This window comes from Trueperella bonasi (assembly GCF_030811535.1).
In the GTDB taxonomy this organism is placed as follows: domain Bacteria; phylum Actinomycetota; class Actinomycetes; order Actinomycetales; family Actinomycetaceae; genus Trueperella; species Trueperella bonasi.
Window position 1 is genome coordinate 1,612,269 of sequence record NZ_JAUSQX010000001.1, and the last position, 115,343, is coordinate 1,727,611.

The 115,343-nt window shown below is 57.9% G+C and carries 101 protein-coding genes and 3 tRNA genes (2 of these 104 cut by a window edge); 83 read left to right on the forward strand and 21 right to left on the reverse strand.

Annotated elements, in window-relative coordinates; all coding sequences use genetic code 11:
• Nucleotides 1-1,044, forward strand: partial view of an AAA family ATPase gene (locus J2S70_RS07395; RefSeq protein ID WP_307683082.1) — the 3' end only. 1,218 nt of this gene lie to the left of the window's left edge; 1,044 of the gene's 2,262 nt are visible here — the last part of the coding sequence; its start codon lies off the left edge, out of view; its stop codon occupies nucleotides 1,042-1,044.
• 188 nt (nucleotides 1,045-1,232) lie between these two features.
• Here the strand turns inward: J2S70_RS07395 and J2S70_RS07400 are convergent.
• Nucleotides 1,233-1,306, reverse strand: a tRNA-Gly gene (locus J2S70_RS07400).
• Nucleotides 1,307-1,437: 131 nt separating this feature from the next.
• Here J2S70_RS07400 and J2S70_RS07405 point away from each other — a divergent pair.
• Nucleotides 1,438-1,514 (forward strand) — tRNA-Pro (locus J2S70_RS07405).
• A 334-nt stretch (nucleotides 1,515-1,848) separates the two neighbouring features.
• Here the strand turns inward: J2S70_RS07405 and J2S70_RS07410 are convergent.
• A tRNA-Glu gene (locus J2S70_RS07410) sits at nucleotides 1,849-1,921 on the reverse strand.
• A 486-nt stretch (nucleotides 1,922-2,407) separates the two neighbouring features.
• On the opposite strand from J2S70_RS07410, the gene J2S70_RS07415 reads away from it, so the two are divergent.
• From J2S70_RS07415 to J2S70_RS07445, 7 genes are all read left to right on the forward strand, one after another.
• Nucleotides 2,408-3,400 (forward strand): LacI family DNA-binding transcriptional regulator, encoded by a 993-nt coding sequence (locus J2S70_RS07415; RefSeq protein WP_307683083.1) that lies wholly within the window; start codon nucleotides 2,408-2,410, stop codon nucleotides 3,398-3,400.
• Between the two features lie 29 nt (nucleotides 3,401-3,429).
• On the forward strand, nucleotides 3,430-4,383 hold the full coding sequence (locus J2S70_RS07420) for an aldo/keto reductase (RefSeq protein ID WP_307683084.1): 954 nt from the start codon (nucleotides 3,430-3,432) through the stop codon (nucleotides 4,381-4,383).
• A 132-nt stretch (nucleotides 4,384-4,515) separates the two neighbouring features.
• Nucleotides 4,516-6,090: a trigger factor gene (gene tig, locus J2S70_RS07425; RefSeq protein WP_307683085.1), complete on the forward strand. Its 1,575-nt coding sequence runs from the start codon at nucleotides 4,516-4,518 to the stop codon at nucleotides 6,088-6,090.
• A gap of 718 nt (nucleotides 6,091-6,808) precedes the next feature.
• A complete protein-coding gene (locus tag J2S70_RS07430) occupies nucleotides 6,809-7,441 on the forward strand; it encodes an ATP-dependent Clp protease proteolytic subunit (protein WP_307683393.1) in 633 nt (210 codons plus the stop codon).
• Nucleotides 7,442-7,456: 15 nt separating this feature from the next.
• Nucleotides 7,457-8,125, forward strand: a complete 669-nt coding sequence (locus tag J2S70_RS07435) for an ATP-dependent Clp protease proteolytic subunit (protein WP_307683086.1) — start codon at nucleotides 7,457-7,459, stop codon at nucleotides 8,123-8,125.
• Nucleotides 8,126-8,270: 145 nt separating this feature from the next.
• Entirely contained in the window at nucleotides 8,271-9,542 is a 1,272-nt protein-coding gene (clpX, locus tag J2S70_RS07440) for an ATP-dependent Clp protease ATP-binding subunit ClpX (RefSeq protein WP_307683087.1), read from the forward strand.
• A gap of 11 nt (nucleotides 9,543-9,553) precedes the next feature.
• Nucleotides 9,554-9,892, forward strand: coding sequence for a chorismate mutase (locus J2S70_RS07445; protein ID WP_307683088.1), 339 nt, complete (start codon nucleotides 9,554-9,556; stop codon nucleotides 9,890-9,892).
• Here the strand turns inward: J2S70_RS07445 and J2S70_RS07450 are convergent.
• Nucleotides 9,889-11,718: an AMP-dependent synthetase/ligase gene (locus J2S70_RS07450; RefSeq protein WP_307683089.1), complete on the reverse strand. Its 1,830-nt coding sequence runs from the start codon at nucleotides 11,716-11,718 to the stop codon at nucleotides 9,889-9,891. The genes J2S70_RS07445 and J2S70_RS07450 overlap by 4 nt on opposite strands.
• A 701-nt stretch (nucleotides 11,719-12,419) precedes the next feature.
• Entirely contained in the window at nucleotides 12,420-15,065 is a 2,646-nt protein-coding gene (valS, locus tag J2S70_RS07455) for a valine--tRNA ligase (RefSeq protein ID WP_307683090.1), read from the reverse strand.
• Nucleotides 15,066-15,147: 82 nt separating this feature from the next.
• Here valS and J2S70_RS07460 point away from each other — a divergent pair, with 82 nt between their 5' ends.
• Nucleotides 15,148-15,699, forward strand: a complete 552-nt coding sequence (locus J2S70_RS07460; protein ID WP_307683091.1) for a coenzyme F420-0:L-glutamate ligase — start codon at nucleotides 15,148-15,150, stop codon at nucleotides 15,697-15,699.
• A 113-nt stretch (nucleotides 15,700-15,812) separates the two neighbouring features.
• A complete protein-coding gene (locus J2S70_RS07465; protein WP_307683092.1) occupies nucleotides 15,813-16,442 on the forward strand; it encodes a hypothetical protein in 630 nt (209 codons plus the stop codon).
• Between the two features lie 88 nt (nucleotides 16,443-16,530).
• Here J2S70_RS07465 and proC read toward each other — a convergent pair whose 3' ends face one another.
• Nucleotides 16,531-17,352 carry a pyrroline-5-carboxylate reductase gene (gene proC, locus J2S70_RS07470; RefSeq protein ID WP_307683093.1) on the reverse strand — a complete coding sequence of 274 codons (822 nt, stop codon included), beginning with the start codon at nucleotides 17,350-17,352 and terminating at the stop codon, nucleotides 16,531-16,533.
• 102 nt (nucleotides 17,353-17,454) lie between these two features.
• Between proC and J2S70_RS07475 the strand changes: the two genes are divergently transcribed.
• From J2S70_RS07475 to J2S70_RS08910, 3 genes are all read left to right on the forward strand, one after another.
• Nucleotides 17,455-18,096, forward strand: a complete 642-nt coding sequence (locus tag J2S70_RS07475) for a hypothetical protein (protein WP_307683094.1) — start codon at nucleotides 17,455-17,457, stop codon at nucleotides 18,094-18,096.
• Nucleotides 18,097-18,106: 10 nt separating this feature from the next.
• Nucleotides 18,107-18,841, forward strand: coding sequence for an SDR family NAD(P)-dependent oxidoreductase (locus tag J2S70_RS07480; protein ID WP_307683095.1), 735 nt, complete (start codon nucleotides 18,107-18,109; stop codon nucleotides 18,839-18,841).
• A 123-nt stretch (nucleotides 18,842-18,964) separates the two neighbouring features.
• Entirely contained in the window at nucleotides 18,965-19,294 is a 330-nt protein-coding gene (locus J2S70_RS08910) for a type II toxin-antitoxin system RelE/ParE family toxin (protein ID WP_407702639.1), read from the forward strand.
• Nucleotides 19,295-19,470: 176 nt separating this feature from the next.
• On the opposite strand, the gene J2S70_RS07485 is transcribed toward J2S70_RS08910, so the two are convergent.
• The 5 genes from J2S70_RS07485 to lysX all read right to left on the reverse strand — a co-directional run bounded on the left by J2S70_RS07485 (nucleotide 19,471) and on the right by lysX (nucleotide 26,566).
• The gene (locus J2S70_RS07485) at nucleotides 19,471-20,169 is read right to left on the reverse strand and encodes a membrane lipoprotein lipid attachment site-containing protein (protein ID WP_307683096.1); all 699 of its coding nucleotides are present in this window, start codon (nucleotides 20,167-20,169) and stop codon (nucleotides 19,471-19,473) included.
• Between the two features lie 624 nt (nucleotides 20,170-20,793).
• Nucleotides 20,794-21,753: an ATP-binding protein gene (locus J2S70_RS07490; protein WP_307683097.1), complete on the reverse strand. Its 960-nt coding sequence runs from the start codon at nucleotides 21,751-21,753 to the stop codon at nucleotides 20,794-20,796.
• 141 nt (nucleotides 21,754-21,894) lie between these two features.
• Nucleotides 21,895-22,671, reverse strand: coding sequence for an alpha/beta fold hydrolase (locus tag J2S70_RS07495; RefSeq protein WP_307683098.1), 777 nt, complete (start codon nucleotides 22,669-22,671; stop codon nucleotides 21,895-21,897).
• Nucleotides 22,668-23,351, reverse strand: a complete 684-nt coding sequence (locus J2S70_RS07500; protein ID WP_307683099.1) for a DUF998 domain-containing protein — start codon at nucleotides 23,349-23,351, stop codon at nucleotides 22,668-22,670. Before J2S70_RS07500 ends, J2S70_RS07495 begins: the two co-directional genes overlap by 4 nt.
• Entirely contained in the window at nucleotides 23,348-26,566 is a 3,219-nt protein-coding gene (gene lysX / locus J2S70_RS07505) for a bifunctional lysylphosphatidylglycerol synthetase/lysine--tRNA ligase LysX (protein ID WP_307683100.1), read from the reverse strand. Before lysX ends, J2S70_RS07500 begins: the two co-directional genes overlap by 4 nt.
• A gap of 253 nt (nucleotides 26,567-26,819) precedes the next feature.
• Between lysX and J2S70_RS07510 the strand changes: the two genes are divergently transcribed.
• From J2S70_RS07510 to ffh, 9 genes are all read left to right on the forward strand, one after another.
• On the forward strand, nucleotides 26,820-27,908 hold the full coding sequence (locus J2S70_RS07510; protein ID WP_307683101.1) for an alpha/beta hydrolase: 1,089 nt from the start codon (nucleotides 26,820-26,822) through the stop codon (nucleotides 27,906-27,908).
• 555 nt (nucleotides 27,909-28,463) lie between these two features.
• Entirely contained in the window at nucleotides 28,464-31,670 is a 3,207-nt protein-coding gene (gene ileS / locus J2S70_RS07515; protein WP_307683102.1) for an isoleucine--tRNA ligase, read from the forward strand.
• Nucleotides 31,667-33,172, forward strand: a complete 1,506-nt coding sequence (locus tag J2S70_RS07520) for a bifunctional folylpolyglutamate synthase/dihydrofolate synthase (protein ID WP_307683103.1) — start codon at nucleotides 31,667-31,669, stop codon at nucleotides 33,170-33,172. The genes ileS and J2S70_RS07520 overlap by 4 nt, the downstream gene beginning before the upstream one ends.
• Before the next feature lie 62 nt (nucleotides 33,173-33,234).
• A complete protein-coding gene (gene ndk / locus J2S70_RS07525; RefSeq protein WP_307683104.1) occupies nucleotides 33,235-33,648 on the forward strand; it encodes a nucleoside-diphosphate kinase in 414 nt (137 codons plus the stop codon).
• A 12-nt stretch (nucleotides 33,649-33,660) separates the two neighbouring features.
• Complete coding sequence (locus tag J2S70_RS07530) at nucleotides 33,661-34,320, forward strand: DAK2 domain-containing protein (RefSeq protein WP_307683105.1); 660 nt, start codon at nucleotides 33,661-33,663, stop codon at nucleotides 34,318-34,320.
• A 165-nt stretch (nucleotides 34,321-34,485) separates the two neighbouring features.
• Nucleotides 34,486-38,061, forward strand: coding sequence for a chromosome segregation protein SMC (smc, locus tag J2S70_RS07535; protein WP_307683106.1), 3,576 nt, complete (start codon nucleotides 34,486-34,488; stop codon nucleotides 38,059-38,061).
• Between the two features lie 62 nt (nucleotides 38,062-38,123).
• On the forward strand, nucleotides 38,124-38,504 hold the full coding sequence (locus J2S70_RS07540) for a hypothetical protein (RefSeq protein ID WP_307683107.1): 381 nt from the start codon (nucleotides 38,124-38,126) through the stop codon (nucleotides 38,502-38,504).
• 61 nt (nucleotides 38,505-38,565) lie between these two features.
• Complete coding sequence (gene ftsY, locus J2S70_RS07545) at nucleotides 38,566-39,750, forward strand: signal recognition particle-docking protein FtsY (protein ID WP_307683108.1); 1,185 nt, start codon at nucleotides 38,566-38,568, stop codon at nucleotides 39,748-39,750.
• 100 nt (nucleotides 39,751-39,850) lie between these two features.
• Entirely contained in the window at nucleotides 39,851-41,407 is a 1,557-nt protein-coding gene (gene ffh / locus J2S70_RS07550; RefSeq protein ID WP_307683109.1) for a signal recognition particle protein, read from the forward strand.
• Between the two features lie 13 nt (nucleotides 41,408-41,420).
• Here the strand turns inward: ffh and J2S70_RS07555 are convergent, their stop codons facing one another.
• Entirely contained in the window at nucleotides 41,421-42,365 is a 945-nt protein-coding gene (locus J2S70_RS07555; RefSeq protein WP_307683110.1) for a cation diffusion facilitator family transporter, read from the reverse strand.
• Between the two features lie 355 nt (nucleotides 42,366-42,720).
• Here J2S70_RS07555 and rpsP point away from each other — a divergent pair, with 355 nt between their 5' ends.
• The 13 genes from rpsP (at nucleotide 42,721) to J2S70_RS07620 (ending at nucleotide 53,262) form a co-directional block, all read left to right on the forward strand.
• Nucleotides 42,721-43,224: a 30S ribosomal protein S16 gene (gene rpsP, locus J2S70_RS07560; RefSeq protein WP_307683111.1), complete on the forward strand. Its 504-nt coding sequence runs from the start codon at nucleotides 42,721-42,723 to the stop codon at nucleotides 43,222-43,224.
• Entirely contained in the window at nucleotides 43,224-43,460 is a 237-nt protein-coding gene (locus J2S70_RS07565; protein ID WP_307683112.1) for an RNA-binding protein, read from the forward strand. Before rpsP ends, J2S70_RS07565 begins: the two co-directional genes overlap by 1 nt.
• Nucleotides 43,461-43,569: 109 nt before the next feature.
• Nucleotides 43,570-44,121 (forward strand): ribosome maturation factor RimM, encoded by a 552-nt coding sequence (gene rimM / locus J2S70_RS07570; protein WP_307683113.1) that lies wholly within the window; start codon nucleotides 43,570-43,572, stop codon nucleotides 44,119-44,121.
• Nucleotides 44,121-45,509, forward strand: a complete 1,389-nt coding sequence (gene trmD / locus J2S70_RS07575; protein WP_307683114.1) for a tRNA (guanosine(37)-N1)-methyltransferase TrmD — start codon at nucleotides 44,121-44,123, stop codon at nucleotides 45,507-45,509. Before rimM ends, trmD begins: the two co-directional genes overlap by 1 nt.
• 126 nt (nucleotides 45,510-45,635) lie before the next feature.
• Nucleotides 45,636-45,983 (forward strand): 50S ribosomal protein L19, encoded by a 348-nt coding sequence (gene rplS, locus J2S70_RS07580; RefSeq protein ID WP_307683115.1) that lies wholly within the window; start codon nucleotides 45,636-45,638, stop codon nucleotides 45,981-45,983.
• Between the two features lie 555 nt (nucleotides 45,984-46,538).
• On the forward strand, nucleotides 46,539-47,366 hold the full coding sequence (locus J2S70_RS07585; RefSeq protein ID WP_307683394.1) for an iron chelate uptake ABC transporter family permease subunit: 828 nt from the start codon (nucleotides 46,539-46,541) through the stop codon (nucleotides 47,364-47,366).
• Between the two features lie 83 nt (nucleotides 47,367-47,449).
• Nucleotides 47,450-48,235 (forward strand): signal peptidase I, encoded by a 786-nt coding sequence (lepB, locus tag J2S70_RS07590; RefSeq protein WP_307683116.1) that lies wholly within the window; start codon nucleotides 47,450-47,452, stop codon nucleotides 48,233-48,235.
• The gene (locus J2S70_RS07595; protein ID WP_307683117.1) at nucleotides 48,232-48,897 is read left to right on the forward strand and encodes a ribonuclease HII; all 666 of its coding nucleotides are present in this window, start codon (nucleotides 48,232-48,234) and stop codon (nucleotides 48,895-48,897) included. Before lepB ends, J2S70_RS07595 begins: the two co-directional genes overlap by 4 nt.
• A 1-nt stretch (nucleotide 48,898) precedes the next feature.
• Nucleotides 48,899-49,210 (forward strand): DUF2469 domain-containing protein, encoded by a 312-nt coding sequence (locus tag J2S70_RS07600; RefSeq protein WP_307683118.1) that lies wholly within the window; start codon nucleotides 48,899-48,901, stop codon nucleotides 49,208-49,210.
• Between the two features lie 109 nt (nucleotides 49,211-49,319).
• Nucleotides 49,320-49,694: a YraN family protein gene (locus J2S70_RS07605; RefSeq protein ID WP_307683119.1), complete on the forward strand. Its 375-nt coding sequence runs from the start codon at nucleotides 49,320-49,322 to the stop codon at nucleotides 49,692-49,694.
• Entirely contained in the window at nucleotides 49,691-51,229 is a 1,539-nt protein-coding gene (locus J2S70_RS07610) for a YifB family Mg chelatase-like AAA ATPase (protein WP_307683120.1), read from the forward strand. The genes J2S70_RS07605 and J2S70_RS07610 overlap by 4 nt, the downstream gene beginning before the upstream one ends.
• Nucleotides 51,226-52,323: a DNA-processing protein DprA gene (gene dprA, locus J2S70_RS07615; RefSeq protein WP_307683121.1), complete on the forward strand. Its 1,098-nt coding sequence runs from the start codon at nucleotides 51,226-51,228 to the stop codon at nucleotides 52,321-52,323. The genes J2S70_RS07610 and dprA overlap by 4 nt, the downstream gene beginning before the upstream one ends.
• A 42-nt stretch (nucleotides 52,324-52,365) precedes the next feature.
• Nucleotides 52,366-53,262, forward strand: coding sequence for a tyrosine recombinase XerC (locus J2S70_RS07620; protein ID WP_307683122.1), 897 nt, complete (start codon nucleotides 52,366-52,368; stop codon nucleotides 53,260-53,262).
• A 52-nt stretch (nucleotides 53,263-53,314) separates the two neighbouring features.
• Here the strand turns inward: J2S70_RS07620 and J2S70_RS07625 are convergent, their stop codons facing one another.
• Together J2S70_RS07625 and J2S70_RS07630 are read right to left on the reverse strand one after the other, a co-directional pair.
• Complete coding sequence (locus tag J2S70_RS07625; protein WP_307683123.1) at nucleotides 53,315-53,860, reverse strand: M23 family metallopeptidase; 546 nt, start codon at nucleotides 53,858-53,860, stop codon at nucleotides 53,315-53,317.
• 100 nt (nucleotides 53,861-53,960) lie between these two features.
• Nucleotides 53,961-54,701: a trimeric intracellular cation channel family protein gene (locus J2S70_RS07630; protein ID WP_307683124.1), complete on the reverse strand. Its 741-nt coding sequence runs from the start codon at nucleotides 54,699-54,701 to the stop codon at nucleotides 53,961-53,963.
• 319 nt (nucleotides 54,702-55,020) lie between these two features.
• Here J2S70_RS07630 and rpsB point away from each other — a divergent pair, with 319 nt between their 5' ends.
• The 6 genes from rpsB (at nucleotide 55,021) to J2S70_RS07660 (ending at nucleotide 60,422) form a co-directional block, all read left to right on the forward strand.
• A complete protein-coding gene (rpsB, locus tag J2S70_RS07635) occupies nucleotides 55,021-55,980 on the forward strand; it encodes a 30S ribosomal protein S2 (RefSeq protein WP_307683125.1) in 960 nt (319 codons plus the stop codon).
• A gap of 21 nt (nucleotides 55,981-56,001) precedes the next feature.
• Nucleotides 56,002-56,847 carry a translation elongation factor Ts gene (gene tsf, locus J2S70_RS07640; RefSeq protein WP_307683126.1) on the forward strand — a complete coding sequence of 282 codons (846 nt, stop codon included), beginning with the start codon at nucleotides 56,002-56,004 and terminating at the stop codon, nucleotides 56,845-56,847.
• Between the two features lie 174 nt (nucleotides 56,848-57,021).
• Nucleotides 57,022-57,771 (forward strand): electron transfer flavoprotein subunit beta/FixA family protein, encoded by a 750-nt coding sequence (locus J2S70_RS07645; RefSeq protein WP_307683127.1) that lies wholly within the window; start codon nucleotides 57,022-57,024, stop codon nucleotides 57,769-57,771.
• Nucleotides 57,772-57,774: 3 nt separating this feature from the next.
• Nucleotides 57,775-58,629 carry an electron transfer flavoprotein subunit alpha/FixB family protein gene (locus tag J2S70_RS07650; protein ID WP_307683128.1) on the forward strand — a complete coding sequence of 285 codons (855 nt, stop codon included), beginning with the start codon at nucleotides 57,775-57,777 and terminating at the stop codon, nucleotides 58,627-58,629.
• A gap of 202 nt (nucleotides 58,630-58,831) precedes the next feature.
• Nucleotides 58,832-60,124, forward strand: coding sequence for an FAD-dependent oxidoreductase (locus J2S70_RS07655; RefSeq protein WP_307683129.1), 1,293 nt, complete (start codon nucleotides 58,832-58,834; stop codon nucleotides 60,122-60,124).
• Between the two features lie 7 nt (nucleotides 60,125-60,131).
• Entirely contained in the window at nucleotides 60,132-60,422 is a 291-nt protein-coding gene (locus tag J2S70_RS07660) for a ferredoxin family protein (RefSeq protein ID WP_307683130.1), read from the forward strand.
• On the opposite strand, the gene J2S70_RS07665 is transcribed toward J2S70_RS07660, so the two are convergent.
• Entirely contained in the window at nucleotides 60,419-62,011 is a 1,593-nt protein-coding gene (locus J2S70_RS07665) for an MFS transporter (protein WP_307683131.1), read from the reverse strand. The genes J2S70_RS07660 and J2S70_RS07665 overlap by 4 nt on opposite strands.
• Before the next feature lie 175 nt (nucleotides 62,012-62,186).
• On the opposite strand from J2S70_RS07665, the gene J2S70_RS07670 reads away from it, so the two are divergent.
• From J2S70_RS07670 to J2S70_RS07720, 11 genes are all read left to right on the forward strand, one after another.
• Nucleotides 62,187-62,567, forward strand: a complete 381-nt coding sequence (locus J2S70_RS07670) for an RNA-binding S4 domain-containing protein (protein ID WP_307683132.1) — start codon at nucleotides 62,187-62,189, stop codon at nucleotides 62,565-62,567.
• 83 nt (nucleotides 62,568-62,650) lie between these two features.
• Complete coding sequence (gene pyrH / locus J2S70_RS07675) at nucleotides 62,651-63,373, forward strand: UMP kinase (protein WP_307683133.1); 723 nt, start codon at nucleotides 62,651-62,653, stop codon at nucleotides 63,371-63,373.
• A gap of 6 nt (nucleotides 63,374-63,379) precedes the next feature.
• Nucleotides 63,380-63,937 carry a ribosome recycling factor gene (gene frr / locus J2S70_RS07680; protein ID WP_307683134.1) on the forward strand — a complete coding sequence of 186 codons (558 nt, stop codon included), beginning with the start codon at nucleotides 63,380-63,382 and terminating at the stop codon, nucleotides 63,935-63,937.
• Between the two features lie 2 nt (nucleotides 63,938-63,939).
• Nucleotides 63,940-64,824, forward strand: a complete 885-nt coding sequence (locus J2S70_RS07685; RefSeq protein WP_307683135.1) for a phosphatidate cytidylyltransferase — start codon at nucleotides 63,940-63,942, stop codon at nucleotides 64,822-64,824.
• A gap of 23 nt (nucleotides 64,825-64,847) precedes the next feature.
• Nucleotides 64,848-66,104: a 23S rRNA (adenine(2503)-C(2))-methyltransferase RlmN gene (gene rlmN / locus J2S70_RS07690; RefSeq protein WP_307683136.1), complete on the forward strand. Its 1,257-nt coding sequence runs from the start codon at nucleotides 64,848-64,850 to the stop codon at nucleotides 66,102-66,104.
• Between the two features lie 8 nt (nucleotides 66,105-66,112).
• The gene (locus J2S70_RS07695; RefSeq protein WP_307683137.1) at nucleotides 66,113-66,658 is read left to right on the forward strand and encodes a cell division protein DivIVA; all 546 of its coding nucleotides are present in this window, start codon (nucleotides 66,113-66,115) and stop codon (nucleotides 66,656-66,658) included.
• Complete coding sequence (gene dxr, locus J2S70_RS07700; protein ID WP_307683395.1) at nucleotides 66,658-67,872, forward strand: 1-deoxy-D-xylulose-5-phosphate reductoisomerase; 1,215 nt, start codon at nucleotides 66,658-66,660, stop codon at nucleotides 67,870-67,872. Before J2S70_RS07695 ends, dxr begins: the two co-directional genes overlap by 1 nt.
• Nucleotides 67,873-69,165, forward strand: a complete 1,293-nt coding sequence (locus tag J2S70_RS07705) for a M50 family metallopeptidase (protein WP_307683138.1) — start codon at nucleotides 67,873-67,875, stop codon at nucleotides 69,163-69,165.
• A gap of 54 nt (nucleotides 69,166-69,219) precedes the next feature.
• Nucleotides 69,220-70,380, forward strand: a complete 1,161-nt coding sequence (gene ispG, locus J2S70_RS07710; protein WP_307683139.1) for a flavodoxin-dependent (E)-4-hydroxy-3-methylbut-2-enyl-diphosphate synthase — start codon at nucleotides 69,220-69,222, stop codon at nucleotides 70,378-70,380.
• Nucleotides 70,380-71,228 (forward strand): GNAT family N-acetyltransferase, encoded by an 849-nt coding sequence (locus tag J2S70_RS07715; protein ID WP_307683140.1) that lies wholly within the window; start codon nucleotides 70,380-70,382, stop codon nucleotides 71,226-71,228. Before ispG ends, J2S70_RS07715 begins: the two co-directional genes overlap by 1 nt.
• Before the next feature lie 73 nt (nucleotides 71,229-71,301).
• Nucleotides 71,302-73,083: a proline--tRNA ligase gene (locus J2S70_RS07720; protein WP_407702664.1), complete on the forward strand. Its 1,782-nt coding sequence runs from the start codon at nucleotides 71,302-71,304 to the stop codon at nucleotides 73,081-73,083.
• Here J2S70_RS07720 and J2S70_RS07725 read toward each other — a convergent pair.
• Nucleotides 73,080-73,928, reverse strand: coding sequence for a hypothetical protein (locus J2S70_RS07725; protein ID WP_307683142.1), 849 nt, complete (start codon nucleotides 73,926-73,928; stop codon nucleotides 73,080-73,082). The genes J2S70_RS07720 and J2S70_RS07725 overlap by 4 nt on opposite strands.
• A gap of 39 nt (nucleotides 73,929-73,967) precedes the next feature.
• Here J2S70_RS07725 and J2S70_RS07730 point away from each other — a divergent pair, with 39 nt between their 5' ends.
• The 12 genes from J2S70_RS07730 (at nucleotide 73,968) to J2S70_RS07785 (ending at nucleotide 87,011) form a co-directional block, all read left to right on the forward strand.
• On the forward strand, nucleotides 73,968-74,417 hold the full coding sequence (locus tag J2S70_RS07730) for a ribosome maturation factor RimP (RefSeq protein WP_307683143.1): 450 nt from the start codon (nucleotides 73,968-73,970) through the stop codon (nucleotides 74,415-74,417).
• 8 nt (nucleotides 74,418-74,425) lie between these two features.
• The gene (gene nusA, locus J2S70_RS07735; protein ID WP_307683144.1) at nucleotides 74,426-75,442 is read left to right on the forward strand and encodes a transcription termination factor NusA; all 1,017 of its coding nucleotides are present in this window, start codon (nucleotides 74,426-74,428) and stop codon (nucleotides 75,440-75,442) included.
• A 103-nt stretch (nucleotides 75,443-75,545) separates the two neighbouring features.
• Complete coding sequence (locus tag J2S70_RS07740) at nucleotides 75,546-75,863, forward strand: YlxR family protein (RefSeq protein ID WP_307683145.1); 318 nt, start codon at nucleotides 75,546-75,548, stop codon at nucleotides 75,861-75,863.
• 68 nt (nucleotides 75,864-75,931) lie between these two features.
• Nucleotides 75,932-78,736, forward strand: a complete 2,805-nt coding sequence (gene infB / locus J2S70_RS07745) for a translation initiation factor IF-2 (protein WP_307683146.1) — start codon at nucleotides 75,932-75,934, stop codon at nucleotides 78,734-78,736.
• A 57-nt stretch (nucleotides 78,737-78,793) separates the two neighbouring features.
• A complete protein-coding gene (gene rbfA, locus J2S70_RS07750) occupies nucleotides 78,794-79,267 on the forward strand; it encodes a 30S ribosome-binding factor RbfA (RefSeq protein WP_307683147.1) in 474 nt (157 codons plus the stop codon).
• Nucleotides 79,267-80,301, forward strand: a complete 1,035-nt coding sequence (truB, locus tag J2S70_RS07755) for a tRNA pseudouridine(55) synthase TruB (protein WP_307683148.1) — start codon at nucleotides 79,267-79,269, stop codon at nucleotides 80,299-80,301. The genes rbfA and truB overlap by 1 nt, the downstream gene beginning before the upstream one ends.
• 35 nt (nucleotides 80,302-80,336) lie before the next feature.
• Complete coding sequence (locus J2S70_RS07760) at nucleotides 80,337-80,894, forward strand: LemA family protein (protein WP_307683149.1); 558 nt, start codon at nucleotides 80,337-80,339, stop codon at nucleotides 80,892-80,894.
• Nucleotides 80,891-82,684, forward strand: coding sequence for a DUF2207 family protein (locus tag J2S70_RS07765; RefSeq protein WP_307683396.1), 1,794 nt, complete (start codon nucleotides 80,891-80,893; stop codon nucleotides 82,682-82,684). The genes J2S70_RS07760 and J2S70_RS07765 overlap by 4 nt, the downstream gene beginning before the upstream one ends.
• 237 nt (nucleotides 82,685-82,921) lie before the next feature.
• Nucleotides 82,922-83,050 (forward strand): hypothetical protein, encoded by a 129-nt coding sequence (locus tag J2S70_RS07770; protein ID WP_307683150.1) that lies wholly within the window; start codon nucleotides 82,922-82,924, stop codon nucleotides 83,048-83,050.
• A gap of 55 nt (nucleotides 83,051-83,105) precedes the next feature.
• On the forward strand, nucleotides 83,106-84,089 hold the full coding sequence (locus J2S70_RS07775) for a bifunctional riboflavin kinase/FAD synthetase (protein WP_307683151.1): 984 nt from the start codon (nucleotides 83,106-83,108) through the stop codon (nucleotides 84,087-84,089).
• 142 nt (nucleotides 84,090-84,231) lie between these two features.
• Nucleotides 84,232-84,501 carry a 30S ribosomal protein S15 gene (gene rpsO, locus J2S70_RS07780; protein WP_307683152.1) on the forward strand — a complete coding sequence of 90 codons (270 nt, stop codon included), beginning with the start codon at nucleotides 84,232-84,234 and terminating at the stop codon, nucleotides 84,499-84,501.
• Nucleotides 84,502-84,674: 173 nt separating this feature from the next.
• The gene (locus tag J2S70_RS07785) at nucleotides 84,675-87,011 is read left to right on the forward strand and encodes a polyribonucleotide nucleotidyltransferase (protein ID WP_307683153.1); all 2,337 of its coding nucleotides are present in this window, start codon (nucleotides 84,675-84,677) and stop codon (nucleotides 87,009-87,011) included.
• Between the two features lie 803 nt (nucleotides 87,012-87,814).
• Here J2S70_RS07785 and J2S70_RS07790 read toward each other — a convergent pair.
• Nucleotides 87,815-88,222 carry an RNA-dependent RNA polymerase family protein gene (locus J2S70_RS07790; RefSeq protein ID WP_307683154.1) on the reverse strand — a complete coding sequence of 136 codons (408 nt, stop codon included), beginning with the start codon at nucleotides 88,220-88,222 and terminating at the stop codon, nucleotides 87,815-87,817.
• Nucleotides 88,223-88,972: 750 nt separating this feature from the next.
• Between J2S70_RS07790 and J2S70_RS07795 the strand changes: the two genes are divergently transcribed.
• From J2S70_RS07795 to J2S70_RS07805, 3 genes are read left to right on the forward strand one after another with little or no spacing between them, the layout of a single operon-like run.
• Nucleotides 88,973-90,274 (forward strand): M16 family metallopeptidase, encoded by a 1,302-nt coding sequence (locus J2S70_RS07795; RefSeq protein WP_307683155.1) that lies wholly within the window; start codon nucleotides 88,973-88,975, stop codon nucleotides 90,272-90,274.
• 13 nt (nucleotides 90,275-90,287) lie between these two features.
• The gene (gene dapB / locus J2S70_RS07800) at nucleotides 90,288-91,022 is read left to right on the forward strand and encodes a 4-hydroxy-tetrahydrodipicolinate reductase (RefSeq protein ID WP_307683156.1); all 735 of its coding nucleotides are present in this window, start codon (nucleotides 90,288-90,290) and stop codon (nucleotides 91,020-91,022) included.
• Nucleotides 91,023-91,027: 5 nt separating this feature from the next.
• Nucleotides 91,028-94,225, forward strand: coding sequence for a DEAD/DEAH box helicase (locus tag J2S70_RS07805; protein ID WP_307683157.1), 3,198 nt, complete (start codon nucleotides 91,028-91,030; stop codon nucleotides 94,223-94,225).
• A 212-nt stretch (nucleotides 94,226-94,437) separates the two neighbouring features.
• On the opposite strand, the gene J2S70_RS07810 is transcribed toward J2S70_RS07805, so the two are convergent.
• Nucleotides 94,438-95,019 carry a hypothetical protein gene (locus J2S70_RS07810; protein ID WP_307683158.1) on the reverse strand — a complete coding sequence of 194 codons (582 nt, stop codon included), beginning with the start codon at nucleotides 95,017-95,019 and terminating at the stop codon, nucleotides 94,438-94,440.
• A gap of 76 nt (nucleotides 95,020-95,095) precedes the next feature.
• Here J2S70_RS07810 and dapA point away from each other — a divergent pair, with 76 nt between their 5' ends.
• On the forward strand, nucleotides 95,096-95,992 hold the full coding sequence (gene dapA / locus J2S70_RS07815; protein ID WP_307683159.1) for a 4-hydroxy-tetrahydrodipicolinate synthase: 897 nt from the start codon (nucleotides 95,096-95,098) through the stop codon (nucleotides 95,990-95,992).
• A gap of 55 nt (nucleotides 95,993-96,047) precedes the next feature.
• Nucleotides 96,048-97,727 (forward strand): ribonuclease J, encoded by a 1,680-nt coding sequence (locus J2S70_RS07820; RefSeq protein ID WP_307683160.1) that lies wholly within the window; start codon nucleotides 96,048-96,050, stop codon nucleotides 97,725-97,727.
• On the opposite strand, the gene J2S70_RS07825 is transcribed toward J2S70_RS07820, so the two are convergent.
• The gene (locus tag J2S70_RS07825; RefSeq protein WP_307683161.1) at nucleotides 97,724-98,626 is read right to left on the reverse strand and encodes a 2-hydroxyacid dehydrogenase; all 903 of its coding nucleotides are present in this window, start codon (nucleotides 98,624-98,626) and stop codon (nucleotides 97,724-97,726) included. The two genes, J2S70_RS07820 and J2S70_RS07825, sit on opposite strands and share 4 nt — an antisense overlap.
• 127 nt (nucleotides 98,627-98,753) lie before the next feature.
• Between J2S70_RS07825 and J2S70_RS07830 the strand changes: the two genes are divergently transcribed.
• Nucleotides 98,754-101,339 carry an FtsK/SpoIIIE family DNA translocase gene (locus J2S70_RS07830; protein WP_307683162.1) on the forward strand — a complete coding sequence of 862 codons (2,586 nt, stop codon included), beginning with the start codon at nucleotides 98,754-98,756 and terminating at the stop codon, nucleotides 101,337-101,339.
• A gap of 7 nt (nucleotides 101,340-101,346) precedes the next feature.
• On the opposite strand, the gene J2S70_RS07835 is transcribed toward J2S70_RS07830, so the two are convergent.
• Nucleotides 101,347-102,618 carry a CapA family protein gene (locus J2S70_RS07835; protein WP_307683163.1) on the reverse strand — a complete coding sequence of 424 codons (1,272 nt, stop codon included), beginning with the start codon at nucleotides 102,616-102,618 and terminating at the stop codon, nucleotides 101,347-101,349.
• A 68-nt stretch (nucleotides 102,619-102,686) separates the two neighbouring features.
• On the opposite strand from J2S70_RS07835, the gene pgsA reads away from it, so the two are divergent.
• From pgsA to miaA, 8 genes are all read left to right on the forward strand, one after another.
• Nucleotides 102,687-103,256 carry a CDP-diacylglycerol--glycerol-3-phosphate 3-phosphatidyltransferase gene (gene pgsA, locus J2S70_RS07840; protein ID WP_307683164.1) on the forward strand — a complete coding sequence of 190 codons (570 nt, stop codon included), beginning with the start codon at nucleotides 102,687-102,689 and terminating at the stop codon, nucleotides 103,254-103,256.
• Nucleotides 103,257-103,269: 13 nt separating this feature from the next.
• Nucleotides 103,270-103,767, forward strand: coding sequence for a CinA family protein (locus J2S70_RS07845; RefSeq protein WP_307683165.1), 498 nt, complete (start codon nucleotides 103,270-103,272; stop codon nucleotides 103,765-103,767).
• A gap of 130 nt (nucleotides 103,768-103,897) precedes the next feature.
• Nucleotides 103,898-104,275 (forward strand): helix-turn-helix domain-containing protein, encoded by a 378-nt coding sequence (locus tag J2S70_RS07850; protein ID WP_307683166.1) that lies wholly within the window; start codon nucleotides 103,898-103,900, stop codon nucleotides 104,273-104,275.
• Nucleotides 104,272-104,502: a DUF3046 domain-containing protein gene (locus J2S70_RS07855; RefSeq protein ID WP_307683167.1), complete on the forward strand. Its 231-nt coding sequence runs from the start codon at nucleotides 104,272-104,274 to the stop codon at nucleotides 104,500-104,502. Before J2S70_RS07850 ends, J2S70_RS07855 begins: the two co-directional genes overlap by 4 nt.
• A 551-nt stretch (nucleotides 104,503-105,053) precedes the next feature.
• Entirely contained in the window at nucleotides 105,054-106,130 is a 1,077-nt protein-coding gene (gene recA, locus J2S70_RS07860) for a recombinase RecA (protein ID WP_307683168.1), read from the forward strand.
• Entirely contained in the window at nucleotides 106,130-106,708 is a 579-nt protein-coding gene (locus tag J2S70_RS07865; RefSeq protein ID WP_307683169.1) for a regulatory protein RecX, read from the forward strand. The genes recA and J2S70_RS07865 overlap by 1 nt, the downstream gene beginning before the upstream one ends.
• A gap of 133 nt (nucleotides 106,709-106,841) precedes the next feature.
• Nucleotides 106,842-108,377, forward strand: a complete 1,536-nt coding sequence (miaB, locus tag J2S70_RS07870) for a tRNA (N6-isopentenyl adenosine(37)-C2)-methylthiotransferase MiaB (protein ID WP_407702640.1) — start codon at nucleotides 106,842-106,844, stop codon at nucleotides 108,375-108,377.
• Complete coding sequence (miaA, locus tag J2S70_RS07875) at nucleotides 108,374-109,306, forward strand: tRNA (adenosine(37)-N6)-dimethylallyltransferase MiaA (protein WP_307683171.1); 933 nt, start codon at nucleotides 108,374-108,376, stop codon at nucleotides 109,304-109,306. The genes miaB and miaA overlap by 4 nt, the downstream gene beginning before the upstream one ends.
• A 44-nt stretch (nucleotides 109,307-109,350) precedes the next feature.
• On the opposite strand, the gene J2S70_RS07880 is transcribed toward miaA, so the two are convergent.
• The gene (locus J2S70_RS07880) at nucleotides 109,351-109,953 is read right to left on the reverse strand and encodes a class I SAM-dependent methyltransferase (protein WP_307683172.1); all 603 of its coding nucleotides are present in this window, start codon (nucleotides 109,951-109,953) and stop codon (nucleotides 109,351-109,353) included.
• Between the two features lie 85 nt (nucleotides 109,954-110,038).
• Here J2S70_RS07880 and hflX point away from each other — a divergent pair, with 85 nt between their 5' ends.
• Nucleotides 110,039-111,505 (forward strand): GTPase HflX, encoded by a 1,467-nt coding sequence (gene hflX, locus J2S70_RS07885; protein WP_407702665.1) that lies wholly within the window; start codon nucleotides 110,039-110,041, stop codon nucleotides 111,503-111,505.
• Nucleotides 111,498-113,435: an ATP-dependent DNA helicase gene (locus J2S70_RS07890; RefSeq protein ID WP_307683174.1), complete on the forward strand. Its 1,938-nt coding sequence runs from the start codon at nucleotides 111,498-111,500 to the stop codon at nucleotides 113,433-113,435. Before hflX ends, J2S70_RS07890 begins: the two co-directional genes overlap by 8 nt.
• Nucleotides 113,436-113,459: 24 nt before the next feature.
• On the opposite strand, the gene lexA is transcribed toward J2S70_RS07890, so the two are convergent.
• Nucleotides 113,460-114,179, reverse strand: a complete 720-nt coding sequence (lexA, locus tag J2S70_RS07895) for a transcriptional repressor LexA (RefSeq protein WP_307683175.1) — start codon at nucleotides 114,177-114,179, stop codon at nucleotides 113,460-113,462.
• A 185-nt stretch (nucleotides 114,180-114,364) separates the two neighbouring features.
• Between lexA and J2S70_RS07900 the strand changes: the two genes are divergently transcribed.
• Together J2S70_RS07900 and nrdR are read left to right on the forward strand one after the other, a co-directional pair.
• Nucleotides 114,365-114,952: a LysM peptidoglycan-binding domain-containing protein gene (locus J2S70_RS07900; RefSeq protein WP_307683176.1), complete on the forward strand. Its 588-nt coding sequence runs from the start codon at nucleotides 114,365-114,367 to the stop codon at nucleotides 114,950-114,952.
• A gap of 68 nt (nucleotides 114,953-115,020) precedes the next feature.
• Nucleotides 115,021-115,343, forward strand: partial view of a transcriptional regulator NrdR gene (gene nrdR, locus J2S70_RS07905; protein WP_307683177.1) — the 5' portion only. It continues 187 nt past the right edge of the window; the window shows 323 of its 510 coding nt (coding positions 1-323); the start codon lies at nucleotides 115,021-115,023; its stop codon lies off the right edge, out of view.

Here is a 115,343-nt window from a genome sequence, read left to right on the forward strand (position 1 = left end):
AAGAAGGCGCGTGACGATGCTGCCAAAGCCAAACAAACGGCGCAGGAAGCGGAAAGAGCTGCCAAGAAAAGCCTTGACAAACTTAAGAAACAAGTTTCAACTACTGCTGCGACTGCTGAATTCCTTGATAAAGCCTTGTGCATGATCTTGGGTGACGGAAATTTGCGTGTCTCTGAAGGAGACACTGGTGAGGGGTATCGAATTACCCGCCAGGGTGAGAAAGCCATAGCTATGTCCGAAGGCGAGAAAAAGTTGGTTTCATTGCTCTACTTCTGTGCTGAGTTTTTGGCGGAGGATCGCAAACAGTCACTGAAAAATAGCGTGGTGATCTTTGATGATTTGGGGTCCGAGCTAGACGAGGCAAGACTTCTTGCAGTGGATAGATTCATCTCCGGCCACTTCCAGAACCCGAAGCCTGCCTCGCTGGTGTATTTCACACACAGTCACACTTATCTAAAAATCCTACAATCTCGCCTTTCCGACAAGGCTGTTCCCAAGAAAAATGGCGAGGCTCCGAAAGCAGTATTCTACGAGGTTTATAAGGACACTTTTGGATGCGTGGAGCAATCCACACGTTGCCGGCGATGGGATAACGACGCTGTGCGACTGACCAACGACTACTGGCTTTCATTTTATATGGTGCTGCGAGCTTTTGAGGATTTGCAAGACGGCAATCCACCAGAGTTGGGAACCGGGAACTTCTGTCGCAAGGTGCTCGAGGGGTTCACCGAGTTCCGGGCGCCTAACAGCGATCAATTTGGTTCTCGCATCGATACTATTGTCGCCCAGGAGAAAATTTCGATGTCGCCCGCTTTGTCGAAAATCGTTAACAACTTGTCTCATACCGATTTAAATAGATCTGGCGGTGTTTTGTCGAGGAATGAAGTTGAGCTTGCCGTGATTCAAACACTTAACTTTCTTCAAATCGTTGACCCCAAGCATTTTCGCGCGCTACTGGTCAAATTCAGGGGCAAGGAGGGGGCAAAGAAGCTTGAATCGGATATATCGTTGCGCATCGATCGCGCAATCGCCATCGACCTGTAGAACTGTTCCGCATAGCTGAGCCCGCCTCACCCGAGGGCGGGCATTTTCATGCCCATAACTAGCCGTTGCTCAACCCGCCAACGCTCTGACTAGGGAAAACGTGAACTCGCCAACGCTCGCCGAAATTTAGATCCCCAAGGGCATACTCGCCAAACGGAACCCCGGCCTTATCAAATCCGAGGTCATAGTGGAGCGGGTGACGAGAATCGAACTCGCACTATCTGCTTGGAAGGCAGAGGCTCTACCATTGAGCTACACCCGCTTATCAGAACTTCTGACCAGATGAGTTTAGCAAGAAAGTTTTCATAACAAAAAACGCACTTGGTGATTTGGCGCTCATTGGCGTATTCCGGATTCGTGTAAGGCGCGTTCGTCAACTATGATGATCAGGCACGGGGTATGGCGCAGTTTGGTAGCGCGTCCGCTTTGGGAGCGGAAGGCCGTAGGTTCAAATCCTGCTACCCCGACCACCAGAAAAGCCCGGCAGGTCAACGAAAAGACCCGCCGGGCATTTTCGTGCCGAAGGGGTGGCCCCGCCATTTCCCCCGCCATTCAAAATACGTCTCGGCGGTACCGCTACGTAGAGCTTGTTCGCGGAGGTTGGTTTCGCTTCCGGGGGTTGGTGTTGCTTGGGGAGGTCGGTAAGCCACGGAAGCTCGGAAAAACGGTGGTTTACCGATCCCCATGAGACTTATCGATCTCCTTGGGCGTTATAGATCCCCGCGGATGTAAGGATTCTCGGGTAGAGCTGTGTAATCCTGCATACGAAAAGGGACCTCCGGAAAACCGGAAGCCCCCTGCTTGTACCCCGTACCGGATTTGAACCGGTGTTACCGCCGTGAGAGGGCGGCGTCCTAGGCCGCTAGACGAACGGGGCCTATTCGTGATCGCTCACGAAACATAGATCCTACCGAATTGCTCCGGCTCAGGAAAGCTGGATCGACTATGACCTCGATAACGTTGGCTACTGTGGCAAGTGCGCGCTGCCGGACCGCATGGGTGGCGCGCACCCTGCAATCTACCTCCCGCGACACCTACATCATCGCGGCGAGAGTGGACTAAGTGTCGCGGGAACGAGCCACACGCCGCGGAGTGAAGAGGGACGAAAAGAATTGTGGCCCCGGATCTTCCCAGGGCCACGCCTCTTGCTGTGACGTCCATTCGAACTTTCCTTCTTCGCTCTAACGAACGTGGTCTTACAAGCCTTCGCTCACTACCTCAAACAAATGCTTCTTCCATTAATTCTGGGCGTCTCGATGCCTTTTGGGCGCCGGTTGCCGTGAGTTGCCAAAGCGGTGCCGGTCTGGGCGTCTGTATACTCGAATCCATCAGTTTTATCTCGAGCTGCACGAACGAGGCGAGCATGGGCGCGAACGAACGGGTGACGATCTACGACGTTGCCCGCGCGGCTGGCGTTTCACCCTCCACGGTTTCCCGCACCCTCTCGCGTCCTGGCCGAGTAAGTGCAAGCACCGCCAAGAAAGTCCATCAGGCGATCCAAGAACTGGGATACATCACCGCCCACAGCTCAGCACACGCTGAACGAGATACTCACACGATCGCGTTCTCAGTCCAGCGCCTTTCCAACCCGATCTATGAAGAGATGCTCACGGGATTCCGGGAACGATTCGACGATAGCTACGTGCCCGTCGTCGTTGAATCCGAAGAGGATGCTGCCCGTGAGGCCGCGAATCTTCGCCGGATTTTACCGCAAATCGACGGTCTGATTCTCGCCTCTTCGCTACTCACCGACGCGCAGATCGCTAATCTACACAAGCAAATTCCGATGATCCTCGTTCAGCGCCAGGTGAGCGGGATATCGTCCATCATGTTCGACGTGAACGTCGGGATCGCCCACCTCATCGAATTATTCGACCAACACCAGCACGAGGAATTGCTCTACGTTTCAGGGCCAGAAAGGTCGTGGACGAGCGGTATGCGATGGCGCTCCATACAGGCCGCGGCCGGCGATCGAGGAATCAAAGTATCGCGTACGAAACCGCTTGAGCCCAGCCCCAGCAGTGGATTTGACGCCGTGGAGCTTTGGCAAGAATCGAATGCCACGGGCGTGATCACCTTCAACGACTTGCAGGCAACCGGATTCTTGCAAGGCGTTGATCGCGCCGGCTTGGAAGTGCCTCGAGATGTTTCGTTAGCCTCGTTCGACAACTCAATCGCCGCGTTAATCGCCCAAGTGCCCTTGACTTCCGTGGGCGGCTCGAACGTGCGTGTGGGCTACCACGCGGCCGAGTTATTGAAGGAGCAAATGAAACGTAGGAATAACCAGCCGCGAGAGATTGTGCTTCCGATGAAACCGTACTTTAGAAAGTCGCTTGGGCTTGCGCCAAACAAGTAGCCTTGAGTGAGGATCACAGGGAGGATTCCATGGAATACAGGCGCTTAGGTAAATCGGGCTTAGTCGTTTCGGTGCTCGGATACGGGGCCAATAATCTAGGCCGTGCGGGCACGAAGACGGCAGACCACGCCGGCGCGAATGCGATCGTCGGTACTGCCCTCGATGCCGGCATCAATTATTTTGATTCTGCTGACGTATATGGTGCCGAATACGGCATGTCTGAGACTTTATTGGGTAAGGCGCTCGGAAGTCGGCGCGATGAAGCGGTGATTGCCACCAAGTTTGGTATGCCGAAGTCGAAGCCGGGGGAGCGAATCGCGCGAGGTAGCCGGGCTTACATGCTGAAAACACTCGAAGCTTCGTTGACCCGGCTTGGCACTGATTACGTCGATCTGTATTACTATCACAGCCCCGATCCGTCGACCCCGCTCGAAGAGACGGTCGACGCGCTGGAAACCGCGGTAGAAGCTGGCAAAATCCGCTACTACGCGATCTCTAACATGGCCGGCTGGCAAACGGCAGCCACGGCAGAATTGGCGAGCGCGGGCCGCCTGGTTGGCACCCAGAACCACTACAACCTCATCGACCGCCGGGCCGAGCTGGAGATTTTGCCTGCCGCCCGCCACTACGGTCTTGGCGTTATTCCATACTTCCCGCTGGCCGCTGGCCTATTGACGGGCAAGTACACGGACGCCAATCCGGGCGATGGCCGGCTCAAGGAAGGCGATCCGAAGATCGAGGCAGCGGATATGAACCAGCTGCGCGCCTACCGCGATTTTTGTGCCGAACGCGGCCTAGATCAGGCGCAAACTGCCATCGCTTGGCTGGCGCACCAAGAACCGGTGGCCTCGATTATCGCGGGTGCCACGAAGCCGGAGCAGATTGAGTCAAACGCGAAAGCGGCCGAGATCAAGCTCGATGCTGCGGACCTTACAGCGCTCGATGAGATTTTCCCTCCGGCCGAGCAAGTAGCACTCTTTTAGATCTTTGTGGTTGCTCTCATGCTGGGCAATGGCAGGATAATCGCCACTTTGTTCTATTATTGAACGGTGTTGCGTACATGAGACGCGTATGGAAGTGACGGACGGCTTGCCGTCCCTAAACTCAGGAGAATTGTGAAGCAGAACGTAGAGCATTTGAGCGAAACTCGCGCCAAGTTGAGCGTCGAAGTATCCGCGAAAGACTTCGAGCCGGAGTATGACAAGGCCGCTAAGGAAATAGCCAAGCAGGTGGACATCCCGGGATTCCGCCGTGGTAAGGCTCCGCGCCGAGTACTCGAGTCCAAAGTTGGCCGCGGGTTCATAATCGAACAAGCCGTGAATGACAACCTTGACCGGTACTATCAGGAGGCCGTGGCTGAGGCTGGCATCGTCCCGATGTCGCGCCCCGAGGTCGCAATCGACGAAGTGCCGAAGATGGCGGGCAAAGACGACGAAAGCGCGCTGAAGTTCACCGTTGAGGTTGACGTTCGCCCGGAGATTTGGATGCCGAATCCGGCTGACTTTGAGGTTGAGGTTCCGGCAGTTGAGGTTACCGACGACGACGTCCAGGCTGAGCTCGATGCCTTGCGTGAGCGGTTTTCCACGCTGACAAATGTTGACCGTGCCGCGAAGGAAGGCGATTACGTCAACATTGACATGGTTGCCAAGATCGGTGACGAGAACGTCGACGACGTGGCGGGCGTTTCTTACCGGATCGGCGATAACACCATGCTTGAGGGCCAAGATGAGGCGCTGACGGGTGCGAAGGCGGACGACGTCGTCGAATTTAAAGCCAAGCTTGCAGGTGGCGAACACGAAGGCGAAGAAGCGGACGTGACGATCACCGTCCACTCGGTGAAGGAATCGGTGCTGCCGGATGCGGACGATGATTTCGCGATGATGGCCTCGGAATTCGACACGATCGACGAGCTTAAGGAAGACCTGCGTGAGCAGGCGACGAAGGCGAAGGCGAACAGCCAGCTCTCTGGCGCTTACGACGCGCTTGTTTCCCAGCTGGTAGAGGCCTCGGACTTCCCGTTGCCGCAGGGTGTGATCGACGATGAGATCGCGAACCACTTGCGCAACGAGGGTCGGGAAGCCGACGACGAGCACGGCGAGGAAATCCGCCCAGACGTGGAGGAAGCACTGCGCAACCAGTTGCTGTTGGACACCTACGCCGAGGCTTTCAAAGTCGAAGTTTCCCAGCAGGAACTTCTCGACTTCTTGATCACCCAGGCCCAGATGTATGGCATGGATCCGAACCAGTTCGTGCAGGCGGCAGCTCAAGCTGGTCAGATCAACGCGTTTGCGGGCGAGATGGCTCGCAATAAGGCAGTGATGGCTGCGCTGCGATTGGCGAAGGTCAAGGATGAAAACGGAAACGTTGTGGACGTCGATGAGATCCTTGGTGAAAAGCCCGAGGGCGAGGTCGTCCCAGAGTTCACTGAGAAGCCGAAGAAGACGGCTAAGCCAAAGGCGGAGACGAAGCCGAAGGCGGCCAAGAAGGCTGAAGCGAAGCCAAAGAAGGCTGAAGAAAAGGCCGATGAGTTGGAAGAGAGCGCAAACGGCGAGTTCGATCCGTCTGCCCATACAGTCGGTGAGGTTCTCGAGTACGCTGAAAATGCCGACGACGCCGAGAAGGCTCGCGTCCTCGAGGCTGAGAAAGCTGGTAAGGCACGCAAGGGCATCGTTTCTAAGCTCGAGAGCTAGAAGCTCGAATTAGAACAGCGGTGCACCTACTCGTAGCAAGCGAGTAGGTGCACCGGTTTAATTGAGCGTGTTGTTGGGTCTTTCTTCATAGGGCTCCTTCACCAGTGCGTTACAACAGTTCATAGACTTCAAGAAGCGTTGCGGGCCTGCTGCGAGGTGCAGGTCTACTTGAGAGGGTGCGTATTTCTACTCGAAAAAATGCGTTTTTCGGCTCGAGCATCGATGTGAACGCTCAGATTCATTACTTTTGTGCGTACCTCAATCTATTGGCAGGCCACGCCTACGACTTTGGGAGCGGACAACGGCGCTATTCCGCCCCAATTTCTCGGACTCCAAAGAATATTCACTTGGCTAGCCAAGGATCCGTGAAAATAACATGACAGGAGCCGGGATTTGAGCGTGAGCGTCGATGGGAAGACATACAGGGCCCGACTTTAAGCATGCCGAGCGTAACGATACCGACTTTACGGTGTTAGACCGAAGACCCGATCTTCAGCCCCCAACCCTTTGACCATTAGTCCACTGATGTAACGGAGGCTCAGTGAGCATTACCAGCCTTCACTGCCTCATGTGCCAACAGCGAAAATGGCACAAATACGGGAAGTAAATGGCCGGCTAATCGTTAGGATCGATTGAGTGAAAGGGCACGTGCCGAGCACAACGCACGCAAGCCCAAGGAGTTAGTCCAGCCCACAGGGGCGAAGGAGGGGGCATGGAAATGCCACAAGCAGCGGTCGGCGGCCACAATCTTGGCCTGAGCGACTCGATTTATAACAGGCTCCTGAAGGAGCGCATTATCTGGCTTGGACATCAGGTCACCGATGAGCTCGCGAACATGATTTCTGCGCAGCTTTTGCTCTTGGCAGCTGAGGATCCTGACAAGGACATCTACCTGTACATCAATTCGCCCGGCGGATCTGTTACGGCCGGCATGGCAATTTTCGACACGATGCAGTACATCAAGCCCGATGTCGCAACGGTAGGCATGGGGCTTGCGGCATCGATGGGCCAGTTCTTGCTCACCGCTGGCGCGAAGGGCAAGCGCTACATCACCCCGCATACGCGCGTCCTCATGCATCAGCCGCTTGGCGGCGTGGGAGGCACAGCTACGGAAATCCGTATTAATGCTGACCTGATTATGCAAATGAAGCAGGAACTTTCGGAACTCAATGCCAAGCACACGGGCAAGTCGGTCGAGCAGATTCTCGAGGATTCTGATCGCGATAAGTGGTTCACTGCCACCGAGGCGCTCGAATACGGTTTTGTTGACCACATCATCGAGCATTCCTCGTCCGTTGTGGGCGGTGGCGGAGTTGACCGCGGAGCCGCGACTCAAGGCGAAGAGAACTAGGAGGATAGAACAGTGATGATGAACGAAAAAATGATCCTCCCTGGCGGACGAGCTCCGCAGATGCCGTCGAATCGTTACGTGCTCCCGAACTTTGAGGAGCGCACGCCATACGGTTACAAGCGCCAAGATCCCTACGCCAAGCTTTTCGAGGACCGCATCGTGTTTCTCGGCGTGCAGGTGGATGACGCGTCCGCCGACGACGTCATGGCTCAGCTTCTCGTGTTGGAGTCCCTCGATCCGGAATCGCCGATCACGATGTACATCAATTCGCCTGGCGGTTCATTTACCGCTATGACGGCGATTTACGACACGATGCAGTACGTGAAGCCTGAAATCCAGACGGTGTGTTTGGGCCAGGCGGCCTCGGCTGCCGCGATCTTGCTTGCTGGCGGTTCGCCGGGAAGGCGCCTGGCGCTTCCAAATGCTCGCGTGCTGATTCACCAGCCGGCCATGCAAGGAGCACACGGCCAGGCCTCGGATATCGCGATTATTGCCGACGAAATCGACCGGATGAACCAGTGGCTCATCGATACTCTCGCCGAGCACACCGGCCAGGATCCGAAGCAGATCGAACTCGATATTTCGCGTGACAAGATCCTTTCAGCCGAGCAGGCCAAGGAATATGGAATCGTCGATCAGGTGCTCACTTCGCGGAAGAAGAGCCGCGAGGAAATCGAAGGCTAGAACACCGCAGATTAACAACGACCGTGGCGGTGCGCTGGAAGTATCCGGTGCACCGCCCATCGTTTGTCACATCGAGGCGTGCCACACTGGAAGCGAACGGCTTTATGGTGTGGAATGGATATCAGGCTATGAAAGAGGTTGCGCGATGACTCGTACCGCTGACGCGGCAGACATGCTCAAGTGCTCGTTTTGTCAGAAATCCCAACGCCAGGTCCGTAAGCTGATCACGGGCTCGGGCGTCTACATCTGCAACGAGTGCATCGAGCTGTGCAACGAAATCATCGAAGAAGAATTCGGTGCGGAGGTGGAATCCGCCCCGATAACCGAGTTGCCCAAGCCGAAGGAAATATACGAGTTCCTCAACGAATACGTCATCGGGCAGGATAGTGCGAAACGCACGCTCGCCGTCGCCGTCTATAACCACTACAAGCGAATCCGCGCTCAGGATTCCGTGCCGGACAAGAAGAAAAAAGACGGCGACGACGTCGAAATCGGCAAGTCTAATATCTTGCTCATCGGCCCAACAGGCACCGGTAAAACCTACCTTGCGCAAACACTTGCCAAGATCTTGGACGTTCCCTTCGCGATCGCCGATGCCACCGCTCTTACCGAAGCAGGCTATGTGGGCGAGGATGTTGAAAACATTTTGCTCAAGCTGATCCAGGCAGCCGATGACGACATCGCACGTGCCGAGCGGGGCATCATCTACATTGACGAGATAGACAAGATCTCCCGCAAATCTGAAAATCCCTCGATCACTCGCGACGTGTCCGGTGAGGGCGTCCAACAGGCGCTGCTGAAAATAATCGAAGGAACCGTCGCGGCTGTTCCGCCACAGGGCGGACGCAAGCATCCGCAGCAAGAATTCCTCGAAATTAATACTGCGAACATCCTCTTTATCGTTGCGGGTGCATTCGCTGGGATGGAAGAGATCGTCTCCTCACGTACTGGCAAGCGCGGAATTGGGTTCGGCTCAGCGCTACATGAAGTCGAAAAGACGGGAGAACTTCTCAAACAGACCACGCCCGAGGATTTACACAAATTCGGCCTGATCCCCGAACTGGTGGGCCGCCTCCCAGTGATCGCCACCGTCGACGAACTGACGGAGGAGGACCTCGTCGAAATCCTGAAAACCCCGCGCAACGCGCTTGCCAAGCAGTACCAGAAAATGTTTGAGCTCGACGGCGTCAAGCTCGAGTTCACCGACGATGCGCTGGCAAAGATCGCAGCCAAAGCCATTTCGCGCGGCACGGGAGCTCGCGGGCTGCGTTCGATCCTCGAGAAATTACTGTCCGACCTCATGTTCGAACTTCCCTCGCGCGACGACGTGGATAAGGTTCTCATTGACGGTAACGTCGTGGATGGCACGGGCGAAGCCAAGCTCGTACTCACGAAACGGAAGAACAAGTCTGCTTAAGGGGGCGGTCCATGCCAACTGACGAACAGCTCACCGAGCCCGGCGAAAATAGACGGACTGACGTGCCAGCAGAGTTAGAGAACTTCCGTACAACTATCGACAATCTGGACGCCGCACTCGTTCACATTTTGGCTGAACGTTTCCGTTGCACCCAGCAGGTAGGCCAGCTTAAGGCCCAGCACAATCTTCCGGCCTCGGACAAGGAACGCGAGGCACGGCAAATCGAACGGCTTCGCGAACTGGCAGCTGAAGCTGACCTCGACCCGGTGTTTGCAGAGAAGTTCCTGAAGTTCATCGTGGCCGAGGTCATTCAGCACCACAAGCAGATTGCGGCTGACAAGAAGCGCTAGCTTTCGTAGATCTTCTCGATCACATCCGCGTAGTCCTTGAGAACCTCGCCACGCTTGACTTTCAGCGACGGCGTCATATATCCGTTCTCAACGGTAAAGTCACCGGAAAGAATCTCGAACTTGCGGATCGACTCCGCACGCGAGACGTGCTTGTTTGTACGCTTGATTGCCCGGTCAATCGCCGCAATGATCTGCGGATCCGAAATTGCTTCGGTTGCAGACATCGCGGGTAGGCCGCGATTGCTGAGGTATTGGGGGAGTGCTTCGGTGTCGAGCGTCACCAGCGCGGAAATGAACGGCTTCTTATCACCCACAACCACAACTTGGGAAATGATCGGGTGTGAACGTAGCCTGTCTTCAAGCTCGGCAGGTGCAACGTTCTTACCGCCGGCGGTAACGATGATCTCCTTCTTGCGCCCGGTGACCCACACAAAATCGTCTTCGTCTACGCGGCCAATATCTCCGGTGCGGAACCAGCCATCCTCGGTGAACGCTTCGGCGGTGGCTTCGGGATTATTGTGGTATCCCTTGAATACGTGGTCGCCCTTGACGAGCAGTTCGCCGTCGTCGGCGGCCTTTACGTAACAACCGGGATAGGCCGGGCCGACGGAGCCGAGCCGCCACTTGTGCGTACGATTCACGGTTGTCGGTGCGGAGGTCTCGGAAAGACCATAGCCTTCGAGCACCTGAATGCCGGCGCCGGTAAAGAATGCGGCCAGCCGGTTACCCAACGGCGCGCCACCGGAAATCACATACTTAACGCGCCCACCCATAATCTCCTTAATGTTGGAGTAGACGATCTTGTCAAAGAGCTGGCGTTGCAAGACTAGGCGCTGGCTTGGCCCCTCGTCGGTTTCAAGTGCGCGTGCGTATTCGATCGCCACCTTTGCAGCCGTGCGGAACATCTTGAGCTTGACGCCCTTGCCGGCCTTCGCGTCTGCCGCATTGTAGATCTTTTCGAACACGCGCGGAACGGCAAGTACAAAGGTGGGGCGGAAAGATTGCATATCAGCCACAAGGTTCTTCGTATCGGGGGAGTATCCCACGGTGCATCCGGCGTATAGAACCACCACATTGATGAAGCGTGCGAACACGTGCGCCATGGGGAGGAATAGCAACGTACTCGCATTCTTCCGTGCAATCACGTCCATAAGCCCTTCGTCGGCAGGGCCGTTTAGCACCACGTGGAGCAGATTGCGGTGTGTGAGAACCACGCCCTTGGGACGCCCAGTGGTTCCGGAGGTGTAGATGATCGTCCACGTATCGTCTGCTTTTTGGGCGTCGATACGTCGGTCGATCTCGCTGTCGTCATCAAGCGAACCCGCAGCGGTGATGCGGCCCTGGGCGTCGTCGGCAATGACGAAGATTTTTTCGAGCACGCTTTCACGGTCAAGAATCGGCTTGAGCAGTGATTCAAGCGACTGATCAGCGACGACGGCGAAGCGACAGCCCGCGTCCTCAATGATCCACTCGGCCTGCTCGAGCACCGAGGTTTCGTAGATCGGCACGGCGTAACCGCCAGCGAACTGGATGGCGAAATCGAAGAGCGACCATTCGTAGGAGGTGGGCGCCATGATTGCTACGCGGTCTCCCGGCTGCAAACCGTGTGCGATAAATCCGCGTGCCAGTGCGCGCACTTCGTCAATAAACTGCGCCCAGGTGACCGAAATCCACTGGGTGCCCATCGAGGACTTACGTTTGCACGCAATTTTCTTGGGCATCTCCTGGCTGCGCCTGCGGATGAGTGCCGGTACGGACATCGAGTCAGTAACCTCCATTTTTCCAGGAATGAAGGATACGCCCTCTTCGTTAATGTATTCGCTCACGATACTCCTTAAATTTTTGCTAAAACTACGCTAGCGTAGCTTAGAAGTAAAGTGGCGGATCCTAGGCGTACTACGCCATGAAATCCGCCACTTGGGGATAATGGTTCAAGGCTGGCCCTGTTGATCCGAATCTGCCGAAGGCAGATTGTGCCGTTACTTCCGCTTTGCTCTGTCGCCTCACATGCAGCGACTTCTTTTACGTGCAGTTTTTTACGTGTGCCAATTTCTCTTGCACTCTCAAATTTGGCACTCGTATTCCGATTTTCCTTGCATATTCAAATTTCCCTTGCGTATTTCAGTGTGCAACCGTGTGTAGTGGTTGAGGTGGTGAAAAATGTATGACGCTGAGCGTTTCTACCGACGCTTAGGCGCGTATCCCGGCTTTTGTCATTAGATTTTCACGGGTCTTTGGCTAGCTGGATGAATATTCTGTGGAATCCGGCAGATTGGGGTGGTGGAAAGCGCTGTTGGCTCCACAAAAACTTTGTATAGGTCAAGGTGTGCGTAAAAGTGCTGAATTTGAGCGTTCACATCGATGCTCAAGTCGAAAAACACGTTTTTTCGAGAACAAAAACGCACCCCCTTAAGTAGACCGAGTGAACTGAGGGTTCACTACACCACCAAAAGGCACGAACCTAACAACACGCCGTCAGCGGAACAACCTTTGACGATTAACCCCACCTTGAGCGATGCGCGATACGTTAGCTTTCTACGAACGCAAATTCTGAGACCGTTGGTGCTTCTACATCGGACTCAACGAAGGTCAATTCGCCGACTACGTGGGCTGCCGATTCCAGCTCGCTACGAACGATTTCGTTCGATTTGAGCGTGCCGGAGGGGATCTCCAAGGTCACGTTCTGATAGGCAGTTCGTTGAGAGACCTTTTCTTCGGACTTCACTTTACGAAGCGCGGCAAGTGCCTCACCCGCAACCGAGACGAGCTTTGCGTCGCCCTTTGCGGCCGGACCCAATTCATCGGCAGTTGGCCACTGCGCGTTATGCACCGAACCAGTGCGGTACCACGACCACACCTCTTCCGTGGCATACGGTAACACCGGCGCGAACAGGCGCAAGAAGGCATCAACTGCCAAATTGAGCGTGACGCGCGCGGAACGCACTTTGCCCCCGCCCCCGTCGGCCGAGAATTCGCCGTCGCGATCGTAGGCCCGATCCTTGACCAGCTCGAGGTAGTCGTCGCAGAACGTCCAGAAGCAGGTTTCGGCCAGCTCGAGCGCCCGCGTGTGATCGTAGGCTTCGAAAGCTTTCGTGGCTCGCTCGATCACGTCAGAAAGCATGGCAAGCATCGCGTGGTCAAGCGGTTCAGTCACGGCACTTGGATCAAGATCGACGGCGGCATCTCCGCCGGCCATGCCGAGTGCGAACTTCGACGCGTTCAAGATCTTCATCGCAAGGCGGCGGCCGATCTTCATCTGCTGCTCGTCAAAGGCGGCATCCGTGCCAAGGCGTGCGGAGGCAGCCCAGTAGCGCACCGCATCCGAACCGTGCTGCTCGAGCAGCCCCATCGGCGTGACTACATTGCCCTTGGACTTCGACATCTTCTTCCGATCCGGATCCAAGATCCAGCCCGAGATCGCGGCGTGCTTCCACGGCAAGCCGCCAAATTCGAGGTGGGCACGCACGATCGTGGAGAACAGCCAAGTGCGGATGATGTCCTGACCCTGCGGGCGCAGATCCATCGGGTAAACGTTGGCAAACAGTTCCTCATCACGTAGCCAGCCACCGGCCACCTGCGGAGTGAGCGAGGAAGTCGCCCACGTGTCCATAATGTCAACCTCGCCGACGAAGCCGCCCGGCTTGCCGCGCTGAGATTCCTCGTAGCCCGGGGGCGTATCTGAGGACGGATCAACAGGAAGCATGTCCTCGGAAGGCGTGATGACGGCGTCGTATTTAACATCGCCGGATTCGGAGACCTCGTACCACAGCGGAATCGGCACACCGAAGAAACGCTGGCGGGAAATTAGCCAATCAGAATTGAGCCCCTCCACCCAGTTGTTGTAGCGCACGCGCATAAAATCCGGGTGGAATTCCAGTTCCTTGCCGCGATCGATCAGGTTTTCGCGCAGGTCCTTGCCGTTGTCCTCCTCGTAAGCGCGCCCGCCGTTGCGGATGTACCACTGGCGGGAGGTGACGATTTCGAGTGGCTTATCGCCCTTTTCGAAAAAGTTCGTCATGCGTTGAGTCGGCTTTTCTTCGCCGATCATCTCGCCGGTTTCCTTCAGCTTCTCAACGAGTACTTTGCGGCCGGTGAAGGTGGTCTTGCCGGCCATTGCCTCGTACATGGCCATTCCCTGCGCGGTGGTGATCCACTGTGGGGTTTCGTTCAGCAGGCGGCCATCCTTGCCGAGTACGGCACGCATCGGCAGATCGAGTTCGCGCCACCACTGCACGTCCGTGAGGTCACCGAAGGTACAGCACATTGCGATACCCGCGCCCTTGTCAATTTCGGCGGCCGGGTGGGCGAGGATCGGAATCTCAACCCCGAAAACCGGGGTTGTCGCCGTCGTGCCAAACAGGTGCTGGTAACGTTCGTCGTCCGGATGGGCAACCAGCGCAACACAAGCCGGTAATAGCTCGGGGCGGGTGGTTTCGATCAGCACGTCCTCGCCGTCGGTGTGGAAGGCGAGCGTGTGATAGGCGCCCGGGTATTCGCGGGCTTCGAGCTCGGCTTGGGCGACGGCCGTCTGGAACGTCACGTCCCACAGACCCGGGGCCTGCGCCTGATAGGCCTCACCGCGCTCAAGATTGCGGATGAACGCCGTTTGTGCCACGCGCTGAGCATTGGAATCGATCGTCTGGTACTGGTGCTTCCAGTCAATCGACAGGCCCAAGTGGCGCCACAGCGCCTCGAACTGCTTCTCATCCTCGGCCGTGAGCTTCCAGCACAGCTCAATGAAGTTACGCCGCGAGATCGGCTTCTGATCGGCGTACTTGATCGATTTGCCGTCCCCGCCGTCGTGCGGTGGAACGAAATCTTCCACGTACGGCTGTGCCGGATCCACGCGCACGCCATAGTAGTTTTGTACGCGGCGCTCGGTGGGCAGGCCGTTATCGTCCCAGCCCATCGGGTAGAAGACGTTGTAGCCGCGCATGCGCTTGTACCGCGCCACCACATCCGTGTGCGTGTAGGAGAACACGTGGCCAACGTGGAGCGAGCCCGACACGGTTGGTGGCGGGGTGTCGATGGAATACACCTGCTCGCGTGCCGTGTTCGGATCGAACGCGTAGGTTCCCGACTCTTCCCAAGCCGCGCCCCAGCGCTCTTCCAAGCCGTCCAAGTTTGCCTTCTTCGGCACCTGCGTGGATGTACGTAGCGTTTCGTCAGTCATAGCTCCATTGTTTCATGTTCGGGGCGGTGAGCGAACTTGGCACCATGTGGTTTACCTAGCACGCGTTAGGTACGATTTTCGGATGACTCAAATCCAAGCCGTGGCCGTTCCCGGAATTCCGATGCTGGCAACCGGCGATGATGTGGCCGCTGTGATCTCCTCACACCTGAATACCGTGCGTTGGCCCGATGGGTACGTAGGCATGCGCGGGGACGACATCGTGGTGATTTCCGGCAAAATCGTGGCGAAAGCGCAGGGGCGCTGGCACCGGTTAGGCGAGGTGCCCGATGGTTTTCGTACGCGGGTAGGGATACCGGACGGGCTTGGGCTGAAAGAGCCCGACGACGCGGATTCTGCGGCCGGGCAGATCCGCCGGGGGCTTGCGGCCCGGTTTGGCGGGCGCCCAGGCGTGATCATTTCGGGCTCTGGCCACGGGCGTGAGCCTGGGCGTGGCGTGGTGGATATTGCGCTTGGTTCTGCTGGTTTGGAAGTGCGCGGGCCGAACGGGGATTCCGTGATTGATGCGATCGCGGCGCTCGCGGGCGTGGCGAGCATGGGTCTGGACGATTCGCCCGTTGTAGTGGTTCGCGGCGTGCCCGACGTGATGACGTGGGAGGACCTGCCGGGCCACTAGCCCTGATAGAGGGGCTTCCCGACTGATGGAGGGCCTTGATGCGACATTAAGGCCCTCCGCCAAGCACGAAGGCCCATCGTCAGTGGAACGGCCTCACTACACAAAGGACACCAGTGATCAAGAATCTCGGCGAAAAGTATTCGCCACTTTATTTCCTCGCCACACTTGGATTTGGCGGAATGGCATTCTTCTTGATGGTGTTTATGCATCTGACGCCCCACCCGGGCACTATGATGCCGACGTTCGAAACAATCCAAGACGCATTTGGTTCAGGAGATGCCTTTATTAACGCCGTGATCGTCATTCACTTCCGTCTCCTCTTATGGAACTTTCGCGAGTTCAATATTTTCTGTGGCACTGAAGCTTATGCGAAGCACCGCGAGTCGAACACCGAAGTCCCCCTCATGGCAATTCCGCTCACGCTGGGGGCATCACCTTCCTGCGTAATCGACACGCGATTCTGGGCCTGCAGGACCTGGGCCCGGCTGGCCGCAGCTTTCACTCAGGTCTGCCCGGGTGTTGGCCTGTCAGTTGTCTCCATGTTCTTCTTGCGCAATGGTCTGATCGGTAACGGACTGCTTGCTGAAGACTCGTTCCTGTTCTTGGCCTACCTCGCAGGTGTGGCTGTGATTGCGGCAATCACGTTGTGGGCAGTGATCGCACTCTACCGCAACCAGCTGTCGAAGAACGGCGCTCTCGCTCGTGAGAAGGTTGAGGACGCCGAGCGTGTAGCTGTGGCGTAAACCTCTTCGAATTAGCCGACTTGGTGGCCACTATGCTAGGGCTGTCAAGCCGGATTTCGCATGCCCGATGGAAAAGTGTGCGGCAGGTTTAGGAGCTCGCGATCTCGTGATCGCGGGCGATAGCGGCGTTGACGGCATCGATCACCGCGGGAGTGAATCCCGAATCTTCCATGGCGATGAGCCCTGCGATCGTAGTACCGCCCGGGGAAGTAACCTGGTCGCGCAGTTCGGCGGGAGTGTGGGTGTTGAGCGAGTCGAGCACGAGCTGGGCGCTGCCGAGCACGGCCTGTGCTGCAATGCGGCGGGCTTCGTCAAGCTTGATGCCATGGGCGAGCGCGCCACGTGCAAGAGCGTCGATATAGGTGTACGTCCAAGCGGGGGAGGCTCCGGCAATCGCCGAGAACGCCGGGAAATCCTTTTCGGGAAGCACGGTGGTCAAGCCGATCGCCTCAAAGATATCGCGTACGGCCGCGAGCTGCTCGGGAGTCGTGCACGCATTGCCACACAGTGCGCTCATTCCCGCGCCGATCTGCGAATTCACGTTCGGCACCACGCGCACAATCGCCACACCCACAGGCAGTGCGGCCTCGAGTTTGCTGATCGGGGTGCCGGCCGCAACCGAAACGATCACCCGGCCAACGGCGTCGTTACCTAATTCGTGCAGAACGCCGGCCATCTGATTGGGTTTGACGCCAACGATCACGATGCCGCCCTCGCCCACGGAACGAGCGAGTTCAGCGTTGCTCTCGACGTATCGTACGCCGAGCTCGCCTGCTTGCGCCCGCCCAGCCTGCGCGTTAAGCCGTGTGATAACGATACTTTCGGGCGCTGTGCCCGCCGCTAAAACCCCGCGCAGGATCGCGCCGTTCATGTTTCCCGTGCCAATAAATCCGAGCATGGTTACTATCATTGCACACTGTCTAGCGCGCCGAACGGGTGTGGTGGCGTGCCGAACGTTTCTTAGGGAGCGCTAGGAGCGTAGGCTACTCGCAGTCAACCAACGGGGAGAATCGTGAGGAAAAAAGACGTGGGGACGAACGTGCGGGCGCTCGCAATGTGGGTGTATCGCGCGGTTATTGTGGGTTTTTCGGGCTGGTATACGTGGACGGCACTGGAAGTTTTTCACCAGTGGAACTTCGTGTCGAACTTTGCTTTCCTCACTCAGGTGACCAACGCGATCGTTTTCGTGTTTTACGGCGCGTGGGTGGTGCGGGCTCTGCTTAATGGAGCGCGCCGAACCGCCGACTTTTCGCCGGAGATCCGCGGCTTCGTGGTGTTGCTGGCGGGGATGGTCGGGCTGTTGTTTAACACTTTGCTCGGACCGGTGGAAACGTGGGAGTCGGCGGTTTCGCATGTGATTGTGCCGGCGCTTGTGGTGACGGACTGGCTGGTTTTCGGCGGGAATCAGGGTAAAATTCGCCGTTGGATCCCTCTGGTGTGGCTCGCTCCGGTGCTCGTTTACTTGGCCTATTACGTGTGGTTTTCCACGGCGGGTGGGTACGAGCGGCCCTATCCGTTTTTAAACCCCGAAGCCCCTGATTTCGCGAAGTGGGTTGTGATCCTTGCGCTGGCTTTTCTTGTGGGCGCGTATGTCGTGTATTTTATCGGCAAACTCCGTGGGCGTATTAGGCTGGGTGGTAGGTCGAGACGCTAAGGAGTTTGGCATGGCACGGATTGCGCTTGTTACAGGAGCAACCACGGGGATTGGCGCGGCGACGGTTCGCGCACTGTGTGCCGAAAGTTTTGACGTGGTGGCAACTGGGCGGCGGTCTGACAGGCTCGAGCGCCTCTCTGAAGAGACCGGCTGTCGCTTTGTGGCCGGGGATTTGACCAACGACGACGACGTGGCGGCGATCGCCGAATTCGCCGGCAACGTGGACGTGCTGGTCAATAATGCTGGTGGGGCAGTGGGGCTGGATTCCGTGGCCGAGGGCAAGGTTAGCGACTGGCAGAAGATGTATGACATCAACGTGCTCGGCGCGCTGCGAATCACGCAAAAGGTGTTGCCCGTGATGCGCGAGCACGGGGGCGACGTGGTGTTTATTTCGTCTACCGCCGGGCACGAATCCTATGTTGGCGGCGGTGGCTATACGGCTGCCAAGCATGCTGAACGGGAGATTGCTAAGACGTTGCGTCTTGAGCTGGTGGGCGAGCCGGTGCGGATTATCGATATCGCGCCGGGTTTGGTGAAAACCGAGGAGTTTTCGTTGAACCGATTTTCCGGTGACATGCAGCGGGCCGAGCAGGTGTACGCGGGTGTTGCCGAGCCGCTTCTAGCTGAAGATATCGCGGAGGCCGTGCGCTGGGCTGTTACCTTGCCTAGTCATGTGAACATCGATTCGATGATTATTCGCCCGGTGGCGCAGGCAAACTCGTGGACGATAGCCCGCGAAAACTAAGCCTCTAGGCCGCATCTCTTGTCTCGATCCGTGAAGCCGATGACATCATTGAACGTGGCGAATCGCGTTTTTCAACAGCAGACGAATTTTTCAAAGATCTAGGCATGTAGGCGGGGCGGGCCCATGCTGATCCCGGAATACACTTCGAGTTTTCGCAAGGACGTTAAAGCGTTTCAGCGGAAGCATGTAGGTATGGCTCCACTACGTGAGGTGATGGAGTTTATTCTGGAGAACACCGATGAAGCTAAGGAGACTCTCCGTCGTCGATTTAATGCCCATCTACTAAAAGGCTCTCGGGGAGGTAGCAATGAGTGTCACGTTGCAAATTCTCGAAATTGGTTATTGATTTGGAAACGGGGAACGGCATCGCTGTTTTTCAGCGCACTAGTACTCACGATCAGCTCTTTCGATGAAATCAGGCAACCAACCAATGTGTACCTAGCACACTGGTGATGGGCTTGCCGTCCCGCCTCAAATCCGCCACACACTCGATTTTGTAGGCCGTGAGCTCAGAGAGAACCAGACAGCGCCAGACCCTCATCATGACGGCACTGCCAACAAGATTAGAAACACTGAAACCGAAGGTAAACTCGACGGTGGATCCGCGTCGTGACGGGCGCGCTTTACTGTTATTGCGCCAAATTCATCTTCATATCGATTTCCATCCATGGGTCAGTGTTAGGGCAGGAATAAAAACTTTCGTCGACCGGATAATCCAGCACTTTTCCGTCGTCAAACTCCAAACGAATGTGGCTTACATATTCAGCTGTCTGCGGGCACATTGAGGGAAAAGACGGGCTGGGGGACTCGTAATAAAACCGCGCCATAAACCAATGGGGAACGACCCATGGCAAGGGATCCTGAGGAACAGTGTGGCGGAAACTAGGCGACATCAACTGTTCGGAGCTATCAAGAAGCATAACTTGAGGCGCCTCCCGAATTACGCACGATTTTCCGCTTAAATTCTCAAGCACGAAACCAGTTCGAATGATATCCGCATATTCGTGGGCTATCTCCCCTGCAAATTGTTGACCTTGAAATGTAAAATCCAACTCTTCCCAGTTGCAGTCTGGGACGCCCTCTAGAGTTCGCCCCATATAGTCAACAGAGGACTCTTCCGATGGTTCAACGGTGCTTGGGGCTGGGGTTGGCGTAATCGGTGGGGTCGTAGAGCTAGCCGTAACACTGGGCGTGCTCGTTGCCGCCGTTTCCGAGTTAGTGGCAGTCGAGCTCTTAGTTGAGGGCGAGGAAGGTTCAGCTTGCTCGGACGAATTCGAGCATCCGGCTAAGGCCAAAACAGCAGATAAAATAACGAACGTTCTACGCATGACCAGTCCTTCCTCACGTCAGCTTTGTGTTTCACCTTACTCCGCTACCTTTGCTTTCGTGTCTCATACACGACTCCTCTTTCGGTGGCGTGAAGAAAGTGGGAGAAATTCGGGGTTTTGAGCGCGGGCGTTGACGTGAGAGCCGGGACTCCCGGATTTTGCACGTGGTTGGGGAAAAGTGTTCTGATCGTGCGGTTCAATTAATTTATGTGACTAGGCGGGCGGGTCCATGCTGATCCCGGAATACACTTCGAGTTTTCGCAAGGACGTTAAAGCGCTTCACTAGATAGTGTCCCATTCGTATTCGAGCTGGATCCCACCATGAGCCGTTCTCACTTCAGCATCATTTGCAAAATAGGCGATCACTTGTAAAGTGAGCTTCTCATTTCTAAAGTGACGCCATCACTTCCAAACTGAGGACAATAATCATCCGCTAGTTTCCGGTGTGCTGTTCATCGGTGACCTCCGGCCACACCAAATTGTTGTAGACCATGGTGTGCTCAAGCGTTGAACAATAGGTAATCCGCTGCGGGTAGCACTGCGGTGTGCCGGTAGTCCCCGCGATAGATCACCGCCCGATTTTCGGACGGTATGCTCAGTTCGCTGCCCACCGCGTTTAGATGCCTAGCGTGGTCTGGTCGATACGTCATCGACGCCTTCACCTTCAACGCCCTCGGCGTACCGGTGTAGTCGAGTAAATCGATTTCGCGCTTGGCTGCCGTCCCGATAAAAATAGAGGTCTGGCACCTTACCTAGGTGCAAATGGTGTTTGGCGGTTTCGGAAACGATCAGATTTTCGAACACCGCGCCGAAAGCGGGGGAGCTGGTCAGCTCTGCCAATGAACCAATTCCAAGCAGGTGGCACAGCAAACCCGTGTCGTAGAAATAGACCTTCGGAGTTTTCGTCAGCTGTTTCCTCGAGTTCGCGTGAAAGGGCCGGAGATTGAAAGTGATGAAGCTCGTTTCTAGAATGCTCACCCAGTGCTTCACCGTTGCGAATGCAACCCCGAGTTCGCGCGCCAGTCCGGTGTAATTAATGAGGTTCCCTGCGTTTAAGGCCAGCAATTTAAGCAGGCGCCGAACTTCTTCGGTGCTGTGAATGGCGGCCAGCTGCCGTACGTCGCGCTCGACATAGGTTTGGATGTAACTGGCGTAGTAGACCTCATGCGGCACATCTACCCGATACAAGCGGGGATAGCCCCCGCGCACCATAAACTGCTCGGCGGTTAAATCGGGTAGGGCATGGCGGGCTTCCGCAAAATTCAGCGGCAAAAGATTGGTCAGCCCTACCCGCCCAGCGAGGCTTTGGACGATGCTCTCCATCAAAAGAAAATTCTGCGAATCAGAAATAAGGTACTGGCCGGGCATTCCGCGCTCGTCGGACACCACTTGCAGCGTAGAAAACAGCTCCGGCGCGTGCTGCGCTTCAGCGATGATGAGCTTTGGCTGGCGATCGCGGAGGAACCCCATTGGATCCTCCTGCGCGAAGGCGCGCGGCGTGGGATCCTCCAAATTAACGTAGGCAAAGGAACTAAAGTGCTCGCGGATCAGCGTAGACTTCCCGCTTTGGCGCGGTCCTGTCACGCTCACCACCGGAAACCAGCCCATCAGCTGCTCGACGTGTGCGCCAAGTTACCGCGGAATGAACATCGGTGCCCGCCTCCCTCGTGTTCCGATTACCAAATCCCTAAAGTCTGGCACACCAAATCCCTAAAGTTTGGTGTGCTAAATCCCTAAAGTTTCGATGGCAACAATCACGGCATTGGGAACATCCACCATGAGCAGATGCTTCGCATGCGGGAAGCGGTGGACGATGAAATCGTTGCGCGGCCACGGGAAGGTTTCTAGCTCGGAAAATGGGGGAGCCTCTAGCAACCGCACGGGAACCGTCGGGAGGCTAGTAGTCGATCGAAGTTCGATAAGTTCGTTGGCATGTTCTTGGTAGGTCAAGCACTCGTAGAGGATGCCGCGCAGGTTCCTAGGGGTATCCGTGTCCGGAATGCTGCCGCGCGTCGTAAACTGCAGTGCGGCCGCGCGAAAGACCACGTTTCCCGCACACGCGACGAAAGGAGAGTGGGGCAGACGCGCGATGACTTTTGCTAGCGCCGTGCTCGGTAGCTTCGGGCGCACCTTGGTCTCGATTGCGGGATCGACGAGCACCACCCCGGCCGCGGCCCCCGGATGGAGCCGCAGCAACGCCTCCGTATGCAGGGCGCCCATCGAATGGGCAACGATGATCGGCGGCTTCCCATCCCGAGTTGCTTCGGATGCGAGACGCGCGAGAATCTCCACCTGCGTTTGAAGGCTGTGAAGAGGCGTCGACGACGGCGTGCTCAACCCCGGGCGATCGAAGGCGAGCCACGGATTGCGCAAACGAGTAGTCACGGGCTGCCAGAATTCGCTGGTCACCCCGCACCCGTTCACGAAAACAACCGCGAGGCCAGTGCCGCTACCGCGATAAATCCGAACCAGCTCGCCTGCGATTTCCGTCATCTCACTCATGGCTCACTCTTACGTAAGTCGGCTGGTTCATTTTCGTCAACCTGCCACTGTAGGCGCCACGCCAAGTACGCGAGCCAGACACTGGTGAACGCAACTTGCACCGCCTGAGGCGCTCCGTGCCAGCGGCCGGGCCACCAGGAAAGGATTCCCGTCACGGCAAAGGCCAGTAAGATAATCGCCGTGAGCGCGAGTACGAAGCGCTCGCGGGTTGCCCAGCATCCAACAAACAGTGATGCCGCGATTGCGAAGCCAACGGCCATTGACGCTGCCGTATGAATGAAAAACTCCGGCGCAAAGAAATTGGCCGTCTCGCGAGCCTTGCACGCCGCATCGGACGTGGTGGCACACGGCATCGCAAACACCGCGTCGATTGCCGTGAACGCGCCGATCGCTCCCACGCTCAAAGCCATCCACCGCGACCACCGGCCAAGCCACGTCTGCCACGCGGACCAGCCAAGTGCGGCTACGGTGCACACCGCGACGGCGGCCATCATGTCACCTGCTCGATAGAACCAATTCCACGGCTGATCTTTGGCAGCAAGCTCCGATAAATAGCCCATCAGCGCTGAGTTGCCCGGCAGCGCAGGCGAGAGCATCCACGTGTTATAGGCGACGACGACAACCGCTGCCAGCGTGAGCGCCACTGGCTTCGGAACTGGCCGGGCCGACGTCGTGCTCATCGCGGCCTCACCAACGGGAACGCGATCGTCTCACGAATGGAAGTGTTGGTGAGCCACATGATCAGCCGGTCCAACCCCATTCCCAGCCCGCCAGCCGGGGGCATGCCGTGCTCGAGAGCAAGCAAGAAAGCCTCATCAAGCTCCATCGCCTCGGGATCGCCGCCTGCCGCCGCCAAGGACTGGGCGGTGAGGCGCTCGCGCTGAATCACCGGGTCGGTCAGCTCGGAATAGGCCGTGCCCAGCTCCATGCCAAAACCGACCAAATCCCAGCGTTCAGCAAACCGCGGCTCGGTGCGATGCTGGCGAGTGAGTGGTGAGGTGTCGGCCGGGAAATCGGTGTAGAACGTGGGGCTGACCGTCGTTGCCTCGAGGAGGTGTTCGTAAAGCTCGGTGACCATCGTTCCCCAGTTCCAACGCGGATCGTAACCCATGCCCAGCTTATCAGCGTGCGTGTGGAGCTCCTCGAGCGGAGTATCGGCACCAACGGCTTCGCCAAGCTCCCGGCTGATCGCGTCGGTCACCGAGATGACCTCCCACTCTTCGGCAAGATCCACCTCGTGAATCTTGCCGCCAACTGTGCCATGCACAATCGTCGAACCGTTCGCGGCAAGCGCGGCCTCGCGCACCAGAGACTGAGCAACAAGGCGCATCTCGTTGTAGTCCGCGTGTGCCTGATAGGCCTCCAGCATCGTGAATTCCGGATTGTGGCTCGCGTCGGCGCCTTCGTTACGGAAGTTCCGGCCGATCTCGAATACCCGATCCATGCCGCCCACCATGAGCCGCTTCAAATAGAGCTCGGGTGCGATACGTAGATACAGGTCCATCTGATAGGCGTTGATGAATGTGGTGAACGGCCTGGCGTTCGCGCCGCCGTGAACCGGCTGGAGGATCGGTGTTTCCACCTCGAGGTAGTCGCGCTGTAGCAGGCATTCACGTACCGCTTGGATCGCTTTCGAGCGGGCGCGAAGCTGATCGCGCTGCCCTGGATTGACTATCAAATCCAGATAGCGCTGCCGTACCCGCGTTTCGGGATCTTTCAGGCCCGAATGCGCGCTCGGTAGCGAGTGCAGCGATTTCGCAATCAGCTGCCAGTCGTCAACGACGAGCGAACGGGTTCCAGCACGTGAGGCGCCGATGGTTCCGGATGCGCGCACCATATCGCCGATGGAAATCGTGGCTGTGAACGTGACTGGTTGCTCGAGAAGAAGCTGCAGATCGCCGGTGTGATCGCGAATGTCAGCAAAAGCCACGCCGCCGTGATCGCGTAGCGCCATCACCCGGCCTGCCACGGTGGCTGGGCCGTTTGCGTCGAGGCAGGTGTCTGGAACAGGGGAGCCAACAGGGTAAGGCTCGATCCCGGAATCGAGCAACCGGGCTCGCTTATCAATTCGTACTCGCATCAGCTCAGAACGTTTGACCTCCGGTTGCTTGGACGGCTGGGCGGTTTCGATAGCAAGCATCGGAGCGGCCTCGGCGGCGGTGAGCCAGTGCTGATCTGGCGCGTGGGAGCAGCCGGGTAAATCGACGAAACCTTCGGCGATTCCGGAAGCAAGAAGTACTTTAGTGAGCTGGGAGGCCCGCCCAAAGCACAGGTAGCGCGGAGTCCACGCCGGCCCGTACTTATCGTTGGACCGGTATAGCGATTCGAGCTGCCACCAGCGCGAAAAGAAAACCAGCACGTTCCGGTAAGCGCGCTGCATCGGACTCGCCCCGAGCTCGGCTCCGCGAGCGAATGCCTCGCGCAACACCGCGAAGTTTAATGACATGCGCTCGAGACCAAGATCGTGGCCCTGCTCTACCAGCCCAACCACCATAAACTCAGTCACGCCGGGAGCGGCCTCCGGGTGCCGACGCATCACATCAAGCGAAGCACCATCGCCACCCCACGGAACGAAAGACAGGAGACCCGCTGTTTGGCCCTCCAACTCGTGGCCAGCAGGGAACCGGGCCTCAATCATGAGGCAATTGGCGTCTGCCGGATCGCCCAATCTGCCGAGCGCCATGGAAAAGCCGCGTTCGTCGTCGTCGCCACGCCACTCGTCAGATAGACGGGCAAGGTGCGCCATCTCCTCGGATGGAATTGCCCCGTGCCTGCGAATCTGAAGCGTGTAGCCTAAGCGCTCCAAGCGGCGAACGGATCGTTCTACATTGGGGTGCTCGGCGCGGCGGAAAGTATCGGTGTACAAAATCGCCTCATCGCCCAGAGTCATCACCTTCAAACCGGCTGACTGGTAGATTGCGGCGGCATCTTTCCCTGCGGAAATGACGGCCGGTTCCCAGCCGAACGAGCGGCTCATAGCGATGAAGTCTGCAATCGCCTTGGGCCATTGCTCTCTCGGCCCGATCGGATCTCCTGAGGCAAGGCACACGCTGAGAACGACGCGATATGTGATCACGCAATCGCCGGAGAAAAAGGCGATTTTGTCACGCCTAGTAGCGAAATAACTGAGAGAATCTGCCGGGTACTGCGTGAGTAACTCGCGAATCCGGAGCTCGTCGGGGAGCGTAAGATGTGCTTCGCGTCGCTGGCTGGCCATAAGAATAGCTACGGAAGAGATGATCGATGCTGCAAGCAAGAAAGACAGCAGACTCCATACCCAGCTATCGAATTGAGATAGATTCATGCCGCCTAGGAAGTCCCTAAATAGAACTCCGATGTAATCACGTTGAAAACCATAGAGCGCTGTATGAATCGCATAGGCAACCGCAAAGCTGATTCCGAAGCCAATGAGGAGAACTACCAGTGACCGGTAAAAATTTCCGGGACGAACTCGCACGAAGTAATGTCGGCGAATACGCAAACCAATGAGAATGAAGATCGTCATCAGGGCAAGTTGTCCGAGCGAACTGTACAGATCTGCCGGATGAAGCGGCGAAGACCCGCGTGAGAGTTCACGCGCAATATCGATGACATCGAAAGCGAGTGCGGCCGTAAGAAGAACAAGGGAGGCCAACGTGAAGACCCATGCCGCACGTTTGCGCCGCGACAGCCCGATGCCAACGATCAGATAGATGAGCGCTGTGGCTATGCCGACGAATGGAATGGGCAACACTAAGGAATAGACCCAAGTTGCAGCGTTGGCGATCCATGAGCTGGAGTCGATGATGACCAGTGAGATGGCTATAACTGCCTGCAGATAGAGCAGGCGGGGTAGCCAAGAGAGAACGGCCAAGTCGAGACGGGAGGGCTGGGTTGCGGTGCTGATCTCTTTCACAGTTGAAAGTTTAGATTCGGCTGGCGTGGTGCCTGTCAGCCCTCCGGTTGATCCTCGGCAAGGGACGGATCATCCTCGTGGGCCAGGCCATGTGTCGTGAGAAAAAGGCTGAATCGGTCAGATTCTTTCGGCAAAAACCTCAGATTCACAATAAATGGCGGGTTGGCGGCCGGTGCAGTAGTGACGAAGAAGACTCCACCTTCCACCTCTCGGCTGATGGGTCAGAATTGGTTGCAGGTTTATTCTTGGAAGTATGGATTTACTTGACGGGAAAGTAGTCGCCGCGATCGTTGGCGTTGTGCTTCTCATAGCCGCTGGCGGATTCCTTGTTGTGATGAAGCCTGGCGGCGGCAAATGGCGCCTACTCCTTCGCTGCATGACCATCGTCACAGTTCAGCTCTTTGTGCTGATTGCGGCAATATCGCTGATCAACTACAAATTCGCTTTCTTTCGTACACCCGCTGAGATTGCCGCATTCATCGACTCGGACGCTGGACGAAAAGTGCAGAAAGTCGTGACGGAACAACTCCCAACTGATGCGCCTACCGTTGATCCGCGCTATCAGCTGCAATGGGAGGAATCCTCTGACGAGGGAATGAAATCAGCCATTCTTAACGGTCCGGAATCGGCTATTCGCGGCGAGATGCGCGCATGGGTGCCGCGGGGGTATCCGGAGAAAAATACCGACTATAACGTCATCGTCCTCCTGCCGGGAACTCCCGGAAACGCAGGAGCCATTGGTCCGGCAATTGGTGCGCCGGAGGCGATTCAGGAAGCAATCGACGCTGGGACCATCCCACCTACGATCCTGATTACCTCAGACATGAACTTTGGCGGACGTAGCGCAACGTGTGCAGATCTTGCCGGAGGGTATAAGGCAGAGACCTGGTTCGCCAAAGATTTGCCCGCAGCCATTCGAACCAACTTTCAGGTAACTCGAGACCCTACCGGATGGGCTGTCGTAGGCCCCTCTATGGGAGCATACTGCGCCGCACGGCTCGGCATCCTGCATCCGCAGGTGTACGGAAATGCCGTCTGGTTGCACGGAATTGATCGACCACTCGAGGCGTCGTTTCCAGATAATCCTGCGGTGGTGGATGCGCAACGCCTTTCTGTACTTGCTAGTCAAGTCGAACAAACTGCCAACTTGATGCTCGTTTCATCTCTTGAGGATCCTGGAACGATCGACGCCGCACGCGCCATCGTCTCTGCCGTGCCGGATCCATCGCGCGTATTTAACGATGAGCGCGCCACGGGAGGCCACGGTTGGGTGGTGTGGATCGAAGAATTCCCAGATGTTCTTGAGTGGCTTTCGACCAATAACCAAAAGGACGGGGGATGAGCATGTTCTGGGAAGTAGCAACGCCATTTGGCTTGACGAGCCTCAAGCTACTCACGATTGTCTCCGGGCTCGGCTTGAGCTCCGTAGCAGTTTTACTCTGGAGAATACATCGGCGCGCCGAGAAGCCAGCCCTACTCGGCAAACTCTTTGATCTTGGGCTTTACGTGAGCGGAATCATTTTTCCGGTTTTCGCGGTTTTACTTCACGTTAACCGAAGTAATTTGTTCTATGCTTCATTTGCAGAACTAGCGGAACAACTGGCTTATCTGCCGTAAGGATCAACGGGGCCGATTGGCTTGCGAGGTAGTCGCCCGTTAGAATACTTTTTGGCTTTGATCCGGCTATCACCGGGGAGCTTCCGGAAGAACGGCGTTGCACCCACGTGAGCAATGCTCAGTAGAACCGGACGGTTGGACTCGTGATCGTCCCCAATAAGCGGCCCGCCAAGCGGCGTGGCAAGCGAGGTGGTACCGCGGCAGACGTCGCCCTCGCCAACGTCCAGATAATAGGAGTTCGAGGCGCGGTTGCGGCGCTTTGCGCTCCGGAGAGGTACTTATGGCCGAGCAGGCGAAATACCCGTTGCACCGCACACACGACGTCGTCGCGTCCCCAAACTTCCCAGAACTTGAAAAAGACATTCTGAATTACTGGGAGAAGGATTCCACGTTCCAAGCCTCGATTGATAACCGGACGGGCGAAGAATTCGTATTTTATGACGGGCCCCCGTTTGCAAACGGGCTACCGCACTACGGCCACCTTTTGACCGGATATGTGAAGGATGTCGTGGCCCGCTATCAGACTCAGCGCGGTCAGCGGGTCGAGCGCGTGTTCGGCTGGGATACCCACGGCCTGCCTGCAGAACTGGAAGCTGAGCGAATGCTCGGAATTGTAGACAAGTCCGAAATTGACGAGATGGGCATCGAGAAGTTCAACGATGCTTGCCGAGCTGGCGTCTTCAAATACGTTAAAGAGTGGGAAGAATACGTTGACCGCCAGGCCCGCTGGGTGGATTTCGAGAACGGCTATTCCACGCTCGAGCCGAGCTACATGGAATCGGTGATGTGGGGATTCAAGCAGCTGTGGGATAAGGGCCTCGTCTACGAGGGCTATCGCGTTTTGCCCTACTGCTGGAACGATCAAACCCCGCTGTCGAACCATGAGTTGAAGATGGACGACGACGTCTACCAAGACAGGCAAGACACCACCGTCACCGTTGGCTTGCGGATAGAATCGGGAGAGTTGGCACTCATTTGGACGACGACGCCGTGGACGCTGCCAGCGAACCTCGCGATCGCCGTCGGGCCGAATGTTGATTACGTGACCGTTCAGCCAGCCGAAGGTCCACTGGTAGGGGAGAAGGTGATCATTGCCAAGGCACTGGTAGGTGCCTACGAAAAGGAGCTCGGCGAAAACCCGGCCATCGTTGCCGAGTTCACGGGCAAAGACCTGCAGGGTAAGCGCTACCACCCGATCTTTGATTTCTTTAGCCGCGACGACGAACGACCTGGCCCGAACGCGTGGACGATTCACACCGCCGACTACGTGTCGGTCGAAGACGGTACCGGCCTTGTGCATATCGCGCCCTATGGTGAAGAAGATATGTTCATCTTGAACGCGGCCGATATCAAAGTGGTGGAAACGGTCAACGCCGCCGGAAAATTCATGGCGAACACGCCCGACTACGAGGGCATGAACGTTTTCGATGCGAACCGGCCAATCATCAACGACTTGCGCGATGGTACGGGATCGCAGGCTCGGATTGAGAAAGACGTGCGTGCGGTGCTCGTTCGCGAACAGTCTTACGTACACTCCTATCCGCACTGCTGGCGCTGCCGCGAACCGCTCATTTACAAACCCGTGACCTCATGGTTTGTCGCCGTCAGTAAATTCAAGGACCGGATGGTCGAGCTGAACGAGCAGATCACCTGGCAGCCCGATCACATCAAGCACGGAATTTTTGGAAACTGGCTCGAGGGCGCTCGCGACTGGTCAATTTCGCGCAACCGGTATTGGGGTACGCCAATACCGGTGTGGAAGTCGGATAATCCCGAGTATCCGCGCATTGATGTGTACGGCTCATTTGAGGAAATCGAACGCGATTTTGGCAGATTGCCTCGCAACCGCGAAGGTGAACCGGATCTGCACAGGCCATACATCGATGAACTGACCCGCCCCAACCCCGACGACCCGACCGGTAAGTCAACCATGCGGCGCATCGATGACATCCTCGATGTGTGGTTCGATTCGGGATCAATGCCCTTCGCCCAAAAGCACTACCCGTTCGAGAATCAGGAATGGTTCGATTCGCACTTCCCGGGCGACTTCATCGTTGAATACATTGGGCAGACGCGCGGCTGGTTCTACGTGATGCACGTTCTGTCGACGGCGATCTTCGACAAGCCCGCATTCACCTCCTGTATTTCACACGGGATTGTGCTCGGCAACGATGGGCGCAAAGCGTCCAAGTCGCTGCGCAACTATCCGGACCCCATGGAAATGTATGACGTTTACGGCTCGGATGCCGTGCGCTGGATGCTCATGAGTTCGCCCGTTCTACGCGGTGGCAATCTGGTGGTCAACGAGGAAGGCATCCGCGAGGCGATGCGCCACGTGATCCTTCCCCTGTGGAACACCTGGTATTTCTTTGCGCTCTATGCCGGCACCTGCAACGGCGGAGCTGGCTACGTGGCCAAGCCGATCAGCGTCGCCGACGACGAGGCGCTAGCCGATCTTGACGTGATGGACCGCTACCTGCTTTCGCGCACGAAACTGCTGGCAGACTCGGTGCGCGATGACCTCGATAACCTTGACATCCCGGCAGCCGCTGCCGATATTCGTGCGCACATTGACCTATTGACCAATTGGTATGTGCGAACCTCGCGCGATCGGTTCTGGTCAGAAGACGAAGCGGCCTTCGACACGCTGTACACCGCGCTCGAAACGCTGATGCGGATTTCGGCGACGCTACTGCCGATGGTGACGGAAGAGATCTGGCGCGGGCTCACGGGAGGACGCTCCGTCCACCTCACCGACTGGCCCATCTGGCCGGACGCCGTGGTCGACGAAGAGCTTGTGGAAATCATGGACGAGGTACGCGATGTCGTCTCACACGCTCATTCGCTACGCAAGGCACACAAGCTTCGCGTTCGCCAGCCACTGCGGGCCTTGACCGTGGTGACCAACCTTGACCTTGGCCGATTTGCCGACCTGATCGCCTCCGAAGTGAACGTCAAGGAAGTGCGCATCCAGAGCGCCGAAGAATCCGGGCTCGAGGTGCGCAAAGAGCTTTCGGTGCTGCCGCGCGAGCTTGAACCCGAGGTGCGCAGACACACCTCGGCCCTGTTCAAGGCCGCGCGTGAAGGCAACTGGGAACTCGTTGAGGGTGGCGTGCTCATGAAGATCGACCCCGAAATCGTGCTGAAAGAAGGCCAGTTTGAGGCGAATACCGCGGTGGAAGCCGAAGAGGGTAGCGTTGCAGACGTGCTCAATTCGGGCGCCTTCATCGTGCTCGATACCGTCTTGGACGAGGAGCTCGAAGCTGAAGGCTACGCGCGTGACGTGATCCGGGCGGTCCAAGACCAGCGCAAGACCGACGACCTGCACGTGGCAGACCGCATCCGACTCACCCTGCGAGTGCCCGACGATCGGATCGCAGCTGTGGAGGCCAATCTGGACATGATCACAACCGAAACTCTCGCGCTCGAAACCGACGTTGCGGGCGGGGCCAACGGCATTGAAGTGAACGTGGAGAAAATCTCGTGACGCACTCGCCAGAATTCGACGACGACCACCAGGGCGATCTCGAGCAACTACTGTCATCACCTTTAGTGGCAGGCCCGGATCCGAGCGTCGTGGAGGACCTGCTCGCAGAGCCCGAACGCGAACCGATCGAAGAGCTTGCCGAACAAGCAGAACTCGACGCGGAAGTTGCGGCTATCTACGAAAAGATTCAGGCGCGCGCCCCCGAACACAAGGTACAGCCCTCCACCCAGCGAGTGGCTGACTGCCTGGATCTGATGGGCAACCCGCAACGCCAATACCGCGCGGTGCACGTGACCGGCACCAACGGTAAAACCTCTACAGCGCGCATGATCGAGGCGCTCATCCGCGAACGCGGCCTTCGCACCGGCCGATTCACCTCGCCGCACCTAAACTCGGTACGGGAACGAATCGCGATCGACGGGCAGGCTATTTCCCGCGAAGGATTCATCCAAGCTTGGCAGGATGTTGCACCGTTCGTGGAGATGGTGGACGCGGCGTCGCAGGCGAGCGGCGGGCCGCAGATGAGCTTCTTTGAAGTGTTCACCGTCATGGCTTATGCGGCGTTCGCGGACGCGCCGGTGGACGTCGCCGTCGTTGAAGTGGGAATGGGCGGCAAGTGGGACGCAACTAACGTGATCGACGCCGATATTGCCGTGCTCATGCCGGTTTCCCACGATCACGAAAAGTGGCTAGGCTCTGACTTGCGTGACATCGCGCGCGAAAAGCTCGGGATTTTAAGCCCGGGAGCAACGCTGGTCAGTGCCGCTCAGCAGCCGGAGGTAGAGCAGCTCGTACGCGAAACTGTGGCGAAAAACCGGGCTATACATGTGCCATATGGTGACCGACTCGAGGTGCTTGAGCGCGAACCGGCCGTGGGAGGGCAGATGTTCACTGTTCGAACGCCCGCCGCCGTCTACGAGGACGTGCCGCTCGCCATGTATGGCAAATACCAGGCACATAACGCGGCCGTCGCGATCGCGGCAGCCGAAGCCGTGTTTGGCGGGGGCGCACTCAGCGGGGACGTCGTTGAACATGCGCTCATGGCCACCAACTCACCGGCACGCATGGAAGTGATTAAGAATTCACCGTTGGTCATCGCCGATGCGGCACACAATCCCGCGGGAGCTCAGGCCACGATAGACGCGTTAGATGAATCTTTCCCCGGTACTCGGGTGCTCGTGTTTTCCGCGATGGCCGACAAGGATGTGGAAGGGCTACTTTCCGTATTGGAACCGCACTTCCACTCGGTCGTGGTGACGCAAATGATCACCGATCGTGCCATGGACAGCGATGAGATCACTGAGCTTGCCCGTACCGTTTTTGGCGATGACAGGGTGGCACACGAACCGAATCTGGATTCGGCCATCGTGTTCGCAGCGGACGTGGCAGAAAGCGTGGATCCGGAAGAGGTAACGATCCCGTCGGTTGTGGTGATGGGATCGGTGATCTTGGCCGCGCAGGCACGTGCGGTGATGGGCAGGCCAAAACCGGATGACGCTTAGGCGAGTATTTCCTTGTAAGTGAAAGCAGCCCCGGTGAGCCTGGATCTCGATACGATAGAATCATGAGTGAAAAGACATTAATTTTGGTCAAGCCCGACGGCGTCAAGCGCGGGCTCGTTGGTGAAATTTTAGGCCGGATCGAAGCGAAAGGTTACCGGATTTCGCAGATGCGAATGCTTCAGGCAACAGATGATCTGCTTGCCAAGCACTACCACGAACACACGGAAAAGCCGTTTTATTCGGGGATGACGGCCTACATGAAGTCCGGGCCGATCGTGGCTGCGATTATCGAGGGTGACCGCGTGATCGAAGGGGTCCGATCGCTTTCCGGTGCAACCGATCCGACGTCTGCCGCGCCCGGCACAATCCGTGGCGATCTTGGCCGCGATTGGGGAACTGGTGAGATCGAAAACCTCATCCACTCCTCAGATGGCCCCGAATCGGCGCAGCTCGAGATCTCGGTCTGGTTTGGCTGAACAAGCGGTGCTATGAAGGCATGGGTCATCGCGTGGCTAGCGCGCTCGCGCGAGCTAATTTCCGAAAATCGGGAGTTGCTCAATGAGCTCGATCGCGCGATTGGCGACGGCGATCACGGCGAGGCACTCGATAGGGCCTTTTCAATGATTTCCCTTAATGGATCGTACGCCTCGGGTGCTGACGTTCTCCGGCAAGTGGCCCTCGGGCTGCGGATGAATTTGCCGGGCGCAGGGGGCGAAATTCTTGCGGGTTCCTATCAGCGAATGGCGGACGTCCTCGCGCTCGCGGACGATACATTGAGTGAAGATGACGACGACGTGGTGCCAGTACCGAGCATCGGTAACGGTGAGGCGGACGTGTTTGCTGCCATGATTGAGGCAGGGCGCGTTGCCGCTGAAGATCTGGGTGGTGCTGCCGAGGGAGATAAAACCTTCGTTGATGCGTGGGCGCCAGCGGCGAGAGAGGCCCGCGCGGCTGCCAACGCGGGAAAGCAGATGTGCGAGGTTGCGTTGGCCGCGAGCGAGGCGGCTCGCGGCGGATGCGAGGCAACCGTTGACATGGTGGCACGCAAGGGGCGGGCAGCCTTCTTGGGGGAAAAGTCCGCCGGGCACATGGATGCGGGCGCCAAATCGGTGTCTCTTATTTTGCGAGCCGCAGCCGAAATTTCCTAGGCCTCTACTCGCAGGGGTGCGCAAAAGCCATGAGTTTGAGCGTTCTGATCGAGGCTCGACGCGAAATTCGGGCTTTTCCCAGCACTTTTACGCAGGGGCTCGAGTAGACCTAACGCCCACACGCCATCAAGCCCGGAATTTCTTAAACCGCGTTAAACTGGCTCCGTGCATCTGAAAACTTTGACCCTGCGCGGATTTAAGTCGTTTGCAACGGCGACCACGCTGAGCTTCGAACCGGGTATTAACTGCGTTGTCGGGCCCAATGGCTCCGGTAAATCCAACGTAGTTGATGCCCTTGCGTGGGTCATGGGTGAGCAGGCCGCAAAGAATTTACGTGGCGGTGCCATGGCGGACGTTATTTTTGCTGGCACGGCAAAACGGCCGGCGTTGGGGCGTGCGGAAGTAACGCTCACGATTGATAATACCGATGGTGCCCTACCGATCGATTACTCGGAGGTAACCATTTCCCGCACGCTGTTTCGCGCGGGTGGATCAGAGTATGCAATCAACGGTACAGCTTGCCGGCTCCTTGATATCCAAGAACTGCTTTCAGATACGGGTATGGGCCGGGAGATGCACGTCATCATCGGCCAGGGAAAACTCGATGAGGTTCTTACCGCGTCGCCTGAAGATCGGCGCGGCTTCATCGAGGAGGCTGCGGGCGTGCTCAAGCACCGGCGGCGCAAAGAAAAAGCGCTCCGCAAGCTCGATTCGATGCAGGGAAACCTCACACGGATCGAAGATTTAACCGCCGAACTACGCAGGCAGCTAGGTCCGCTTGCTCGCCAGGCGGCAACCGCACGGCGAGCCCAAGTAATACAGGCCGAGGTCTTCGATGCACGGGCACGAATTCTGGCCGACGACATTGCTCAGGCGCAGGCCCGTGTTCAGGCGCAGAAAGTCGATGAAAAGAAACTCCAGGTGCAACACGAAGAGCTAGCGGCGCGAATAGCGGGCGCGCGAGCCGAGGTCGCGCGCTTGCAAGATCAGGCCGATGCCGCGAGCCCGCACATTGCTGAACTTACAGAGAATTGGCAGCGGTTGGGCTCACTGGTTGAACGCTTCCGAGGCTTGGCCGAGCTTGCTTCCGAGCGCCAAAGATCGCTGCAACAGGCGGGGCCCGGAGTGCACCGGGGAGAATCGCCCGCCGATATCCGCGAGCGTGCCCAGCAGGCCAGAGAGCAGGAAGAGGCTTTGGCACGTGAGGTTCGCGAGGCCGAAGATGGACTGCGCGAGGTGATTTCGCGGCGCGAAAAAGCCGAGGCGAACGAGGCTGAGATTGACCAGCAGCTGACGATGATTAACAGATCGCTCGCTGATCGGCGTGAGACCGCGGCGAGGCTGACCGGAAAAATCTCTACCGCCACCTCGCGTATCGAAGCTTTGACCAGCGAAAAAGAACGCGTCCGCGCAGCGGTAAAAGACGGCGAGTTGCGCGCGGCGCAGGCTGAGGGGCAGGTTATTGAGCTCGAGCAGCAGGCCGTGGCGGGCACTAATGGCGACGATTCGCTGTCTATTGCCCACGAGGAGGCCGCGCGCATTCTTCAAGCTGCGAAGGATGGCGTAGAAACTGCTCGGCAAGCTCTGGTTGATGCGCAGGCGAAAGTGGTTGAATGGCGGGCGAAAGCCGACACGCTCGAATTGGCGCTCGCGCCCGAAGACGCTACCGCGTGGTTGGTCAACGATCATCGATTTGGTGTTCGCGGTCTGGTCCGTGATGAGGTGAAAGTTTCCAGCGGTTGGGAAGCTGCGGTTGAAGCTGCACTATCCGGTATCGCACAGGGCGTGATCGTTGAGGATGTTAACGCGGCGGTAGATGCCTTGCGGGCTGCTCGCCAAGCGGATGCCGGCCATCTTGAGCTCCTCATCGAAGGAGCCAGCGCGCGCGAAGAGCGCGATGAAGTAGCACGCACAGCGCTGAAGAGTGCGGGTTTGGCGGATGAACAAGCCCGCCTGGCATCGGATGTCATCGAGGGCAAAAGCGCAACGGTGAAATCTTTGCGGTCGCTCGTGTCAGGTACCGTCCTGGCCGTCGATCTAGCTGCCGCCAAACATTTGCTGGACGCTGGCGCTCCGGCCGTAGCCACCATGGCCGGCGACGTCCTGTCACCAAGCTTCGCCCGCGGTGGGGAGGTCCAGGCGGCCGCCGTCCTCGCTCGCCAGGCTACATACGACGACGCACGTGCACAGCATGCGGCCGCACAAGAACGAGTTCGCGAAGTTGAGATTGACCTCGATAATGCGCGGACTGCGGCAGAAGCGGCAGAAGAAGAATTTTCGGCGCTCGCCGCCCAGCTCACCGCGAGAGATTCACAACTTGCCGCCGTGACGGCCCAATTGGGTGTGTTACGCCAGTCGGTGGCCTCAGCACGCGAAGAAGTTGATCGCAACACCGACCGGATCGACCGCATCGACATAGAACTGGCTCAGCGCTCCGATGAACTGGAATCGCTCATCGAGCAACAGACACAGCTTGAGGCCGAACCGGAAGATTTCGCGGCCCGATCGGCGTCGCTCGCCAGTGAACGGGACGTGGCACACAAGCAAACCGTTGCCGCTCGCAGTGACGAAACCGAAGCGCGCCTCAAGCTTCGAACCCGTGAAGAACGGTTGCGTGCGATCGCAGGAAAATCAGAATCGCTTGAAAATCAGGCAAAGGTAGTCGAAGCCCGGATCGCCCGCGAAGAACGCCAAGCTCAGCGGCGCGCCGAAGCAGCTCGCATCGCAGACGGCGTTGCTACCGACGCCCGCGCTGCCCTGGTGAAAACTCGGGAACTCCTCGCGGCTGTCGCCGTTGAACGCGAAGAGGCCGAGGCTCAACGATCCTCGCGCGAAACCGAACTATCGGCGGCCCGGCGCACACTTGAACGACTGCAGATGGAAGAACGCGACCTTGGGGATCTGGCACACCGCCAAGAGCTCGCGTTGGCGGAACAGCGCTTGCGATACGACCAGCTCGCATCGCGCGCGATTGACGATCTCGGTATGAGCGCGGACGTGCTCGTTAACGAATTCGGCCCGCACCTGATGATCAAGCAAAATGTTGTAGAAGGAGACCCGCCGAAACCGGATATTCCCTTCGTTCGTGAGGAACAAGAAAAGCGTTTGGCCAAAGCTGAACGCGATCTCGCGCGGCTGGGCAAGATCAATCCGCTCGCCTTGGAAGAACACGCCGCTTTGGAAGAACGCCAGCGCTACCTTTCCGAACAGCTTGAAGATTTGCGCCAGTCCCGTAGCGATCTTTTGGGTATCGTCAAAGATATCGACCAGCGCGTCGAAGAGGTCATGACGAGCGCGCTTGCGGATGTGGCACGCGAATTTGAGGAAACGTTTTCGCGTTTATTTCCGGGAGGGAAGGGCAGGCTTGTTCTGACGGATCCGGACGACGTCTTGCACACGGGTGTCGATATTGAAGCTCGGCCACCAGGCAAACGAGTCAAGCGCCTGTCTTTGCTTTCGGGAGGTGAACGATCCCTGACTGCGGTGGCGTTTCTCGTTGCGATTTTCAAGGCGCGCCCCTCGCCGTTTTACGTGATGGATGAAGTCGAAGCGGCACTTGATGACACCAACCTGTCGCGCTTGCTGGGCCTGTTTGAGGAATTGCAGGAAAACTCCCAATTACTCGTGATCACCCACCAAAAGCGCACAATGGAGATCGCAGACGCCTTGTACGGGGTTGCGATGCGCGAGGATGGGGTAAGCACTGTGATTTCTCAGCGGGTTAAGGATCTTGCAACCTGATCGTGACCAAAACGCCGAGCGGAAAACCTGATTTTTAGCCGGTTATGAGTTAGAAATGAAGTGTGTTCTCATCAATCGTTCTTATTTTAGCTGCCGGCGCTGGAATCGCGGGCGCAGTTCACCTTGTGCGGGCAAACGAGTCAATTGTGGAGCAAGGCCGCAAATGGCTTGCTGACTCCATCGACGCGTGGCGCGCCAACGAATTGGATGGCACCCAGTTCGACGTCCATGTTGAAGAGGTGGAGCTCGGCGATCTTTTTACGCAATTTGAACACGACGACGCCGATCCGTACTACTCCTCAGAGGGGATTGAAGAACATCTGGTTGAGGTGACTGGCTCAAACCTGCCAAAGAAAATTGTTGATTCGGTTGAACTAACTACGTTGCGCGCTATCGATGCGGCCAAGGCGGTTAAGGCTAAGCGAGCTGCGCGCGGCGCGTGAGCTTGCTAGCTATGCGATGAAAATCTTTGGCAAAACGCGCTAGGTACGGGAAACTAGGGGCGTGACTACTACTCAGATTCTTCTTATTGTTGTTGCCGTATTGGCGGTTTTGACGCTCGGCGGCGCTCTCATTGCCCGCTACCGCCGCTCCTCAAGCCAGGAGCTTCCGTGGGAAAAGCGCGAGCAGATTGATCAGCCGCCCGCCGATGCAGCTGAGGCGCTCGCCGTCGAGGAAAAGGCTGCACTACCCGGGCTTGAAGAGGCGCCGGTCGATCCTGAGGCTACCGAGCCAACAGAGATCGAAGCACCGGAGCCCGTCCGCTCGCGAATGGAACGCCTTCGCGGCCGCCTTGCATCCGGCGGTGCACTTGGCCGCACCCTACTCTCGATTCTTTCGCGAGGTGACCTTTCTGAATCGGATTGGGAAGAACTCGAAGAAACGCTGCTGATCGCCGACGTCGGCTTGGATGCCACTACCGAGCTGATGGAGACCTTGCGCACCGAGACGAAGGTTCGTGGCACAACGGATCCCGAGGTTGTTCGCGGAATCCTACGTGAAGAGCTCATCAAGCTTGTTGATCCGTCCATGGACCGTCGGTTGAATGCGGAACCGGGAGTCGGTGAAGACGGCGAGGCCCATCCGGCAACTATCTTGATGGTGGGCGTCAACGGCACTGGGAAGACGACGACCGTGGGCAAACTTGCCCGCCTGCTCGTAGCTGAAGACAAGAGCGTCCTTCTTGGCGCGGCTGATACTTTCCGTGCGGCGGCAGCCGATCAGCTTGCGACCTGGGGAGAGCGCGTCGGCGTTGATGTCGTACGCTCAGAGCGCGAGGGGGCAGATCCCGCCTCGGTTGCCTTCGAAGCGGTGAAGGTGGGCAGGGAGAACGGCGTCGACGTCGTCATTGTTGACACCGCTGGTCGTTTGCAAAATAAATCAGGCTTGATGGACGAGCTTGGCAAGATCAAGCGCGTCGTGGAACGCCAAGCGCCCATGCGCGAAGTGCTTCTTGTGTTGGACGCGACGACGGGACAAAACGGTATGCGCCAGGCGGAGGTTTTCGCCGAGGTGGCTGGAATTACCGGGATTGTGCTCACCAAACTGGATGGAACAGCCAAGGGCGGAATTGTGATTTCAGTGCAGCGCGCGCTCGGCGTGCCCGTGAAATTTGTTGGGCTCGGTGAGGGCGCCGATGATTTTGCTCCGTTTGTGCCGGAAGATTTCGTCGATTCCCTTCTTGCCTAAACCGGCAGAAGGTATCTCGCTGGTCCACTCCGGCCGCTCCTGTGATAGGGCAGCGCATGGCGTAGACTTGGCGCCAGTTCGTTTCTTTTAGAGGTCATACATGTTTAATTCGTTGTCAGATCGGATTACCGGTTCACTTCGGAACCTGCGCAAGGCTGGGCGCCTGTCAGAAAAGGACGTCGAAGCTGTCATCGGCGATATTCGGCGTGCTCTTTTGGATGCCGACGTCGCACTGCCGGTTGTTCGCCAGTTCACGGCTTCCGTTCGAGAAAAGGCCGTCGGTGCGGTTGCCTCTCAGGCCCTCAATCCGGCGCAGCAGGTCGTCAAAATCGTTAACGATGAGCTTATCGAGGTTTTGGGTGGCCAGGCGCGTGAGCTCAACTGGGCTGCCAAGCCTCCCACTGTCATCATGCTCGCTGGTCTCCAGGGTGCGGGTAAGACCACCCTCGCCGGTAAGCTCGGCCGCTGGCTGCGTGAAAACGGCCATCGGCCCTTGTTGGTTGCCTCTGATTTGCAGCGTCCAAACGCGGTGCAGCAGCTGCAGGTTGTGGGCGAGCAGGCCGGGGTGGATGTGTGGGCGCCCGAACCGGGTAACGGTGTGGGCGATCCGGTTGAGGTGGCGCGCTCCTCGATTTCGCACGCGAAAGAGAACTCTTACGACGTCGTCGTGGTCGATACCGCCGGGCGGCTCGGCGTCGACGAAGAAATGATGGAACAGGCGCGCAATATTCGCGACGCCGTCAACCCAGACGAAATCCTGTTCGTGCTCGATGCGATGGTTGGTCAGGATGCGGTGAACACCTCCGTTGCTTTCCGTGACGGCGTAGGCTTTACTGGCGTCGTGCTCTCCAAGCTCGACGGCGACGCCCGCGGCGGTGCTGCACTGTCAGTACGAGGCGTGACCGGCCAACCCGTCCTGTTCGCCTCAACCGGTGAAAAACTCGATGCGTTTGAACGGTTCCACCCGGACCGCATGGCATCGCGTATCCTCGACATGGGCGATATCCTCACGCTGATTGAACAGGCAGAAAAGACCTGGTCGGAACAGCAGGCGGATGAGCTGGCTTCAAAGATGGTCGGCGGCGAGTTTACACTCGATGACTTCCTCGAGCAGCTCAACCAGATCCGCAAGATGGGCTCCATGAAGAAGATCATGGGCATGTTGCCGGGGATGGGGCAATTCCGTGAGGCGCTCGAAAACTTCGACGAACGTGAGGTAGACCGGCAAGAAGCTATCGTGAAGTCGATGACCCCGGCCGAGCGCGCTGACACGAAAATTTTGAACGGCTCGCGCCGCATGCGTATCGCCAACGGTTCAGGAACCTCGGTGACTGAAGTTAACCAGCTGGTTGATCGTTTCGAAGAAGCCAAGAAGGTCATGACCAAAATAAGCCGCGGCGGTGGAATGCCCGGCATGCCAAACATTCCCGGGATGCCCGGCGGTGGTGGCGGGCGATATACAAAGAAGCAGCCGAAGCGGAAGAAGAACCGATCGGGAAGCAAGAAGGGGCGTTCTGGCAATCCGGCGAAGAGGCGTCAGCAAGAGCTCGCTGCCCAGCGCAAACGCGAATCCGGCGCGAAGGGCTCAGCCTTTGGCCAGCCTGCTCAAGACCAGCCCGAGGTCAATTTGGACGATCTTGCCAAGTTCCTCAAATAGCGTGTGCTGGCCCCTACCGGACTTCGTCGTCGAGCTCTAGCGGAATGTAGCCCACGGGGATATCCAGATAGGAGCTTTCGTCCTCGATCGGTTCCACGTGTGTGACGATCGTGGAATCGGGGAGCGCAGCCTGAATTTCATCTTCAACGATCATTGCGAGATCGTGGCCGTCTTTGACCGACCATGAGCCCGGCACCTGCAGATCGACGTTGATAAACCGGTGGCGCCCGGCTTGGCGAGTTTGTAGGCCGTGAAAGGAAATCGCCCCTTCGCGTGAGTGGCTTTGGAGGATCTCCACGATCTGCTTGTTTTCTTCCTTTGGGAGAGTGACGTCGAGAAGGCCGGCAACGGATTGGCGTAAAAGTTCGATTCCCATGCGGATAATATTGAGAGCCACGAGGATTGCGATGATTGGATCCAGTTGTTGCCATCCGGTGAGGATGACGAGGATCAGACCGAGGACGACCCCCGCTGAGGTGACCAGATCGGTGAGCAGGTGTTTTCCATCTGCCTCTAGCGTTACAGACCGGTGTTTGCGGCCGACTTTCACCAAGTAGTATCCGGCTGCGCCGTTGATCAGCGCGGCTATGACGGAGATGAGAATACCGATTCCCAGTGATTCGACTGGCGCGGGGTTGAGCAGGCGCTGGATTGCGGCAAAAATGATGAGCGCCGCCGCGCCGAAGATCATTGCGCCCTCCACGGCAGCAGAGAAATATTCGGCTTTCGTACGCCCGTAGGTATAGCGCGACGACGCCGGTTTGGCGGCGAGCGTGAGCGCGATCAGTGCGATGACTGCCGCCACGAGGTTGACGACCGATTCCATGGCGTCGGAGAGCAGCGAGACCGATCCGGTGAGGAAATATGCGCCGGCTTTCAAGGCGATAGTTATGATCGCTACCGCTATTGACAGCCACGCATACTTCGTGAGATTCGGTGTTTGCTCTGAGTTCGACATGAGTCCATTGTCTCCACAATCGATGAAAAATAAAGGGATTTAACGGGCACGATGAGCGACATGCCGGAGCAATTGATCACAGTTCAATCCGTTGAAAAGCGATGTTTTGCAAGGCCAAAGTTTGGCTGGGGTAAGCCGAAAGATTCGGCGGTGATTTCGTGATGACTACCACCGCAGTTTTGGCCAATCCCACTGCCATTCTGATCGGAAATCTGGCATGATTATCCTCTGTACTCAGGCGTAAGCGAGCCCCTCTCAACTCGGTTGCGTCTCAGTGACGGGTGACGATCAGGTGCATGATTTCCCACGCCGGCGATCCGAACCCACAAAGTAGAACATAGGAGTGACCACAAAAGTGGCAGTCAGAATTCGTCTCAAGCGCTTCGGTAAAATCCGTGAGCCGCACTACCGCGTCGTCGTCGTCGACCAAAAAAAGAAGCGCGATGGCCGCGTTATCGAAGAAATCGGATACTACAATCCGAATACCGATCCGTCGGTCATCGACATCAACTCCGAACGCGCCCGCTACTGGATCTCCGTCGGTGCACAGCCTTCGGAAGCAGTTCTTGCCCAGCTGAAGATCACGGGCGATTGGCAGGCAGCCAAGGGCCTCGAGGGTGAATCGACCCTGCGTGTGCCCGAAGTTGTTGACAAGGAAAAGGCGCGTGAAGAGGCAGTTAAGGCCGTTCAGGACGACGCCGAAAAGCGCCGTGCCGCAAAGGCCAAGGCGCGCGAAGAAGAAGAGGCAGCAGCCAAGGCTGAAGCCGAAGCCGCAGCGGCAGAAGAAGCTGAAGAGGCTGGCGAGGAGCCTGCCGAAGAAGCGCCTGCGGAGTCAGCCGAGGAAGCTGAGGAAGCCTAATGCTAAGCGAAGCCTTGGAACATCTGGTTCGGGGAATCGTGGACAACCCGGACGACGTCGAAGTTTCCTCGCGAAACAATCGCCGCGGTGAACTTCTCGAGGTCCGGGTTAATCCCGAAGATCTCGGGCGAGTGATTGGCCGCAATGGCCGCACTGCCAAGGCGTTGCGTTCGGTCATGAACGCACTGGCCACACAGGGGTCGGTGCGGGTTGACGTGATCGAGACCGACCGGTAATAAAACATCTGAAGGACCCGCCATCTGGCGGGTCCTTCGCTTTCTCGTTGCGATATTTTAGGCACAATAGTTTAAGCACACAGCTCTTAAACCGAATGGGAGAATTAGCGTGCAGCTCACCGTAGCAATTGTTGGCCGGGCGCAAGGCCTGAAAGGCGAGGTCAAACTTGACCTTCGTACCGACACCCCCGAAACGCGCTTGGCACCGGGGGCGATGCTCGAGACAGAACCTGCCGAGATGGGGCCGGTCACCGTTGCTTCGCGCCGCGAATACAAGGGCGCAACCTACGTGCGATTTGAGGAATATTCCGATCGTACCGGGGCCGAAACCCTGCGCGGGGTCAAGCTCGTCATCGAATCCGACGAGGATGAGGTTGAGCCGGATGCGTGGTTTCCACACGAGCTCAAAGGCCTTGAAGCACTCGACCCCGACGGCTATGAGCTCGGCGTCGTCGCCGATATTGAACACCTCCCAGGCCATGACCTTCTGGTGGTTCGCGAACAGGACGGGGTGCTCACGCGGGTTCCCTTTGTTAAGGAGATTGTGACGGAAGTCGACCTCGAGGACAACTGCGTGGTGATCGATGCACCACCCGGCCTGTTCTCCCCGGAAGAGCTCGTAATTAGTGAAGAAACCGGTGAAATTAAGGACCGTAACTAATGCGATTCGACATCATCTCGGTGTTCCCCGATTTCTTTTCAGTCTTGGATCTTTCACTGGTTGGTAAGGCACGTGAACGCGGCCTTATCGCCGTTCAAGCTCACGACCTGCGCGAGTGGACTACAGACGCTCACCGCACAGTGGATGACACGCCATGTGGCGGTGGTGCGGGCATGGTGATGAAAGCGGACGTGTGGGCAGAAGCGATTGATGACATACTTGGCGCGGCCGATGGCGAAACGCCCGGAACTGCCGTGGAACCTCGGCGCACGGTACTCGCTATCCCAACCCCGGCCGGGCAGCAGCTCACCCAAGACGACTGTTGGGATCTTGCGGACGCCGACCACCTCATCATCGCCTGCGGGCGCTACGAAGGGATAGATGCCCGAGTAGGGCAGTACTACCGACAAGTGGGTATCGAAGTTTTCGAATACTCGCTTGGCGACTACGTTCTCAACGGGGGAGAAGTGGCCGCAACAGCATTGGTGGAAGCGGTGTCCCGCCTCGTGCCGGGAATGGTTGGTAACCCCGATTCGCTACGCGAAGAGTCGCATGGCGAAAACGGGCTGCTGGAATACCCGATCTACACCCGCCCAACGGAATTCCGCGGCTTGGAAGTGCCACAGGTGCTGACTTCCGGAGACCACGGCAGGGTGGCGAGGTGGCGCCGCGACCGTGCGCTAGAACTGACAGCCACTCGCAGGCCCGACATGATCGCCGCGCTCGATCCCTCGCAGCTGAACAAGAAGGATCGCGCCAAACTGGCTGAGCTCGGTTGGATTTTTGGGGAGAGCGGCGCGCTCGCCGTCGTCGTAGACGAAGCCAAACCGGAGGAAGCCGCGCAGGTGGCCGAGCTTGCCGCCCGCTTATTCCCTGACGCGTGCCCGCCGGGAATGAAAGACGAGGACATCGCCGAGTTTGTGGCGGGGAATGTGAGCGAGCGGCACTTTACGGATTTTATTGCCGATCCGAACTGTATTGTGCTCGTTGCTCGAATTGGGGAACAGATCGTGGGGTATTCGCTGTCGATCATTCCGCGCGATGGCGAGGTGCACGAGGGAGCGCCCGTGGAGGCGGTACTTCAAAAGCCGCGCAAGGGACCTCTTATTTACCTGTCAAAAATGTATATTGCACCGCGCTGGCGCGGAAGTGGGCTCTTTGATGTGCTGATGCAGAACACGTTGAATGCAGCCGCGCGAGCCGTGAAAGGCAGGGTGGATGCGGCTGAAAGGCCATACGTGTGGTTGGGAACCAATATCGGCAACAAACGAGCTATACGCGCATATAAGCGAGCTGGTTTCTCGATCGTAGGCGAGCGCGAATTCATGGTGGGTGAGCAGGCCAACACGGATGTGACTTTAGCGATCGCCGTGGATGTGCCAAAATAGTACAGCTTGCACATTGGGGAGCCGGATCCGCCGCAGGGGAACGGCCTCGCTAGCAAGAAGTTAGTAACGAACGGGTAGCACCCGGAAAGCACTCTGACCTGCGAGCAGGGTGAGAAGAGATCAGACATGAATATTCTCGACAAGATCAACGAAGCTTCGCTCAAGGAGCGCCCAGAGTTTCGTGCAGGTGACACGGTGAAGGTCAACGTGAACGTCGTTGAAGGCAACCGCAGCCGTATTCAGGTATTCCAAGGCGTTGTCGTAGACCGCAAGGGCGGCCAAGGCGTGAATGCCACATTCACCGTTCGCAAGATGTCCTTCGGTGTTGGTGTTGAACGCACGTTCCCGCTGCATTCGCCAAATGTTGACTCCATTGAAATCGTGAGCCGTGGCCGCGTGCGGCGCGCCAAGCTCTACTACCTTCGCGATCGTCATGGTAAGGCGGCTAAGATTCGCGAAAAGCGCGAAGCCTAATTCGGCGCATCTAAATCGCAGGGATTTTGCGATAACTGCTCAACTTTTGGGCGGGCGGCTAGGATTCAGCCGCCCGCCCATTTTTGACACCCAGCCATTTGTTGTGAGTTTGGGGATTTCTTTAAACGTTTTGGCCGTGAATCGGCTTTTTCTCACAGCAAATGGTTGTCGCCTAAACTAGCAAACCAAAATGGCTGGGGATTCTGGTTCAAGCGGCTGACCCTTCGTCAAGGTCAATGCGACTTCTAGGTTCCTCCCTTCGGTGCCAAATTTTACACCTCAGCCTTTCCCGCGCTGTCGCCCCTCACCCTGCGGCGACACGTGGATCACTCTGGCGATACTTTTATTGGCAAATCATGTATCGCGGGAATGGTTGAGGTGTTGCGGGAGCAGAATCAGGGGTGTAGGCACCAGTGTCGCGGGAGCAGAGAAGAGGCGACCACAGTCGCCAACTGCATAGCTAACGTTTAGCCCCTGCCGAGTGCGGCGGTTGGTGGCGCGGACAGATGCCGATCCTGGCATTTTGGTGTGCTCTCAGTCGCCTCGCTGGGTGCAGTGATCGGAATAGGATTTTTCGGTTTCTACCCCAGTAGCGGTGCAATCATGGTACTGGCCATCATTGGAGCAACGCTTAGCGCGCTCTTCGTATACGCCATTGGATCGCTTGGTCGAGGCGGGGCTACCCCATTGAAGCTTGCTTTAGCGGGCGCAGCCACATCTGCCGCGATGAGTTCGCTGGTCGCCGGGATCTGTTTCGGCTTTGCCGGTGCAACTTTCCAAACCCTGCTCAGAAATCAGCTCGCCTCGCCAGATATCATCGGAATCTCTTCCGGCGCGGCGGCCGCCGGCGTGGTGGCAATTGTTATTTTGCGACTCCCGCAAAGCCAGGTGAGCATGTTTGCTCTGTTTGGCTCGCTTTCTGTTACTGCCAGCATTTATGCGCTCTCTTTGCGCAAGGGGCAATTCGCTGGCACCCGGCTCATCCTGGTTGGGATAGGAATCAGCGCGATCTTAGGGTCGGTGGTGACCTGTGTTCTTTCGCGAGCCGCCGCCTGGGATCTGGGTACGGCAACGAGGTTGCTCAACGGTTCGCTCAATGGCACAACTTGGGATCGCATCTGGCCGCCCATGATCGGCGCGGTGATTCTCTTGCCGATTTTGGCCTACCATCTCCGGGATTTGCAGATTATTCGGCTTAGCGACGACGCCGTTCCTTTCAAGGGCGAATTGATGTGGGAAACCCCCGAAGAAGTGACCGCCTGCGAGTATTTTTGGATTGCGGGCGAATCGGAAGTCGTCCGAGCCCTGCGTAGGCGTCTCGTTAACGACGACGGATGTGACAAGTCGCAGATCTCCTTTATGGGATACTGGAAGAAATCGTGAATGTGACGCAAACGTAATCGTGGCCACCTCTCCTTTGGGATACCGTGGGATAGAATTTCTTGCGGTAGCTTTCAGGAGGCAAAATGGATCGGAGCGAAGGTGGGCAGATGCCGCCGTCGTTCCCGCCTGAAAACGTTGACACCGGAACCTCGGACGTCCAGAGAGATACAGCTCAACAGCCTGAAAAGATGGGGCCGAAACTCGGTTCGCTCGCATTGGACTTTGTCACGATCATCGCGGTTGCACTCCTTATTTCCGTCATCATCAAAACGTTTTTCGCGCAAGCTTTCGCTATTCCATCGGAGTCGATGGAGGACACGCTGATTCCCGGCGATCGTATTTTGGTGAACAAGCTTGCTGATGATGAAGATGATCTTAACCGCGGCGATGTGGTCGTCTTCGTTGATCCGGGTGACTGGTTGAACGGCGCGCCCGATCCCGACCGCCCCGGCTGGCAACAATTTTTGATAGATGTTGGCGAAGCCGTTGGTTTGGTGCCGCAAAACGTGGGTGATCATCTGGTGAAACGTATTATCGGTATGCCAGGTGACCACGTGATGTGTTGCAATGAGGACGGTCTAATCACGGTCAACGGTGAACCAATTCGCGAGACATATCTGAAGCCCGGTGTGACTGCTTCCGATTTGCCTTTTAACGTCACCGTACCGGAGGGGCACGTGTGGCTGCTCGGCGATAACCGAAGCAGGTCAAAAGATGCGCGCTTCCACCAGCACGCGACAGGCTTTGGCTTCGTCCCGATGTCTAATATCGAGGGACGGGCGTGGCTGACCATTTATCCGCTCGATCGTTTTGGCACGATACCTTCCGCAACCCACGTGTTCGAAAACGTTCCCGACAGCCCGCGATGATCATACCGAGCCGCACGCTGGAGCGGGAACTACTCGCTAGTTTTGAGTGCGATGAACCGGTGTATCTTGCAGGAGTTGATGAAGTTGGCCGCGGAGCGCTTGCAGGTCCGGTTTCCGTTGGGATAGCACTGATATCGGCGACGACGTCGGATGGGTTTCCGCCGGGATTGCGGGACTCAAAATTGATGAGCCCGAACGCGCGGACAACCGCGATAGAAGCTTTGACACGCTGGGTAGATGCCGCAGCGGTAGGCCACGCCGGGCCCGACGTCGTCGACCAATGGGGCGTGATCGGAGCGCTGAGGGTTGCTGCCGCGAACGCTTTGAACCAGCTCGGTGACTATGCCATTGGCGGGATTCTTTTAGATGGCGTCCATGATTGGTGGACGAGTGAAGGCTTGCCATTGGGGCCGGTCTTGCCGCCCTATCGGGTGCGAACCGAGCGTAAAGCGGATGCGACCAGCGCCGTGGTAGCAGCCGCCTCAGTGTTTGCGAAGGTGGCGCGCGATGAGTTGATGGTCGACCTCGCAAGGGACTATCCGGGCTACGATTGGGAACGCAATAAGGGATACTCCTCGGCTGCGCATATCGAGGGGCTGAAAACTTTGGGTGCGAGCGAGCACCATCGCAGATCATGGAAATTGCCTGGCATAGGGGGCTAAGGTGAGCGAATTAGAAGATTACGAAACCGATGCTGAGCTTGCGCTCTACCGTGAATATCGCGATGTTGTAGGCCTATTTCGTTTCGTGGTGGAAACCGAGCGCCGATTTTATTTGGCGAACGACGTGGACGTGAAAGTGCGCGCATCGGCTGCGGGAGACGTCTTTTTCGAAGTCACGATCACTGATGCGTGGGTGTGGGACGTGTTTCGGGCTTCGCGCTTTATCCGCGGCGCGCGAATCGTGACGTTCAAGGATGTGAACGTTGAGGAGCTAAATAAGCCCGATATTACGCGCGAACTTGACTTCGAATGATCGATGTACGTGAATGAAAACGTTATCCACATGCCGACAAACGTGCGCCCGGCGCTAGCGGGTAGGGAAAACCAACGTGACTCATGGGAATCCCTGATGAACTGTGTTCATGACACAGCAGATGACGAAAAACGAACTTGGATCGTGGGGCGAAACGCTTGCGGCGGAGCATTTGAAAAACGCCGGCTGGGCGATCTTGGAGCGCAACTGGCGAATCCGTGGTGGAGAGCTAGACATCGTAGGCTTCGATCCCGAACGTAACTCGATTGTTGCCGTTGAAGTAAAAACTCGACGCACCCATTTTGCGGGATCGGCTGAAGAATCGGTCACCTACGAAAAACTCCAACGCCTTCGAGGGCTACTTCTTAGCTGGCTCGTGCAGCGGGGAAGCTTCGCGGCATCAATCACGGTCGATGTTCTCGCAGTTGATGTTGACGGTTCGGGCCTGCACACGATCACTCATATCAAGGATGTGAGCGCATGAGCGCGTCGGCACGCGCGGTGGCAGGGATCGTCGGGCGAGCGCACACAATGAGTTTGCTCGGACTCTCCGCTGTTCCCATTGTTGTGGAGGCGGTGCAACTCAATGGGCTGCCCTCTTCAACGATCGTGGGTTTGCCCGATACGGCGCTCAACGAAGCGCGCGAACGCCTACGAGCGGGCTTCCACGCGATTTCTGTGCCGTGGCCAAATAGGCGACTGACGGTGAATCTCTCGCCTGCTGACGTGTCGAAGTCGGGCACCGGCTTCGATCTGGCGATCGCTGTAGCAATTTTAGGCACGATGGGATTTCGGTCTCCGGGGGAGGCCGTCGTCATCGGAGAACTCGGGCTGGATGGCTCAGTTCGTCCAGTGCGTGGGATCTTGCCGGCCTTGATGGCTGCCCGCGAACGAGGAATTCACAGTGCGATCGTTCCGCTTGCGAACGAGGCGGAAGGGAAACTGGTCGAGGGCGTGCGGGTAATCGCGGTTGAACACTTGGGGCAGGTGGCACAGATGTGCGGCGTGGAATGTTCGTACACGTTGGCTAAACGTCATGAACATGACGAGCACGTTCGGCCGGAGCCTGAACCGGGCGATTTGGCGGATATTTACGGGCAGGAGGAGGCGATCGCCGGCCTTGAAGTAGCGGCTGCGGGCGGGCATCACATGTTGATGGTTGGTGCGCCGGGGATTGGTAAGTCAATGCTGGCGCAACGCATGCCGGGAATTTTGCCCGAACTTACGCAAAGCGCCGCGATGGAAGTTGCTGCAATATCTTCTCTTGTAGGCAAACGGCTGGCAACACTGCCCACTCGGCCCCCGTTTGCGGCGCCCCATCACACCGCTTCTGCTGCGGCGATGGTGGGAGGCGGGTCCGGGATCCCTCGGCCTGGAGCTATCACTATGGCTCATCGTGGCGTTCTATTTTGCGATGAATTTCCAGAGTTTGCACCGCGGGTGATACAGACCCTGCGTGAGCCGATGGAATCCGGTGTTATCGAACTTGCAAGATCCAAAGCTGTGGTTCGATTCCCCGCACAATTCCAGCTTATTGCTGCGGCCAATCCATGCCGGTGTGGAAACATTCTCGACTGGCCGTCACGGTGTATGTGCAGCTCGCGCGATAATCGCATGTATCAATCCTCACTCGGTGGCCCGGTGCGTGACCGCATCGACATTCACACCGTGTTGCGCCGCCCGTCGAAAGCGGATCTCAGGCGCGGGACAACGATTGAAAGTGCGGTGGTTTTCGATCGGGTGAGCGCTGCACGTGAACGCCAGGTGCACCGCTTGGCTGAAACGGGTGCCGATAACAACGCACAGATTCCGGGCAGGTGGTTACGGGCGAACACCCCGCTATCGGATAACGCCACGAAAGCGTTTGAAAACGCGATCGCGCGAGGGGATCTCAGCCTACGCGGTTTCGACCGTATCTTGCGCGTTGGATGGTCCCTAGCAGATCTTGCTGGGCACGATCACCCATCGGATGAGGATCTAGCCTTCGCATTTGCACTCCGGGGCGGTGCGGTGACATGAATGAGCGCCTTGCAAGAATTGAGTGGTCACGAATCATCGAGGGAGCTGACACGGTAGCGTACGAGCTCATTGAGCGCCTCGGTGCAGTTCAAGCTCTTGAAGCGGTACGAACTGGTCATGGACTGAGCCCCAGCGAGAATAAGGCGGCCCAGCGTTGGCGAATTCGCCTGGATGGAAATGAGCAATTCAAGATGACGGCCCTCGCGGCCATCGGAATGAGCGTGATCATGCCGGGCGATAGTACTTGGCCCCAGCAGCTCAACGATCTCGGGCCAGAAACTCCGCCGGTGTTGTGGGTGAAAGGAAACCCGGAAGTTTTAACAGCTCGGCAGGCCGTTGCGATAGTCGGATCGCGTGCCGCCTCGTCGGCAGGGGTGCGAACAGCACGGGATTTTGCATGCGAAATATCCGAGAGCGTAACGGTGGTATCAGGTGGCGCGTTTGGCATTGATGCGGCCGCGCATAGCGGGGCGATTCTTGCAGGCCAGCCAACGATTATTGTGAGCGCTGGGGGAGCCGACCGGGTCTACCCGCGTTCGCACGAGCACCTCTTCCGGCAAGTTCTTGACGGGGGAGGCGCCATCGTGTCGGAATCACCCTTAGGTGCCGCGCCCCAGCGATTTAGATTTTTGGCCCGCAACCGGATCATCGCTGCGCTCGGAAGTGCGACGCTCGTTGTGGAAGCCCCGGTACGTTCCGGAGCTTTATCTACTGCCCGGCACGCGATGAAAATTGGGCGTGATGTCGGCGCTGTGCCAGGTGCTATCGATGCTATACACTCGCGCGGATGTATCGACCTTCTGCGTAACGGTGCAACCGCGATCGCCAGCGTGGAACACCTGCGCGAACTTATCGGACCAATCCACGTCCAACAAAGTTTGGAACCAGATTTCTTCTCCTTCGGCACACAAGACAACTACGACCCGCGCACGGCGCGAACATTCGATGCCGTACCGATCCGCCAAACGGCCGACACGCGATCAATCGCGAACGTATCGGGGCTCTCCATGACGGAAACCCTGGCCGCGCTGGGGCAGCTCGTGCTCGATGGCCGTGTTGAAGAACGATCTGGCCGGTGGATACGGAAACTCTAGCCGCACACTCTGACTAGCCATTCGATGGTTTAGGGTTCTTATATGAGTATCGATCAGATCCTTGCCCACTACGAGCGCGAACTCGCCGTGCGCCGCGGGCTATCTGAACATACCGTGACCGCCTATGTGCGCGAAGCACGCTCTTTAATGAGCTTCTTGGAACAGTATTCCGACGACGTGGCGGGTTCGCTCAAGCATCTGGACATCACCGATCTGCGTTCATGGCTTGCCTCCCACTCGGAGCATTCGCGAGCCTCCATGGCACGCCATAGCGCTGCGGTGCGAAACTTTACGGCATGGTTACACGATAACGACATCACAGAACACGATACGGGGCGAAGACTCAAATCACCGCGGCCAGATAACGAGTTGCCTCAAGTTCTCAGCGTCGAACAAGCCAAGAAACTGCTCGACGTGGCAGAACACCGTGCCCGCGAAGAAGGTGGGCTTGCCGTGCGCGACTGGGCCATGTTAGAACTTCTCTACGCATCAGGCATCCGAGTCAGCGAACTCGTTGGCCTGAACGTCACCAGCTTACGGCCAGATTCCACCCTGAAAGTGTTTGGAAAAGGAAACAAAGAACGCATTGTTCCCTACGGCCGCCCGGCACGAGAAGCAATCATGGAGTGGTTAACCGTACGCCAAGAATTCGTGCGCGCTGACAGGGAGGCGGTTTTTCTTGGCGCGGCAGGCAAGCGAATTAACCCGCGCATGGTGCGTACAGTACTCAACCGGATCACCGCGCTCGCGGACCTGCCCCAAATAAGCCCCCATGCCCTGCGCCACTCGGCAGCAACCCACCTTCTCGATGGTGGATCTGATTTACGTAGCGTCCAAGAGGTCCTCGGGCATTCCTCGCTGGGCACAACACAGCGCTACACCCACGTCAGTGCCGAACGGCTACGTGCCGCCTTTGGCCAAGCCCACCCGCGGGCCTAGATCCGTGTGAATGCGCCCGATCTCAGGAGCCATCAAGATGTTCGGAGCAAAACTATTCGTAGAGCCGAATGGGTACCTTAGTGAGCAATGACAGCGGATCGAGATATCCATCTTGCCCACGTTTTGCACCCCAATGCAGGCAAGCGGACGGAAAGCAATGAGCGCCATCCACATGCCCAATAATTTGGCCAGCGTCCACTCTTTCTCCGCGCCCCACCGCAGGGGTGATCGGCTCGTACGTTGTGCGGATTCCATCGGCGTGCTTGATAGAGACGAGCTCGCGATCATTGAGCATGCCTGCGTAGATCACCGTGCCCTCAGCCGCTGCATACACCGGTTGTTCCTTCGCCAGCGCCAAATCAACACCTCGATGGCCTGCATTCCAGTTTGCCGGCCCCATCGCAAACGGGCGAAGAACTGGCACTTCGGTTCCCGAAGGCCACGAGTATTCGACCGATGCGGCTCTATCTGAGTCGATGTTTATCGAAACGTCCTGCCAAGGTGCGAGCGGTAGCTCGGAACTAGTGTGCGCCGGAAGTGCCACGAGCCCAGCCCCGCCAAGTGCCAACAGTGCGAATACAAAACCTTGTTTCTTCATATCTCCACAGTGCTACGAAACGGGGTGCGTATGCCGAAGAATCGACGTCGTTATATGGAAACTGACGGTTGGTAGATTGTGGAAAACTATTTGCTGCTACCTACTTGTCGAGGCCGCGGCGCTTCCTACGCTTCTCCCGATTCGCTCGCTGGCTGCGCGTGCGCTTGACGTTCGTGCGCATCCGGCGGCCTTGCTCCTTCAACTGGCGAGTCGACGTCTCGATAATGTTGACTGGCCGAGAAGGAAGCACCCAATGGAACTTCTGTGCTGCAAGCCCAAAAACTAGGCACACAAGAATCGACAGCGCCATTCCTCGTTCGTACATCCCGTTCCGCTGGAAAATGACCATAATGGCGGAGGCAATAATTGCGAAGGTCGCATACATCGGATTAGAACCAAATATTGCGGGCCGCCTGCCGATGACGACGTCGCGAAGCATGCCGCCGGCCGTCGCCGTAATAACGCCGAGAAACATGGAAGGAATCGGTGCCAATCCGGCAGCCAGCCCCTTCGATGCGCCCGTTGCCGACCAGCACCCGAGCGCCAGCACGTCTGCCAACAGTAGTCCGCGCCTGGCCCACGGCCCATCCATGGGAATAAGGTAGGCAAATAGTGAGGCCCCTAGAGCGCCCGACAGGTACCACGGATCGGTGAGGGCAACGGGAAAACCGATGCCAAGTAGACTGTCACGGATCATCCCTCCGCCAAGCGCGGTGAGGACTCCCAACACCATGTAGCCGATGATGTCGTAATTGAGCGCGCGAGCAAAACTAGCCCCGATGACTCCATAGGCGATGACGCCGGCAACGTCGACAACCCGAAAAAGTACATCCGGTTCCACTTACCACTCCCTCCAATTTCAGGCTCCGTCAACATCTTACGGCCAAGCTGAATCGGGTAGTCAACCACGTCCATGAAACGGCGCCAATGTAGGCAAGACCACCCTTTGGTCACGGAGTTCCATCTTGGAAGGTTCGCATCGCTGAGATAGGCTGGTCAGGCTGTGATTATCGCAGACTACGCGTGCTCGTTCACCGTCAGGTCTTCGGCGCATCGGTCCTAAGGTTGCGCTGGATGGGGCACTAGGGCTGGCCGCATCCCGCGCCCAGCAAGAACCGAGAAACAGGCACAGTTACGCTGTGCCGTGAGAAAGGACGACCATGGCAGTCGTTACCATGCGCCAGCTGCTTGAAGCTGGCGTCCACTTCGGGCATCAGACCCGCCGCTGGAACCCCAAGATGAAGCGTTACATCCTCAATGACCGTAACGGTATTTACATCATTGATCTGCGCAAGACCATCGAAGACATCAACCGCACCTACGACTTCGTCAAGCAAACCGTTGCGCACGGCGGCAACATTCTTTTCGTTGGCACCAAGCGCCAGGCCCAGCGGCCGATCCGCGAGCAGGCCGAGCGCGTAGGAATGCCCTACGTCAACGAACGCTGGCTCGGTGGCATGTTGACCAATTTCCAAACGGTCAATTCGCGCATCCAGCGTTTGAAGGAACTCGAACTCGTTGATTTTGACGACGTCGCCGGTTCCGGGCTCACCAAGAAGGAACTTCTCATGATGAGCCGCGAGAAGGACAAGCTCGAACGCACCCTCGGCGGTATTCGCGATATGGGCAAGGTCCCCTCAGCGATCTGGATCGTCGACACCAATAAGGAACACTTGGCTGTTGCTGAGGCCGAAAAGCTCAACATCCCGGTGATAGCAATCTTGGACACGAACTGCGATCCCGATCAGGTTGAGTACGGAATCCCGGGTAATGACGACGCGATCCGCTCCATTGACATTCTGACGCGTGTCGTTGCCGACGCCGTCGCCGAAGGTCTCGTGGCCCGCAGCGGTGGTGGAGCGCAGGCTGAAGATCCCATGCCTGAATGGGAACGCGAACTCCTTGCCGGTGAAGAAGGCGCGGCTGAAAAGCCGAAGGCCGAGGAAGCTTCAGCAGAGCAGCCCGCCGCTGAGGAAGCTAAGGTGGAAGAAGCCACCGCTGAAGAGCCTGAGGTTGAAGAGCCTGTGGCCGAGGAAGCCAAGGTCGAAGAAACTGAAACGGCAGAGCCAGCCGAGCAGGCTGAAGCAAGCGAACAGACCACCGAAGAAGACAAAGCCTAAATCCTGGAGGATTGAAATATCATGGCAAATTACACTGCTGCAGACGTCAAGGCGCTGCGTGACAAGACTGGCGCCGGCATGTTGGACGTGAAGAACGCCCTCGTCGAAGCCGAGGGTGATACCGCCAAGGCTGAAGAAATTCTTCGCCTGAAGGGCCTGAAGGTCGCTGCCAAGCGCGGCGATCGGACGGCATCCAACGGCCTAGTGCTTTCTCATATCGGCGAAACGGACTCGGGCAAGTACGGCCTGATCGTTGAAGTTAACGCCGAAACCGACTTTGTTGCAAAGAACGAGAAGTTCATCTCCTTCGCCGAAGGAATCCTCGAAGCGGCCGTCAAGGCCGGCGCAAAGACGTCCGAGGACGTTCTTGGTGCCGAGCACGCCGATGGCACAGTCGAAGATGCAATCAATAACTTCACCGGAATTATCGGTGAGAAACTGGGCGTTGGCGCCGTCGAATACCTTGAGGGCGATAACGTCGTGTCCTACATGCACAAGACGTCCACAGATCTGCCACCGCAGGTTGCCGTGCTCGTGGCAACTGACGCCGCCGGTGCCGATATCGCCCACGACGTGGCCGTGCACATCGCTGCTCTCGCTCCGCAGTACCTCGATCAGGCCGACGTGCCAGAAGAGGTTGTTGAAAACGAGCGCCGTATCGCAACCGAACTGACCATCTCGGAAGGCAAGCCAGAGCAGGCTGTTCCCAAGATTGTTGAAGGCCGCCTACAGGGCTTCTTCAAGCAGGTTACGCTGATGGAGCAGGGTTATGCCCGCGATCCGAAGCAGACCGTGCGCCAGATTGTTGACGCCGCTGGAGCTAAGGTGACCGGCTTTAAGCGCGTTCGCGTCGGGCAAGAAGGCTAGCGCCTAGCTCGAAGGTCTTAGGCCGAACTGTGGGGTGCGATTTGCTCGCACCCCACAGCCATATCTGGAAGTCAACAGCAGGCTTAGCCCTCAGATGAATAGCGATTAAACACACAGAATTACCTCACGTGTTCGCGTAACAATTGGAGCGGTAACGAACTGAACGGAGTGCACATGATTGTTGTGGCGTACAAGTACGCGCCCAATCCCGAAGATGCCGAGGTGAAGGCGGACGGTAGCGTTGACTGGACGCGCGCAAAAGCGGCCGTGTCTGAATCCGATCCGGTAGCTATCGAACTTGGTAGCCGGTTGGCAAAGGCACAGGGCGTGGAACTCGTTGGAATTTCAGTCGGCGGCAAGGTGGCCGGCTCGGCAATGGCGACCAAGAATGCCATGTCGCGCGGCTTCGACCGCGGGGTGATCGTAGCTGATGAAGCAACGGCGGAAATGACGTCGACCCAAATTGGTTCGATGCTTGCCGGTCTCGTACACAAAGTTGGCGATGTGTCTTTGGTGCTCACCGCTGACTCTTCGGTAGACGATTCGGCCGGTATGATGCCGGGTCTGATTGCCGGATATCTGGGCTGGCCAGCAGTTCTCGAGGTCACGGACATCGAAGCCACTGATGGCGGATACATTCTCACCCAGCGCGTGCGCGGCGGAAGCCGCAAGCTCAAGGTGAGCGGGCCCGTCGTCGTTGCAACGACATCGGATGCGACTTCGCCTGCCGTGCCGTCAATGAAAGATATTTTGGCCGCTGGTAAGAAACCGGTTGAGGTGCTGAGCGCCGACGACGTCGAAGCGGCACCTGCCGAGCTGAAAATCACGGGTACCGAGCGTCCGCCAACGCGCGAACGCAAGGGCAAGATGTACGCGAGCGCTGATGAATTGGTGGCGGCTTTGCGTGAGGATGGGGTGCTGTAGAACATGACGACGTGGATTGTTACGACGGAATCCGAGATCTCTACTGCGGTTGAGATGGCGGTTGGGGAAACGGTAGGCGTCGTCGTCGGCGATGCGCCAATCGGTGGAGTAGATCGCGCTATCCGAATCGAAACTGGGGGAGTTCCAGCCGAGGCGATGGCCCCCGCCGTGGTTGACGCCGTGCAGGCGCAAGCTGGCGATGCGATTTTAGTGGTGAATACCGCCGCCGGGCGAGTGCTTGCAGGCGCGCTTGCCGCCGCGAAGAACGCCCCGATACTGCGTGGGTTGCGCGAACTTGGCGAAGGTACGGCAACGCTTGGCCGCTACGGCGGAATCTCCTATGAGCACGTGGAATTTGACGACGTCGTGATCGGTCTGGTTGCGAGCAGTGAGGTTGTTGAACCGGCTGTCGAAGCCGAAGTGGTGACTGGTGAATCCTATGGCATGAGCGTTGAAAGCGAAGACGTGGGCGTAGGTGCGCAGGTGAACCTGGCTGCCGCGACGCGCATCGTCGGCGTTGGACGCGGTTTCATCACCGAAGAAGATATTGATCTAGCACGCGAGCTAGCGCGGGCAATTGGTGGCGAAGTTGGCTGTACTCGTCCGCTCGTGGAAGGCAATGGCTGGTTTGATCGGGACGCCTACCTTGGGGTCTCCGGCCACAGCGTGGCTCCGGAAATCTATATCCCGGTGGGTGTCTCTGGGCAGATTCACCACACTGCCGGCATCGATGAATCCGAGACGATCGTGGCGATCAACAACGACGAAACTGCCACAATCTTTGAATTCGCCGACTACGGCATTGTGGGTGACCTGTATAAGGTACTGCCTGAGATGATCGAGGCGCTCGAAAAGTAGCACCTGCTTCCCAGACGCGAGGGTCCTTTGTCGGCCGGTTCGTGGTGTGACCCAACATGCCCTGCGGCCGAGCCCACATGCGAGGGGTCCTGGTTAGATGTGAGGGGTACTTCCCCTCGTGTTTAGCACGGACTCCTCGCGTTTGCGTAGGGGAGTCCTAGAGCAGGTGCGGTAAGCTGGCTGTTCACAGGAAAGGACGCCCATGAACTACGATTTCGACGTGATCGTCGTCGGCGCCGGAGTCGCCGGTAGCGTGGCAGCCACCCAGTTGGCTCGTGCCGGGCACGAGGTTCTCCTTATCGAACGCGGGGTCGAAGCCGGTTCGAAGAACTTATCTGGTGGAGTGTTCTACAGCCGCGTTATAGAGGAAGTTTTTCCAGACTTCGTTACGCAAGCCCCCATTGAGCGCGTTATTACCCGCAACACGTTGAGTTTCCTGAACGAAAGATCCGCCGTCAATATCGACTATTGGGATCAGCAGCTGGCAGAGCCGGTTAACGCGGTTTCGGTGTTACGTTCCCATCTTGATCCATGGCTCGCCGAGCAGGCGGAAGAGGCCGGCGTCGCACTTATTCCCGGCGTCAAGGTAGATCGGTTACTTCGGGAAGGCACCCACTTTACCGGCATCGAGGCCGCGGGCGAACAGATGCGGGCTAAGGTCACGATCGTGGCCGAAGGCGTGAATTCTTTCCTTGCACAGGAATCCGGTATTCGGCCAAAGTGGCCTGTTAAGCATCTCGGCTTGGGTGTGAAATCCGTGATCCGCATCGGGGAAGAAGCCGTGCGCGAACGGTTCAACCTACAAAATAACGAGGGAGCTGCCTATGCAATCGTCGGAGACGCAACCATGGGCATTCCCGGTGGTGGATTCCTCTACACGAACAAGGATTCGGTGTCGATCGGCGTCGTACTCATGTTAGAAAAGCTGACCGAATCCGGGCTTGCCTCCTCCGATATTCACGATCATCTGGTCGCTCACCCGTATTTTGCGCCCTTCCTCAAAGATGGGGAACTACTCGAGTACGGCTGCCACTTGGTGGCCGAGGGCGGCGAACCCATGCAGGCCGATATCGTCCACGATGGCCTCGTACTCATCGGGGATGCTGCCGGGTTCACGTTGAATACGGGCCTGACAGTCAGGGGCATGGACCTTGCCGCAGGCTCAGCGATCTCGGCTGCCCGCGCGGTAGATGACGCCCTCGGAGCATCTGACTACTCGCGCCTCCAACTGAACAGTTACATTCGCGATTACCAATCGACATTCGTCGGAAAAGACATGCATACCTATCGCCACGCGCCAGATTTCCTTGAAAACGATCCTCTGATGTTTACAAAGGTAGGGCCCTTATTGGCGGATATTTTTTACCGCGCCTACGACCACGATCTCACGCCGCGCAAGCACTTGGCCGCGGTTGCCAAGGATGCTTTGGCCGCGTCCGGCATCAAGATTCGCGATCTGGTTCGTACCGGGATTAACGCCATTCGAGCGCTTTAGGAGAAGCATGAATTTCGATCCAGGTTCAATTAACGAGCGGCTCGCGAAGAATGTTTTCCACACCGATGATCGCCCGCACATTTCGATCAATCAGGAACTGGCCCGTGCTACCGGATCGGGCAAGCGGTTGGTGGCGGTGTGTCCGGCGCACGTCTATCGGGAAGAAAGCAACGGTGATATTTCCATTGAAAGCGCCGCTTGCCTCGAATGCGGCACGTGCCTGGCGGTGGCCGATCCGGGAGTTCTTCACTGGGTTTACCCAGAAGGTGGGATGGGCGTTCAGTTCCGCGAGGGCTAATCGACGACGCCGCTTGTGTGATCAGTGGTAGCCACTGGTTTTGGGTGTCGTTCTTGATAGCCATCTCGCCAAAACGCGATTGCGATAATGAGTGCGACAATCACGAAAAATGTGACTGCAACGTAGGCGAGAATGATGCCCATGTACCAGCCGTCGTCGCCGGAATATAGGCGTTGACCTAAGAAGAATACGGCGGTAATGATCGCGTTGCCGACTGCGGTGGATATACGCTGACCGGTTTGCATGATGCCACCGGCGGTACCACCAGAGGTCGGTGGCACGTCAAGCATCGATTGGGTCTGGTTTGCTGCTCCCATAGCTCCTTGGCCGAATCCGAGTACGGTGAGCGGAACCGCGAGCCACCAGAATGATATTCCGTGTTCCACGCCCCACACGACGCCGATCGCACCAAGTATGCCGATCAGCATGAGAATCAGAGCCATGACGTGGATACCACGCCCGTGCTCGACTGCTCGTTTGCCAGACCAGATGGCGGCATATCCCGAAATCAGCGCGTTCGGCAACGAAACTAAACCAACCTGCAGGGCGGTGGCATCCAGACCACGTTGTAAGAATAGGGCGAGGACGACGAAAACGGACGTCACGCCAATGAACTGCACAGCTGAGATTGAGGCCGCGTAGGAAAATGTTTTGATCTTAAACAAGTCGAGATCGACCATTGGCTCGTGGCCACGATTTTTATAGTGCTGTTCCCATAAAACCCAGCAGACTAAGAGGATGACCGCCAGGGGCAGGAGTATCCAGATCCAGGAGATTCCTGTTGACATGAATGGGAGCATGATTCCAAGGACGGCCATGACCAGAAGGAGCATGCCGATGGGATCAAGGTCAATTCTGGTGCGCTTCTTGTAAGGAGCACCTTGGGCTTTTTGTTTTTCGATGTGTTCGGCACGTGCGCGGTCTTTTTGTGGGCCAATGTGCCGGCGTTCCTTACCGAATGGCAGCCACATGAACGCCAAGATGAGTCCGATGATTCCGATAGGGAAGTTGATGATGAACGCCCATCGCCAGCCAACTTCCCGCCCGAGCATTCCAATGAGTACCCCCGACATCATTGGGCCGACAGCCACCGACATTGATACTACGAGTCCGAAAAGCGCGAATGCTTTCGCGCGCGCTTGGCCGGAGAAATACTGTTGGATCAGGCCCGTGGTTTGGGGTGAAAGGACGCCGGCGCCAAAGCCTTGGAGGATGCGCATGAGGTTCAGGACAGTGGCGTCATTAGACAGGCCCACCAAAAGTGATGCGATCGTGAAAATCGTAAAACCGATGACGAACACGGAGGAACGCCCGAAGATATCACCTATCCGCCCAGCGGGAACGAGCACGATGCCCACGGCAAGTGCGTAACCGGATAGCACCCATTGCAGCTGCGCATCCGAGGCAGAGACGGCCTGGCCCATTGCGGATAACACATTGTTGACAGCGGAAACCTGCATGAGCGTCATCATCAGTGGCACGAGCAGTACGGCGAGAAGCTTGTTGCGGTCATAGACTCGATCCGATCCCGCAACTTTGATGTAACGCGGATTATCTCCTGCCTGTGATTGTGCTTCTGCCTTACTCATAAACTCCCCTGAGCGCACGTTAGTCAGAGCGCTTCTCATACATGTGCAACAAAAATGGCGCACCGGGCGCCAACTACATTCGGAGTATAGCCGGAGGGATCGGAAACCGCTGTAATGCAGGCCACGAGGGCGGCGCTGCCTGCGCAGGTGCAGCGCACGGGCGTAGACTTAGCGCATGGAAACAGCGCGAATCGATCAGTGGCTGTGGGCGGTGCGTCATATCAAAACTCGCTCGGCGGCGACGGCGGCCTGCCGTGCTGGCCACGTGCGCATCAACGATGAGCCGGTTAAGGCCTCCACCAAGGTGAAGGTGGGCGACGTCGTACGCTATCGGGTCCAAGGCTGGGACCGCATCCTGAAAGTTAAGAAACTCATAGTCAAGCGAGTCGGCGCGCCGGTGGCTCGCGAGTGCTACGAGGATCTCACCCCCGAACGGCCACGTGTGTACATTCCCGTGATGCGGCGCGAACCAGGCGCAGGACGCCCCACCAAAAAGGAACGCCGTGAGCTGGATCGGCTGTTTGGCAGAGACTCGAACTGGGGCCGAATGCGCTAAACTTGGGCAAAGTGCCACCGGGGCCAAGCTCCGGCCTCCAAGCAAACCGATCAGGCAAGCTAACCGATGAGAAAGGTAACGTCATGACACAGCCGGCCACACGGCGTCGAGTCCTTCTAAAGCTTTCCGGTGAAGTGTTCGGCGGTGGAGAGGTTGGGCTCGATACGTCGGTGCTCACCCGCATCGCGGGGGAAATTAAGGCGGCTGCCGAGGATGAGATCGAGGTTGGCGTCGTCGTTGGCGGCGGGAACTTCTTCCGCGGTGTCGAGCTCCAAGAAGCCGGAATGGATCGTGCACGCGCCGACTATATGGGAATGCTCGGCACGGTGATTAATGCGGTTGCACTCCAAGATTTTCTGGAAAGTGCGGGTGTTCCCACCCGTGTCCAAAGCGCGATCACGATGGCTCAGGTTGCTGAGTCCTACATTCCGTTGCGCGCCATCCGCCATTTTGAAAAGGGCCGCGTTGTCATCTTTGGTGCGGGTGCGGGTATGCCGTACTTTTCAACGGACACGGTAGCCGCACAGCGAGCACTTGAACTGCGCTGCGATGAGCTTTTGGTAGGCAAAAATGGCGTGGACGGCGTTTACTCGGATGATCCGCGCACAAACCCGGACGCCGTCAAGTTGGATCACGTCACGTACGAAGACGCCCTTCGGCAAGGATTGCGCGTGGTCGATGCCGCCGCCTTTTCGCTGTGCCAAGATAACGGTATGACCATGAGGGTGTTCGGAATGGTTGAGCCTGGAAACGTCACTCGCGCCCTTCGTGGTGAAGACATTGGAACATTGGTAACTAGGAACTGAGGACACATGATTGAAACAGCCCTGCTTGAAGCGGACGACAAGATGGATAAGTCCATCGACGTGTTGCGTAACGAGTTTTCAAAGATCCGCTCTGGCCGCGCAAACCCGGAGCTCTTCACCTCGCTGATGGTGGATTATTACGGAGCGCCGACGCCGTTACAGCAGCTCGCGTCCGTGACCGTTCCTGAAGCGCGGATGATCATCATCACCCCCTATGACCGCTCGGCTATGAAGGACATTGAGCGGGCCATCCAAGAAGCCGATCTTGGCGTGAACCCGACCGACGATGGCCAGGTATTGCGCATTAACCTTCCAGCGCTGACTGAAGAGCGCCGCAAGGAGTACGTCAAGCTCGCCCGCACCAAGGCTGAGGACGCACGTATTGCTATCCGCGGGATCCGCCGCAAGGCCAAAGAGGAGCTCGAGCGAATCAAGAAGGATGGCGACGCCGGCGAAGACGAAGTCGAACGTGGCGAAAAGGAGCTTGAAGCCCTCACGAAGCGTTTCACCGACCAGGTTGATGAGCTGCTCGAAGGAAAAGAAGCAGATCTCATGGAGATCTAGGGATGAAGACCTCGCTCGCGGAGCAGGGCACCAGGATATTTGCCTGCCTTGCCCCGCGCCCGCCCGAACCGCCCAAAGAGTCCGCTTCCCGGGCCGGGCGTAACCTGTGGCTGGCAGTTCCTACTGCGATCGTGCTGCTTGCGATTTTGGGGCTGTCCTTAATCCGCATGGAGCTATTCGTTGGCCTCGTGGTCATCGCCCTTGGTATCGCGCTGTGGGAGATGGCCGGAGCGCTGAAGGCTGGCCAGTTCACCATTCCGCTCGGGCCGTTACTTATCGGTCAATGCATCATGCTGATCGCCACGTGGAATCGTGGCCTTGACGCCGCGATTTTGATCTATTTTCTCACCTGCGCGGTTGCGATCGTGTGGAATGCTCGCCGGCCGATGGGTGTAACCGACGCAATCGCGGGCTGTTTTGCGCTCGGCTGGCTCGGCCTCATCGGCAATTTCGCGGTGGCGATGGCCGCGATGCCAAACAGTGCGCTCGTGATTCTCACCTTCATACTTTTGCCCGTAGCAAACGATACGGGTGGATGGCTTGTTGGCATTCTGGTGGGCCGCCATCCGATTGCCCCGTCGATCTCGCCGAAGAAATCCTGGGAAGGCTTTGCGGGATCCACGGTGGCAACCCTGCTGGTCGCATGGCTCATGTGCGGGCACCTTCTGGGAATGGAATGGTATTGGGTGATCGCGTTTGGCGTGACCACCCCCATTTTTGCGACGGCGGGTGATTTTGCGGAGTCGTTGTTGAAGCGCGATCTTGGGGTGAAAGACATGGGCTCCTTGTTTCCCGGCCACGGCGGAATGCTTGATCGGATCGACTCGATCTTGTTCTGCGCCCCCGTGTGTTACTTCCTTTTTGCTTTCGGATTTGGATTGTTTTAATCCGCTGGCACAATAGGTGATCTATGGTTAAGCAAGTAAGGCCACGCAACGAGTCGGGCAAAGAACTCACCCTGACCTTTCACGAAAAGCGCAGGGGAAAGCCGCCGCGTCATGTGGCAGATCTAGGCCGCGAGGAGCGGCGGGCTCTACTGCAGGAGATGGGCTTTCCCGCCTTTCGTGCGGATCAGATTTCCAGGCATTATTTCGCGCATCGCACCGTCGATCCTGCGGATATGACGGACCTACCAGAAGACGGGCGCGAGCAGCTCGTTGGCGCCCTCGTTCCGACGCTCATGGAAAAGGTCTCCGAGCAGTTCGCCGACGGCGGGCGCACCCTGAAGGTCTTATGGAAGCTGTACGACGGCGTCGTTGTCGAATCGGTGCTCATGGCGTACCCGGACCGGGCAACACTGTGCCTCTCCTCGCAGGCTGGTTGCGGTATGGCGTGCCCATTTTGTGCAACGGGCCAGGCGGGATTGACGCGCAACCTGTCAGCGGCAGAGATCATCGAACAGTTGCGGCTCAACATGAAGCTGGCGGAGTCCGGCGCGCTTGGCGAGTCTACGCGCATTACGAACGTTGTGTTCATGGGAATGGGTGAACCGCTGGCGAATTACCGCGCCGTCCAGCAATCCCTGCACAGGATGATCAAACCGGTGCCGGAGGGTTTTGGGATGTCGGCGCGAAATATCACCGTCTCCACGGTCGGCTTGGTGCCTGCCATCGAGAAACTCGCGGCTGAAAATTTGCCGGTCACCCTGGCCGTGTCCCTACACGCCCCCGACGACGGCCTGCGCGACGATCTTATTCCGATCAACTCGCGTTACAAGGTGGGAGAACTTTTAGATGCTGCCCGCCTCTACTACGTGAAAACGGGCCGGCGGGTATCGATCGAATACGCGCTGATCAGGGATATGAACGACCATAAGTGGCGTGCCGAACTGCTGGCAGCTGAACTCAACAGCCGGGGCAAAGGATGGGCACACGTCAATCCGATTCCGCTCAATCCCACTCCGGGAAGTATTTGGACGGCGTCGACCAACTCCGCAACGCGCTCGTTCGTCGATACACTTGTTGAGCGGGGTATTTCAACGACGGTTCGGGATACGCGCGGCTCCGACATTGACGGTGCCTGCGGGCAGCTGGCTGCCGAAGTGGTCGATCGCGACAACGTCGCACGCCGTGCCAAGAAAGCCCAACAGGCGGTGGAAGCAAGGTTGGCGCAGCATCGCGAGGAACCGAAAGACTTTGCGGACCAGTTGGCGACGATGCGATCGTAGGGAGGAACATGGTAGATACGTTCAAACGAGTAGGGGCCTGGAAGTCTGGTTATCACACCGGGCAGGTGGATGCCTTTTTGAAAAAAGCCAAGCAGGCCTATTCGGGTGATGATTCGCTCGGTATCGACGAAACTGCCGTGCGCGCTTCAGCGTTCGATTGGGTTCGTAACGGCTACGATCCCGAGCTTGTTGACGCGGCTTTGGACAGGCTCGAGTCTGCGTTTATTCAACGACGCCGTGCGCGCGTGGTCGATTCAGAAGGTGAGGAAGCGTGGCTTGATGAGACCTACGAGCAGGCGCAAACGCTTTATCCACGGCTATTGCGCCCGGGTGGGGAAAAGTTTGCCGACGCCGACGGCGCGGGTTATGCGAAGTCGGAAGTCGATCAAGTGATGGGCCGACTAGCGGAGTACTTTTCTGGCCGGCTGGAAATGTCGTCCACCGATTTGCGTTCGGCTACTTTTGGAAAGGCGCGGGGAAGTTCTGCATATTCCGAGCCGGTTGTAGATACCTATCTAGACCGTGCGATTAGCGTGATGTTGGCGGTTGAATGATGCGCGACGTCGTTTTGCTTGGGTCCACGGGATCGATCGGCACGCAAGCGCTCGAAGTGATCGACGCAAATGCTGATCGGTTCCGGGTATGTGGGCTTGGCGCCGGTGGGGGCAATATCGAACTGCTTGCCCGGCAAGCCGTGAGCTTTGATGTGCCGCGGGTGGCGATAGCGGCTGACAAAGCGGATGAATTTGCAAGCTCATGGAAGAAGGTTTCCGGCGGTGCGCCGATGCCGCAGGTTGATACTGGCGATGACGCGATGGTGGAACTGGCGCGATCTTTGCGTGGCACAGCCGAAGAATCCGGCGTCGTTGTTAATGGAATCACGGGCTCCATTGGTTTGCGTCCCACGCTGGCTGCCCTTGAATCGGGGGCAACTTTGGCCTTGGCGAACAAGGAATCCCTCGTGATTGGCGGTGGGCTGATTGCGCAGGCGATGGCGTGGCCAGGGCAAATTGTGCCCGTCGATTCCGAGCATTCGGCGATTGCGCAGGCGCTGAGTTCGGGGCGTCATGAAAAGGGTTTGACCTCGCCTGTTGTTACCGGCCGCTCTGAGGTGCGAAGGCTGATTCTCACGGCCTCTGGAGGGCCGTTTCGCGGGTGGGGGCGAGCTGATTTGGCAAAGGTTAGCCCGGAGCAGGCGCTCAACCATCCGACGTGGGATATGGGCCCGGTTGTCACGATCAATTCATCCACGCTCATCAACAAGGGGCTTGAGCTGATCGAGGCCGCCTACCTATTCGACATCGATCCGGCGGACATCACGGTGGTGGTTCATCCGCAGTCAGTGGTCCATTCGATGGTGGAGTTCGTAGACGGGTCTACCATTGCGCAGGCCTCGCCTCCGGATATGAAGCTGCCGATCGCGCTTGGGCTGGCGTGGCCCGAGCGGCTCGAGGGCATGGCCAGCCCCTGCCGGTGGGAGGAACCGGTTTCGTGGACTTTTGAGCCATTTGATGTCGAGGTGTTCCCAGCCATTGGCCTAGCCCGCGATGCTGTGGCTGCCTCGCCGCTGCATCCGGCGGTGCTGAATGCAGCTAACGAGGAATGTGTGGACGCTTTCAGAGTGGGCAGGATTGGCTATCTGGACATCGTGGATACGGTAGCGGAAGTTCTCGGCGCGTTTGATGCGGATGCCACGCTTGATCTCGACGGCGTCCTTGGTGTTGATGCGTGGGCGCGGGCGCAAGCGCGCCGCGCGTTAGGGGTCTAAGTGGGTGCCTTGCCCGGCATTATTTTTCTGATCGTCGGCCTACTTGTTTCGGTCGGTATTCACGAACTTGGCCACCTTATTCCAGCAAAGCGCTTCGGGGTGAAGGTATCGCAGTACTTTATTGGTTTTGGACCAACGCTGTGGTCAACCATGCGCGGCGGTACAGAATACGGGTTGAAAGCGATTCCGCTTGGCGGATACGTGCAAATGGCCGGCATGCTCGCGCCTGCAAAGCCGGGTACGCGAACGTACAAAAACGGACAGCTCACGCTGGCTGAGGAGGCCCGGCGGGCGTCGGCTGAAGATCTGAGCCCCGGCGAGGAAGACCGGGCATTCTGGCGCTTGCCAGCTCGCCAAAAGCTCGTGGTCATGTTCGCAGGCCCGGTAACGAACCTTATTTTGGCAGGGCTGCTTATTGGCCTCGTCGTCTCCGGTTTTGGTCTGCCGGCGCTGACCAACCAGGTTGGTGCAATCACCCCCTGTGTGGGCCAAGCGCAACAGTGTAGTACGGAACATCCGCCGAGTCCCGCGGCTGACTCGGCCCTCGAAGTTGGCGACACGGTTGTGGCATGGGGTCATACCTCGACCTCCAACTGGGAAGAGTTATCAGCCGCAATTGCCAACGGCGGTACCGGCCCGGTGACCGTACGCATCGAACGCGAGGGCGAACCGATCGACGTCGTCGTCCATCCGGTACTCGTGGAGCGGCCGGTTGTTGAAAACGGGCAAGTCGTCGTTGACGACGCCGGGGAGCCGCACACGCACACGGTGCCGTACGCGGGTATTTCGCCGACGAGCCAGCGCGAGCGGCAGTCGGTGTGGCAGGTGCCAGGATACGTGTGGGATTTCACTATCGCCACCGGGAAGGTGCTGGTCAGCCTGCCAATGAACCTGTGGAATACGGCGGCGGACCTTGTGACGGGCGCCGAGCGGGATCCCACGGGCGTGGTCGGAATCGTTGGCGTGGCAGATATCGCGGGAAATATTAGCTCCAGCCAGGGGGAGGGCTACGGAGCGGTCGATCGGCTAGGAGATCTCACTTTGCTTCTCGCTGGGCTGAACATGTCGCTGTTCATGTTCAACATGCTTCCGCTTTTGCCCCTCGACGGCGGGCACATCTTAGGCGCGCTCATCGAAGGTACACGCCGAAAAATAGCGAAAGTGCAAGGCAAGCCCGATCCTGGGCCTTTCGATACGGCCCGTCTGTTGCCGCTCAGCTACGTGGTGCTCGCCGCACTGATAGCGATGACGGTGTTACTCGTCGTTGCCGATATCCTCAACCCGGTTGTATAGCTGTGGAGCGAGTACCGCTGTAAATCATCACGGGGGGATGACATAATCGAAGGCGTGAGTAATCCAGTATCGCTTGGTATCCCGACAGTCAAGGAAGCGCCGGAAGTTTTACGGCCGCGCAAGAAAACCCGCCAGATTAAGGTGGGGGACGTGTACGTAGGCGGAGACGCGCCCGTTTCCGTGCAGTCGATGACAACCACAAAAACCCACGATATCGGTGCGACGCTCCAGCAAATTGCGGAGCTTACGGCCGCGGGATGTGACATCGTACGCGTTGCCTGCCCCACCGATAAAGACGCCGAAGCCCTGTCAATCATCGCGCAGCAGTCGACCATTCCCGTGGTTGCCGATATCCATTTCCAGCCGCGCTACGTGTTCGCTGCGATCGACTCGGGTATGGGCGTGCGCGTGAATCCGGGCAATATTAAGAAGTTTGACGATCGAATTCCGGAGATCGCGGCGGCGGCGAATGCTAATGGTACCGCGATGCGAATCGGTATTAATGCGGGTTCGCTCGATCCGCGTCTGTTGAAAAAGTACGGTAAGGCCACGCCTGAAGCGCTGGTTGAGTCGGCCGTCAATGAGGCGCTACTTTTCGAAGAGGCCGGCTTTTTTGATTTCGCGATCTCCGTGAAGCATCACGACCCGGTGACGATGGTGCGGGCCTACGAATTGCTGTCGGAGGCGGGAGATTGGCCGCTACACCTTGGCGTGACTGAGGCCGGGCCGGAGTTCCAGGGAACCGTGAAATCCGCGGTTGCATTCGGTGCTCTGCTCAGTCAGGGGATTGGCGATACGATCCGCGTTTCGCTGTCTGCCCCGCCCGTTGAGGAGATCAAGGTTGGCGAGGAGATTTTGCGCTCGCTTGGGCTTCGTGAGCGCAAGCTGGAAATCGTTTCCTGCCCTTCGTGTGGGCGAGCCCAAGTGGATGTTTACACGTTGGCCAACGAGGTAACTGAGGGCTTGAAGGACGTGAGCTTTCCGCTACGCGTTGCCGTGATGGGTTGCGTTGTTAATGGTCCGGGCGAAGCGCGCGAAGCAGACCTTGGGGTGGCCTCTGGCAATGGGAAAGGGCAGATCTTTGTGAAGGGCAAGGTTGTGGAAACCGTCCCCGAGGAAGAAATTGTGGAAACTTTGATTCGACGTGCTCGGATTGTGGCCGAGGAACTGGGCTTAACCGAAGATCCCGAGGCTTCGCCCGAGGTGATCGTCTAGTGCGCTGGCCGCGCCGTTCGCGGCTTCGGCGGCTCAGTGCTTTCGATAAAAAGGCGGCAATCGATATTCTGGCCCAAGATCCCGTAGCCTCGATTTTGGCTCGGGTGCCGATCGAACAGGAGGACTCGAGCACGGCGCACGCCTTAGGTCTTTTCGACGACGACGGCGCGCTTTGCGCAGTGTGCTGGAATGGTGGCAACCTGGTGCCTTTCGGTTTCGACCCCGAAGGCCTCGATATTTTGGCCGATCATCTCATTCACACCCCGCAACTGTGCTACACGCTTACGGGCCCGGCCGATCAGGTCCTACCTTTATGGGACCGGGTTCAAGGTGTGTATTCCCGCCCGCGCGAGATCAGGGAGCGCCAGCTTTCGATGGTTTATCAGGGCGGTGAACAGGTGGCTCCCGATCCGGCCGTGCGTTTGGCACAGGTGGGCGAAGGCGGTTTGGTTTTTCCGGCGTCGGTAGCGATGTTCATCGAAGAAGTGGGTTTCGATCCGAGCCAGGGCAGCTACGCATATGCTAATCGCGTTTACAGCCTCATCCGTCAAGGGCGTACTTTCGTGCGGATCGGCCCGGGTGGTAACGGCCAGCCGCGAGTGGAGTTCAAAGCTGACGTGGGTGCGCTTGCTGGGGGAGTGGCACAGATTCAAGGCGTGTGGACTGCGCCCGACCTACGAGGGCAGGGGATTGCAACGAATGCGATGGTAAGTGTAGCCCGCGCGGTGTCTACTACGATCGCGCCAACAGTTTCGCTTTACGTCAACGACTTCAATGTTGCGGCCGTGCGCGCCTATGAAAAAGCCGGCTTCGAGACGGTTGGCCTATACGCGACCGTGATGCTCTAAGGACACCAGGGTCGCTAGAGCTCGGGATTCTAGAACTAGCGGAATTCCCGCTAGAATGAGGGCCGTGCTTAGAATGTCAAAACTATTTGTCCGGACCTTGCGCGAAAATCCTGCGGACGCCGAGGTCGAATCCCACAAGCTGCTCGTGCGGGCTGGCTATATTCGCCGCGCAGCGCCGGGTGTATACACGTGGCTACCTCTAGGGTTGCGTGTTTTGCGCAAGGTCGAGCAGATTATCCGTGAGGAAATGGACGCGGCCGGAGCGCAGGAAATGCATTTCCCCGCACTGCTTCCGCGTGAACCATACGAAGCTACTGGTCGGTGGGATGATTACGGGCCAAACCTGTTCCGGCTCAAGGATCGCCGGGATAACGACTATCTGTTGGCACCCACGCACGAGGAAATGTTCACGCTCGCGGTTAAGGATATGTGCAGTTCCTACAAGGATTTACCGCTCAACCTCTACCAGTTCCAGACGAAGTACCGTGACGAGGCGCGCCCGCGTGCCGGGCTTCTTCGCACGCGCGAATTCGTGATGAAGGATGCCTATTCTTTCGATATAGACGACGCCGGGCTTGACGTTTCGTACCAGATCATGCGTGACGCGTATGAAAGGGTCTTCGAACGCTTAGGCGTGCCGTACGTGATCGTGCAGGCAACATCCGGCGCGATGGGTGGTTCGCGGTCGGAGGAGTTCCTCAGCCCGATCGACGTTGGTGAGGATACGTTCGTTGTTTCCGACGGCGGTTATGCGGCAAACACGGAAGCCGTGACGACACCCGAACAGGAAGAACTCGACTATTCTCAGGTACCTGAGCCTGAAACCCTGGATACCCCGGATTCGACAACGATCGCGCTACTCGTCGATTTTGCGAACGAGGCGCGCCCACGCGAGGATCGCCCGTGGCAGGCCTCCGACACGATGAAGAACGTGGTGGTCGTGGCCACGCATCCCGACGGTGAGCGTGAATTGCTTGTGATCGGCATGCCCGGTGATCGCGATGCCGATCTGAAGCGCATCGAGGCGAATCTGGCGCCCGCCGAGGTCGAGATGGCAATGCCCGAGGATCTAGAGAAGCACCCCGAGCTCGTCCCTGGTTATATCGGGCCGAAGTTTATCGGCCCAAATTCGCCAAACCGCACGGTTGGCGAGGATGGAAAGCCGGTTGGCTCCGTGCGCTACCTGTTGGATCCCCATGTTCAGCGTGGATCGGCATGGATCACCGGTGGAGACGCGGAAGAAAAACACTCGTTCAACATGGTCTACGGCCGCGACTTTGAGGCCGATGGATTTATCGAAGCTGTCGAGGTGCGCGAAGGTGACGAGGCGCCGGATGGATCTGGGCCGTTGCGGATTCAGCGCGGCATTGAAATTGGGCACATTTTCCAACTGGGCCGTAAGTATGCCGAGGCGTTGGACCTGAAAGTGCTCGACGAGAACGGCAAGGCCGTCGTCGTTACGATGGGTTCATACGGTATTGGCGTGTCGCGTATCGTTGCCGCGCTAGCGGAACGTAACCATGACGAGCTGGGCCTTATGTGGCCGGCGAACGTCGCCCCCGCTCAGGTTCATGTTCTTGCAACTGGTAAGGACGCGGATGTCTTTGGAACTGCCGAGAACATCGGTGAGGAGCTGAGTGCGAAGGGAATCGAGGTTCTTTACGATGACCGGCAGAAAGTTTCCGCCGGTGTGAAGTTTAAAGATTATGAGCTACTTGGCCTGCCCTATGCGGTTGTTGTTGGTCGCGGCCTGCAAAATGGCGTTGTTGAACTGCGCGATCGCCGCGAGGGAACATCCGTCGAAGTGAAAGTTGCGGGCGCAGTCCAAGAGCTTGCCAAACTCATGGGTGACTAATTTTGCTCAGAATCGGTTGACGTGCCGAGTAAATCCAGGCCTGGGAAGGGCTCAATTCGCGGCGCATCTTGAAACTGGTTGAGGTGGCAAATAAACGAGGCGACGTCGGCCTGCGCGCCACTGGCATTCATCGCGCTGAACGCGAGCTGGTCAATGAGGAGTTTGTAGGCGGCCTCCACATGGGAGTCACCGGCAGGTTCGGCGACGAGTGCGGGCCGGGTGTCCGGAGCGCCAGCGGCAAGTTGCGCATCGATCAGATTGGATAGCATGTCGATCCGTTCAATTTCGGAATCGCGCGCTCCTACTTCTAATTGGGCTGCGTGCTGTTCGAGCCATTGGCGCGCTATTTCCACATTTTCTACGGCCACCCCCGAATTGGCGGCTCCTGCCACGGTGGCAAGGTCGTATTCCCCGCATTGGTCTGGTTCGCTCGCGCCGAGCGAGAGTGTCGAAATACCGATTGCCGTGGTCACGGGCCCCAGATCTGAATTCAGGGTGGCTTCGGAGAGTTCAAGCAAGGCGGAATGAACATCGTCGAAGGAGTTTTCAGGAATTGGGGGGTTGGTGTATCCGTCGGGAGCGCCATCGGGCCACGGGATCCACACGCCGCCAAGAGCAGTTGTCCAATCTTCGCCGAAAGAAGCGTAGTCCCCACCGCTATGAGCAATCTCTTGTGCACGTGCTGCGAGCTGCTGACGCTCCACATCTTGCGGACTCGGCTCTCGTGGCGAAACATCCTTTTCTAGACGTATCCCCATCACGATCATGACGAGCGCAAAAAGTGCGATTCCGAGCAAAAGGGTGCCAATAAAGATGAGCGTGGAGCCGGTTCGACGTTGTGCCATAACTTTATCCTGCCACATTGCGCAGGTAGCATTGGCAGCATGTCTAAGGAAAACGAGATTGTGGATTTGCTCCGGCCACTTGTTGAAGAACATGGCCTTTACCTCGAGGGGGTCAAGCTTAACCGTGCGGGAAAACATTCCGCGCTTGTTGTGACCATCGATCTTCCGGAGGGTCCAGGGGGAGTGGGATCTGATGCGCTTAGCAGTGTGACCCGTGCGATTTCGGGTGCGCTCGACGAGGCGGATCCGATCGCGGGAAGCTACAACCTTGAGGTGACGACGCCGGGTGCCGAACGTGAGCTGACGGAGCCACGCCACTTTTCGCGTGCGCAGGGAAGGCTTGTCGCATTCGTTTTCGACGACGGCGCCATGGCGAGCGGCCGAATTGAAGAGTTACAGGGCGACTCGGTGATGGTGAGTGTTGACGGCCAAAGGCGCGAAATCTCGTTAGACTCCGTGAGCAAAGCGCACGTTCAGATCGAATTTTAGGAGGCGGCATGGATATCTCAATGAATGAGCTCCGAATTGTTGAGTCGGAGCTCGATGTTGATCTCAATGTTTTGCTAGAAGCTATCGAAGCCGCACTCCTGCACGCCTATAACCGTGCACCGGGAGCAATTAAAGGCGCGCGTGTTGATCTGGATCGGTCCACGGGAAATGTGACGGTGTGGGCTCCAGAACTTGATGAATACGGTGAGGTGATCGGAGAGTTTGACGACACCCCAAATGACTTTGGCCGGATTGCCACCTCGACAGCCCGCTCGATCATCGCCCAGCGTTTACGCGACGCCGAGTCCGCGCGGATCCTTGGTGATTTCCAAGGTAAGCAGGGGGAAATTGTCGCCGGGACCGTGGAAGGACATGCGGGCTCCAGCCCTGAAAACCGCGATCTCTTCGTTGAGCTGGGTGAAAATCGCGGGCTGTTGCGCTCTGAGGAACAGGTCGCAACGGAGCGCTTCGAACGGGGGGATCTGATTCGTGCACTCATCCTTGATATTTCAGTGACCCCGCGGGGAGCCTCCATCCGCCTATCACGCTCGCACCCAGACTTTGTCCGGCAGCTTTTTGTTACCGAAGTGCCGGAGATTAGTGATGGCATAGTCGAGATCGTGACGATCGCTCGCGAGTCGGGCCATCGGTCAAAGATTGCCGTATGGTCAAATGATCCCGCAGTCGCGGCGAAGGGCGCCTGCATAGGCCCCAACGGCCAACGAGTTCGGGCGGTCACCCAAGAGTTGCAGGGTGAAAAGATTGACATTGTTGACTACAGCGATGACATCGGCACTTTCATTGCGGCGGCACTCTCACCTGCGAAGGTGGTTCGAGTGGACGTTCTTAATCCTGATATGCGGCAAGCCCGAGCGATCGTTCCAGATGATCAGGCTTCGCTCGCGATTGGAAAAGAAGCTCAAAACGTGCGCCTGGCTGCGAAACTCACCGGCTGGTCAATCGATATCCGCAAGGTGTCGGAAGATCCGCAGGCGCAAGAAGAGCCGCAAGAGGAATCGCAATAGTTTCCGTGAACGCGGCTAAAGCCGTATTGCGTGCGCGGGAGTTGAGCAACCTCACGTGCTGAGCTCGGTTCGGGCGAGCTTCGTCGGGTAAACTAGTGCAGGTATGTCTACGTCCTTGCCGCGCGCTATCAAACAGCGCACCTGTATCGGTTGCCGGGGCGTTGGGCATGCAAACGAACTTTTGCGCTTCACCGTTTCGAACGCGTACGTCGTATGCGATACGGAAAAGAAGCGAGGGGGACGTGGCGCGTGGGTTCATCCCACGCCGGAATGTTTGGGGCAGGCACTGTCCAACCGGGCGTTCAACCGCGCTTTTCGCAGCGCGGTGGATGCGCGGGATGTGCACGCCCTGCTCGATATGACCAAGGAGCGCAAGCTCCCAGAGAAGAAAGCGGGTAGAGAGCCCATGGGCACCCGATGAGTACCCAGCGATGAGCTGTCTGCAAGAGGTCTGACGCCGTGAGCGCGGACCCACAATGAAGGAGAAAAGTGGCTAGAGTCCGCGTACATGAGCTCGCCAAGGAAATCGGCGTGACGTCCAGAGAACTTTTGGACGTGCTGAAAGAAAATGGCGAATTCGTTAAGTCGGCGTCCTCGAGTATCGAGGCCCCCGTCGTGCGTAAAGCACGTGAATATTATGAAAAGCACCCCGAGTTACTAGGGGAGAAGGCTGCGGCAAAACCTGCCGATAAGGAGCCGAAGAAGGCTACTCCGAAGAAGGTTGCGCCCAAGCCGGGAGCTAAACCAGCCACGCCTGCGGCTAAGCCCGGCCCGAAGCCGGCACAGAAAGCAGCGGCTGAGGAGGTGGCAGAGCAGGCTCGCGCAACAGAACCGGTTCAGGAAGCCAAATCAAGCCCTAAGAGTGCACCAAAGCCCGCACCGCAACCTAAGGCGCCCACACCGAAGGCGGAGCCGAGCGCGGTAGAGCCGGAGAAAGGCACCCCCAAGGAGGAGCCTGCAGAGCCTTCGCGTCCGATTGTGACGCCGGGCGAGGCGGCTGCCTCTGCTCGTGCGGCTCGTGAAGCTGCTCCGCCGCGGCCGCAGCGCCGTCGGGGCCCGCGTCCGGGCAATAGCCCGTTCGCTTCGAAGCAGGGTATGGGCCGTCCGCGTCCTGGCAACAGTCCGTTTGCGCCCAAGCAGGGTATGCGGCAGGACCAGCAGGGCGGGCGTCCGCAACGCGAGGGTGCACCGCGCCCGCAGCGCGGTGGGCCACGTCCCTCGCCGAATATGATGCCCGACCAGATCCAAAGCCAAGATTCCCGTGGTGGCCGCGGTGGTCGCGGCCGGCCAGGCGGGCAGGGTCAAGGCCAGGGTCAGCGGCCCGGAGGCGGTTTCGTCCGTTCGGGCGGCAAAGCTCGCGGTGGTTCGACTGCCGGCGCGTTCGGCCGCCAAGGTAGCCGTGGCCGCCGGAAGTCAAAGCGGGCAAAGAGGCAAGAATTTGAAGAGCAGCAATCACCGATGCTCGCTGGCGTTCAGGTGCCGCGCGGCAACGGTGAAGAGGTTCGCGTTCGCGCAGGTTCCTCCCTGGCTGATTTCGCCGAGCGTATTGAGGCCGATCCAGCTGCACTCGTGACTGTTTTGTTCCGGATGGGCGAGATGGCTACGGCCAATCAGTCCCTCGATGAGGACACCTTCCAGTTGCTCGGCGCCGAACTTGGCTACGACATCAAGATCATGAGCGCCGAGGATGAGGATCGCGAGATTCTCGAGGCTTTCGATATCGATATTGACGCCGAACGCGCAGAAGAGAATCCTGAAGATCTCGCCGAGCGTCCGCCCGTCGTGACCGTTATGGGTCACGTCGATCACGGTAAGACGGCACTGCTGGACGCGATCCGGAATGCCGACGTCGGCAGGGGAGAAGCCGGCGGTATTACGCAGAACATTGGTGCCTACCAGGCTCGGGTGGACGTCGAAGGTGAACGCCGGGCGATCACCTTTATCGATACCCCCGGTCACGAGGCGTTTACGCAGATGCGTGCGCGCGGCGCGAACGTGACGGACGTGGCGATCCTCGTGGTGGCCGCGAACGATGGCGTCATGCCGCAGACCGTGGAAGCAATCAATCACGCACAGGCGGCTGACGTACCGATCGTCGTGGCTGTGAACAAGATTGACGTGGACGGTGCGAATCCGCAGAAGGTGCGTTCGCAGCTCACCGAATACGAACTCGTTGCCGAGGATTACGGTGGCGATGTTGCGTTCGTTGACGTGTCCGCAAAGCAGCGCACGAATATCGAGGATCTCCTCGAAACCGTGCTTGCCACTTCGGACATCCTCGTGGAGCCAAAGGCCAATGCCGATAAGCCAGCCCGCGGTGTGGCCATTGAGGCCAAGCTTGATCAGGGCCGTGGCTCGGTTATTACGGCGCTCGTTCAAGAAGGAACGTTGCGCGTTGGCGATTCGATCGTGGTGGGCACGGCGTATGGCCGCGTTCGCGCGATGATCGACGAACACGGAAATAACGTTGAGGAAGCCGGTCCATCGCGCCCGGTTCAGGTGCTCGGTTTAACCTCGGTGCCGGGAGCTGGCGATCAGCTCATCGTTGCCGACGACGACCGCACGGCCCGTCAGATCGCAGAACGCCGCGAAACGGCGAAGCGTGCCGCAACGCTTGCCAAGCGCCGCAAGCGTATCTCGCTCGAGGATCTTACCTCCGCGATTGAGCAGGGCAAGGTTGAAAACCTCAACCTCATCATCAAGGGCGATTCCTCCGGCTCCGTTGAGGCGCTGGAGAGCTCGCTGCTCGATATTGAGATTGGTCAGGGCGAGGTTGAACTCAACGTCATCCACCGAGGTGTGGGTGCCGTGACCCAGTCGGACGTTGACCTCGCAACCGTTGATAACGCCGTGATTATCGGCTTCAACGTGCGCCCGGCAGAGCGCGTGCAAGAACTCGCGGACGAAGAGGGCGTTGAGATGAAGTTCTACAACGTCATCTACGATGCGATCGACGACGTCGAAGCGGCTCTTAAGGGCCGGCTCAAGCCGATCTACGAAGAGATCGAGGTCGGTACGGCGGAGATCCGCCAGGTGTTCCGTTCGGGCAAGTTCGGCAATATCGCCGGTTCGATCGTGCGCAAGGGCACTATCAACCGTGGCCACAAGGCGCGTCTTGTGCGCGACGGCGTGGTTGTTGCAGCGGATTTGGAGATCAAGTCGCTGCGACGCGAGAAGGATGACGTCTCGGAGGTCCGCGAAGGATTCGAGTGCGGTATTACGCTCGGATACAACGACATCGCCGAGGGCGACCTCATTGAAACCTGGGAGATGCGCGAAAAGCCGCGCGATTAAGCCCAAAATGCGGGTGTGCGGGAAGTACCGCACACCCGCCAGCATGATAGGAGAATCATGGCAGGTGCACGCGTTGAGAGAGTGGCCGATCAGATCAAGCAGATCGTGGCACTCCTGATTGATCGTAAAGTAAAGGATCCGCGCCTAGGAATGGTGACTGTGACGGACGTTCGGGTAACCGGAGATCTGCAACACGCCTCCATTTTCTACACCGTAATGGGCTCTGAGGAAGAGCGCATCCAGTCTGGTAAGGCGCTCGAATCGGCGAAGGGTATGATCCGTTCTTCGGTGGGCAAACAGCTCGGATTGCGGCTGACCCCTACCATCGAATTTATTTTGGATGCCCTACCCGACTCGGCTAAGACAATGGAAGAATTGCTTGCCGAGGCCCGCGCGCGTGATGAGGAGATTCGCCGCCGGGCTGAGGGTGCGAAGCCGGTAGGCGATGCCGACCCCTATCGTAAGCCCAAGGCTAGCGAAGCCCCTGTACCGGGGGCTGATTCAGCGACTGGCGGGGGCTCAGCGGTCTAGTGCGTCAAGGGCGCGAGCGCAATCGCCAGCGAGCGATTGCGCGTAATGAACGAGTGAAGCCGTGGGGCGATTTGCCCCGCGGCTCTTCACCATCTCAGGGCGTGCTCTTCATCGATAAGGACCAGGGTGTGACCAGCCACGACGTGGTTGGCGCGATACGCCGGCTTGGCGCTACCCGGCAAGTTGGACATGCGGGCACCCTCGACCCGATGGCGACGGGCCTGCTGATCGTTGCCACTGGTAGGACGACGAAACTGATCCAGTACCTGGTCGGAGCGGAAAAAACCTATGAGGCCCGGATTTGTTTGGGTGTGGGTTCCGATACCGACGACGCCGACGGGCAGCTTTACGCCGCCAGCGCGCCTGAGCTGGGCGAGGGGAGCGAGGAACGAGTAGACAAAGCTTTGGCCGCCTTAACGGGCGATATCTTGCAGGTGCCCGCAACCGTGTCCGCGATTAAAGTCGATGGCTTGCGGGCGCATGATCTGGCCAGAGCGGGTCACGACGTTGAACTCGAGGCCCGGCCGATTCACGTTTCCCGCTTTGAGCGCACATCGACCATCGTGAATGGAAACATGGAGATTGCCGGGGAATCGGTGCCAACTTGGCAGTTCGACGTCGTCGTTACCGCTTCTGCTGGAACGTATGTGCGAGCCTTGGCCCGCGATGTTGGCCGAGCGCTTGGCACGCAGGCACACCTGAGGAGTCTGCGGCGAACGCGAATCGGGCCGTGGGACGTGGCAAATGCCGTGCGCGTGGCAGATCTGCGCGATTGCGTCGAACGGGAAGTGCCGTTACCAGTGGCTAAGATGGCCGAAATCTGCCGGGCCATTTTTCCCGTGATAGAGATCGACGACGCCGAAGAAGCCGCCCTGCGAAACGGAATATTCATCGAAAAACGCAAGCCGGTATCGCAGGGTGCGCGCTCGGAGCCCTGGCCGGCGGCAGCGTTCAAAGGCGATCGTCCGGTTGCCCTCGTGTCGCCGCGTTCGGGCCGCTTCAAACCGGATCTGCAATTATCGATCGAGGGCTAACATTATCCGGTAGCTCGATGTGTGATAATCGTGCTATGACATCAACGTATATCTTAATTGGAATTGCCGTAGTGGTGGTTCTGCTCATCTTGTGGGTTATTGCCACGTACAACAAGTTCGTCCAGTTGCGCGAAAATGTGCGCAATGCGATGGGGCAGATCGCTGCGCAGATCGAATCGCGTTGGGACGCGCTGACCTCGATGATTGGTGCAACGCAAAAGTATGCTGAACACGAGGCGAACACTTTACGCAACGTGATCGCGCAGCGTAGCCCCGTGCGTCCGGATTCGACGCCGGGCGAGGTAGTCCGCGATGATGAGGCGTTCTTGGGTGCGATGGCACGGATTAACGCGGTCGTTGAGAACTATCCGGAGTTGCGCGCCTCGGAAACATTCGGCCGAGCGATGGGAGCGGTGGACAAATTTGAGAATAACGTCCGCTACTCGCGCATGATGTACAACGATACCGTGACCAAATACAACCGATACCGCAGCCAGTTCCCGTCGTTGATCGTGGGCGCACTCTTTGGTTTTGCTAAGCAAGACTACTTCGATAGCTCGCCCGGTAAACGCGAAATGCCGGCGTGGCAATGAAGAAAATCTGGATCGCGCTACTAGTACTGTTCGCCGTCGTCGGCATTGCACCGGCGGCGGCCGCGAACGTCATATCCGATATCGCGATCGAAGCGGAAATCCTAGCCGACGGCTCGGCAGTCATCACCGACACGCGAACGTTCACTGCGAACGAGGGAAGCGAACACTATATTTCGCTGGAAAATCTTGGGCCGTCAGATGTTGTCGGTTTTTCTGTTGTGCTTAATGGTCATCAGCTTGAGGATGTTGGCGAATGGGACGTGGACCGCAGCCGATTAGAAAAAGCGGGGAAGTCCGGCGTCGTTACTCTTTATGACGGGTACGAACTTGCCTTTGGCTTTGGCGACTACGGCACGCACACGGCTGTCATGACGTACACCGTGACGAACTTCGTGGAAAACCTCGAGGACGGCGCACAGGCCGTGTACTGGGAATTCATTCCCAAAAATATGACGCGTACCGAGAATGTAACCATCCGGCTCACGAGCGCCGAAGGCGTAACCTTCAACCAGGAAAATTCGAGGATTTGGGGATTCGGTTTTGAAGGCGAGACAGAGATTACGCCTGAGGCGTTGGTGATGAGGACGACGGCAGAAATTACCGCGAGGGACTACATGACTCTTTTGGCGATCTTCCCTCAGGCGCCTTTCACCTCAACTGTCACGATGCCGCATACCTCGGAATCGCTCGAAGCCCGCGCAAAGGAAGGATCTATCTGGGAAGACGACCCCGATGGTGGGGATTCCCCGACTAGGGGGTGGAAGGATTCCGGCACGAGCCGCAAATCCCCAGATTTTGATTGGAAGGAGATCATTAGCGGGCTTGGCAAGGGTTTGAGTTCTATGGTGGGACTTCTGTTTTGGTCGATAGTTTTGTTTTTTGGCTTTGAGTACTACAAAAAGGACAAGAACAAGCAAATTAGCCAACACGAGGCACGCGGTTTATTCAGCTTTGGTGCGAAGCCCACGGTTGGTAAGGAAGATTACTGGCGGGAGGTACCGTATCAGGGACCGGTTGCCGACGTCGTCGCGGTAGCTAGCAGCGCGCTGCCGGGGCTTGCCACCGCACTACTTTTGCAGTGGATTAAAGACGGGGCCCTGCGCGAGGTTCAACATGTTTCCGGGTGGGTGTTTAAGCGTGAGGAAGCCGCGTTCCGTATCGAAGGAACGCCGGTGTTTCGTTCCGATGTCGAGCGAACCTACTGGGATTTCATTGTTCGCGCGGCACGAGATGACGCCACTTTACAGCGCAAAGAAATCGAGAAATTCACCCGGCGCAACTCGGATTCAGTCGGCTCGTGGCAGAGCTCGGCTCGGGCGTATTCCCGCGAAAAGTTAAAAGAGCAAGGACTCGTCGAAACTTTCGAGACCACGACTTTTGGCCTATTCACGAGAACCCATACGCGGATTAACCAGGAAGGGATGGAACTCAAGAACCGCATCCAAGGGTTTAAGAATTACCTGCGAGATTTTTCGCTTTTAAACGAGCGCGGAGCTTCGAATGTGCTGCTGTGGGATGAGTACATGATCTGGGCCGGATTCCTTGGCATCGCCGAGGAAGTAGCTAGACAGTTCAATATCGTTGATCCGACTTACACGCAGGCGACGAGTATCACTCAGACTTCTACGGTAATTTCGCACGATTTCTCCAACCATATGGAGAGCACTTATAAGTCTGCGATAAGCCGGTCATCGAGTAGTAGTTCCTCTTCCGGTGGTGGCGGTCGCAGTTCGTCATCCGGTGGCGGTGGCGGCGCGCGTGGAGGCGGCTCCGGCGGCGGCATTCGGTAACGGCGCTCATTCCAGCGGTGATCGCCTCACGGAAAGGCCCGCTCACCGAGTTGCGCGTTGCTTAGGGAGCTTGCACCGGTAACCGTCTGAGGTATCGATGCCTGCACGATATGTACAAGCGGTGCACATTGGCTGAACATTTGGGGGACGATTCCGGGAAGATCTTGGTATATGCGAAGATCGGGCTGGAATCATCCCTCAATGTCGTGCGCGCGATCGGCTACGATGTGCACATGAGTGAAAAATGTGGATGCGGCGGCCGCGGGCAAGGTCATGGCCGTCAAAGAGGACATGGTCGAGCTGGTGGATGCCAGTGCGGCGGCAAGGGCAAACGACGCGGCCAGCACACCGAAAACACGCCGGTGAATGCGCCACCCGACAGGTCTGAGGGACGCAAGCAGTTAGGGCTTCGCGGAGCCTGATGAAAGTTATCTATTCAACCGAGGACTACTCGCTCGGTCCATCCGTTGTGACCATCGGAATTTTTGATGGCGTTCACAAGGGGCACCACGCTATTTTGACCGAGACCGTGCGTCAGGCGCGCGAGTTGGGTTATGACGCCGTGGTGCTCACGTTTGATCCGCACCCGAGCCATGTGCACCATCCCGCGACGAACATGCCACTGATTTCGACGGTGGATGACCGGCTGAACATGCTGGAGGCCGCGGGGATCGACGTCGTCGTGGTGCAGGCGTACGACTTGGACTACGCACAGACCACGCCCGAAGACTTCATCGATCAGCAGTTGATCGGGAAGCTAGGGGCCCGGGCCGTCGTCGTTGGAGAGGATGTACGGTTTGGGCGTAAGAACGCTGGGAATGGCGAGTTTTTACGCACTTACGGCGGTGATCGCATTACGGTGACGCTGATCGACGATCTGAATGCTAAGTCGGGCCGGCGTTATTCCTCCACGTGGATCCGTGAATTGCTCGACGAGGGCAACGTGCGTGAGGCCGGCAAAGTGCTCGGGCGCCCGCATAGACTGCGCGGCGTTGTCGAACATGGGTTTAAACGCGGCCGGGAACTCGGATTTCCGACTGCAAATCTGCCGGGGGAGGGCATCGGAGAAGTGCCGCGTGATGGCGTGTATGCCGGCTGGCTTGTGCGTCGGATCCCCGGTTCGACGGCCACGGTACATCTTCCCGCAGCGATCTCGATCGGAACCAACCCGCAGTTTGATGGCGAGGTGCGAACCGTTGAAGCGCACGCGCTCGGGCGTGCAGACTTGAACCTGTACGGAGAAGAGATCGCGATCGACTTCGTGGACTACGTACGGCCCATGCTCAAGCTTGACTCGGTCGAGGCTCTCCAAGAGCAGATGGATGACGACCTGCGAAAGACGGCCGAAATCCTTGGTGTGCCCGTGTCGTACCGGGTCGATCCGGCCGACGTAACCGCACGTTAGTAGAGGCGCATCTCACCTAACCCGGCAGGTGGGCAGGCGTTGAGTGCGTGCTAAACTTGGGGAGCCGTTCGATCGGCCACGGAACGTCAGCGCTTGGGAGAACAAGCCCCGGGCTCCGTGCAACGAGTAGAAGGAGAATCGTATGGCTCTGTCCAAGGAGCGTAAAGACGAAATCATCAAGGAATACGCGACTCATGAGGGCGATACCGGCTCTCCCGAAGTGCAGGTTGCACTGCTATCGGCTCGTATTTCAGAACTGACCGAGCACTTCCGCAGCCACAAGCACGATCATCATTCGCGCCGCGGCCTGATGTTGCTCATTGGTAAGCGTAAGCGCCTTCTGTCATACCTGCAGAAGGAAGATATCGAACGCTACCGCGATCTTATCCAGCGTCTCGGCCTTCGCCGCTAGATGCTACTCGGCCCGCCCCTGTGATGGAGCGGGCCGTTTCTCGTTCCTCACACGCTAAGTGAGACAAAATTTAAGATTTGCAGATAGAAGACCCCGTCGGTCCTCGGTTGTGGTTACCGCTCCCGCAGCGGTGATGATGATCGATGGCCGCGGGCACATAGAAAAGGAGATCCATGGAGGGTCCAGACGTAAAATTTGTCGAAGCCGTCATTGATAATGGCGTTCACGGCACCCGTACCATTCGTTTTGAAACCGGCCTGCTTGCTCGTCAGGCAGCCGGCTCGGCGTTGGCCTACCTCGATGAGGAAACCACCGTCCTAGCCACTACGGCCGTGTCCAACCAGCCGAAGGAACATTTCGATTTCTTCCCGCTCACGGTTGACGTCGAAGAGCGTCAGTACGCGGCAGGGCGCATCCCCGGGTCGTTCTTCCGCCGGGAAGGGCGCCCCACCACCGAGGCGATTCTTACCTGCCGCCTGATCGACCGCCCGCTTCGCCCGGCGTTCGCCAAGGGCCTGCGCAACGAGGTTCAGATCGTTGCCACCGTTTTCTCGGTCCATCCAGACGAGGCCTACGACGTCGTCGCTATGAACGCCTCCGCACTGTCCACCCAGCTTTCCGGACTCCCGTTCTCGGGCCCGGTTGGTGCCGTACGTATCGCGCTGATCGATGGCGACTGGGTCGCGTTCCCGAAGTTCAGCCAGCTGCCGGACGCGACCTTCCAGATGGTCGTCGCGGGCCGGATCGTCGGCGAGGATATCGCCGTCATGATGGTTGAAGCCGAAGCTGGTGACGACGTGCTGCCGAACATTGAGCGTGGCGGGGTCAAGCCCACCGAAGAAACCGTTGCCGAAGGCCTCGAAGCTGCCAAGAAGCACATTCGCGTGCTGTGTGAAGCGCAGGCCGAACTTGTGGAGAAGGCCGGCAAGGAAACCGAAGAGCTTCCACGCTTCCTGCCCTACGAGGACGAGGAATACGAAGCAGTCGGCAAAAAGCTTGACAAGTCCTTCGATGACCTGTGGGGAATCGTGGACAAGCACGAACGCGACGACGCCCTCAACGAACTCACCGAGAAAATCGTTGAAGAAATGTCGGAAGACTACCCGGAGCGCGAGCAGGCTCTGACGCTCGCCGTTAACGATCATTGGAAGCAGGCCATGCGCCGTCGTGTTTTGACCGAGGGCGTGCGCATGGACGGCCGCGCGCCCGATCAGATCCGCACGATTACCGCTGAAACGCAGGTGTTACCGCGGGTTCACGGGTCGGCACTGTTCCAGCGTGGCGAAACCCAGATTTTGGGCGTGACCACCTTGAACATGCTCAAGATGGAGCAGCAGGTGGACAGCCTTTCGCCGATCACGTCCAAGCGCTACATGCACCATTACAACTTCCCGCCGTACTCGACCGGTGAAACCGGCCGAGTGGGCTCGCCCAAGCGCCGTGAGATCGGCCACGGCATGCTCGCTGAGCGCGCGCTCGTTCCGGTGCTGCCATCGCGCGATGAATTCCCGTACGCGATCCGCCAGGTGTCCGAGGCGCTCGGCTCCAACGGCTCGACTTCGATGGGTTCCGTGTGTGCATCGACTCTTTCGCTGCTCAACGCCGGCGTTCCGCTCAAGGCTCCGGTTGCCGGTATCGCGATGGGTCTGATTTCCGGTGAGATCGACGGCGAACAGCGCTACGTTGCCCTGACCGATATTCTCGGTGCGGAAGACGCGCTCGGAGATATGGATTTCAAGGTGGCCGGTACGCGCGACATGGTGACCGCCCTGCAACTTGATACCAAGCTCGATGGAATTCCTGCCGAGGTTCTGGCCGCAGCGCTTCAGCAGGCGCACGATGCGCGCATCGCGATCTTGGACCTTATGGAACAGGCCGCGCCCGAACCTGAGGAAATGGCTGAAACCGCGCCGCGCATTATCAGCGTCAAGATCCCAGTTGACAAGATCGGTGAGGTTATTGGCCCCAAGGGCAAGATGATCAACCAGATCCAAGAAGACACCGGGGCTGAGATCTCGATCGAGGAAGATGGCACCGTATTCATTGGCGCTGATAACGGTACCGCGGCTGACGCGGCTCGTGACACGATCAACCAGATCGCTAACCCGCAGATGCCTGAGGTTGGTGAACGGTTTGTTGGCACGGTTGTCAAGACCACCACCTTCGGCGCGTTTATTTCGCTTTCGCCAGGCAAGGACGGTCTGCTACACATTTCGCAGATCCGCCGCTTGGTTGGCGGTAAGCGCATTGACGCCGTCGAGGACGTGCTCAATGTTGGAGACAAGGTTGAGGTTGAACTGGCTGAAATCGATCAGCGTGGCAAGCTTTCGCTGAACGCCGTTCTGACTGAGGAGCAGCTCGCTGCCGAGGAAGCCAATAAGTCCGAAGAAGATGAGCGCCCGCGCCGCCGCAACAACGGCCGTAACCGCGATGGTGAGGATCGTGAGGAGCGCCCGCGTGGTGAGCGCCGTCGGCGCCGTACTCGCACTCGTGAAAACGACGACGAGTAAAGACGCTTAGCAAGGTGGGGGTGGCATTTGGATGCCACCCCCACCTTTGGCTTTCCAAGGAATGTGAGCTTACGGGCTCGATCGTGTTACTGGTTTATGGCTGTGGTTATTGGCGAGATAGACGCCAGTCGACCGACGGAGCCTAGTCGGCCGACATACCCCCTTTGGTGTAGCGAGTCCCCGGGTATGAAACAAAGCTCCGCGGGGGCGCTTTTGTTTACGGGGGGCGCTAAGTCTCGCAGGCGGTTGGTAAACCAGCTAAAAACAGCAAATTCTTGGCTTACCGATCTCCGTGGGTGAGATGGAGCTCCGTGAGTCAGATGGATCCCCGTAGGTGAGATGGAGCTCCGTAAGCAGCCCTCGAGCGTTGCAGATTGTCCGGTTTGTTAAGGGCATCAAGTCCTTTTACCAAGAATCCGTGAAAATAATCTGACAAATGGCGGAATATTAGCGCGATCCTCGATCGTTCGGCTCAGGATCACACTTTTTTCACCAGGTTTAAGCTATGTCAGGGAATGTAGGCTGTGCAGGGCTTTAAGCTGTACGTGCTCAAGCTTTACGGGTAGCCTGAGTCACAGAATTATGAACGATGAGAAGGAGAACGGCGAGGGGGAGCCTCGCTGGGTCGCGCGCACGGGAGCTTCGAGCGAAGCGTCGAAAGAAACGAGGAATGCGCGGGTGACCGTTGTCGAAAAAGCTAGTTTACTCAGTTTCTATTTCTAAACTTGAGCTGGCTCGGGCTGATTGAAGCTTAGCTTGCCAAAGCAAAGTTCGATGAGGATCAGCGTGCGCGAAGTGGCTGATCAAACCGCCCACATGATTGGCGAAAGATTCCGCAGAATAAAAGCCAACGTGCTCAGCATGATCGTGTAGGTAAGCCCGTTTTCACGGTCGAATTCCACGAGTTCCAGGTCCATACCCGTAGCAATAATATTCGCTAGAACGCCACTGGTTGGTGACCCCTGGGGCAGAACTCCACGATCCGCCCGGGAATACCCTCCGATGACCGGATATTTGTTGAGTGCTTCCACTCGGATCAGGACTTGCTCATCCCACGGGGCGGCTTCGATGCGGTACTCTTCCTCGGGCACAGTTGAAAGCCGGGTAAGTTCGAAGCTGAAGAGCTTGCCGTAGCCAAGCGTTCGGTGCACATCGAAAATACGATCTTCGCGAATCGATGGAAAGAAATTATGCAGATCTAGCTTTAGCATCCAATCGCAACCCACATGAAGTTTCGCGGCCTACAGTGCTGACTTGCTCTTCTGGTAGGCGAAGCTAACTTCCGAATGTGGATGATCGGACAAGATGTTATCGAGAATCCAGCGTTGAACGTGTTTGAGCTGGGTTTCGGCTCGGCGATGTCACGAGTGCTCCTCGCGGATTTCGACTTTCGAATTTCATATTTGCGATACGCGTGAGCACGGCGGGCGACCATATTTCGCAGGTACACGTAGGAAACGTCTGTAAGTGAAGCGAGCTGCCCCAAAGTCAAAAAAGGGGGGCAATGAGTTCTCCTGCCGAACCCGCGCCGGATTCGACCGAGTCTGGCGCTTGAGAATCTTGTTGGTGAAGGGAGCACATTTATCTACCTTAGTTTGGCCCAAGAATGCTCTTGCGATACTCGCGCAAGCCAGTAGCTGCAAGTAGCAGACGGAACAAGTGAGTGATCGAGATGGCGTACTATCGGCGCCACCGTGTATGCCAGCAAAACGCTGGCCCGCTAAACAAATACAACGCCCTTCACCCTTCTTTAAACCTAGTGCGCGCACCTGGCGTGTTCAAGCACCAACAATCGAAGACATCCGGAAAACCGGGCACTGCCATCGAATTGATGCGGGAATCTCACAATGGCTGTGAGCAAGTATGCTCTCTTGGTATGTCGGTACTGAAAGGCGCATCTTTCCGAAGCTGGGGATAGTCCAGTGTAGCTGAGGGTGTCGGTGCGCTAGAGTAGTCGAGTTATGGCTATTGAACTCGCTTTGCACCATCCTGGCACGATCGAATTCGATGACTCCGGAATTCTTACGGAACGAACCGTGCTTCCCTGCGGTATTCGCGTGATCACTCAGTTCGTTCCGGGACAAAAGTCGGTTGCTCTTGGGCTTGGTGTCGGTGTTGGTTCGCGCGATGAAGAAGTCGGCGCCGAAGGGTCCACCCATTTTCTCGAGCACCTCATGTTTAAGGGGACCGATACTCGCAGTGCAGCGGATATTTCGGCCCTTGGGGACTATTTGGGTGGAACGCTCAACGCGGCCACTTCCCGCAAGTACACGATCTACTACGGGCGCGTATTCGAAAGCGACGTGCCGCAGTTGCTCGACCTGCTTGTCGACATGATTGTTCGCTCGACGCTCAGACGGGAAGATATGGAGCTTGAGCGGCAAGTTATTTTGGAAGAACTGGCAGCCTCCGACGACGACGTGACATCGGTTGCCGAGTCAGAGATCCAGCTCTTGGTGATGGGGGACCATCCCAACGCGCGGCCCATCGGCGGCACCCGCCACACGGTGTCCGCTTTGGATCACGAACACCTTCTCGATCACTATCGCGCAAATTATCATCCGGGAGAGTTGGTCGTGAGCGCCGCAGGCGCGATCAATCACGCAGAGCTTTGCGCGATGGTTAGTGCGCTGTTGGAAGCTGCGGGATGGGAACTTTCGGCACGCGTGCCGGTTCCGCGCCGGCTAGTTGCTGACATTCGGTACACCGACGGGCAGTCGGCGTTCATTGAACGTCAGGGCCGCCAGAGCGCGGTGGTCGTTGGAATGCCCGGTTTGACCCTCAAAGATGAGCGGGAATCCACGCTGATCGCGCTGGAATTGATTCTTGGTGGCGGGCAGTCTTCGCGGCTATTCAATGAGGTTCGGGAAGAGCGCGGGCTTGCCTATACGACGTACGCGTGGTCGTCGTCGCATAATGAGGGCGGTATCGTGGGGATGTCGGCTCAGTGTGCTCCCGAGGCCACCGACGAGGTTGCCCGCATCATGTCCGAATGTATTGACGATATTGCCAGTGAGGGCGTGCGAGCTGAAGAGGTGGAGACGGCTTTCCGTCGGCGTCGGACTCAGCTGATTTTTGCTTCTGAAAATAATTCGTTTAGGCGCGGGCGTCTGGCGTATGCGGAGCTCGTGCGCGGTTCGCTCAGATCGGTCGACGAGTTGGTTGCTGAGGCCCGCGAGGTAACGGCCGAAAATATTCAACAACTCGCGCAGGAGATCGCGAGCGGGCCGCGGTCGCAAATTACCGTCGGACCGGCAAACTAGGATTGGAAGTGACATGAAAGTAGCAGTTGTTGGAGCGGCGGGCCGGATGGGCCAGTCTGTATGTGAAGCAATCGAGGCGGCGAAGGATCTCGAGTTGGTGGCTCGCCTAGATGAAGGTGATGCCATTTCTTCGGACACGTTGGCTAGCGCCGAAGTGGCCGTTGAGTTCACCGTGCCAAGTGCCACCGATGCGAACGTGCACGCGATTCTCGATGCCGGCGCACACGCCGTCGTTGGGACAACCGGCTGGAGCGATGAGCGGCTTGAAAAGGTGGCTGAGCACGCCAATCAGGCCGGAAAGAACGTCGTGATTGCGCCGAACTATGCGCTGTCGGCGGTATTGGCGATGTCTTTTGCCGAGAAGGCGGCGGCGATGTTCGAATCCGTTGAGGTCATCGAATTGCACCACCCGGATAAGGTGGACGCCCCCTCGGGCACAGCGACGACGACGGCCCGCCGGATCGGCGAGGTCCGGGCAGAGGCGGGACTTTCTAGCCCGGATGCCACTCAGACGGACCCGCACGGTTCACGCGGCGCAGTGATCGACGGGGTCAACGTGCACGCTGTGCGGCTGCGCGGCCTGTACGCACACGAGGAAATCTTGTTTGGCAACCCCGGCGAGCAGCTGACGATTCGCCAAGATTCCTTCGGTCGGGATTCCTTTATGCCAGGAGTTTTGCTCGCGGTTCGCAAGGTTGGATCACGCCCGGGCCTGACCTACGGACTGGAACCGTTACTCGACATGTAGGTGTGATGGCACAAACTTATGGGCTTGAACGCTTTGTAGATGCCGGTTCGCTTGCGCGCGGCATGATTTATGCAGTTCAGGGTAAATCGGAAATCATCAGCCATGTCCAAGGCTGGATCGAGGCATCGACTTCCGGCTCGGGTGGAAAAATCTACCGCCAGTGGATTAACTACGAACCTGAAGGGGCGCAGCTTGTCCAGTTCTCTGGAAGCTGCACCTGCCCGGTTGGCTACAACTGCAAGCATTGCGTGTCGGCGGCCTATATTGCCCTCGACCTGCTGCCATCAAGTATAACTTCGGCCGCGAAGGTGCCCGCGCGTTCGGGTTGGAAGCGCGAGCTTGACGATGTTTTCGGCGTTCTTGAAGATGATCCCTCGCCGCTGGCGATCGCGATCGATTTTGCGCCGCCGCGGCCCGTTAACCCCGATATCCCGATCTGGAAGCAGCGTTCGGCGGGGCACTTGCATGCCTTTCCCTTGCGTATGGGCAAGCGCAGAAAGTGGGTAAAATCGGGAATCTCGTTCGCCGCTTTGAGGCCCGGGCGGCTTTCTGGTTACGTGCCCGAACACGTGGCTGCGATTGGCGAGTTCATCGCGGCATGTGAATTGGGAGCAGGATCGAGCGTGGTGGTCGGCTCAGATTCAATCTTGCTTAACTACGTAAAATCGCCATTTGTGGGCGACCTTATGAGGAACATGATTGCGGCCGGTGTTGAGCTAGTCAACGCAAACGGCTACAAGCGTGTGGTTATCGACGATGATCCGATCATCCCGTTCATCAATCTTGCCGATCGCGGCGGCGCATTGGAAGTGGTCACTGGCATTTCGCATCCTCGGATGAGCGCGGACTATATGCTGATCGGCCAGCCGAGCCAGGCGGCCGTCTGGGATACCGATGAGCTGAGGCTCGCCTGGTTCGATCCCGTGCCCAGCGGAGAGTGGAGTAGGTTTGCCAACCGTGAGGTGACGATTCCGGCAGCGGATCGCGGCGAATTTGAACGCGACTACCTTCCGCGCCTACGTGAGTCCGCCCCGATTCTCACCGACAACTACGAGCTGCCAGCACCAGTAAAGCCACGTCTGCGGCTTACTTTAACGACGACGGCGGGTGAGCCGCATCCGAACGTGCGGGCCGTTTGGGAGTGGGCGTACGGCGATGAGCACAGTGGGCGAGTGCACCCGCTGTGGTCGACACCCGATTCGACGCGGCAGGAGGATGAAGAAAGCGAGATACTCGATCGGGCAGTAGGTACTGTGGATGAACTATGTCCAGCGATGATTGACGGAACTCTAGTAGGCACGTCGACCATCAGGGGAGAGGACTTGCTCTTGCTAACGCCATTGATTGAGCAATTGCGGGCCGAGGGCGTGGAGGTTATCGACGACGGGCCAGCCTACCACCGGGCCAATGACGTTCAGGTGAGTCTCGACGTCGAAGAAAGCCGGGACTGGCTCGATCTGACGATGCGCGTCGTTGTTGATGGAACGCAGGTCGAAATCGCACAGCTTTTGCGGGCGCTTGCTTCCCGGCAGAACTACCTCTACATCAACGGCGCATACGTAGACCTTGACAGCGATGATCTGGCGAAACTGAAAGCCCTTATCGCCGAGGCCCGCCAGCTTGGAGATGCCCGCCGCCGCGGGCTACGCGTGCCCAAAGTGCGCCGTTCGTGGTGGGAAGAACTGCTCGACCTGGGGATCGTGGAAACATCCCAGCATCGCTGGTTCGCAGCGGTTCGAAACGCGCCAGAACCCGGCCCGATCGAGGTACCCAAAACGCTCGAGGCGGATTTGCGGCCCTACCAGGTTGAGGGCTTCCAATGGTTGGCCCACCTGCGCCAAGCTGGCCTTGGCGGCCTCCTTGCCGACGATATGGGCCTTGGAAAGACGCTCCAAATGTTGGCGATGATTCTGCGCGACAGAGAGCAGAAGGCCGCGCACGGCGAGCCGAGCAGCCCGTGGCTCGTCGTTGCGCCGACATCTGTGGTGAGCAACTGGGTCAGTGAGGCCCGCAAGTTCACGCCGAGCCTGAACGTCGTCGGGATTGAGGCAACTGAACGGATACGCGGGCAGAGTCTCGCTGAAGTCACCGGGGGAGCCGACGTCGTCGTTACCTCGTATACGCTGATGCGCCTGGAAGCTGAGGACTACCGGCAGCTGGGGATCACCGGGCTGGTGCTGGACGAGGCACAAAACGTGAAGAACCCCAAATCGAAAGGATTCGCGGTCGCGGCAAGTTTGGGAGCGCCGACGGTCTTCGCGGTGACGGGCACGCCGATCGAAAACAACTTGACGGAGTTGTGGGCGATGTTTGCGCTAGCGGCGCCCGGCCTGCTGGGAAGCGCAGAAAAGTTTGGTGACGCGTTCCGCAAGCCGATTGAGAAAGCGGCAGGCCTGACCGGGCCAAGATCCGAGGATGCGCGCGAACTAATGAATACCTTACGCAGGCGTATTTCGCCGTTCTTGCTTCGCCGCACAAAAGATGCTGTGGCGCTCGATCTTCCGCCCAAGCAGGAGCAGGTGCTCACCGTCGAGCTAGCCAGCGCACACCGGCGGCTTTACGATGTGCAACTTGAAAAGGAACGTCAGCGAGTGCTCGGGCTTTCTGATGAGGACCGGATCGAAATCCTGTCCGCCCTGACTCGTTTGCGCCAGTTGGCTATCGATCCACGGCTTGTCGATGAACAATCGCAGGCTCCGCCTTCGAAACTTGACGAGCTTGCCCCGCTCGTGGGCAATCTTGTTGCCGAAGGCCACACGGTTTTGGTGTTCAGCCAGTTTACGCGCTTCCTGAAACTGATCGTGCAACGCTTAGTTGCCGAGGGAATCGAGTATTTGTATCTCGATGGCAGCACGAAGAACCGTGCCGATCTGATCGAACGCTTCGGGCGGGGCGAGGCTCCCGTATTCCTGATTTCTTTGAAAGCCGGCGGCACGGGCTTGAATTTGACGATGGCCGACTACGCGATCCTTACCGATCCCTGGTGGAATCCGGCAGCGGAAGAGCAGGCTGTTGACCGGGCGCATCGTATCGGTCAAACCCGGCCGGTGCACGTGTACCGCATGGTCTCTCGCGGCACGATCGAGGAAAAAGTGGTGGCGTTGCAGGACGCCAAGCGTCGCCTACTCGGCGTTATTTCTAACGACGCCGGCTCGGCAAGTTCCGGGCTTTCGGCCGCCGAGCTACGTGCCCTACTCGACTAACGCCCCGTTGCTTAGTTCCTGACGGTCGAGCCTCTCACAACCAACTGAGGTTCCACAATTTCTTGGCGAATCTCGCTACGTCCTTTCTAGCATCTCGTGTACGTCCCAAACGTTAGGGGTCTTGGCCAAATGCGAGGGTTACTTCCCCTCGCATTTGGTCAAAGAGCCTCGCAGGTGGGAAACGGTCCGCCGAGTGGTGGGTAAGTGCGGCGCTAGGCGTCGGTCAAGGTAGTCCACCACAGGTGTTCGGCCACCTCGCCATCATCAACTTTGGCGACACGCCGGATCGGCCGGGGAGCAAATCCTGAGGCGTTTAAAAAGTGCGTGAGTTGGTCGTAGCCGGCGATTACCCACATGTGAAGCTCGGTGGCATCCTCCACGGTGTCTGTGATCGCGGCCAGAAGCCGTGCTTCGTGGCCCTCGCCCGCAAATTTTAGTGGTACATGCAGGTTTGTGATCTCGTAAGCCACGCGCGGCTGGCCCGTTTCCGAGTCCAGACCGCCTTGGTCGTCGCCATCCAAAATTGCGGGCGCACTGGGCGCCACCGCAGCGAATCCGCGCACCTCGTCGTCGTTGATGGCCACCAGGATCTGATGGTTCGTCGACGGCATATTACCGATCGTCATCATCCATGTTGAGGCGAGCGTGCCAACCTCGAGCTGTGCTCGCACGGAATCTGATGCCCGCCGGTCAAGGCCTGCCGAAATGGCTTCCATCATGGCTTGGGCCTGAATTTGGGCGATCGGTAGCGCGTCTTCGGAACGTGCCGGGCGCACGTATTGCAAGTCAGTCATAGATTCATTGTGTCACTGACGCGTCCGAATCTCGAAAGATCTATCTGTGATGCCCTGCAGAGGGTAAAGTGTGTGCATGGCTCATTTACCTTCACGATCTTTTGGTTCCGTCTCCGTTGCGATGGTCACCCCGTTCAATCCGAACGGTTCTATCGACATTGATAGCGCGCTCAAAGTAGCGGATAAGCTCGTCAGCGACGGTTGCGATGCCCTCGTGCTTTCTGGCACTACCGGCGAATCGCCAACGACGCATCAGCCTGAAAAGAACGAGCTCGTTCGCGAAGTTAAGGCCGCGGTCGGCGAGCGCGCGATGATCGTCGCCGGTGCAGGTTCGAATGACACCGCGCACGCAGTTCGGATCGCTAAGGGAGCTGCAGAATCGGGCGCGGACGGTCTGCTAGTTGTCTCGCCGTATTACAACCGCCCAAGTCAAGAAGGTGTGTACCAGCACATTGTTGCGATCGCGGATTCCACAGATCTGCCGGTCATGGTGTACGACATTCCCGGACGGACGGGGGTAGCGATCGCCGATGACACCCTCGATCGCCTCGCCGAGCACCCGCAGATCAAAGCCGTCAAGGACGCTACTGGCGACGTGCCGCAGGGCTTTGAGCGCATCACGCGAACTGGCCTGGAATACTATTCGGGCGACGACGCCCTGAATTTCGCCTGGCTCGCACACGGAGCTTCGGGTGTGGTTTCGGTGGCCGGTCACGTGATCGCTTCCGGCTTGCGCGCGCTCGTTACAGAGGTTGATGACGGCGATCTGCCCGCAGCCCGCGCCGAATTCGCCAAGCAGGCCCCGATTATCGACGCGATTATGGGTGGCGGTCAGGGCGCCGTGATGGCGAAGGAAGCCATGAAGCTTCTTGGAGTTATTCCATCGGCAGCCGTGCGCTTACCACTGGTGGGAGCATCCGCGGCGGAAATCGATAAGTTGCGCTCGGCTCTCCAGGCAGATGGTTACCTGTAGCTTCGTAGTGAGCGGATAAATTAGGGCTTGGGCCAAAGCGTGAGATAATGGGCGGGTGACTGAATCTAATCTTCCCCCGTCCATTGACAACGGTACTCTTCGAATCGTTCCACTTGGTGGCATAGAAGAGGTTGGTCGGAATATGACCGTCTTCGAAATTGACGGTCGTATCCTGATCGTCGACTGCGGCGTCCTTTTTCCCGAGGTGATCCAGCCAGGCGTGGATCTGATCTTGCCCGACTTTGATTATCTACAGGGCAAATTCCACCAGATCGACGGCATTGTGCTTACCCACGGGCACGAAGACCACATCGGAGCCGTTCCCTATCTACTGCGTGAACGCAAAGATATTCCACTGATCGGATCAAAGCTCACCATCGCCCTGGTTGAAGCGAAACTCGAGGAACACAAGATCAAGCCGTATTCGCTCGTCGTAGAAGAAGGCGATGTGGAAAAGATCGGCAACTTCGAATGCGAGTTCATTGCGGTCAACCATTCGATCCCGGACGCGCTTGCCGTGGCGATTCATACGAATGCGGGAACCGTGCTACACACGGGTGATTTTAAAATGGATCAGCTGCCGCTCGACGGTCGGGTGACCGATCTGCGCGGAATGGGCCGAGTTGCCGACGACGGCGTTGACCTTCTCCTCATTGATTCTACCAATTCCGAGGTGCCCGGCTTTGTGCCTTCAGAGGTGACGATCGCTCCTGCGCTGGACGAGGCGATGGATCAGGCTCGCGGTAAGGTAATCGTGGCTTCCTTCGCCTCCCACGTCCACCGCGTTCAGTTGGTCATTGACGCCGCTGTGAAACACGATCGCAAGGTGTGTTTCGTGGGCAGGTCGATGGTACGCAACATGGGTATTGCACACGAATTAGGCTACCTGTCGATCCCCGAGGGTACTCTCGTTGAACTTGGGCAGGCAGCGAACCTACCGGACGAGGACATCGTTTACATGTCAACCGGTTCTCAGGGTGAGCCCATGGCGGCCATCTCACGGATTGCCAACGGAAATCATCGTTCGATCACCGTCGGGCCGAACGATACGGTCGTCTTCGCCTCCTCGCTCATCCCGGGCAATGAGGAATCCGTGAACCGCTTGATCAACCAGCTGACCAAGCTCGGCACGAAGGTGATCCACTCCGGTAACGCTCACGTCCACGTCTCTGGCCACGCTTTCTCAGGGGAGATCCTCGTCCTTTATAACGTCGTCGAACCCGAATACGTTATGCCTGTACACGGCGAGGCCCGCCACCTGGTGGCGAACGGAAAGCTTGCCGTTTCGACGGGCGTTCCAACGGAAAACGTGCTTTTGACGCGCAACGGCTCCGTGATCGACATGGTCGACGGCGTGCCCTCGGTCGTCGGGGAAGTGCCGGTGGGATACGTGTATGTTGACGGAAGCTCGGTGGGTGAAATCACCGAAGAAGAGCTTACCGATCGCATAACGCTAGGCGAAGAAGGATTCATCGCGATCTTCGCGGTTGTGGACACGGAAGGCCGAAAGGTGCTCTCCGGGCCGCATATTCAAGCACGAGGAATGGCAGAAGACGATGCGGTATTCGACGACATCATGCCCGACGTGCGCAAGGCCCTTGATGAGGCGGTCAGCAATCCGAAGTCGACCACCCACCAGATGCAGCAGGCCATGCGGCGGGTGATTGGCCGATGGGTATCGCGCAAGCTACGGCGAAAGCCGATGATTATTCCGACTGTCGTCGAAGGAAGCTAGTTCACCACGTTCTCCGGTTCATCCCCATTGGTTAGCGCGCGGATTTGGCGTTGAACAAGCGCCGTGAGCCGCGGCCATAGGGCATCGGAGTATCCGCCCATATGCGCTGAAAATAGCACGTTCGGATGGGAGTACAACGGGTGGCCTTCCGGTAGGGGTTCGGGGTCGACGACGTCGAACGCGATCTTCAGCCGGTCGGCGTGCTTGACGAGCGCATCCGTGTCAGCAACCACCCCGCGGGCCATGTTGACGATGAGGGAGCCATCCTTCATGAGGGAGAGAAACTCGTCGTCGACCATGCCGATCGTTGACTCGGCGCTTGGGACGATGAGGATCACGATGTCCATCTGCGGTAACAGATCCTTGATCTCTTCGGTTCCATAGATGATGCCGTGTTCGTCCTCCCGGCGCGTGGTAGCTGCTCGATAAAGGTCTACCTCGAACGGTGCCAACCGCGCGGCGATGGCCTTGCCGATGCCGCCGTAACCGATAAGTAAGACCTTTTTATCAGCCAAACCGGGCGCGGTAAACGTATCCCACACACCTTCGTCTTGGGAACGCACGATCCGCTGCATCCCGCGCATCTGGCCCAAGATCAGCGCGAGCGTGAGTTCGGCTGTTGAGGTCTCGTGCACCGTCGTCGCGTTGGCAAGCGGCTTGTCGCCAATGTGTGGTGTGATGTGTTCAAAACCGATGGAAGAAGCCTGAACCAGCCGTGAATCTACCGTGCCAAGTAGCGATAGGTCGGGCTTGTCAGATATTAGTGGCAAAAGCACGAGGTCGATGAAATCTTGGGGAGCGGGCGACTTGAGGTCCCAGTCCACGATGTCAACCTCGCACCCGCTATTTTCAACCATCTTCCGAAATGTTTCATTGGGTACACTCACTGAAATACTCATGAAGCTATCCTAGCGACCTAGCGCACGTGAAAAAAGCTCACATTTTCCACCACTCGGCGCGTTGGCGCACGTTGAGTGGACGTCGCGCACTAGGGTGAAACTGGATTTTGCCCACGGAAGAGGAGACATGGCTCGGAGCAAAAACGCGTCGAACCGCGCAAGCACCAGCAAAGAGCGGAAGGCTAGTGAAAGCTCTCAATCGCATGAGGGCCTAGCGTTTATCATGCTCGCGCTCGCGATCGTCGTCGCATTGCGAGAGTGGTTCGGCTTGTCTGGAATTCTTGGCGACGTCATTCACCATGCTGCTGCTGGGCCTGTTGGCGCCCTGTCAATCTTCGTGCCGGTCATGTTCGTCGGTATTGCAGTTAAGCTCTTTCGCCAGTCGACTGGAAGGACCAACCGCCGATTTGTGATCGGCCTTGCCCTGCTTGTTGTTGCAATCACGGGAATCCTGCATATTGCGATGGGCCAACCCGATCCGACGATTTCCTTTGAAGCGGTCGAAAGCGCCGGCGGAGTCCTGGGCTGGCTGTCTGGCGGGCTGCTGACGGCGCTCGTCTCTGAATGGGGTGCAGTGCCACTCCTGGTATTGCTTGGCACCTATGCGATGCTGTTTTCGACGGATACCTCGGTGCGGCAAATTATTGATTGGTTTAAGAGCCAGCGTGAGTTGCGTACCAAGCAGCGTGAAGCTGACGAGGAGATGGCGAAGACCGAGGTCATGGACGAACCGGCCAAGCGACGCTCGCGGGTACGTAGGGGCAAGCGAGACGGCGACATCCAGGCCATGCCTAGCGAATCGCCCGATACACCCACCAACTCGGCAGGCGATCAGGTAGATGAACCCAAACTCGCACGTTCGGCGAAGCCAGCACAGAAGGCAGGGACTAAAGAGCTCAGCAAGCAGGAACAAGCTGCGAAGCAAGAGCCAAAGAAGGCACCAAAGCCCGAACCGCTTCCACCCCGTGTAGAGCAGCTGGAACTGTCATCAAACATCACCTATACCCTCCCGCCGGGCGATCTGCTCGAAGAGGGCGCGCCTGCAGTTGAACATTCGGAGGCCAACGAACGAACGGTCGAAATCCTCAATGGCGTGTTTCGCGATTTCGGCGTGGAAGCCGAGGTGGTTGGTTTTACGCGAGGCCCGACTGTCACCCAGTACGAGGTTGAACTCGGCCAGGGCGTCAAAGTCGATCGCGTCAGCTCACTGGAAAAGAATATTGCTTACGCGGTGGCGACGGCCGACGTGCGCATCCTGTCACCGATTCCAGGAAAATCGGCGATCGGTATCGAAATTCCGAATACCGACCGTGAAACAGTCATGGTTGGCGATGTCTTGCGTTCCCCCGTGGCCCGCAAGCAAACCCATCCGCTTGTCGTCGCTGTTGGTAAATCTGTGGCCGGTAAACACGTGGTCGCAAATCTCGCGAAAATGCCACACATGCTGGTCGCGGGAGCCACCGGTTCCGGTAAGTCTTCGTTCATTAATTCGATGCTCACATCGATCCTTATGCGCGCAACCCCCGAAGAGGTGCGGATGGTGCTCGTCGATCCCAAGCGCGTGGAGCTCACAATCTATGCGGGTATCCCGCACCTGGTTACGCCAATCATTACCGATCCGCGCAAAGCCGCCGACGCCCTTGACTGGGTGGTGCGTGAAATGGACCAGCGTTACGCGGACTTCGCGAACTACGGCTACAAGCAAATCGACGACTACAACGAGGCAATTCGTTCCGGAAAGCTGACCACGCCGCCAGGTTCGGAGCGCAAGCTGCAGCCCTACCCGTACCTGCTCGTCGTCGTCGACGAATTGGCAGACCTCATGATGGTTGCGCCAAAAGACGTGGAAGCATCCATCCAGCGAATCACTCAGTTGGCACGGGCGGCCGGCATACACCTTGTGCTTGCTACCCAGCGCCCATCGGTGGACGTGGTGACCGGCCTGATCAAATCGAATATTCCATCGCGCCTAGCGTTCATGACTTCCTCGAATCAGGATTCGCGGGTCATCCTGGACGCAAACGGCGCCGAGAAGTTGATCGGCATGGGCGATGCCCTCTTCCATCCCATGGGTGCTTCCACTCCGGTACGTGTACAGGGCGCGTGGGTCACGGAACATGAAATCGCACAGGTTGTTAAGCATGTCAAGGCTCAAATGCAGCCCGAATATCGCGAGGACGTGATTCCGAAAGCGGAAAAGAAGATCATTGGCGACGATATTGGCGATGACCTCGAAACGCTTTTACAGGCCGCAGAACTCGTGGTGAGCACGCAATTTGGCTCCACATCCATGCTCCAGCGCAAGTTGCGCATCGGTTTTGCCAAGGCTGGGCGCATGATGGATCTGCTCGAATCGCGCGAAATTGTTGGGCCTTCCGAAGGTTCGAAAGCGCGTGACGTGCTTGTGACGCCCGAGCAGCTCGACGACGTCGTCGCCTATATTAAAGGCGAGACGGACAGCCTCCACGGCTCATCCGACGATTACGCCGACGCTGATTTTGGTGATGTTGATGTTACTCGCGCTCCCGACGGCGAATCGCGGCCGTACGCGCATTCTGAGGCCGGCGCCGGTGTGGATATCGATGACAAAGACGACGGGCGCACGGTTGTTTTGGAAACTGACCGCTACGCCGAGGACCCGATCGACTACGACGCTAACGATTACGAATCCGACGACGACGAGGACGCCTGGCAGCTAACCGGCCGCGGCTAGATACGCTTTACTTGCGTGTGATTGTGAGCGTTGCACCCGTGTCTGGTGGAGAGGCCGTGCGTTCCTCGCCCGAACCAGACATCACGGGATAGGTAGCATCCGCACGCGATGTGATCTCGTAGTGCGAAAGAGCCAGATCGGCGGGGTATTCGCCGTTAACGAGCGGTGTGAGTGGGCGCAGCCGTTCGCCCGCGGCGCGATCTTGGGTAACCACCGTGTAATCGAAATCGGTTATGGACGCATCGCCTTCGCCACGCACTTCTATCGTGGCCGTTGTGAGCAGCCCCGTTGTGACGCGCGGCCCGTGGTTTTGCACGGTCTGCCCAGAAATCTGGTTACCCATCGAATAAACCACCCACATGCCCTCGCCATCCGGGCCACCCGGGATTAAATCGAGCGGTTGGGGAACGTGCGAATGATTACCGAAAACGAGGTCAACTTCGCCCGAATCGGCGAGCTGCGCGGCGATTTCCACCTGCTCAGGCACGGGATCGTTCACGTATTCGGTCCCCCAATGCATGGACACGATCACGATATCTGCGCCGAGTTCGCGAGCTTTCTTCGCATCGTCAATGATCGTGTCAACTGGCTGGCCGAGTTCACCGACGACGTTCCAGGAATATGGGTGATCGGCCGGGATCGGAATGCCGTTGGTGAGCGTCGTCGCTGAAATGTGGGCGATTGACACGTCTTGGTTCTCGCCCTGCAGATCATAGAACTGGATCTCTTCGCCCTCGTCTGCTGTGCGAGCCGATCCTGCCCAACCCATACCCGCTTCGGAGAGCGCACCGATCGTGCTCTCCACACCGCCAAAACCGCGGTCCAAGGTGTGATTGGTGGCAACCGCACACCCGTCGAAGCCGATGTTTGCCAGCGATTCGGCTAAATCCCAGGGCGCACCAAAATTCGGGTAATTTGACGGCATCTGATCCGGCCCAACGATTGGCACCTCAAGTGCGCAGATTGCGACATCCGCATTCGCAATGAAATCTTGAATGTCGGCGTATAAGGGCGTGTAATCATAGGTTTCGCCCTGAATCCGGGCCGATTCATTGACGGACAGATGGAGCAAAATATCGCCACCGGAAACGACCGTAAAATATTCGGGTTCCGCTGGTTCGGGGCTTGGGCTCGTCGGCGGCGTGGCAGGTTGCGAGCTGGCGGAGCTAGAGGGTGGGGCAGGGGAATCTGGCGAGTGCGACGACGTCGAATCGGAACAGCCACCAAGGATCGTGAGGGCCGTGAGGGCCGTGAGGGCGGTTAGTGCGCAAAATTTCAAAGGTCCTCCAGCGTGAGCGGAATGGTATCGGCTCCATCAACCAGAGCACTATCCACTAGACTAGGGCAGTGGACGAAAAATCTCAGGTACCTATTGTCAACATAGCCAACGCGCTGACCGTGTTGCGCCTGCTGCTTGTTCCCGTGTTTATCTGGCTGCTATTGGAACCCACGGTGGAGCGGCGCTGGATAGCTTGGGCGGTCTTTGCTATCGCGGCGATGACCGACCAACTCGATGGGTACTTTGCCCGTAGCCGCGGGCTGATCACGAATTTCGGCAAGCTCGCCGACTCTATTGCGGACAAGTTTTTGATTCTATCCGCCATGATCATGGCTTCCGTGAACGGCTGGTTGTGGTGGTGGGTGACCATCGTGTTTATTGTGCGCGAGCTGGGCATCACGATCATGCGCATGGCTGTGGTAAAGAAAAAGGTGATGGCAGCTGGGCGCGGCGGAAAAATCAAAATGTTCGCCCAATCGTTAGGGATCGGGGGGCTTATCATTCCGTGGCACTCGTTCTTGCCGGAGGCTTTGGCAACCGGGGCGGTGTGGATCTGTTACGCGCTGATCGCCATCGCGTTGTTCTTTGCGCTCACATCGGCGTGGGAGTATATCCGTGAAGCAAGCAGACTCGACTAGCCGGAGCCAAGGTGTGAGTGAATCTGGAAATCGCGCGCCTGAAATTCGACAGGTGGAGCGGTTAGCTGGCGAGTTGGTCGAAAGATTAACGCGTGCAGGGCGGACTATCGCCGTCGCTGAATCCCTCACTGGCGGTTTGCTTGCGGCCACAATCGTGGCAGTTCCGGGAGCGTCGGCCTGTTTTCGCGGGGGCGTGGTTGCGTACGCGACTGACACCAAGGCAAGTGTGCTCGGTGTTGAGCAAGAGCTTTTGGATCGAGCGGGGCCAGTTGACGCCGAGGTGGCGGCACAGATGGCGTCCGGGGTCGCGAAACTTTACGACGCCGATGTTGGCTTGTCAACAACGGGTGTAGCCGGCCCAGGGCCCTCGGGTGGACACGCGCCAGGAACTGTCTATGTGGGCCTGGCCACTGCTGTAGGGGCTTCTTCGGCTGCGTTCAGCTTTGCTGGAAACCGCGACGCCGTGCGGAATGCGTCGGTTTTAGAGGCCCTCACGCTAGTGCTTCGGTAGTGCTCAAACCTCCGGCAACTCTGAGTGGACTTTCAGGAAATACTCAGATTGGTGTGGGAATATTTAGCTATCAGCAGGAGTTACTACTGACAGCGAATTCCGCTAAGAAAGAATGAAGAGAGAATAAAGCATGACAATGATGAATGAATCCTATGTTCGCACCGAGCCAGTACTATTCCGCCGCGAACTTGGTGATGTCCTGCGTGATTACCGCCAGCGCCAAGGGCGCACACTGCGCGAAGTCTCTTCGGATGCCCGCGTTTCCCTCGGCTACCTTTCCGAGGTTGAGCGCGGTCAAAAGGAAGCTTCTTCCGAGTTGTTGCACTCGATCTGCCACGCACTGAACGTGCCGTTGAGCCACGTTCTTCGCTTGGTTGCAGACCGCATTGACATTGCGGAGGGCCGTACGCCTCCGATGGTTCGCAAGGCTCAGGCTGCCCGCGCAGCTGGGGTTCGTATCCCGGATACCGCAGAAGCTTTGTTGAACGGCGAACTCTCCGGAGTATGAGGCACACCGAATTCTGGGATGTCGTCGATCGCGCATTTCCGTCCGGCCACGGCCGTGCACTTGTACGCGATCTGGTGATTCCCGAACTTGGGTCCCGCACTGCCGAAGAGGCGCTTGCAGCCCATGTTGATCCTCAAACGGTCTGGCACGAATTGCGCCTCGCGATGGATCTTCCAGAATCCTATGAGTTTCTCCATCGAAAGGATCCAAGAGGGGCACGGCGCTAAGAGCTACAGAGCTATAGCGAATCCCTTAGGTAGTCGCGTAAACCCAGAAATTGCAGATTAAGAGCTGAAAGGGCCTGGTGAACGAAATCTGTTCACCAGGCCCATTTTTGTCGTTAATCCCGCACGCGGGGGTTGGTGCCGCCCGCTGGACCTGCGGAGGTTCTTTTCGCCGTCGGGGGTTCTTCTCGTCGTCGGAGATCGGTAAGCCACCGTAACCCGGAAATTCCTTGGCTTATGGACCTCCCGCGGACTTTATGGACCTCCGAAAGCGGGATGGACCTGCCACGGATAATGCTGTCGCTGCGCAAAGTGCCGCTGTGCACTTGAGCAAAGTGATGCGAAACACGCCCGCGCCTAAGCGCTGTTCGAACAGCTGTTCGGTTAAAGTTGTCCACGACAACATTTTCTGCAGGTGTTCTCCACATTTGGCGCTTGCGGAAAAACTTATGTCGGAGGTCGGGCATACCGTTGTTCGTAGCCGTTCGGAGAGGGCGGTCTGCGTAGAAATGACCTGTTCTATCCGCAATGCGACAGCCACGAAAGGAATTCAGATGTCGAAGAAAAAGACAGGCGAGCGTGAAAAGGCACTAGAGACAGCCCTGAGTCAGATTGATCGCCAATTCGGTAAGGGTTCGGCAATGCGTCTGGGTGACGCGCCCGAACAGCGAGTCAAGGTGATCCCCACTGGCTCCCTTGCTCTCGATATTGCTCTTGGCATCGGTGGCCTTCCGCGTGGCCGAGTGGTTGAGGTTTATGGGCCTGAATCATCGGGTAAGACGACCGTGGCCCTGCACGCTGTCGCAAGCGCTCAGGCGCAGGGTGGTATCGCCGCTTTTGTCGATGCCGAGCACGCTCTGGATCCCGAGTATGCGAAAAATCTTGGCGTAGATACCGACGCTTTGATTGTTTCGCAGCCCGATACGGGAGAGCAGGCGCTTGAAATTGCCGACATGCTGATCCGTTCCGGCGCTCTCGACATCATCGTGATCGATTCCGTTGCGGCGCTCGTGCCCAAAGCGGAAATCGAAGGTGAAATGGGCGATTCGCACGTCGGCCTGCAGGCGCGCCTCATGTCTCAGGCGTTGCGTAAGCTCACGGGTGCGCTTTCCGCCTCCGGAACTACGGCTATCTTCATCAACCAGCTGCGTGAGAAGATTGGCGTGTTCTACGGTAATCCGGAAACGACGACGGGTGGGCGTGCCTTGAAGTTTTACTCGTCTGTACGCCTCGATGTACGCAGAATTGAAACCCTCAAAGAAGGCTCCATGCCGGTGGGTAACCGCACCCGCGTGAAAGTTGTGAAGAACAAGATGGCTCCGCCGTTTAAGCAAGCTGAGTTCGACATCCTCTACGGCCAGGGAATCTCGCGTGAGGGCGGAATCATTGATATGGCAGTAGATGCGGGCGTGGTGCGTAAGTCTGGCTCGTGGTACACCTACGAAGGTGACCAGCTTGGGCAGGGTAAGGAGAAATCGCGCCAGTTCCTCAGGGATAATCCCGAGATTGCCGAGGAAATCCAAGGTAAAGTCTTGAAGGCCCTCGGTGTGGGTGAGTACGCCAAACCCGATGCAGACGGCCTCGATGGTGAAGATGCAAGTGAAAACCTTGAGGAACTTGCCGAAGTATAATGGTTAACTACGCCGAGGAAGCTGACTTTGGCAACAGGCGTGCACGCAAGTGGCGATCCCCGCAGGAGATCGCCGCTCGCAAGAAAGAACGCGCCGCAGCTCGATCCGAAGAAGAATGGCGAAGTTATGCCAAAGACTTGTGTTATCGACAGCTTGCAATGATGGAAAGATCCACCGCCCAGCTCAAAGAGGCAATGGAGAAAAACCTCGTGCCGGGTGAAATCGCCCAAGATACGCTCGACGCTTTCATCGATGCAGACCTCGTCAACGACGAGCGCTTTGCCGGCATGTTCGTGCGCACTCGGTTCGCTGGGAAGACCACCTCCCGGCGTGCCCTTCGAATGGAGCTCGAGCGCAAAGGAATAACCGGCGAAATTGCCGATGCTGCGCTCGAGCAGATTACCAGCGAAGATGAGGAAGAAGCCGCTATCGACTTCGCGGTGCGAAAGCTGCGGTCAATGAGCCACGTGGCTCCCAAGGTTCAAAAACGCAGGCTCTACGGGGCACTCGGGCGTCGTGGATTTTCATCTAGTCAAATTCGCGCCGCCATGGAAGCCGCGTTCAGTGAAAGCCGATAGCTAAGGCAAACTCTGAATTGGCTGAGCCGTGTGGAATACTCCGCTAATTTTGCGTAGGTAAGTTCCAATAATGCGTCCGATCTCGCATGCCCTGCGCGAGCCTTAAGTACGAGCACCCATTAGAATGTCGGAGATGACTGAGCCGAAGACTTACGCAGTTCGCACCCTCGGGTGCCAAATGAATGTGCATGATTCCGAACGCCTAGCCGGCCTGCTCGAAGAGGCCGGCTACGTCCACGTCTCCGAAGTGCCGTCGAAAGCGGCCCGTGCAACCGAGGCCGGTGACGAAGGCGCGGACGTGCTCGTAATCAATACTTGCTCCGTTCGTGAAAACGCGTCGAACAAACTATTTGGCAATCTTGGCCAGCTAGCATCGGTCAAACGGGAGCGGCCGGGTATGCAGATCGCCGTCGGCGGTTGCCTTGCGCAGCAGTTGCGCGGTGGAATCGTTGACAAGGCGCCGTGGGTCGACGTCGTGCTCGGAACGCACAACCTCGATGTGTTGCCGGTGCTCTTAGAACGAGCCCGGCACAATAACGAAGCGGCAGTGGAAATCGAAGAATCCTTGAAAGTTTTCCCCTCGACGCTTCCAACTAGGCGCGAATCTGCTTTTGCTGCGTGGGTTTCCATATCGGTTGGTTGCAACAACACGTGTACATTCTGTATCGTTCCGCACCTTCGAGGTAAAGAACGTGACCGCCGCCCGGGCGATATTCTCGCCGAAGTTGAGGCCGTTGTTGCCGAGGGCGCTATTGAAATTACGTTCCTTGGCCAAAACGTCAACTCCTACGGGGTCAGTTTCGGTGACCGCGGAGCATTCGCCAAGCTTTTGAGAGCAGCTGGAGAAATCGAAGGCTTGGAACGCATCCGCTTCACCTCGCCGCACCCGGCAGCCTTTACCGACGACGTCATCGACGCCATGGCAGAAACCCCGAACGTGATGCCATCGCTTCACATGCCCCTCCAATCCGGCTCGGACCGGATCCTTCGCGCTATGCGCCGCTCCTACCGTTCGGAAAAATTTCTCGGAATCCTCGACCGCGTTCGCGCTCGGATCCCGAACGCGGCGATTACCACGGACATCATCGTCGGATTCCCTGGCGAAACGGAAGAGGATTTCCAACAAACGCTGGACATCGTCGAAAAATCTCGATTCACCTCGGCCTTTACCTTTATCTATTCACCTAGGCCGGGAACTCCAGCAGCGGACATGGTCGGCCAAGTTCCTGAGAACGTCGCAAAGGACAGGCTCAATCGACTCGTTGAACTGCAAAACCGTATCGGTCTTGAGGAATCGCAAAAGCTAGAAGGTGAACTCGTCGAGGTTCTCATTTCCGACGGTGAGGGCCGCAAGGACGAGACCACCCACAGAATCTCCGGGCGCGCCCGCGACAATCGGCTCGTCCACGTCGCTCTGCCTGCCGATCTGTCAGAATCAGAACATCCCCGGCCGGGAGACTGCGTCACTGCACGGGTCACCCACGCTGCACCATTCCACCTACTTGCGGATTCAGCACTGGAAGGTGGAGAGTTTTCCATCCGGCGTACGCGGGCCGGAGACGCTTGGGAGCGTGGTGAGGCACGCAAGCAGGAGCTTATCGACGAAGCGAACGGGCTCGCACCCGTATCGCTTGGCGTGCCAAAGATTAGGATCGGCGCGCCACAATGATCCCGATAGTGGCGATCGTTGGGCAAACTGCCTCCGGTAAAACGGCGCTTTCGCTCGAGCTCGCCGATCGGCTCGGCGGGCCGAACGCCGTCGAAATCATCTCGGCCGATGCCATGCAGTTGTATCGGGGGATGGATATCGGAACCGCGAAACTACCGCCCGACCAGCGCCGTGGAATCACCCACCACCAACTCGACGTGCTCGACGTGACGCAGAGGGCCTCAGTTGCGGCCTATCAGCGCCACGCACGAGCTGACCTGGAAGCCATCCGCGAACGGGGCAAGATTCCCGTTGTGGTGGGCGGATCGGGGCTTTATGTGTCCGGCTTGCTTGACGAGCTGAATTTCCCGGGCACCGATCCCGCGATTCGCGCTGAGCTTGAACAGGTCCACGGTGATCGGGGGCTCGAACCGCTGATCGCCGAGCTGCGTGAAAAAGATCCGGTCTCCGCGCAAACGATTAATCTGGCTAATCCGCGTAGGGTGATCCGGGCGCTCGAAGTGGTTCGGCTTACCGGGCACTCCTATACCCCGGTTTTCCCGCGGCACACGAGCCACTACGAGAGACTTCACATGTTCGGGGTACGGCGAGAAAAAGAGGCTCTTGAACAAGCGATCGTGAAGCGGGCGCGGCAGATGTTTGACGCCGGCTTGATCGAAGAGACCCGGGCGTTGATCTCCGATGGCCTTCGCACGGGAGAGACTGCACGGAAAGCAACGGGGTACGCTGAAGCGATCGCCGTGATTGACGGAGAGCTGGATGTGCAGGGCGCGATCGACTCTGTAGCGCAGGCAACCCGCCGACTGGCAAAAAAGCAGCGCACGTGGTTCCGCCGCGATCCGCGAATCCAGTGGCTCGATATCGACGACGGCGCAGCACTCGGCTCGCTCGCAGACACGATCGTCAACCAGATTGTGCTGGCGACGTAGCCCGCGGCCTTGAGCCGCAGATGTAGCCAGCGGGACTGTCAGAACTAGGACTCCCGCCGTGATTCAAGGACGCGGAAGCCCTTTTGCGAGCCGAGTTTCGCCGTCGGGAAACCGTTCTTACTCAGCCAGGCGGCAAGGGAATCCGAGCCCAGATTTCGTTGAACCACGAGGTAGGCCACGCCTTTTGGCGAAAGTTTTCCTAGCCACGTAGTGAGCAGTTCGTGTAGGGCTGCTTTTCCAATCCGGATCGGGGGATTGGACCACAGCAAGTCAATGTTAGAGATGTCGGCAGTAGATTCGTTGATGACGCTCACATTGCCCAGCCCGGCGGCGCGCGCATTTTCCGCTGTCAGTGCCAGTGCGCGTTCGTTCACGTCGATGCCGTAGACTCGCGAATCTGGGTATTGTGCTGCTAACGCGAGAGTCAGCGGCCCCCAGCCGCAGCCCACATCGACGATCGTCGAGCCCGGCGCAAGATCGGGCAACGGCGCCTTGTGCAGCAAGACCGCAGTGCCTTTATCAACACCTTGGTGAGAAAAGATTCCTGAGGTCGTCGTGACGCGATAGTCTTCACCCAAGATGCGGACATCAATCTGACGCGGAGCGTCTTTGGCTGTGGGGCGGCTGGAAAAATAATGCTCATTCACGCCAATAGCGTATCGCGCGCGGCGCCAAGATACCCCGTTTTGACGCCGGCTGTAAGACAATAGAAAAAACACGAGGAGACGACCTATCAACGAAGCACAAGAGTTCGAATTGCATGCCGGCAAGGCCACTGCACTCCAGGCAGATCCTGCTTACCACGGCCACTGGGCCGGTGATTCTTTCGATCGTGAGGAACGATCGTCGCTGCGCCGCGTTGCCGGCCTTTCCACAGAACTCACCGATGTTAGTCAGGTTGAGTACCGGCAGCTGCGCCTTGAGCGGGTTGTGCTCGTTGGTCTGGTGACCGACGGCGATATGCGCGCAGGCGAAGAATCCCTGCGTGAATTGGCGGCTCTCGCGCTAACGGCGGGCTCGCAGGTTCTGGACGGGGTGCTACAGCGCAGGCAGGTACCCGATCCGGCCACGTATCTCGGCTCGGGTAAGGCGAGCGAACTCGCGGATCTTGTTGCCAGCCATGGCGCCGATACCGTGATCGTTAATTCCGAGCTGGCGCCAACTCAGCGCCGTTCGTTGGAGGACATCGTTGATGCCAAGGTCATTGACCGAACTGCGCTGATCTTGGACATCTTCGCCCAGCATGCAAAATCTAAAGAGGGCAAGGCGCAGGTGGAGCTCGCCCAACTGGAATACCTTTTACCGCGTTTGCGCGGCTGGGGTGAGTCGATGTCCCGGCAGGCAGGTGGCCGGGTGGCCGGCGGTGAGGGTATTGGCTCGCGCGGGCCGGGCGAAACGCAGATCGAACTTGATCGGCGGCGAATCCGCCAGCGCATGGGCAAACTACGGCGCGAAATTAAGCAGATGGAAAATTCCCGTCAAACGCGCCGGCACAACCGCAAGCGTAAAAGCGTGCCGAGTGTCGTCGTCGTTGGGTATACCAATGCCGGGAAATCTTCACTCATGAATGTGCTCACGGGAGCGGGCGTGCTGGTCGAAAATGCGCTTTTTGCTACGCTCGATCCCACCGTGCGGCGCGCCGAAACCGACGACGGGCGCGAATACACGCTCACGGACACGGTTGGTTTCGTGCGCAATCTTCCCACCCAGCTCGTCGAGGCGTTCCGATCCACTTTGGAGGAGGCGGGCGACGCCGACGTATTGCTACACGTAGTCGATGCGGCACACGATGATCCCATCGGGCAGATCGACGCCGTCCATCAGGTGCTGGCAGGCGTGGAGGGAACGGAAGCAATCCCTGAGCTGATCGTGCTATCGAAGGCAGATATTGCCGACGCGATCACGGTGGCCACATTGCGTAGCCGCTATCCGAATTCGGTGCTCGTCAGCGCCGTGACCGGTGAGGGAATCGACGAACTGCGCGGACGCGTGGCTGAACGTTTACCGCGCCCGGCCGTGGAAATCGACCTTGTTATCCCCTACGAGCGCGGCGATATTGTGAACCGGATTCACAATGAGGGCGAAATTCTTTCGCAAGACCACGAGGCTGAGGGCACGCACATGCACGCGCGGGTAAGCCCCGAAATCGAGGGTTTGCTCGTGGAGGCCGGAATCATGAAAGCCGCGCCCAGTGACTGAACTCGAGCCGCGGCGGGTACTCGATCATGTTGTGGATAGCATCGGGGGAGCGCGCCGCGATGGCCAAGAACAGATGGTCGACGCCGTGTACGAGGCCCTCGTTGATGAGGGCCACCTCATGGTGGAGGCCGGCACCGGCACGGGTAAATCATTTGGCTATCTGATTCCGGCGATGGTGTGGGCGGCGCAATCCGACCAGCGGGCGATCATTTCGACAGCGACCCTCGCGTTGCAGCGGCAGATTATGCAACAGGACGCGCCCGCCGTCGCCGATGCCCTGCGCGAAATCTATGGCGCACACGTCAATGTTGCCCTTTTGAAGGGGTGGAATAACTACGCGTGCCTACGCAAGGTTGACGGCGGATATCCGGAAGAAGACGCGCTTCTTTCGCGAGCTGAGGGCGAGTTTGGTGCGACGGCGACGGGTGAAGAGGTGGTGCGAGCTCGGCAGTGGGCGCTGACAAGCGAAACTGGCGATCGCGACGATCTTGTTCCAGGCGTGTCGGATCGGGCCTGGCAGCAGATTTCGATCCAGAAACGCGAATGTATCGGTGAATCGTGCCCGCTGCGCCACGAATGTTTCCCGGTGCGGGCGCGGGCTATGGCAGACGAGGCTGACATCGTGGTGACCAACCATTCCCTGCTGGGGATTCAGGCATCAGGTACGCCGGTACTGCCCGAATCGCACGCCTACATCGTTGATGAAGCACACGATCTGGTTGATCGGGTGACAACCCAACTGACCCGGTCACTTGCCGGATACGATTTGCGTTCTATCGCGCGCTTGCTCCGCCAGGCGGGGCTTGATGACGAAGGCTTGCCCGACGCCGCAGAGGAACTTTCCGATGTGCTCGCTGATATCGGTGAAGGGCGGATCGTCAAGCTCAGAGAGGAACTGAGCGATGTAGTGGCACGGATTTTGGGCAAGATTCAGGCTGCCGGCGAGGCCGTATCAGCAATGGGCGGCGGTAACGAGGAGCAGAATGCGGCCAAACAGGTGTTGCGCTCGCGGCTGGGCGAGATGTCTGAGATGTGTAGCGAGGTGCTCGGTGATGCCGTCCAGCTTGGCACCCGGGTGCTGTGGGCGAGCGAGTTCAATGACTCTTACACGTTGTATTTTGCGCCCTTGGATGTGTCCGCCTCGATTGCTGACAACCTTTTTGAAAACACGCCCGTTGTGTTAACTTCTGCGACTCTCCAAGTGGGCGGTAGTTTCGATGCCGTTGCGAATCGAGTGGGCTTCACCTTTCCAAGCCAGGGGGAGTGGTCCGGCTTGGACGTTGGTAGTCCGTTTGATCCTGCCAAGCAGGGCATCTTGTACGTGGCCGAGCATCTGAATCCACCTGGGCGCGATGGTTACGGGGATCAGCACCTTTCTGAAATTGTGGAGCTTATCAGGGCAAGCGGGGGCGGTGCTCTGTGCCTGTTTACTTCGCGGGTGGGTGCCGAGCGAGCTGCCGAGTACGTGCGTGAGGCACTGGATGTGCCGGTGCTTGTACAGGGTGAGGACCAGCTTCCTACCCTGCTTGAGGAGTTTGCGGCCGATCCGTCCGCTTCGCTGTTTGGCACGATCTCACTGTGGCAGGGGGTGGACGTGCCGGGCCGGACCTGCCGGCTCGTGATTATTGACCGAATTCCGTTTCCGCGCCCGGATGATCCGTTGATTCAGGCTCGTAATGAGGCTGCGACGCGCGATGGCCGCAATGCTTTCATGTCCGTTTCTGCTACGCAGGCCGCGCTTCTACTTGCGCAGGGGGCTGGGCGTTTGCTGCGCCGCACCACTGATCGCGGTGTTGTGGCCGTGCTGGATTCGCGCTTACGAACTCGCAGATACGGCAGCTTCTTACTGGCTTCGTTGCCGAAGATGTGGCCGACGACGGACCGTGAGGTGGTTCTTGGCGCTCTTGAGAGGCTATCTTCGGATATTTGAGCGCGGCGCTGAGGGCGAAAGTGCTCAGAGTGCGCGAAGGACCGTGACCACCTTGCCAAGAATTTCCGCATCATTGCCCGGGATCGGAGCATAGTTCGAGTTGCGAGGGAGCAGCCAAATGTGGCCGTCTTTCTTTTGGAAGGCTTTTACCGTTGCTTCGCCGTCAATCATCGCGGCAACGATTTCACCATTTTCAGCCACCGGCTGGCGGCGTACAACTACCCAGTCGCCATCGCAGATAGCGGCATCGATCATCGAATCGCCCGATACTTCGAGCATGAAAAGATCGCCCGTGCCAGTCAGTTGCCGGGGAAGTGGGAAGACGTCTTCGATCACCTGTTCGGCAAGGATCGGGCCGCCGGCGGCAATTCGCCCGACGGCTGGTACGTTGACCGGTGCGCTCACGTTCACTTCAAGATCATCGATACGGTAAGTATCTTCGGCTTCTTCTTCCACGGCACGGATATTCGACGACGACGGGATCTGCCGCTTAGCAGGTGCCCACTCACCCGCAAGTTCTAGGCCAAGATCTGTAACTTCTAAAGTTCGCGGACGCCGCGGATCTCGAACGATGCACGTGGCCTTCTCAAGGAGGTCAAGCTGATATTTGACGGAAGAGGACGATTTGAGCCCAACCTTTTCACCGATTTCACGAACAGTGGGCGGGTAGCCATTTTCTGTAAGCCCCGCGCAAATCGCGCGCAGGATCGAGGTTTGACGATCGGAAAGTTTCACCTTGGTCATGGATCCTCCTGCCGGCAAAATTTTTTGTCGGAGCCGTGCGGTTGACTTCTCGCAAGCCTACCGGGCGAGCCACTGTTGTTCAAACACGTGTTCTAATGCGTGTCGAACAAAGGTTCTGGACATCGCTGGGGTGTTCGGCTAGGATTCAAACAGACGTTCGACGAACAGTTGTTCGAGGAGGAAGCATGACGGCACTAACATTTGGCGATGTTGAAGGATACGGCGATGCTAGGGCTCGTGCAGGAGCCCCGCGGTTGCGGGTTGTACGGGAGGGGGATCTCAAGCGCTACGGGCCTGCCGTGCGCCAGGATCGGCCCAACACTCGTGGTAATACGCTTCACGCAGTTCCAACGGCTGCATCCGCGGATGAAGCAGCCCTTGCCGTCCGTTGGTCGAAGGAGCCAGTTCGCCGGTCTGGAGCGCCAGCCCGGCCGTCCAGGCAGCCGAGAATGGAGCAGCGCAGGATGCGCGCATCGCAGGCTCGCACCTACTCACCAGAGTTGAACTTCGACAATGCCGTCAAGGTCACCTTAACCCTGGCCGGCATGGTATTGGTTTTTGCCTTGGGCATCTTTCTTTACACGGCACTCGGTTTGGGCCTGCAAGCCGGAGACGCGATTACTGTCGTCGCGGGTGACTCGCTGTGGTCGATCGCGCAAGCGATGCCGGTTGATATTCCGACCGCACAGATCGTTCAAGACATCGCCGAACTCAATGCACTCGAAAGCAGTGTTGTAGCTGCAGGCACAGAGCTTATTTTGCCGGCTTATTAGCACGAAATCTACGGCGCGCACTTCGCCGTGTTTGAATAATGGTGACATTCGGCTGTAGTTTATTGAACATGTTCTGCCCCTTTTGCCACCATGAGGATTCTCGAGTCGTCGACACGCGCACGAGCGACGACGGACAAACCATTCGACGTCGTCGAGAATGCCCCTCATGCGCCCGTCGATTCTCCACGCAAGAAACAGCCGCACTAATGGTCACAAAGCGCTCGGGAACTACGGAACCGTTCTCGCGTGACAAAATCATCTCTGGAGTTGGCCGCGCTTGCCAAGGCCGGCCCGTTACGCGTGACCAATTGGCAGTACTGGCCCAGCAGGTTGAAGAAACACTTCGCGCCTCGGGTGCAGCCCACATTGATTCGCAAGACGTCGGCCTAGC

What these genes read in the sequence shown, in the direction of transcription:
- lexA (WP_307683175.1), bottom strand. Translation starts at nt 114,179, where the DNA reads ATGACCAAGGTGAAACTTTCCGATCGTCAAACCTCGATCCTGCGCGCG.
- J2S70_RS07830 (WP_307683162.1), top strand. Translation starts at nt 98,754, where the DNA reads ATGGCTCGGAGCAAAAACGCGTCGAACCGCGCAAGCACCAGCAAAGAG.
- dprA (WP_307683121.1), top strand. Translation starts at nt 51,226, where the DNA reads ATGAATGAGCGCCTTGCAAGAATTGAGTGGTCACGAATCATCGAGGGA.
- J2S70_RS07855 (WP_307683167.1), top strand. Translation starts at nt 104,272, where the DNA reads ATGAGGCACACCGAATTCTGGGATGTCGTCGATCGCGCATTTCCGTCC.
- J2S70_RS07805 (WP_307683157.1), top strand. Translation starts at nt 91,028, where the DNA reads ATGGCACAAACTTATGGGCTTGAACGCTTTGTAGATGCCGGTTCGCTT.
- J2S70_RS07495 (WP_307683098.1), bottom strand. Translation starts at nt 22,671, where the DNA reads ATGAGTGAGATGACGGAAATCGCAGGCGAGCTGGTTCGGATTTATCGC.
- J2S70_RS07565 (WP_307683112.1), top strand. Translation starts at nt 43,224, where the DNA reads ATGCTAAGCGAAGCCTTGGAACATCTGGTTCGGGGAATCGTGGACAAC.
- J2S70_RS07740 (WP_307683145.1), top strand. Translation starts at nt 75,546, where the DNA reads ATGTCTACGTCCTTGCCGCGCGCTATCAAACAGCGCACCTGTATCGGT.
- dapB (WP_307683156.1), top strand. Translation starts at nt 90,288, where the DNA reads ATGAAAGTAGCAGTTGTTGGAGCGGCGGGCCGGATGGGCCAGTCTGTA.
- J2S70_RS07720 (WP_407702664.1), top strand. Translation starts at nt 71,302, where the DNA reads ATGTCAAAACTATTTGTCCGGACCTTGCGCGAAAATCCTGCGGACGCC.
- lepB (WP_307683116.1), top strand. Translation starts at nt 47,450, where the DNA reads ATGGATCGGAGCGAAGGTGGGCAGATGCCGCCGTCGTTCCCGCCTGAA.
- J2S70_RS07420 (WP_307683084.1), top strand. Translation starts at nt 3,430, where the DNA reads ATGGAATACAGGCGCTTAGGTAAATCGGGCTTAGTCGTTTCGGTGCTC.
- frr (WP_307683134.1), top strand. Translation starts at nt 63,380, where the DNA reads ATGATTGAAACAGCCCTGCTTGAAGCGGACGACAAGATGGATAAGTCC.
- J2S70_RS07850 (WP_307683166.1), top strand. Translation starts at nt 103,898, where the DNA reads ATGACAATGATGAATGAATCCTATGTTCGCACCGAGCCAGTACTATTC.
- recA (WP_307683168.1), top strand. Translation starts at nt 105,054, where the DNA reads ATGTCGAAGAAAAAGACAGGCGAGCGTGAAAAGGCACTAGAGACAGCC.
- J2S70_RS07775 (WP_307683151.1), top strand. Translation starts at nt 83,106, where the DNA reads ATGAAAGTTATCTATTCAACCGAGGACTACTCGCTCGGTCCATCCGTT.
- J2S70_RS07625 (WP_307683123.1), bottom strand. Translation starts at nt 53,860, where the DNA reads ATGAAGAAACAAGGTTTTGTATTCGCACTGTTGGCACTTGGCGGGGCT.
- J2S70_RS07645 (WP_307683127.1), top strand. Translation starts at nt 57,022, where the DNA reads ATGATTGTTGTGGCGTACAAGTACGCGCCCAATCCCGAAGATGCCGAG.
- J2S70_RS07785 (WP_307683153.1), top strand. Translation starts at nt 84,675, where the DNA reads ATGGAGGGTCCAGACGTAAAATTTGTCGAAGCCGTCATTGATAATGGC.
- J2S70_RS07460 (WP_307683091.1), top strand. Translation starts at nt 15,148, where the DNA reads ATGACTCAAATCCAAGCCGTGGCCGTTCCCGGAATTCCGATGCTGGCA.
- clpX (WP_307683087.1), top strand. Translation starts at nt 8,271, where the DNA reads ATGACTCGTACCGCTGACGCGGCAGACATGCTCAAGTGCTCGTTTTGT.
- J2S70_RS07695 (WP_307683137.1), top strand. Translation starts at nt 66,113, where the DNA reads ATGGTAGATACGTTCAAACGAGTAGGGGCCTGGAAGTCTGGTTATCAC.
- J2S70_RS07415 (WP_307683083.1), top strand. Translation starts at nt 2,408, where the DNA reads ATGGGCGCGAACGAACGGGTGACGATCTACGACGTTGCCCGCGCGGCT.
- J2S70_RS07650 (WP_307683128.1), top strand. Translation starts at nt 57,775, where the DNA reads ATGACGACGTGGATTGTTACGACGGAATCCGAGATCTCTACTGCGGTT.
- J2S70_RS07900 (WP_307683176.1), top strand. Translation starts at nt 114,365, where the DNA reads ATGACGGCACTAACATTTGGCGATGTTGAAGGATACGGCGATGCTAGG.
- J2S70_RS07485 (WP_307683096.1), bottom strand. Translation starts at nt 20,169, where the DNA reads ATGCGTAGAACGTTCGTTATTTTATCTGCTGTTTTGGCCTTAGCCGGA.
- J2S70_RS07605 (WP_307683119.1), top strand. Translation starts at nt 49,320, where the DNA reads ATGACACAGCAGATGACGAAAAACGAACTTGGATCGTGGGGCGAAACG.
- J2S70_RS07795 (WP_307683155.1), top strand. Translation starts at nt 88,973, where the DNA reads ATGGCTATTGAACTCGCTTTGCACCATCCTGGCACGATCGAATTCGAT.
- dxr (WP_307683395.1), top strand. Translation starts at nt 66,658, where the DNA reads ATGCGCGACGTCGTTTTGCTTGGGTCCACGGGATCGATCGGCACGCAA.
- J2S70_RS07670 (WP_307683132.1), top strand. Translation starts at nt 62,187, where the DNA reads ATGGAAACAGCGCGAATCGATCAGTGGCTGTGGGCGGTGCGTCATATC.
- J2S70_RS07595 (WP_307683117.1), top strand. Translation starts at nt 48,232, where the DNA reads ATGATCATACCGAGCCGCACGCTGGAGCGGGAACTACTCGCTAGTTTT.
- ffh (WP_307683109.1), top strand. Translation starts at nt 39,851, where the DNA reads ATGTTTAATTCGTTGTCAGATCGGATTACCGGTTCACTTCGGAACCTG.
- rlmN (WP_307683136.1), top strand. Translation starts at nt 64,848, where the DNA reads ATGGTTAAGCAAGTAAGGCCACGCAACGAGTCGGGCAAAGAACTCACC.
- rpsB (WP_307683125.1), top strand. Translation starts at nt 55,021, where the DNA reads ATGGCAGTCGTTACCATGCGCCAGCTGCTTGAAGCTGGCGTCCACTTC.
- ileS (WP_307683102.1), top strand. Translation starts at nt 28,464, where the DNA reads ATGGCCGAGCAGGCGAAATACCCGTTGCACCGCACACACGACGTCGTC.
- J2S70_RS07665 (WP_307683131.1), bottom strand. Translation starts at nt 62,011, where the DNA reads ATGAGTAAGGCAGAAGCACAATCACAGGCAGGAGATAATCCGCGTTAC.
- J2S70_RS07760 (WP_307683149.1), top strand. Translation starts at nt 80,337, where the DNA reads ATGACATCAACGTATATCTTAATTGGAATTGCCGTAGTGGTGGTTCTG.
- J2S70_RS07810 (WP_307683158.1), bottom strand. Translation starts at nt 95,019, where the DNA reads ATGACTGACTTGCAATACGTGCGCCCGGCACGTTCCGAAGACGCGCTA.
- proC (WP_307683093.1), bottom strand. Translation starts at nt 17,352, where the DNA reads ATGATAGTAACCATGCTCGGATTTATTGGCACGGGAAACATGAACGGC.
- ndk (WP_307683104.1), top strand. Translation starts at nt 33,235, where the DNA reads ATGAGTGAAAAGACATTAATTTTGGTCAAGCCCGACGGCGTCAAGCGC.
- rplS (WP_307683115.1), top strand. Translation starts at nt 45,636, where the DNA reads ATGAATATTCTCGACAAGATCAACGAAGCTTCGCTCAAGGAGCGCCCA.
- valS (WP_307683090.1), bottom strand. Translation starts at nt 15,065, where the DNA reads ATGACTGACGAAACGCTACGTACATCCACGCAGGTGCCGAAGAAGGCA.
- J2S70_RS07865 (WP_307683169.1), top strand. Translation starts at nt 106,130, where the DNA reads ATGGTTAACTACGCCGAGGAAGCTGACTTTGGCAACAGGCGTGCACGC.
- J2S70_RS07685 (WP_307683135.1), top strand. Translation starts at nt 63,940, where the DNA reads ATGAAGACCTCGCTCGCGGAGCAGGGCACCAGGATATTTGCCTGCCTT.
- trmD (WP_307683114.1), top strand. Translation starts at nt 44,121, where the DNA reads ATGCGATTCGACATCATCTCGGTGTTCCCCGATTTCTTTTCAGTCTTG.
- J2S70_RS07435 (WP_307683086.1), top strand. Translation starts at nt 7,457, where the DNA reads ATGATGAACGAAAAAATGATCCTCCCTGGCGGACGAGCTCCGCAGATG.
- J2S70_RS07500 (WP_307683099.1), bottom strand. Translation starts at nt 23,351, where the DNA reads ATGAGCACGACGTCGGCCCGGCCAGTTCCGAAGCCAGTGGCGCTCACG.
- miaA (WP_307683171.1), top strand. Translation starts at nt 108,374, where the DNA reads ATGATCCCGATAGTGGCGATCGTTGGGCAAACTGCCTCCGGTAAAACG.
- J2S70_RS07620 (WP_307683122.1), top strand. Translation starts at nt 52,366, where the DNA reads ATGAGTATCGATCAGATCCTTGCCCACTACGAGCGCGAACTCGCCGTG.
- J2S70_RS07825 (WP_307683161.1), bottom strand. Translation starts at nt 98,626, where the DNA reads ATGAGTATTTCAGTGAGTGTACCCAATGAAACATTTCGGAAGATGGTT.
- J2S70_RS07480 (WP_307683095.1), top strand. Translation starts at nt 18,107, where the DNA reads ATGGCACGGATTGCGCTTGTTACAGGAGCAACCACGGGGATTGGCGCG.
- nusA (WP_307683144.1), top strand. Translation starts at nt 74,426, where the DNA reads ATGGATATCTCAATGAATGAGCTCCGAATTGTTGAGTCGGAGCTCGAT.
- J2S70_RS07530 (WP_307683105.1), top strand. Translation starts at nt 33,661, where the DNA reads ATGAAGGCATGGGTCATCGCGTGGCTAGCGCGCTCGCGCGAGCTAATT.
- J2S70_RS07445 (WP_307683088.1), top strand. Translation starts at nt 9,554, where the DNA reads ATGCCAACTGACGAACAGCTCACCGAGCCCGGCGAAAATAGACGGACT.
- J2S70_RS07730 (WP_307683143.1), top strand. Translation starts at nt 73,968, where the DNA reads ATGTCTAAGGAAAACGAGATTGTGGATTTGCTCCGGCCACTTGTTGAA.
- J2S70_RS07510 (WP_307683101.1), top strand. Translation starts at nt 26,820, where the DNA reads ATGGATTTACTTGACGGGAAAGTAGTCGCCGCGATCGTTGGCGTTGTG.
- J2S70_RS07790 (WP_307683154.1), bottom strand. Translation starts at nt 88,222, where the DNA reads ATGCTAAAGCTAGATCTGCATAATTTCTTTCCATCGATTCGCGAAGAT.
- dapA (WP_307683159.1), top strand. Translation starts at nt 95,096, where the DNA reads ATGGCTCATTTACCTTCACGATCTTTTGGTTCCGTCTCCGTTGCGATG.
- J2S70_RS07430 (WP_307683393.1), top strand. Translation starts at nt 6,809, where the DNA reads ATGCCACAAGCAGCGGTCGGCGGCCACAATCTTGGCCTGAGCGACTCG.
- J2S70_RS07765 (WP_307683396.1), top strand. Translation starts at nt 80,891, where the DNA reads ATGAAGAAAATCTGGATCGCGCTACTAGTACTGTTCGCCGTCGTCGGC.
- rbfA (WP_307683147.1), top strand. Translation starts at nt 78,794, where the DNA reads ATGGCAGGTGCACGCGTTGAGAGAGTGGCCGATCAGATCAAGCAGATC.
- tsf (WP_307683126.1), top strand. Translation starts at nt 56,002, where the DNA reads ATGGCAAATTACACTGCTGCAGACGTCAAGGCGCTGCGTGACAAGACT.
- J2S70_RS07655 (WP_307683129.1), top strand. Translation starts at nt 58,832, where the DNA reads ATGAACTACGATTTCGACGTGATCGTCGTCGGCGCCGGAGTCGCCGGT.
- J2S70_RS07555 (WP_307683110.1), bottom strand. Translation starts at nt 42,365, where the DNA reads ATGTCGAACTCAGAGCAAACACCGAATCTCACGAAGTATGCGTGGCTG.
- rpsO (WP_307683152.1), top strand. Translation starts at nt 84,232, where the DNA reads ATGGCTCTGTCCAAGGAGCGTAAAGACGAAATCATCAAGGAATACGCG.
- pyrH (WP_307683133.1), top strand. Translation starts at nt 62,651, where the DNA reads ATGACACAGCCGGCCACACGGCGTCGAGTCCTTCTAAAGCTTTCCGGT.
- J2S70_RS07610 (WP_307683120.1), top strand. Translation starts at nt 49,691, where the DNA reads ATGAGCGCGTCGGCACGCGCGGTGGCAGGGATCGTCGGGCGAGCGCAC.
- J2S70_RS08910 (WP_407702639.1), top strand. Translation starts at nt 18,965, where the DNA reads ATGCTGATCCCGGAATACACTTCGAGTTTTCGCAAGGACGTTAAAGCG.
- J2S70_RS07725 (WP_307683142.1), bottom strand. Translation starts at nt 73,928, where the DNA reads ATGGCACAACGTCGAACCGGCTCCACGCTCATCTTTATTGGCACCCTT.
- miaB (WP_407702640.1), top strand. Translation starts at nt 106,842, where the DNA reads ATGACTGAGCCGAAGACTTACGCAGTTCGCACCCTCGGGTGCCAAATG.
- J2S70_RS07660 (WP_307683130.1), top strand. Translation starts at nt 60,132, where the DNA reads ATGAATTTCGATCCAGGTTCAATTAACGAGCGGCTCGCGAAGAATGTT.